Here is a 112693-nt window from a genome sequence, read left to right as displayed (position 1 = left end):
CCAAAACCGTGACATTGCCATGAAGGCTCTGAAATCGCGTCTTTACCAAATGGAGTTGGACCGCCGGAATGCCGCGATCAACGAGGCCCATGAAAACAAGGGTGACGCTGGTTGGGGCAACCAGATCCGGTCTTACGTGTTGCAGCCCTATCAAATGGTAAAAGACCTGCGCACGGGGTACGAGACTTCAGATACCAAGGGTGTTCTGGATGGTGATCTGAACGCGTTCATGGCGTCTGTTTTGGCGCATGACGTTGCAGGTAAATCACGCGCCGAGGCGAACCTGGACGACTGATCAAGATTTGGAAATCGCAAAAGCCCCGGTCCGTTATGCTGACCGGGACTTTGTCTTTCTTAGGTCTTAGCCGTCGATCTTTGCGGCCATTATGGCAATGGCCTGTTGATACACGGTCGCTGCATTCCATTCCTTAATCACGCGGAAGTTTGGCTGGCCCTGTTGATAGCCTTTGCCGGGCTTCCACCCCTTCTTGCGCAGGAAGTTTGCGGTCGAGGCCATGGCATCGGCCAGATTGTATAGATCAACACGCCCATCGCCCGAGGCATCGACGCCGTATTTGTGGGCATTACCCGGCAAGAATTGGGTGTGCCCCAGCTCTCCGTGTTTTGCGCCGCGTGTGTTGCCCGTGATCGTTCCTTGATCCACCAGTTTCAGCGCGCCGATGGCATGGGGCTTAAAGAAATCCGAACGTCGGCAGTCATAGGCCAATGTCGTGATCGCGGACACAACAGGGGTGTTGCCCATGAACCCGCCAAAGCCGGTCTCCATCCCGTGGATTGCCAGCAGGACGCCGGCGGGTACACCAAAACGTTTCTCGAGCGACTGATAGAATTTCGGGCTCTTGGCCAGACGTTTTCGCCCCTGAGCCTCGATCGTGGCAGATCCACGGATTTTCATGAACTTTGACAGGGAATAGCGGAAGGACTTTTGATTCCGGTCAGCGCTGATCGTGGCCGAGGAGTATTTTGCGGCTGCCAAGGCTTGAAGCCCCCGTTTTCCAACGCCTGCTTTCTTAGCGTCCTTGGCAAAACTGGCTTTCCACGCTTCGAACCCGGCAGACGTGTTACCACAGCTCGCGGCCGCTGCTGCGCCTGAGGTTAGGCAAATGGTGCTTCCAACGATGATTAGTTTTCTAAGAAAAGACATGATCAAATCCTTGTCACTCAATGCGAAGGCGCACCCCGAGCAGTTTGCAATGAACAAGACAGCGCCAAATATACTGTTTCTACGAAAGCCTTAGACGGCCCATTGGTCAAGGACTGTTTCACCAACTTGCTGGGCATATATCGGGCAGCGCGCCTGTGAAATATCTCATATGAACGGGCACTTAACGCGTGCACGAACTTGACGGAACGCAATCCAGCGGCAACACTCGCTATACGCGCGAAAACAACAAAAAGACACGTGCAGGGAGGAGACATGTCAGACGCTACCCCATTGGAGGCCTCGTCGCCGCCAGTTATTCAATCCATTTCCATCGCAGATGTGATGTCCGCTCTTAAGTTAGGCATTCAGGACTTCAAGGCAGCCCCAGCGTTCGGGCTGTTCTTCGCGCTGTTTTTCGTTCTAGGCGGTATCGTTCTACTACTAGAGCTTGAGGTGATGGGACAAAGCTATTGGATTATTCCGGTGGCCTTTGGGTTTCCGTTCCTCGCCCCCTTCCTTGCCGTCGGGATTTACGAAGTCAGCCGCCGTTTGGGAAACGGTACGCCATTGGACTGGGCGCAAGTTCTGGGCGTGGTTGCTAATCAAAAGGACCGGCAATTTCCGTCGATTGCAATGGTCCTGATCATGGGCTTCCTGTTCTGGATTTTCGTGGCACATATCGTTTTCATGCTGTTCATGGGGTTGCACCCGATGACAAACATCACCTCGAATTGGCAGGATGCGCTGCTTAATCAAAATGGCATAACCATGTTGGCCGTGGGCAGTGCCATTGGCGGGGTTATGGCTTTTGTCGCGTTTTCGCTAACCGTTTGCAGCCTGCCGATGCTGCTGGATCGCGAAATGGATTTCATCTCGGCGATGATCTATTCGTTCCAGTCGGTTTTGCAGAACCTTGTGCCCATGCTGTTCTGGGGCGTGCTGATCACCGTGCTTATGGTCATAGCCATGCTGCCCTTGTTTTTGGGCCTCTTCATCGCATTGCCGGTATTGGGACATGCCACATGGCACCTCTATCGCAAGGTCATGAAGTTTGACGACTGACGCAGACCTTAATTAAATGAAAAAGGCCGCCCTTGAAGGCGGCCTTTTCTTTTAAGTGTTCTTCAAAACTGAAAGCGTATCAGCCCTTTTCGGCAGGAGCCGCGGCAGGGGTCTTCTTAGAGCTGGTTGCAAGCGGATCGTCCTGACGTTGGACAGAGCCTTCGAAATGCGCACCGCTTTCGATTGCGATGGTTTTGTGGATGATGTCACCTTCGACGCGCGCAGTTGCGGTCAGGCGTACCTTCAAGCCACGCAAGCGGCCGATGATACGTCCGTTGATCACAACGTCATCACCGATGACTTCGCCACGAACGGTTGCGCCTTCGCCAACGGTCAGCTGGTGGGCGCGAATGTCACCCTCGACAGTGCCTTCCACGATGATGTCACCAGTCGACCTGACATTGCCTTTGATGACGAGGTCCGACGAAAGGGTCGATGCGGGCGGCTTGGCCTTCGGGGCTGAGGACGGCACGGGCGGTGTGGATGCCTTGGGCGGGATCGCCGGCTTGTCAGCAGCGGGAGCCGCCGAGGTGGTGTCTTGACCGCCGGCTTTGGGGCCGGGCTCGTTGATCTTGCTTTTAGAAAACATCGCGTGCTGCCTTGATATAGATCATGGGGTTGATCGGACGTCCGCCGACGCGCACTTCATAATGAAGATGCGGCCCGGTAGAGCGTCCACTGTTTCCAATATCACCAATTCGCTCCCCGCGCGAGACCCTTTGTCCTTTACGCACGTTCATGCGCGACAAATGGGCGTAACGGGTTTCGATACCGAACTCGTGTTGGATCTTGATAAGCCGCCCATAGCCCGAAGACCAGGCGGCGTGAACGACGACCCCATCCGCCGGTGCATAGACCGGTGTGCCGATAGGGGCGGCGAAATCTGTGCCATTGTGCATGCGGCCCCAGCGGGACCCAAAGCCAGACGTAAATCGAAAGTTGGATTTTACGGGCATGCCAAAAGGCATTTTCTGGGCTGCGATGCGATAGAGATTCATGCGATCCAGCTCGCCCAGAATGCGGTTGGCGCGTTCTGTGTCTGCATCAGGGGCACCGCCACTGGTCGACAGGATCAACGGGGTCAGGGGACCGCCTTGGCCGGAATAGCCGCGGCGAATTTGACCAAGAATGTTGTCAACGGACATGCCGGACTTGGCAAACATCTTGTCCAGAGGTTCCAGCGAGATGGTCACGGCGTCCTCAAGCTGACGGAAGATCTGGTCATTGCGCTCTTCACGCAGACGGGCCTCGTACATCATGTCTTGGGCAAAACGTTCGGCTTCTGCAGCATTTGCCGCAACTGCGTCACGTTCAGCCGCCGTCCGTGCAAGCTCTTCTGTCATGAAGGTCAACGTCGCGTTGCCGCTGGCGGATGCAACATCGGCCGTTGTCTTCTCGGCGTTTTCACGGGCTTCAGCCAATACTTGTTCCAGGCTGCCGTTGGCCTGATCCCGTTCGCCGATGGTGCGACGCAATGTCGACTGGATGACACCGATGCCGGTTTCCAGCTCGCGACGACGTTCTTCCGACGCCAAAAGCTCGCTTTGCATTTCCGAGATCTCGGACAGCGCCAGGTTGAAACGCTGCTGAGCTGCGATGGCTTCAGCGGTGCGGATGTCGCGTTCTTCAGACAAGGTCTGGACACGTTGTTCGTAGAGAATTTTGTCTCGCTGCGCCTGATCGCGCAGGTTGCCAGATCCGATGGAATCCATCAGCAAAACAGCGGTTGCGATAATCGACCACGCAAAGAAGGCGGCGGAACCTGTCCAGCCAAGGGCTTGTGTCAGAGGTGAAAGGCGGATGAAGCGTGTGCCTTCCTCGGATCTCAAGAAAAGTCGCTGCTCGGGGAATATCCGCTCGAGCAGGTGATTGGTCTTGATGATCAATTGGTTATGCAATGCGCAATCCCCAGTAACGTCCCTATGTCCCTAAGCTGCGGCGCGTGAGTGCTTTTGTTGGCTTGCCGACAGACCCGAGGTGCTTAACGTGGCGATCTGAATCGCGCAAGAAAATTTGGAAATTTCATAGGCTTGTCGCAGAAAAACGGGCGATTTTATGCCGACCTGTTGCGTTTGGGTAAGGTTTGATGTGGTTGGGAAATCCTGCCCTACCACATCTGGTATTTGCTGCCCGTCCCGAACTCAATCGAAGCGGGAACGCTTTGACGTCAGCCGGGGGTTCCTCGTGATCGGTCCGGCGTTTCGTCGGCAAGCGGCCAATAGAAATCGGGTGGCAGTCCTGCCTCGGCGCGCTTTTCTTCGTTGAAAGGGGGCTTCAATGCGCCGTGGAAGTATTTTCGCACCAATGCGTGGAATGTTTCTTTCGGGTCAAGCTCATGACGTCCACACAAGAAGTGGAACCACTTTGAACCATAGGCAACATGGCCAACCTCTTCGGCATAGATCACCTCAAGCGCGGCCACAGTGTCGGGCAGGTCGGCCTTACGGAAAATGTCGATCATGCCCGGCGTGACATCCAGCCCACGCGCTTCCAGCACCATGGGAACGACGGCAAGACGGCCCAGTATGTCGTCCGCCGTATCTTCGGCAGCCCGCCACATACCAGCATGGGCGGGCAAAGCGCCGTAATGACTGTCCAGTGCTTCAAGGCAATCGGATACGAGGTTGAAATGCTTGGCTTCTTCGTCTGCGGCCTTCACCCAATCGTCGTAGAACCCCAAAGGCATCTTGGTGTCGGTAAAGCGCGCAATGATGTCCCAGTGCAGGTCCACAGCATTCAGCTCGATATGCGCAACTGCGTGCAGAAGCGCGATCTGGCCCGGACGGGCCCCGGGGCGCCGACGAGGGACGTCACGGGGGTCTTTCAGCTCGGGCTTATCCGGGCGCGCGGGGTAGTCGGGCGGTGTGGCGTGCCCGATAATCGTAGTGCGTTCTTCTAGGGGCGAGGCGATCTGGCCCGCCTCACGTGCGGCGAACCAAGCGCTCGCATATGACCGGGCGAGGGCGGTTTTCTGTCGACCATCCGCGGTGCGCAGCACCTCATCGGCCATTTCGGCCAGGGGTTTGGGCAAGCTTGTCATGCGCCACCCACTAAAGCACGCGCTTCTGCCAATACGGCCTGAGCATGCTCTTTGACTTTCACCTTTTCCCAAACCTGCGCGATCCGATCGTCTTCCCCGATCAGGAAAGTGGTCCGAGTGATGCCCATATAGGTGCGCCCATAGTTCTTCTTTTCACCCCAAGTGCCATAACGTTCGCACACATCACCTTCAGCATCGGACAGAAGGGGAATGCCAAGTGTGTGCTTGGCGCGAAAGTTCTCGTGCCGCTTCACACTGTCTTTTGAGACGCCCAAGACATGCACGCCCAGTTTCTGGAAGTCAGGTAGAAGAGACGTGAAATCAATTGCTTCTGTTGTGCAGCCCGGTGTGCTGTCTTTTGGGTAAAAGAACAAAACAACGGGTCCTTTGGACAGTTTTGAAAGGGTAATGGGGTCACCGCCGTCCTGCGGAAGGGTGAAGTCCGGCGCGATGTCGCCAATTGTGGGCATGGTATGGGTCATGTTTCTGGAAATCCTTCCATCTAACGGTTAGAGCCGAGGCAACACCGAACGCTGGCCCTAACAGTGGATCGTCCATAAACCCAGCAAAGAGGTGATCTGCGGCAAGGGTCGCAGGCCGAATATGTAGGGAAATCTGGGCGTAAGCTGATATTCAGGTCTTTCACCGCTCCCAAGTTTTGGGCAGAATGATTGAAAATACAGGGGGCTGCAAGGGCCGGACTGACAGGCATAATGACCAGTGACGAAAAGCCAGACGTTGAACCAATTGATGTGCCCCGAAAGGATGGCGCTGAGGAAAAGGCGTTTGAGGTTGACGACTTGGATCATGACGCGGATCAAGCGGACGATACGCCTTCGGATGAGATTACCATAGAAGAAGCGGAAGCCGCAGTTCTGGCTGCAAGCGCGCGCAGGCTGCCTTTGCGTGGCTTGATTGAGCAAGTGTTTCGCAGAATTGGAAAACCGCGGCGGAAAGAGAGTTTGGTAAAGCGGGAGCGGGCAAAATCTGATCCGTCCCTTGCGCGAAAACTGGCCGTACCGCGCCTGCGCCGGGCCAAGGCTGCCGGTTCATCTACGCCGCTAGACGTTGTCCCATCGCGGGATATCCCTGATACAGAAACGCCAGAAATCCCGGCTCCCACGCCCCGTCGCAAAACACCGCGCAAGCTAAAGCGGCGTCTGGGTGTTTGGACTGTGTTTATGCTTGGTGCTGTGGCGCTGTTTTTGGTTCTGGTGTCAATGTCCGTCACGGGCCGCGTGGTTGCGATGCCCGATTGGGTGGCCAAACAGGTCGAAGATCAGCTGAATGCGCAGACCGATGCGGTTGGGCTGTCCTTGTCGAAGATCGAGCTTGGCATCGGAACCGATGGACGCCCCCGCTTGCGTCTTGTTGATCTGGGGGTACGTGACGAAACCGGGTTGGAGATCGGGCGTTTGAATGCCGTTGAGGGCTCGGTCTTCGTGTTGCCAGTCCTGTCGGGGCGATTGGAGCCTGCGACGGTGGAGCTGTCTGGGGCGCAAATCACCGTGCGCAGACAAGCGGATGGCGCGTTTGATCTGAGCTTCGGGCAGGGGGTTGGTGCCAGCGGCGATTTCGCCACGGTTCTTGATGGCATTGATGATGTGTTTGCAAAGGGGGTGTTGACCCACACCGACGAAATCCGGGCCGAGGCACTGACCATCACGCTTGAGGATGCGCGCACGGGACGGATTTGGCAGGTAACTGACGGGAAGCTTGTCATCACGCAGGATGCGGAGCACGTCAGTATGGTCCTGTCATTCGACGTGTTTAACCAGACCGAGACACTGGCCGAAACGGTCTTTGAGTTCCGCAGTGCGAAGAATTCCTCGGAAGCCGAGTTTAAGGCGCTGTTCCGCAATGCGCTTTCCGCAGATATCGCGGCCCAATCCCCGCTTCTGGCGTTTCTTGGCGTTGTGGATGCTCCGATATCGGGCGAGCTTTTGACAACCGTAGATGAAAGCGGGGCCATTGCGGATTTGGCCGGAGCGCTGAATTTCGGTGCAGGCGTTCTGTCCCCCAGCGAAGGTGCTAAACCCGTGCGCTTTAACGGCGGGCGGGTTGCGATTGATTACGACCCGGAACGTGAACGCATGGATTTTTCGGAAATGTCCATGTCGTCCGACTGGGTCGAGGCGCGTGCGGCCGGACATGCATATCTTCGCGGCTGGTCCGGAGGTTGGCCCAGCCAACTTATCGGCCAGCTTCAACTGTCTGATGCTCAGATCAACCCATCCGATCTGTTTGAGGAAACGGTCTTGCTTGGGGAAGGTGGGGCCGACTTCCGGCTGGAAATGGATCCATTTGATGTGAAGATTGGGCAGGCATATGTCATGCATGAAGATCGCCGGATTGAAGGCAGTGGCCGGATCTCGGCAGATCGTGATGGCTGGAACTTGGCCTTTGACAGCCGTGCCGATCAGGTCGCACCTGAACAGGTCATCGCCCTGTGGCCCGAAGCGCGCGGCGCAAAAACCCGTGATTGGATCCGTAAGAATGTGTCAAAGGGGCAGTTCCAGGATGTTTCTTTTGCATGGCGTAAACAGGGGGATGCTCCGGCATATCTGAATCTCGCAGCCTCGTTCAAGGACATGACGATCCGGGCTGTGAAGGATATGCAACCGATTGAAAACGCGGCGGGGCGTTTGGTGATCGAGGGACGCCGCCTTTCGGTCTCGGCCGATCGGGGTGTTGTGCGTCCACGAGATGCAGATGGAGGTGTCGCTGGGGTGCTGGATGTGTCTGGAACCAGCTTTGTGATCCCCAAAATGGCCAAGCCACGCCCAGTCGGGGAAGATCCTAATACGCCGCGCCCACCTGTGCCGGCAGAGGTTGATTTGGCGGTAAACGGTCCCATGAAGGCCGCGCTTCATTTGCTGAACTCGAAACCCTTCCGCGTGTTCAGGGCTAGCGAGGGAAAACTTGGTCCTGATCTTGCCTCAGGCCGTGCCTCGATCCGTGGGCGCATTGATATTCAGATGCAACCCAAGCCACCGCGTGATGCGGTTTCCTATGATCTTGTTGGGGACCTTCGAAACATCGAAAGCTCCAAGATTGTGCCCAATCACACGCTGCGCTTGCCGCGGGCGACGATCCGCTACACCGACAGCTCGCTTAAACTTGAGGGGCAGGGAACGCTTTCGGGGCTTCCCATGTCAGGACGGTGGGAGCTTCCGTTTAAAGCAGGTAAGGCTGCCGATCAGTCGGTGGTGACCGGAAACTTCCCGCTGAATGCTAAGATGCTGGACGTTTTCAACATTGGCCTGCCTAAAGGTTCGGTCAGTGGTGAGGGACGCGGAAGCTATAAGATCGTGCTGGCCAAGGATACGCCGCCCCGCCTGAGCTTGGACGGTGACTTGAAGGGGATCGGGATGTCGATTGCTGCTCTGGGGTGGTCGAAATCCAAAGGGTCCAATGGTCAGGTGAGCTTGACTGCCGATTTGGGAAAAGTACCAAGCATCGATCAATTGGCGCTGACAGCCCCGGGATTGTCCGCCGCTGGGCGCGTTTCGATCAACCCTGATGGGGGATTGGATACGGCTGCCTTTGACCGGGTGAAACTGGGGGGCTGGCTGGACGCCAATGTCACTTTGACGGGGCGTGGGGCAGGTGTTCCTGTTGCTGTTAACGTGAATGGCGGCACAATTGACATGCGAGGAGCGAAGCTTGGATCGCAAAGCGGTGGAGCGACAGCAAAGGGTGAGCTTCCCATTGATGTGAAGCTCGACCGCCTGACGGTTTCTGAGGGGATTGTCCTGACCCCGTTTGAAGGCAGCTTTACCAGCGGTGCCTCTGGCCTGTCAGGCAAGTTCGAAGGCCGTGTTTCAGGCAAGCCACGGATACGGGGGGTGGCCGCAGCACAACCGAAGGGCACAGCATTTCGCATCAATGCCAACAATGCAGGCGCTGTCCTGCGTGAGGCCGGATTGTTCAAGTCGGCTAAGGGCGGCAAGATGGAACTTGTTCTGGCCCCGGCGGGTGGCAAAGGTGTGTATGATGGCAGCCTGAAGATCACCGAGAATATCGACGTCCACAACGCCCCCGCCATGGCCGAGCTTTTGTCCGCGATCTCGGTGATCGGGCTTTTGCAGCAGCTGGGGGGGCAGGGCATTCCCTTTACGGATGTCGATGCGCGCTTCCGGTTGGATCCCGAGAAGGTGACGATCTACGAAAGTGCAGCCTCAGGGCATTCCATGGGGATCTCGATGGATGGATACTATTTCCTTGGGTCCAAGCAGATGCAGATGCAGGGCGTAATCTCTCCGTTCTATGTTGTGAACTCTGCCGGGAGGATATTTGCCCGCAAGGGGGAAGGGCTGGTTGGCTTTAATTACCAATTGGGGGGAACGGCGACATCACCGCAAGTTTCGGTGAACCCGCTCTCTGTTTTCACACCGGGCTTCTTTCGTGACATCTTCCGGCGCGACCCTCCGCCCAGACCTGAATGATTGACCTTCAAGCGGATCAGACCTATGTGCGCGGCCATGAAGCTGAGTGATTTTGATTTCGATCTGCCTGAAGATCTGATTGCAACCCGTCCTGTGCGTCCGCGTACGGCAAGCCGTATGCTCGTGGCGACGGGGGGTGGCATCACGGATGCCCATGTCAGTGATCTGACAGATTGGCTGAAGCCCGGCGACAGACTGATCCTGAACGATACCAAAGTCATTCCCGGTCGACTTTTCGGCACGCGTACCCGCCCCGGCCACGCCCCGGGGGAAGGCATTGCGAATATCGAAGTCACACTGCTGTCCCCAGATGGGCAGGGCAAGTGGCATGCGATGGCCAAACCGCTTCGCAAGTTGAAAGAAGGCGACGTCATCTCGTTTTCCGACGCACTGTCTGCCGAGTTTGTCGGGCGGGATGATGATCAAGCCATTCTGCGCTTCAATCTTGAGGGCGATGTCTTTGATAACGCCATCGATGAGGCGGGCAAGATGCCCCTGCCTCCTTATATCGCGGCAAAGCGTGCAGCAGATGATCAGGACAACGAGGACTATCAAACAGTCTTTGCGCGCAATACTGGGGCCGTGGCCGCGCCGACCGCGTCCCTTCACTTTGATGAAGCGCTGCTGGCACGGATTGCAGGGATGGGTGTTGGCCTGACCCATGTCACACTTCACGTTGGCGCGGGCACTTTCCTTCCGGTGAAGGTGGATGACGTATCCGAGCACAAAATGCATGCGGAATGGGGTGAGGTGAGCCCCCAAGCCGCGCGCGAGATCAACGCGACCAAAGCCGCAGGTGGGCGCGTAATCCCCGTTGGGACCACAGCGCTGCGCCTGATTGAAAGCGCTGCGATTTCGCGGGGATTCATTGCGCCGTGGGTGGGGGAAACCGATATCTTCATCACGCCCGGCTTCCGCTTTCAGATCGCAGATGCCCTGATGACCAATTTCCACCTGCCGAAATCCACACTAATGATGTTGGTTTCTGCGTTGATGGGAACTGAACGTATGCGGCAGGTTTATGATCACGCGATCGATAACCGCTATCGTTTTTTCTCATACGGCGATAGCTCGCTGCTTCTGCCCTAAGAAAGCCGGAACGCGACCCCATTTAGTCGCGAATTGTCGTCACGCCGACGCATGGCTTGGTTAGACTGATCTTTGCAGATTTTCACAATTGGTCGGTGGGGGCGATATGCTTCAAGTTCTGAAAAGCTCATGGGCGCTTTTGCTCGGTATGATGCTCCTTATGGTGGGCAACGGTGTGCAGGGCACGCTGTTGGGCATCCGTGGTGGGCTTGAAGGATTTTCAACCTTCGAGCTTTCCGTTGTCATGTCCGGCTACTTCGCGGGATTCTTGTTTGGATCGCGCATGGCCCCGATTATGATCCGTCGCGTAGGACATGTGCGTGTCTTTGCGGCCCTTGGGTCATTTATCTCCGCTGTTCTTATTCTGTATCCTGCGTTCGACGATCCTTGGGCGTGGAGCGTCCTGCGCGTGATCGTGGGCTTCTGCTTTTCTGGCGTGTACGTCACGGCGGAAAGCTGGCTGAACAACGCATCAGACAATGCTAACCGAGGCAAAGCCCTGTCGCTTTATATGTTCGTTCAGATGGTCGGCATCATTGCAGCGCAGGGTCTGCTGGTCATCGGCGACCCGCAGGACTTCATCCTGTTCATCATCCCCTCGGTTCTTGTGTCGATCGCATTTGCGCCAATCCTACTGTCGATCAACCCCACGCCTGCCTTCGAGACCACCAAGGGCCTGAGCCTGCGCGAGCTTTTCACGATCTCTCCTTTGGGCTGTGTGGGCTTCCTGATCCTGGGGGGCGTGTTTGCTGCCCAGTTCGGCATGGCCTCGGTGTTTGGCCAACAGGCGGGGCTGTCGGTCGCACAGATCTCGGGCTTTGTGTCGACTTTCTACATCGGCGGGCTTGTGTTGCAGTATCCGATTGGATGGATTTCGGACCGAATGGACCGTCGCTTCCTGATTTTGATTGTAACCGCCGTGGCAGCTTTCGCTGGGCTTCTGCCCGTGGCGCTGGGCCTAAGTTATTCTCTGCTGTTGGTGGCGGCGTTCTTGATGGGGGGAATGACCAACCCCCTTTATGCGCTGTTGCTCGCCTATGTGAATGACTTTCTGGACCCGGATGATATGCCTGCGGCTTCGGCTGGGCTGATCTTCATCAACGGTATTGGAGCCATTGCTGGCCCGATCGTGTCGGGTTGGGTGATGGGTGTTATGGGCCCTGCCGGGTTCTGGTTCTACATGGCGGTGCTTTTGGTGCTGCTGCTGGGGTATGGCCTGTGGCGTTCGACCCAACGTTCGGCCCCTGCGCCGGATGAAACGGGTGCCTTTGTGACCATGGCGCCTGCGGCTTCGCCTGTGGCTGTTGATATGGCGCAGGAGTTCTGGGCAGACGAAGCAGAAGCCGCCGAAGAGGACGAAGGGTAATCGCGCCCTTGCAGCTTTCCCACACCGCGCTAGGGTGGAAGGGCAGCAGGGAGGATCCCATGGCAACACCCGAAGACATCATCCGCTTCTGGATCGACGAAACCGGTCCAGAGGGCTGGTATAACGGCACGCAAAAGCTTGATGATGAGATACGCAGCCGTTTCATGGCAGATTGGGAAGCGGCCCGTTCAGGTGAACTGGCCGATTGGCAAGGCAGCGCTGAAGGCGCGTTAGGTTTCATCATTCTAACCGATCAGTTCCCGCGAAACATGTTTCGCGGAGATGCCAGAAGCTTTGCGACAGACGCAGCGGCGCTTACCTGTGCCGATGCCGCCGTCCACGCTGGGCTTGATTTGCAGATCGACCTGCCAAATCGGCAGTTCTTTTACATGCCGTTCATGCACAGTGAAAAGATGACGGATCAAGATCGCTGCATCGACTTGATGCAGGATCGCATGTCGGACCCGCGAGGGGCAGGGGATACGCTGCACGCCCGTGTACATCGCGAGATAATCCGCAAGTTTGGCCGCTTCCCTTACCGGAACGAGGCTTTGGGACGCGAAAGCAGCGCTGAAGAAACTGCATTCATTCAGGATGGTGGTTATGCCAGCATCCGCGATGAAATTCAGAAGAGGGATGCGTGACCCTGTTTCGCCGGGTTTCGCTGAGCGACTAGCAGGGTTTCGCTGAGGTAATTGATCCGTTGAACAAAATAGTTTAATGGCAAACTACTTTTTGGATGAGGAGGATCCCCCATGGCGGGTAAGGCATATGATACCATCGTGATCGGCGCAGGGCCGGGCGGCTATGTGGCAGCTATCCGGGCGGCTCAGTTGGGCCAGAAGGTGGTGATCGTCGAACGCGAGCATCTTGGCGGTATCTGTCTGAACTGGGGATGTATCCCAACCAAAGCGCTGTTGCGCTCAGCCGAAGTGTTCCATTTGATGCACCGTGCCAAGGAATTTGGTCTGTCAGCTGGCAAGATCGACTATGATCTGCCCGCCATCGTGAAACGCTCGCGCGGCGTCGCGGCCCAATTGTCAGGCGGCATCGGTCATCTGATGAAAAAGAACAAAGTCGACGTGGTGATGGGCGAAGCCACGATCCCCGCCAAGGGCAAGGTTTCGGTCAAGACCGAAAAAGGCACGGAAGAGCTGACCGCCAAGAACATCGTTCTGGCCACCGGCGCACGTGCACGTGAATTGCCGGGGCTGGAGGCTGACGGCGATCTGGTCTGGACCTACAAACACGCGCTGAACCCGCCGCGCATGCCGAAGAAACTTCTGGTCATTGGGTCGGGCGCGATTGGCATCGAATTTGCGAGCTTCTTCAATACCTTGGGCGCTGATACCACCGTTGTCGAGGTGATGGATCGCGTACTGCCAGTAGAAGACGCCGAGATCTCGGCCTTCGCAAAGAAGTCCTTCGTCAAACAAGGCATGAAGATCATGGAAAAAGCCATGGTCAAGCAGCTCGACCGCGCCAAAGGCAAAGTCACCGCCCATATCGAAGTAGGTGGCAAGGTCGAAAAACAAGAGTTCGACACCGTGATTTCCGCCGTTGGCATCGTTGGCAACGTGGAAGGTCTGGGTCTGGAAGCGCTTGGCGTGAAAATCGACCGCACCCATGTGATCACGGACGCGCATTGCCGCACTGGCGTGGATGGCCTTTATGCGATTGGCGACATCGCGGGTGCGCCGTGGCTTGCCCACAAAGCCAGCCATGAAGGTGTGATGGTTGCCGAGCTAATTGCAGGCCTGCACGCCCATCCCGTGAAGCCCGAAAGCATCCCTGGCTGTACCTATTGTCACCCGCAGGTGGCCTCGGTCGGACTGTCCGAAGCCAAGGCGAAAGAGCAGGGCTATGACATCAAAGTCGGCCGCTTCCCGTTCATCGGCAACGGTAAAGCCATCGCTATGGGCGACCCCGACGGCATGATCAAAACCATCTTTGATGCCAAAACTGGAGAGCTTCTGGGCGCCCACATGGTCGGTCCGGAAGTGACCGAGATGATCCAAGGCTATGTGGTCGGCAAGACGTTGGAGACCACGGAAGAAGAGCTTATGCACACGGTCTTCCCGCACCCGACGATCTCGGAAAGCATGCACGAGGCTGTGCTGGACGCTTACGACCGCGTTATCCACATGTAAGATACTGTGAAATAAACAGAAAAGGCCGGGTTAGTCGCCCGGCCTTTTCTTTTCTTGAGGGTGCTCAGGCGAAGACTTCAAGCCCGGCAAGTGCGTCCAGAATACGGTTCCAGCCGCCAGTGTGGTCATCGCGGCTCTGTTCCGAAGGAAAGCGCACGTGACGAAGTGTCAGATCGGTACCGCCGTCTTTGGGCACGAAATTAAGCGTGACCACCGAATCCTCGGCGCTGTTATGCGATACCCATGTGAAGGCCAATTGGTTGGCACGGTCAATCACGTGGTATTCGCCCGAATGAGGCAGATCGCCTGCCTCGGGTACGCGCATCAAGATCAGAAATTGACCGCCGACTTTGGCGTCAACTTTGGCCTCGGGGATGGTCACGCCGGGGCCGGGCACCATAAATTTTGCCAGCATCTTCGGGTTCAACCAAGCATCGAACACACGTTCGGGCGGGTGGGGGATGTGGCGGGTAATCTCAAGCGATAGTTCAGTCATTGTCGTCCTCCTTCAAGGCAGCTTCGAGGGCGTCCAGGCGTAGCGCCCAGATCGACCGGAGTTCATTAAACCATTGATCAACAAGCGAAAGTGGTCCCATCTGCACTTCAATCAAATGTTCACGCCATTCGGTGCGTCGCGTCACCAACCCGGCAGTTTCCAGCACCTTGATGTGCTTTGAGACCGAATTGAGGCTGATGTCAAAACGCGCAGCGATATCCGTGATCCTTAGCGGCCCTTCCTGTGCGAGCAGTGTCAGGATAGAGCGACGCGTTGGGTCAGCTGCGGCTTTCAAGACCGTGGCGAGGCGGTCGGTGTCTTGTCGTTCAACCATATGGGTGAATAACATGGTGATTTCATTCAGTCAACCTTTTGGGTGAATGATGATTTAGGTAATGAAAAACCGCGCAGGGCAGAGCCAACGCGGTTTCCAAATTCTAGGGTAGGGAAGTTAGCGGGTGATCTCTCCGCCCGCCTGATGCCAATGACCCAGCCCGCCAATGTTGTAGACATCCTCAAACCCAAGGCGCTTTAGAACCTGCGCGCCTTGCGCGGAACGTGCGCCGGATGCGCAGTATAGTGCCACGGGTTTTGAGGTATCGATTTCCGTGTTGAAGTCGGGCCCTTTCGGATCGCACTGGAATGGCATCACGGACAGAGGCACAACCACGGCGCCTTTTGCTTTGCCTGTCATTTGCACTTCTCCGTGATCGCGCACGTCAATCAGATTGATCTCGCCTGCATTAACCTTGGCGACCGCATCGCGCGGGTCCATTTTTGCACCGCCAGTCATGAAACCAAACATCTCGTTGCTCCTTTACGCATATGCGTTTGAGAGGGGATATAGGCTTCAGCATATACGGTTCAACCTATTTAATCCATAAATATTCAAGAAATAGAATGTAAGCGAAGTGCATGTCAGGGGATGGCGGTATGTTCCTGCAATGTTCTAACTTTACCATTGTCTCTCCTTTTTCTTTGCCCTAACGGTTAAGCAACGATGAATTGGGGGTCAGAATGGCCGAGCTGAAAGAAATACAAGTCCGCGGCGCACGCGAGCACAATCTGAAATCCATTGATGTGGATATTCCGCGCGATCAACTTGTGGTGATCACCGGGCTTTCTGGGTCTGGCAAGTCGTCTTTGGCCTTCGATACGATCTATGCAGAAGGGCAGCGGCGCTATGTCGAAAGCCTGTCGGCCTATGCGCGACAATTCCTTGATATGATGGAAAAACCTGACGTGGATCACATCGCGGGTCTGTCACCTGCGATTTCCATCGAGCAGAAGACGACATCAAAAAACCCACGCTCAACCGTCGGAACTGTGACCGAGATCTATGACTATTTGCGCCTGCTCTTTGCCCGCGCAGGGACACCTTATTCCCCTGCCACGGGCCTGCCAATCGAGGCCCAGCAGGTGCAGGATATGGTGGACCGTGTCATGCAGATGGAAGAGGGCACGCGTGCCTATCTGCTGGCCCCCATCGTGCGGGACCGAAAAGGCGAATATCGTAAGGAATTTCAAGAGCTTCAGAAAAAGGGCTTCCAGCGTGTCAAAGTGAATGGCGAGATGTACGAGTTGGACGCTCCACCCACGCTGGACAAGAAGTTCCGCCACAATATCGACGTGGTGGTGGACCGCGTTGTGGTGCGCGAGGGGATGGAGCAGCGGCTGGCCGACAGTTTCCGCACAGCGCTTGATCTGGCTGATGGGATCGCTTTGTTTGAGACCGCCCCGAAAGAGGGTGAATCTGAGATCATAACCTTCTCGGAAAACTTTGCCTGCCCGGCGTCGGGCTTCACCATTCCCGAGATCGAACCGCGTCTGTTTTCGTTCAACGCCCCTTTCGGAGCCTGCCCGGACTGCGACGGATTGGGCAAAGAGCTCTTCTTTGATGAACGTCTCGTGGTGCCGGATGCAACGCTGAAGGTCTACGACGGAGCGCTTGCCCCTTGGCGCAAAGGAAAGTCGCCCTACTTCCTGCAAACGATTGAATCGATTGCGAAACATTACGAGTTCGACAAGAACACGCCGTGGAAAGACTTGCCTGCTCATGTGCAGCAAGTGTTTCTTTACGGCTCGGGCGAGGACGAGATTAAGTTCCGCTTTGACGAGGGCGGGCGCGTTTACGAGGTGACCCGACCGTTTGAAGGCGTGATCCCCAATATGGAGCGCCGCTATCGCGAGACGGATTCGAACTGGATTCGTGAAGAATTCGAACGGTATCAGAACAATCGTCCCTGTGGAGCCTGCGGGGGCTACCGTCTGCGCGACGAGGCTTTGGCGGTGAAGATCGGCCCTGCTGATGACAAGGAAAATCTTCTGCATGTGGGGCAGGTGGTCGAAATGTCGATCCGCGAGGCGCTGGCTTGGGTCGAAGACGCGCCCAACCATCTGACCGCCCAGAAGAACGAGATCGCCCGCGCGATCTTGAAAGAGATTCGCGAGCGGCTTGGGTTCTTGAACAATGTCGGGCTTGAATACCTGACGCTCAGCCGTAACTCGGGCACGCTGTCGGGCGGCGAAAGTCAGCGGATCCGTTTGGCCAGTCAGATCGGATCTGGTCTTACAGGCGTGCTTTATGTGCTCGACGAGCCGTCCATCGGGCTGCACCAGCGCGACAATGACCGGCTGCTGACCACACTGAAGAACCTACGCGATCAGGGCAATACTGTGATTGTCGTTGAGCATGACGAAGAAGCGATCCGCGAGGCTGATTATGTCTTTGATATTGGTCCGGGGGCGGGTGTCCATGGCGGAGAAGTCATCGCCCACGGCACGCCTGCGGATATCGAGGCCTGTGAGAACTCCATCACGGGTCAATACTTGACGGGTACACGCGAGATCGCGGTGCCCGCCAAGCGGCGCAAGGGCAATGGCAAAAAAATCACGGTGAAAAAGGCTACGGGCAACAACCTGCAAAACGTGACCGCTGACTTCCCGTTGGGCAAGTTTGTTTGTGTGACCGGTGTGTCGGGCGGGGGGAAATCCACGCTGACGATTGAGACCTTGTTCAAGACCGCCTCGATGCGGCTGAATGGCGCGCGCCAGACGCCCGCGCCCTGCGAGACCATCAAAGGCTTAGAGCATCTGGATAAGGTGATCGACATCGACCAGCGCCCCATCGGGCGGACACCGCGGTCGAACCCTGCGACCTATACCGGCGCGTTCACCCCCATTCGCGAATGGTTCGCGGGCCTGCCAGAGGCGAAAACACGCGGCTACAAGCCTGGTCGGTTCAGCTTCAACGTAAAGGGCGGACGGTGCGAGGCCTGTCAAGGCGACGGCGTTATCAAGATCGAAATGCACTTCCTGCCAGACGTCTATGTGCAATGCGAAACCTGCAAAGGTGCGCGGTACAATCGCGAAACGCTTGAGGTTCAGTTCAAGGGCAAGTCGATTGCTGATGTGCTGAATATGACCGTCGAGGATGCGCAAGAGTTCTTCCAGGCTGTACCATCCATTCGTGACAAGATGGACGCACTGATGCGTGTGGGGCTGGGCTATATCAAAGTGGGGCAGCAGGCCACGACCCTGTCAGGGGGCGAGGCGCAGCGGGTTAAGCTGTCTAAGGAACTCTCGAAACGCTCCACCGGCCGCACGCTCTACATTCTGGATGAACCCACAACGGGGCTGCATTTTGAAGATGTGCGCAAGTTGTTGGAAGTGCTTCATGAATTGGTGGATCAGGGCAACAGCGTTGTGGTGATCGAACACAATCTGGATGTCGTGAAAACCGCTGACCACATCATCGATATTGGTCCTGAAGGCGGCGACGGCGGCGGTACGGTGGTTGCCAAAGGCACGCCCGAGCAGGTCGCGAAAGTGACTGAGAGCTATACAGGTCATTATCTGAAAGACATGTTGCCGAAATAGGCGCCTATGGAAAGAGAAGGTAAATGAGGGCGATCGAGAACCGAAAACCAACGATTGGCCTCGCCCTTGGGTCGGGAGGCGCGCGTGGCTGGTGCCATATCGGTGTCTTGCGCGCGCTTGAAGAATTGGGGATCGAACCGGCTGTCGTGTCGGGCTGCTCAATGGGGGCCCTTGTTGGGGCCGCATGGGCGGCGGATCGACTGGATGCGTTGGAAGCTTGGGTTCTTGCACTCACTCCTGGAAAATATGTTGGGTTGATGGATGTCCGGCTCGGCTCGGGCGGTCTGGTTGAAGCGCGCGAGATCGAGGTGATGTTGCGCAACATTGGCGTGCCGGATCGGATCGAAGCACTCCCGCGCCCTTTTGGGGCCGTCGCCACCGATATGGAGACCGGGCGCGAAATCTGGTTGCAGAAGGGCCCGACGTACCCCGCAGTACGCGGGTCGGTTGGCATTCCAGGTGTGTTCAGCCCCATCCAACACGAAGGACACTGGCTGTTGGATGGCGGCTTGTCGAATCCGATCCCGGTATCAATGGCGCGCGCGATGGGGGCCGAGGTGACGATTGCCGTGAATCCCAATGCCAAACCGCGTGGACGGTTCTGGAAGCCGCCCCAGCCCACTCAGAGCGCAGAAGCGTGGGCTGCAGCGCAGTTGCCGCCTGAGTGGAATCAGGCTCTTGGACTAGACCCGGATGCCAAAGCTGAGCCGGGAAAGCCTAACTACTTCGAGGTGTTGAACGCCACTGTAGACATCATGAGCGATCAAATTCGTCGTGCTCGTCTAGCGGGCGATCCCCCGCATGTGTTGATCAATATGGGGTTTACCAATCTGACCGTGTTGGAGTTGCACCGCGGAGCCGAGGCGATCACGATGGGATATGCGCGTACCATGTCGCAGGCTAATCAGATCCGCGAAGCCTGCGCATGAAAAAAAGCCCGGCGACACGCCAGGCTTTTGTTTAGGGCTATCAGGGATCAGCCGTCGAAATCGACTTCCTGAACCAGTTTTAGCGCGTCCGCGCGATGTCCGGCAACATCCATCAGGTTTACGCCATCTGCGGTGAACTCTCCCCAACTGGTCACAATGTCATCAGCCTTTGTGCCCGGTGCAATGGGATATTCGTAGTTCTGCGAGGCATAGATTTCCTGCGCTTTGGGTGAGGATAGGAATTCCATCAGCTTGATGGCGTTTTCCTTGTTCGGGGCGTGTTTGGCCAGCGCCATACCGGACAGGTTCACGTGGGTGCCTGATCCTTCGAATGTTGGGAAGATGACGTTTACGCTGTCGGCCCATTCCTTCTGCTCTTCGTCTGCCAGCATTTTGCCCATGTAGTAGGTGTTGCCGATCGAGATATCGCATTCACCAGCCCAGATCGCTTTCACCTGCGCACGGTCGTTGCCCTGCGGTTTGCGGGCCAGATTGGCCTTCACGCCTTCAAGCCACGCTTTGGTCGAGGCCGCGTCATGGTGGGTCAGGTGCGCGGACACAAGGCCAAGCGTGTAGCTGTGGGTGCCTGATCGGGTGCAGATGCGGCCTTTCCATTTCGGGTCGGCAAGGTCTTCATAGGTAGTCACTTCACCGTCTGCGACACGGTCTTTTGACGCGTATACAATGCGAGCGCGCGAGGTTAGACCGAACCATTGGTCGCCGGGATCGCGGTATTCAGCAGGGATGTTGGCATCCAGCGTTTCGGAATCGACTGTCTGGGTTAGTCCTGCTTCTACAACGCCTGCAAGGCGCGAGATGTCGACGGTCATGATCAGGTCGGCGGGGCTGCGTTTTCCTTCAGCTTCAAGGCGTTCCACCACACCTTGTTTTAGAAACGCCACATTGATGGTGATGCCGGTCTCGTCCTGAAACGCATCCATCAACGGCTGGATCAGCTCGGGTTGACGGTAGGAATAGACATTAACCTCGTCAGCACTTGCAGCGGCGGGGGTAAGGGCTGAGGCCGCAACAACGGCCGTGGCAAGTGTGCGAACAGTTTTCATCGAACAAATCTCCTTAGGTTTCGATAGTGCGCTTAAACCCGAGTCTTTCACTAGGGTCAATACCTGATAAAAATAATCGGAGAATTTGTCGCAGGTTACTTTGCGGCCCGCTCCGCCGCCTTCTCAGCGTCCCATAGCGCGTCCATTTCTTCCAGTGTGGATTGCTCTGGCGACTTGCCTTCCGCAGCCAGCCGACGTTCGATCCCTTTAAAACGGCGTTCGAATTTGGCGTTGGCGTGACGTAGGGCCTCTTCTGGTTCGACGTTAAGGTGCCGTGCGAGATTGGCCATGACAAACAGCAAATCCCCCATTTCCTCGCGAACTTCCTTTGGACCCAATTCGTCGCGCGCCTCGGCCAGCTCTTTGGCCTCTTCGCTGATTTTGTCCAGCACCATGCCAATCTCGGGCCAATCAAACCCTACGCGGGCCGCGCGTTTTTGCAGCTTACCTGCGCGCAGCAGGGCAGGCAGGCCAATCGCCACCCCATCCAGTACGCCTTCTTGCGCCTTTTCGGCCCGCTCGGCAGCTTTGATCGTTTCCCAGTCGCGGGTCTGCTGTTCAGCGGATTTGTCGCGGTTCTCATCGCCGAAAACATGCGGATGGCGGGTGACCATCTTGTCAGACATGGTGTCTGCGACCTCATCAAAGCTGAAAAGCCCTTTTTCCTCGGCCATCTGTGCGTGGAAGACGGATTGGAATAGCAGATCGCCCAGTTCGCCCTTCAACTCCCCCCAAGCCTCGCGCTCGATCGCATCAGCGACTTCGTAAGCTTCCTCGATCGTATAGGGGGCGATCGTGGCGAAGCCCTGCTCGATATCCCACGGGCAGCCATTATCAGGGTCGCGCAAACGCCGCATGATTTCGCGCAGACGGTCCATACCGCCGTTGGGGTCATGGACCAGCGCGTCAGAGGCGGCTTTGTTCAGCGATTTGCTCATTGCATTCTGTGCCTTTTCGGGATTGTGTTTCGTCATATTGATAGGAGCAACTCATGCCAATCATCAACCGCATAGGCGCGTTTTCTGAGGATATGAAGGCGTGGCGCAGACATTTGCATGCTCATCCGGAGTTTGGGTTGGAGTGTCACGACACGGCTGCCTTTGTGGTCGACAAGCTGCGCGCCTTCGGGGTGGACGCGGTTCACGAGAAGATTGGCGTTTCGGGTGTGGTTGCTGTGATCAACGGGCAGGGGGATGGTCCGACGATTGGTTTGCGCGCGGATATGGACGCGCTGCCGATGCAGGAGGAAACCGGGGTGGACCATGCTTCGACCGTGCCGGGCATGATGCATGCCTGTGGGCATGATGGTCACACCACGATGCTTCTTGGGGCTGCGCGCTATCTGGCGGAAACGCGAAACTTCAAAGGTCGTGTGGCGCTGATCTTTCAGCCAGCCGAAGAAAACTTCGGCGGGGCCAAATACATGTGCGACGAAGGCATGATGGATCGGTTCAACATCGCCGAGGTCTTTGCGCTGCACACGATGCCCGGCAATGAGGTAGGAAGTTTCGCCACCACACCCGGACCGATCATGGCGGCAGTTGATACTTTGCGCGTTACGATTACGGGGCGCGGTGGGCACGGGGCCTATCCGCATGAAACGGTCGATCCGATCATCGCGATGGTGTCGATGGTGCAGGCGCTGCAATCCATCCTGACGCGCAATTTAAACCCGATGGATGAGGCGGTGATTTCCGTCACGCAGATCGAGGGCGGCACGGCAGATAACATCATCCCCGAAACGGCGTGGTTCGGGGCCACGGTGCGATCCTTTGATCCGGAAGTGCGCGACATGTTGGAAACCCGCATACGGGATGTGATTGCGGGGCAGGCGGCCAGCTTTGGTGTCACGGCAGAGGTTAGTTATGACCGCGGCTATCCGCCCACAATCAACGATGCTGATGCCGTCGCGGAGGCCGCGCAAGCTGCCATAGGCGTCTCGGGCAAGGCGTTGGTGCATCCCAATAGCGGGCGCGAGATGGGCGCCGAAGACTTTGCTTACATGTTAAACGAACGGCCCGGCGCGTATTTGTTCATCGGGCAGGGCGAGGGCGCTGGCCTGCATCACCCGAAGTTTGACTTTAACGACGACGTGTCCCCCATCGGGGCAAGCTTCTTTGCCCGTTTGGTTGAACAGAAGTACAGGTTGGATTAATTTGATCAAATTACCTAGTCAGCCTAGATGGCCTGTGTTACGACGGTCAAAACAAGGAGCATCGCCATGGCTTTGGAAGACGCAAGCAAACAGGTCGACACCGCGCTGACACGCGACGGGTTCAAGGGGCTGTCCTTTGAAAACACCTTCGGGGGTGTGACCTCATTCCTGCGCCGACGCTATGCCAAAGACCTTTCGGGCGTGGATATTGCAGTAACCGGCGTGCCCTTTGATCAAGCGGTGACCAACCGCCCCGGCACGCGGCTTGGCCCGCGCGCGATCCGCGAAGCTTCAGCGCTGCAATCCCCTGATCCCGCCTATGGCTGGGGCTTTGATGTGCTGTCCGAATTCGCCATCGCAGATTACGGCGATCTGGCTTTTGATTATGCCCATATTGATCAGTTTCCGGCGACGCTTGAGGCGCATATCACATCGATCCTTGATCAGGATGCGGCCTGTTTGACGTTAGGTGGGGATCACTACATCACCTTTCCGATCCTGCGGGCGCATGTGAAAAAGCACGGACCGCTCAGCCTGCTGCAATTCGATGCCCATACTGACACATGGGCTGATGACGACATGACGCGCGTGGATCATGGAACGATGTTTTATAAGGCGGTGAAAGAGGGGCTGATTGATCCCGCGCGCTCGGTACAGGTGGGTATTCGCACCACCAATGAAGACACGCTGGGCGTGAACATCATTGACGCGCGCGAAGTGCACGAAACTGGCCCGGCAGCGGTCGTGGAAAAGATCAAATCGATCCTTGGCGACAACAAAACCTATCTGACCTTCGACATCGACGCGCTGGACCCGGCCTTTGCACCCGGCACCGGAACACCGGTTTGGGGTGGTTTGACCTCAGCGCAGACATCGATCATCTTGCGTGATCTTGCTGGGATAAACGTGGTTGGCGGCGATGTGGTTGAAGTGTCTCCGCCATTTGATACCACCGGGGCCACGGCAATCGCTGGCGCGCATGTTGCGATGGAGATTTTGAACCTTTGGGCCTTCCCCAAACGTAGTTAATGCATGGACGTCTGGAATTGATCCTGCGACGATAGCTACAAGGGTTCGAAACACATCATGAAACTCATTATTGCACTCCTCGGTGTGATTGCGCTGCTGCTGGCTGCTTTCGCGGTTTATGCGCGACTAAAGCCAATTGACCGCACGCGCTTTCATGCAACACCGGGGCCAAACGAGGTTGGAGTTCATGACTTAAAAGGTGGGGTAAAGCAGGTCGTTCCTTTGGCCGACCTGCCAGAGGATGCGGTGCCACAGCTGCTTGAACTCGTGCGCCAAAGCGACGGGACAACCGAAGTGCCCGCCGATGAGGGTTATAGCTTCGTAACCCGGTCGCGGCTGTTCGGGTTTCCGGATGTCACACGCATATGGGTGGCTGAAAACAATCTGCACATCCATGCGCATCTTGTCATTGGAAGTTCAGATGTTGGGGTTAATGGGCGTCGAGTGGGGCAATGGATTGAATTGCTCTTCGCTGCCCCGTGATGAGACGCAGCCCTGACCGGTATCACGCCATATCGGAACGTTCAGGCTCATGTCACACAGGGCCATAAACGCGCGCCCATCGACGAACAAACAGATGGACTGTCCAAGCTCGACCCGACCCCCTTGGCTGTCGGTACAATAGCAGTCGATTACCTTACCACCCGGTCCGGTGACATCTGCAAAGCTGGGTGTGGTTAGCATCAAGAAAAAGAGCGTAGCGCGATAGATCATATGCGCAGTCTAGCACGCCCGTGCCTCTTGACCAAATCTGCGTAATCATAGACACCATCCCCATGGTTCCTATGGTAAAACTCAACGCGATCACCGAGCGCTTTCAGTATCTCGAAGCCCGCATGGCCGAAGGCCTATCTGGGGATGAAATCGCCGCTCTGGGGCGCGAATATGCCGAGTTGAAGCCGGTGGTCGACGAGATCATCAGCTATCAGCAATTGCTGGGCGATATCGCCGAGGCAGAGCTTATGCTGGATGACCCAGATATGCGTGAGTTGGCCGAGGAAGAATTGCCCAGCCTGCGCGAGCGCTTGCCCGAAATGGAGCAAGCAATGCGGCTGGCCCTGCTGCCCAAAGATGCGGCAGATGCACGGCCTGCGATGATTGAAATTCGGCCCGGAACCGGTGGAGACGAAGCCGCACTTTTCGCAGGTGATTTGCTGCGGATGTATCAGCGTTATGCAGAATCCCGCGGTTGGAGCTTTGATATTGTCGAACAAAGCCTGTCCGAACTTGGCGGTGTTAAAGAAGTCACCGCACATGTGAAGGGCGAAGGTGTGTTTGCCCGTCTGAAATATGAAAGCGGCGTGCACCGTGTACAGCGCGTGCCCGAAACGGAAAGTGGCGGGCGTATCCATACTTCGGCCGCGACGGTCGCGGTACTGCCTGAAGCTGAAGACGTGGACATCCAGATTGATCCCGGTGATTTGCGTATCGATACGATGCGCGCGTCCGGGTCTGGTGGTCAGCACGTGAACACGACGGATTCGGCCGTACGGATCACTCACCTGCCCACGGGGATCATGGTGGTCAGTTCCGAGAAGTCTCAGCACCGCAATCGCGAGATTGCGATGCAAGTGCTGAAAACGCGGCTTTATGACCTTGAGCGGCAGCGTGTTGACAGTGAACGGGCGGCAGATCGGAAATCTCAGGTGGGGTCGGGGGACCGTTCAGAACGGATCCGAACTTATAATTTCCCGCAAGGCCGCATGACCGATCACCGTATCAATCTGACGCTTTACAAGCTGGATCAGATCATGGGCGGGGACCTTGACGAGATCGTGGATGCTCTGACAGCCGAGGCGCAGGCGGCGCAGCTTGCGGATCTGGACGCGTGACGACCGGATCGGTGCTGCTGGCCAAGGCTGTGGCGCGTTTGCGTGAAGTCGGGATTGATGATCCGGCACCAGATGCGCGTATTCTCTTGGCCCATGCATTGCAGGTGGATCGCAGCCGTTTGACCTTGGTGCTTCATGATGAGGTTACACCAGAACAGGCGACCGCATTCGAACGCTTTGTTGACGCCCGCTGCAATCGTCAACCGGTTGCACAAATCGTAGGATTGCGCGCGTTTTATGGACGGGATTTCGTTGTCACCCAAGACGTGCTGGATCCACGCCCAGACACAGAGCTGATCGTTGATTTGGCGATATCACAGCCGTTTGCATCGGTGTTGGACCTTGGAACGGGGTCTGGCTGCATATTACTTAGCCTACTGGCCGAAATGCCCGACGCCATTGGGATTGGGGTAGACCTGTCAGACAAGGCGTTAGAGGTTGCCGAGCGCAACGCGGCGCAGCTTGATGTCGCGACACGGGCAACACTTATGCAGGGCAGCTGGTTTGATCCGCTGGAGCCAACAAAACAATTCGACCTGATCGTTTCAAACCCGCCCTATATCACGAAGGACGAGATGGGCGCCTTAGCACCCGAGGTTCACGATTGGGAACCGCATATGGCGCTGACGCCGGGTGGTGACGGGTTGGAGGCCTATCGCCGCATCATAAGCCGTGTGGCAGAGTTTCTGGTACCAAGCGGCCGTATGCTTCTGGAAATCGGTTACGAACAGGCCACAGATGTTACGGCCTTATGTCGCGCTGCCGGGTTCAAGGACGTTCTGGTGCATAAGGACCTGTCGGGAAAAGATCGCGTTGTTGCTGCATCGGGGTTGGATCGGTGCTGACCGCTTGGGTGTGTTCGAAACCCCCAAAACCGCGCGAAATACTGCGAATTGCGGCAATTTTTTCACATAAGGCTTGTCTTTTGTTGGGACGCATGGTTAGCAATAACAAGCAGCGATGCAGTCCGGCAGGACAGCCGTTGCGAACAAGCCCTCAAAATCGGATCATCTGGTTGTTTAACAGCTAATGTCCGAGACAACAGCGCGGCGGATGCCGCAAGACTGTGCTGAAATCGGAAAATATATATGAGATCGTCGAAATCACGTTCGCGCAACAAGTCGAACCGCAACCGGAATAACCCCGGCAACATTATCAATCGCGTGTATGACAGTTCTGGCCCTGAGGGGAAGGTGCGCGGAACGCCGCAGCAGATTATCGACAAATACAACCAGCTGACTCGGGATGCGTTCCTGTCGAACGACCGCGTGGCAGGTGAGAATTTCCAACAACACGCCGAGCATTACACCCGCCTTCTGGGCGAAGCTCAGCGCGAGATTGACAACCGCCGCCAGCAAGCTGACCAGCAGAACCGCGAACGCCAACAGCGTGAAAAAGATGCCCGTGCGGATCGCGCAGCCTCGGATGTGACCCCTGGTGGGGATCAACCGGTGCCGGGCGAAGGGGATCAGCCAGATCTGTCTCAATCTCCGCAACCTGAGATGGCGGATGATGGTGACAACGGATTGGTGGAAACACCCGAAAGCAAGCCACGTCGTCAATCTCCGCGCACACGCAAGCCACGCAAGCCTGCACGCAGCGAAGAAAAGTCGACCGAGGCTACACCTCAGCCAGATGCAGATAGCTCGGGCGAAGCAGCAGAATAAGTTTTCTAAATGATATCAAAAAAAAGCCCCGGCACAGCCGGGGCTTTTTAGTTTGAAAACAGTTTTTAGCGTTAGTCAGTACCGCGATAGGGTTCGACGTATTGCAACGCCATATCCCAAGGGAAGAAGATCCAGGTATCCTGGCTGACCTCGGTGATGAAGGTGTCAACCATCGGGCGCCCCTTGGGCTTGGCATAAACTGTGGCGAAATGAGCGTTGGGATAAAGCTCACGCACCAGTTCCAGCGTTTTGCCGCTATCTACCAGATCGTCGATGATCAAAATGCCTGTGCCGTCGCCCATCAGATCAGCATCCGGCGATTTCAGCACTTCTGCATCGCTTTGCTTGTCCGCTTTGCCACCGCCCGCGTGATAGGATTTCACGCTGATCGTGTCGACGGTGCGGATGTCCAGCTCGCGGCTGACGATCATTGCAGGGGCCATACCGCCACGCGTGATCGCCACAACGGCACGCCAAGCCCCATCATCTGGGCCTTGTCCATCCAGACGCCAAGCCAAGGCCCGGCTGTCACGGTGAATCTGATCCCAGCTGATGTGAAATCCCTTTTCGTGAGGCAGACGATGATCGCTCATGGCAGGGCTCCTTATTTGCGGCCGGTGGTCACATCGATATCAGGCGCGTCGACGGCTTTCATACCGACAACGTGATAGCCCGCATCAACGTGATGGGTTTCACCCGTAACGCCTGCGCCCAGATCGGACAGCAGATACAGGGCCGAGTTGCCAACGTCCCCAATGGTCACATTGCGGCGCAGGGGCGAGTTTAGCTCGTTCCATTTAAGGATATAGCGGAAATCGCCAATGCCAGAGGCGGCCAGCGTTTTGATCGGACCTGCCGAAATCGAGTTCACGCGGATACCGTCTTTGCCCAGATCCTCGGCAAGGTAGCGCACCGAAGCCTCCAGCGCCGCTTTGGCAACGCCCATGACGTTGTAATGCGGCATGACTTGCTCGGCACCGTAGTAGGTGAGAGTCAGCATGGATCCACCTTCGGTCATCATCGCAGATGCGCGACGGGCGACGGCGGTAAAGCTGTAGACCGAGATGTCCATGGTCATGCGGAAGTTTTCTGGGCTGGTGTCAACGTAACGACCGCGAAGCTCGTTTTTATCAGAGAAACCAATGGCGTGCACGATGAAGTCAAGCTTGCCCCACTTGGCTTCCAATGCATTGAACAACGCGTCAATCGACCCTTGGTCGGCGACGTCACATTCAATCATGATGTCTGACCCCAGCTGTTCTGCCAAAGGCCCCACACGTTTCTTCAAGGCCTCGCCCTGATACGAAAAGGCCAGCTCGGCGCCAGCATCGGCACAAGCCTTTGCGATGCCCCATGCAATGGACTTGTCGTTTGCGAGCCCCATAATCAGGCCGCGCTTTCCCTTCATCAATTCGGTCGACATATATGTTCCTCGTCCCGGGATACTGCGATAAGACCGTTTAGGCGATTGACCGTTTGTCTTCAAGTCCGGCATGGCGCTATGTGCTTGTGATCTGGCGGGATTTGGCCAAACAGTTTTGTAACAATGTGCAATACTGATGTGAGTGAAAAGGAAAGCAAATGTCTGAACGTGACGGTATCTTCGCGGGGGATGACCCGTTTGTCATTGCACGTAACTGGTTGGCCGAGGCCGAGAAAGGCGAAGTGAATGATCCCAACGCGATTGCGCTTTCTACGGTGGATGCGGACGGCTTGCCCAACGCCCGAATGGTTCTGTTGAAAGATATCGAGGATGACGCATTTGTCTTCTACACAAATTACGGATCCGTCAAAGCCGATGAGATCGAACAGGCCGGCAAAGCCGCCTTCGTCATGCATTGGAAAAGTTTAAGGCGACAAGTGCGTGTCCGGGGTCTCGTTACACGGGAAGAGGGTGTGCAGGCAGATAATTATTTTTCCTCGCGTTCACTGAAGAGCAAACTGGGCGCTTGGGCGTCGCGTCAGAGCCAGCCGCTGGCATCGCGGGCCAGTCTGATGGCGAAGGTTGCGAAGGTCACCGCACAGCATGGGCCGACGCCTCAAAGGCCCTTATTTTGGGGTGGATATCGGATCCAACCTGTCGAAATCGAGTTCTGGGCAGATGGTGCTTTTAGGCTTCACGACCGGTTTAGGTGGGCTCGATCCAAGCCCGACGAGGCATGGCAGGTTACCCGCCTGAATCCTTGAAAAGCATACTTGAATTTGGATTGACCTAACCAAAAATACAGGGCGGTGGGGCTTGCGTCGTTTGAATAAACATCCCAATAGTGTGTCGGGGACGCAAATTGCTAGAGGTAGATATGGCGCAGATCGATGACGCTCGCGTGCCAGATGTGGTGCAAGGGCAGGTCAAGTGGTTCGATCCGAACAAGGGGTTCGGCTTCGTTGTCGCGAACGAGGGTGGAGCGGATATCCTGCTGCACGCCAATGTTCTGCGCAATTTTGGCCAAAGCTCAGTCGCTGACGGCTCAAGTATTGAGATCACAGTACAAGCCACGGATCGCGGTCGTCAGGCCGTTAGTGTTTTGTCGATCACGCCCCCAGAAGGCAGCGAGATCAACGAGTTGGAAGAGATCGTAGAAGGTCTGGTCGATCCCGAAAGCATTGGCGATATGGAACCCGCCCGTGTGAAGTGGTTCGACAAAGCCAAAGGCTTTGGTTTCGCAAATGCGTTTGGAAGTTCGGAAGACATCTTTGTACATGTCGAAGTTCTGCGGCGTTCCGGCTTGGCCGATCTTCAGCCAGGCGAGGCGATCAGCATCCGAGCCGCTGACGGAAAACGCGGTAAGATGGCGGTTTCCGTCCACGCTTGGGATGCGGCCGTTGAAGGCGGCACAGCCGAGTGACCCTCGCTTTGCGCGTTGGTCTGATTCATATTCTCAGTTTTGCTGGATTTTTCTGCGCGCCGATGGCGTGGGCTGCGGAGTGTGAGCCGGATCGCGTTAGCGTTCGCGGCCCATGGGGGCAGGCGGCGTTCACCATCGAAGTGGCAGATGATCCGCGTGAACGTGCCAAAGGCCTGATGTTTCGCGAAGCTCTACCAACTACACACGGCATGCTCTTCTTATTCGAACAGCCGCAACAAGTCGGGTTTTGGATGAAAGACACGCTGATCCCGTTGGACATGATCTTTGTGCAGGAAGACGGAACAGTCTCGCGTGTTCATCACAATGCGATTCCTCACGACACGACATTGATTGATGGCGGGGCGGGTGTTCGAGCTGTTTTAGAAGTGAACGGAGGTATTGCTGCGCGATTCGGCATCGATGAGGGCAGCGAACTGCAGCATCCGGCCTTCGATCAGGCCGATGCAGCCTGGCCTTGTGCTCCTGTTGCACCAACCGAATAGACTGACTGCGAATTTTGGCTGTTTTACCTCTTTTCATTGCCGGAACACATCGGTAAGGAGGGGGCGTTCGGGGCGTAGCGCAGCCTGGTAGCGCGACGGTTTTGGGTACCGTAGGTCGCAAGTTCGAATCTTGCCGTCCCGACCACCAACTTTCATTCAGTTCAGTATTGAATAGCCCAATTGCTTTGGGTTTGGCGCTGCATGGCAAATGCGCGTTCAATTACAATGAATCACTTCTGGTGTGCACAGTATATTGAACGAACTTGCTCGACGCATTGCCACGTGAGTCGTTGTTGTCGATGCCGTTCGACACATGTTTGTTAACGCTTTCGGCGTTAAGCAAATATGGATTCAACATTTTGGCCACAGTTCCTTAACGCGATGAAAGAATCGCCCATTGCTTCAAGCAGATTGTTTCGATTGGAGCGTAAACAGGCCAATTTCCTAGCAAAAGATACGCTCTCTTTTCAGTTGAGCGATCCGAGAATCAAACTAACTCGAACCACCAGAAGTTCGACGAGACACGTCAACAGAAAAGAGTTGGGGATATCTATGAATTTTTCGTTGACGATCTAGGGGTCACTACGCCAGTTTGTGGGAGCTAGTCGCAAGGCCACAATATATAGTGGCTGGTGGTTAGGCGGGACGAAACAGGGACCAAGCTTCGATATTGAAGTTATCAGGGTGCTCTACTTCGGTGGATGCGGCACTCGGCGGTGATCCTATGTCTAATTTCCTGTCACCACGACCAGCGTGGAAATTTTATCGATTAGGGCAGGTTCTTTGTGCTGCGCGGCGCAAAGACAGACTGAAGGGACTGGACAGGCACAATGAAGATTGAACGCAAATTCACAAAATCGGGGCAGGGCGCTTATTCGGAGCTGGAGTTCACCACGACTTCTTCTGAAATTCGAAACCCTGACGGCACGATCGTATTCAAACTGGACGAATGCGAAGTCCCCACGAGTTGGAGCCAAGTGGCTTCTGATGTGATTGCGCAGAAATACTTCCGTAAAGCAGGCGTACCGGCGGTTCTGAAGAAGGTTAAGGAAAAAGACGTTCCTGAATTCCTGTGGCGTTCGGTGCCAGACGACAAAGCCATGGCTGATCTGCCCGAAGACGAACGGTTCGGGGGCGAGACCTCGGCCAAGCAGGTGTTTGACCGTTTGGCTGGCGCCTGGGCGTATTGGGGATGGAAAGGTGGCTACTTCACCACCGAAGAAGACGCACGCACCTATTTTGACGAGATGCGCCACATGTTGGCCAGCCAACGCGCCGCGCCGAACTCGCCACAGTGGTTCAACACGGGTTTGCACTGGGCCTACGGTATCGATGGCCCTGCGCAGGGTCACTATTATGTGGATCACAAGACCCGCAAGCTGACCAAATCGAAATCCAGCTATGAGCATCCGCAACCGCACGCTTGCTTCATTCAGTCCGTCGGTGACGATCTGGTAAGCGACGGCGGCATCATGGACCTGTGGGTCCGCGAAGCGCGCCTGTTCAAGTACGGCTCGGGCACGGGCACCAACTTCTCGTCCCTACGGGCTGCTAATGAAGCGCTGTCCGGCGGCGGCAAGTCTTCGGGCCTGATGGGCTTCCTGAAGATCGGTGACCGCGCTGCTGGCGCGATCAAATCGGGCGGCACCACACGTCGTGCGGCCAAGATGGTGATCGTTGATGCGGATCACCCGGATATCGAAGAATACATTAACTGGAAGGTCAAAGAAGAGCAGAAGGTTGCGTCGCTCGTCGCGGGTTCGAAGATGCATGAGGAGCATCTGAACCACATCTTTGCAGCCATTCGTGCTTGGGATGGCAAAGAAGAAGACGCCTATGACCCCAAGGTCAACGAAAGCTTGAAAAGTGCAATTCGGGCGGCCAAAAAAGTGGCAATTCCCGAAAACTACGTCAAGCGCGTGTTGGATTATGCAAAGCAGGGCTTTGGCTCGATCGAATTCCCGACCTACGATACTGACTGGGATTCAGAGGCTTACGCTACCGTTTCCGGCCAGAACTCGAACAACTCGGTTCGCGTGACTGACAGCTTCCTGAAAGCCGTTGAAGACGACGCTGACTGGGAACTGATCCGCCGCACAGATGGTTCGGTTGCCAAGACTATCAAAGCGCGAGATCTGTGGGAGCAGATTGGACACGCCGCGTGGTCCTGTGCCGATCCGGGCATCCAGTATCACGATACTGTAAACGCTTGGCACACCTGCCCGGAAGATGGCGCGATCCGCGGGTCGAACCCGTGCTCGGAATACATGTTCCTGGATGACACTGCCTGTAACCTCGCCTCTATGAACCTTCTGACTTTCCTGAAGGATGGTGTGTTCCAGGCCGAAGATTACATGCACGCCACGCGTCTGTGGACCATCACGCTGGAAATCTCGGTGATGATGGCGCAATTCCCGTCGAAAGAAATCGCCGAGCTGTCGTATGTCTTCCGCACGCTGGGTCTGGGCTATGCGAACATTGGCGGTCTGCTGATGAACATGGGCTTTGGCTATGACAGTGACGAAGGCCGCGCGCTCTGTGGGGCTCTGACCGCGATCATGACTGGTGTGTCTTATGCGACGTCTGCAGAGATGGCAGGTGAGCTGGGTGCGTTTGAAGGCTATGAGCGCAACAAAGATCACATGCTGCGCGTCATCCGCAACCACCGCAACGCCGCATATGGGGCTAGCGAAGGGTACGAGGATCTGGCGGTGAAGCCGGTTCCGTTGGACCTGAAGAACTGCCCCGACGCAAAGCTGGTTGATCTGGCAATGGGCGCATGGGACGAAGCCTATGCGCTTGGTGAAAAACACGGTTATCGCAACGCGCAAGTGTCGGTGATTGCCCCGACCGGTACCATCGGTCTGGTGATGGACTGCGACACAACCGGGATTGAGCCTGACTTCGCGCTGGTGAAATTCAAGAAACTGGCCGGTGGTGGTTACTTCAAGATCATCAACCGTTCGGTTCCCGCTGCCCTTGAAAAGCTGGGTTACAACAGTGCCGAGATTGAAGAAATCATCGCTTATGCGGTCGGTCACGGCTCCATGGGCAACGCGCCTGCGATCAACCACACAACGTTGATCGGTCACGGCTTTGGTCAGAATGAGATCGAAAAAATCGAGGCGGCGCTATCGTCGGCGTTCGACATCCGTTTCGTCTTCAACCAGTGGACATTGGGCGAGGAGTTCTGCACCAACGTTCTGGGTATTCCAGCTGAGAAGCTAAACGATCCCGAATTTAACCTGCTGCGTCACCTTGGATTCACCCGTCAGGACATCGAAGTTGCGAATGATCACGTGCTTGGCACGATGACATTGGAAGGGGCGCCGCACCTGAAGGAAGAGCATTACAATGTCTTCGACTGCGCCAACCCGTGCGGTAAAAAAGGCAAGCGTTTCCTGAGTGTTGACAGCCATATCTACATGATGGCCGCAGCGCAGAGCTTCATTTCGGGTGCGATCTCGAAAACGATCAACATGCCGAATGATGCGACGATCGAAGACTGCCAGAAGGCGTATGAACTCAGCTGGTCGCTGGGTGTGAAGGCCAATGCGCTTTATCGCGACGGCTCGAAACTCAGCCAACCTTTGGCGGCGGCTCTGGTCGAAGATGACGAAGAAGCAGAAGAAATTCTGGCGTCGGGTTCGACCCACGAAAAAGCTGTCACATTGGCCGAGAAGATCATCGAGAAAGTGGTGATCAAAGAAGTGGCGCGTGGCCGCGAAAAGCTGCCTGAACGCCGTAAGGGCTACACTCAGAAAGCCATCGTGGGTGGGCACAAGGTTTACTTGCGTACGGGCGAGTATGAAGACGGCAATCTGGGTGAGATTTTCATCGACATGCACAAGGAAGGCGCTGGCTTCCGTGCGATGATGAACAACTTCGCCATCGCCGTTTCCGTAGGTCTGCAATACGGCGTTCCGCTTGAGGAATTCGTAGACGCTTTCACCTTCACCAAGTTCGAACCGGCGGGCATGGTTCAGGGCAACGACTCGATCAAGAACGCGACGTCGATCCTTGACTACATCTTCCGCGAACTGGCCGTGTCCTATCTGGACCGCACCGATCTGGCGCATGTGAAACCGCAAGGTGCTGCGTTCGACGATCTGGGCCGTGGCGAAGAAGAAGGCGTGTCCAACGTTCAGGAACCGTCCGAGACCGCAGCGACCAAGTCCTTGGAAGTGCTGAAACAAATCAGCTCGACCGGGTATCTGCGTAAGCGTTTGCCGCAAGAGCTGGTAGTGCTGCAGGGCGGGGCTGAAGTGGGTGCAACCGCGTTGACGGGCACCGATCCGGTTGGGGCGCTGAACACGCTCGTGCCGGAAACCGCGGGCACAGTGGTCACCGAAACCATGGTCACCGAGACCAGTGTTTCGACAGGCACAGTGAACTCGATCGATGCGCGTACGAAAGCCAAGATGCAGGGATACGAAGGCGACCCCTGTGGCGAATGCGGCAACTACACCTTGGTGCGCAACGGCACCTGCATGAAGTGCAACACTTGCGGATCGACCACGGGCTGTAGCTAAGAGTTGCGTCAGGGCCGCCTACTCCCAAGGGGTGGCTCTGGCAAGGTTAGGGTGGGTTGGGGGATGCCCCCCATCCTGACACGGGGCGGGTGCGCTCGCCCCTGACACGGATAGGGCCGCAGGCAAAATAAACCGGGCGGTATCAATCAGAGCCCTATCAGTGAAACTGGGGTGCCCTTGCGGCGCCCCGTTTTTTTGCGTGACGGGTATTTTGAGCGCGGCATCCGGGTGCGGACTGGCCAAAGAAAGACGCCCCGGTGACCACATCACCGGGGCGTTTCGTCTGTTTTGTAAGCTGTTCTTAGATGCCGCGAGACAAGGCCGCGACGCCGGTGCGGGCCACTTCGATCAGGCCAAGAGGCCGCATCAGGTCAGCAAACGCGTCGATCTTTTCGGTCGTGCCGGTGATCTCAAACACAAAGCTGTCCAGCGTTGAATCCACCACATTGGCGCGGAAGATATCCGCAAGGCGCAGTGCCTCGACCCGTTTGTCGCCGGTGCCTTCCACCTTGAATAGCGCCAGTTCCCGTTCGACGGACTGACCTTCAACGGTCAGGTCATGAACTTCGTGCACGGGCACGATGCGGCCCAACTGGGCTTTGATCTGTTCGATCACCGCAGGGGTGCCGGTGGTCACGATGGTGATGCGCGACAGGTGACCTTCGTGATCAACCTCGGCCACGGTCAGGCTTTCGATGTTATAGCCACGGCCTGCGAACAACCCGATCACACGTGCCAAAACACCCGCTTCGTTGTCCACCAGACAGGTAAGCGTATGGCTTTCAATCACGTCCAAATTCGGGTCGCGCAGGTTATAAGCGGACTTGCTGGAAGAGCCTTTTTTGATCTTGAGTGCAGACATTTAGAGACCCTCCTTAAACCAAAGTTGCGCCGGCAGAACCGATAACGCCCTGCGTTTCAGCTTCGCCCATGAGCATTTCATTATGCGGTGCGCCCGAGGGGATCATCGGGAAGCAGTTTGCATGTTTTTCGACCAGAACATCCAGGATGAACGGCCCGTCATAGTCGAGCATTTCCTGAATGGCGTCATCCAGCTCGGCGGGATCTGACACTTGACGACCTTTGCACCCGAATGCTTCGGCCAGCTTCACGAAGTCCGGCAGGCTTTCCGACCAGCTGTGCGAATAGCGCTCGCCATGCAGAAGTTCCTGCCACTGTCGCACCATACCCAGACGTTCATTGTTCAGAATGAACTGTTTGATCGGCGCGCGGAACTGAACGGCCGTTCCCATTTCCTGCATGTTCATCAGCCAGGACGCATCGCCCGCCACGTTGATCACGCAGGCGTCGGGATGCGCGATTTGCGCCCCCAGCGAGGCGGGCAGGCCATAGCCCATTGTGCCCAGACCACCTGACGTAAGCCAGCGATTGGGATCTTCAAAGCCCATGAACTGGGCAGCCCACATCTGGTGTTGTCCAACTTCTGTCGCCACATAGCGGTCTTTGTCTTTGGTCAGCGCCTCAAGACGTTCCAGCGCATGTTGCGGCTGAATGACGTTGTCAGTGTTGTTGTAGCTCAGGCAACGACGCTCTTTCCAATCCGCGATTTGCGCTGTCCAACCTTTCAGACCGTCTTTGTTGGTCTTACGGCCGCGGGCCTTCCAAACCTTCAGCAGGTCTTCCAAAACGTGTCCAACATCGCCGATGATCGGCAGATCCACATGAATCACCTTGTTGACCGAGCTTGGATCAATATCGATATGGGCTTTCTTCGAGTTCGGGCTGAACGCATCCACGCGACCGGTGATCCGGTCGTCAAAGCGCGCGCCAACACAGATCATCAGGTCGCAGCCATGCATTGCCATGTTGGCCTCATAGAGCCCGTGCATGCCCAGCATGCCTAGCCAGTGTTCGCCCGAGGCAGGGTAGGCACCCAGACCCATCAGGGTCGAGGTGATTGGGAAACCTGTGGCATCCACAAGCTCGCGCAGAAGCTGGCTGGCAGCGGGGCCAGAGTTGATCACGCCACCACCCGTATAGAAAACCGGTCGCTCTGCAGTTTCCATCAGCTCGGCCAGTTCGGTGATCGCGTTAATATCGCCACGCATCTGCGGCTGATAATGTCCGGTTTCTACCTTTGCTGGCGGGGTGTAGGTGCCGGTCGCAAACTGCACATCTTTGGGGATGTCGATCAGGGTTGGCCCCGGTCGGCCCGAGATCGCGACATGGAACGCCTGATGGATGACGTCTGACAGCTTGTCGGTCTCTTTCACAAGCCAGTTATGCTTGGTGCAGGGGCGGGTGATGCCGACGGTATCCGCTTCCTGAAAGCCATCCGTGCCGATCATGAAAGTCGGAACCTGACCGGTCAGAACAACCAGCGGAATGGAATCCAAAAGAGCATCGGTCAAGCCGGTCACAGCGTTGGTGGCACCAGGGCCCGACGTTACAAGGACAACGCCCGGCTTACCTGTCGAACGCGCATAGCCTTCGGCTGCGTGTACGGCACCTTGTTCATGACGTACCAAGATGTGGCGAATGTCATTTTGCTGAAAAATCTCGTCGTAAATCGGTAGGACAGCGCCTCCGGGATAGCCAAAGACTGTGTCCACACCCTGATCCTTCAGGGCTTGAACCACCATTTTCGCTCCGGTCATTTGACGTGTCATCTTCTTCTCCGTTCCACGTGCACTTCTCATAAAAAAGCCCCCGATTTTCTCGGGGGCGCATGGGGTTCCATTATGGTTCCGTTACCGGCCCATGCGCCAATTTCTCACAATCACTAGGACGCCGCTCATTGCAGTTTTCCCAAGTTCTTGCCCAAGGATATCCTTGAAGGCTTCTACATTACGTGCGGGGGACATTATGAGCGGTGATGGGGGGCGTCAACAGCGAAAGCGCGCATAAAATGTCGCGTAGGCTAATTTTTTGTAATTTTAGATCGTTTGGTGGCCTGATTGGCGCAATTAATGGAAATCTGAGTGGTTTTTTTGATGATCACGGTAGATTTGGCTGTCAAACCGAGTCCCATATGGCGGGTTAGCCTTCGCGCTGTGCTCGGCTTGCGGTGTCTGGAAGGTTGATGCCGGCCACTTGTTCCGCAATTGGATCCGTGGACAAGGGATGCAGCTCTGCCGAGTAATCTTCGTCCGTATTGAGCGGGGTCCAGTGATTGTCGCGGTAGATCTCGATAGACGAGAACGTGGCTTTGTAATCCATCTTCGGGCTGCCCGGTACCCAATAGCCAAGATAGACATAGGGCAGGCCAGCTTCGCGCGCGATCTCGATGTGGTCGAGGATCATGTAGGTGCCAAGGGACTTGCGATGCCAGTTCGGATCGTAGAACGAATACACCATAGACAATCCGTCTTCGAGCACATCCGTCAGGCACACCGCGCGCAGCGGACCGGTGGCGTCATCGCCAGGTTTTTGCCCTTGTCCGCGTTCTGCATATTCAATCACGCGGCTTTTGATCGGAGTTTCCTCGATCATCGCGGCAAATTCGAACACATCCATATCTGCCATGCCGCCTTCGGCGTGCCGATCATCCAGATAGCGGCGGAACAACTCGTATTGATCTTCACTGGCCCAAGGCGCACGAGCACGTCGTTCAAGCATCGCGTTGCGCTTTACCGTACGCTTTTGGCTTTTGCTGGGTTTGAAATCTGCAACGCGAATGCGCGCAGACAGACAAGCCGAACATTCCGCACAGGACGGGCGATAAAGCACGTTCTGTGAACGTCGGAAGCCCTGCTTGGACAGCGTGTCATTCAGGGTTTCCGCATGTTCCCCTTGCAGCGCGGTGAACAGCTTACGTTCAAGGCGTCCATCCAGATACGGACACTCCTGCGGAGCGGTCACATAGAACTGGGGGGCAAGTGGAAGGGTGTGGCGCATAGTTTCTCGAAATCAGCTCAAATCGTAAGGAGCCTAGCCCGATCAAGCGGTGTCGGGCAAGCCCCCGTAAACAGCTAGGGTAAACGGGGGCAGGAGGTGTCTTAACGGCGCTCGGCCATGCGGTTGATTGCCGTGGTTCCCAGCACCATGTCCGCCAAGCCTTGGCCGCGTGCTGTGGTAAACATCATCACCAGCGAAATCATCTGAAGAACAACCGTCGACATCGACAAGTAGTAGCCCAAGGTGTGAAGCGCTGCAGTCTGTCGATCAAAGCGTTGCCCGTCATGGCGGCGCAACTCGATCGCCGTAAAGCGCATGCCTATGGTGGCGGATTTCCGGGTCAGGGTTGTTATGCGATAGGCAAAACCCACGGCCAGATACACAAGCCCCCAAAGAAAAAACCCAATGCCAAGGGTCAAAAGGCCAATCACAAAACAGATCCCGATGATCAAGACAACATCGATGAACCATGCCAGAAGGCGCTTCATGACTACATCTTGGTAGAATTCGGATTGCGTATCCGGGTCAGGAAGTCCCCAAAGCGCCGTATCGCGACGGGTATTTTGATGGTCAAAGGAATAAGTCATCTTGGGTTTGGCTGCTCTCTTAAGTCACAAGAACCCGGCCCACGTAGGGCCGGGAAGGTGTAATCGGAATTAGATTACTTCTTTTTACGTTTGGGTTCATCAAGGACTTCAACATCCTCGGCCGTTTCTTCCGCAAGCTCGTCAACTTCTTCGTCCGACATTTCGTAGTCGTCGATATGCGTGCTGCGGGCGGCTTCGGCGCGTTCTTCCATGAACTGGTCGAACTCGGATTTGTCCTTTGCGGCGCGTAGGCGTTCTAAGAAGGCTTCAAACGCTTCTTGTTCGCTCATCAAACGGCGCAGGGTTTCCGCCTTGTAGGAGTCAAACGCGGTGTTGCCCGAGCTTGCAAATCCGTGGCGGTGCGACATGTGCTGATCTTGCCAAGCCTGGCTGTCACGGTTGCGGCGATGAGAACAAGATTTAGAAAACATGCGTTTACCCCAGATCATGTAAGCCAGAAGCGCAAGGCCGACGGGCCAGAAAAAGATGAAACTGATGACCATGGCAGCGATCCAAGCGCCTTTGCCGCGCTCGTCCAGCCACGCCTCGGTCCGCGAGAACCAGCCGCGAGGGGCGGCGGTGTAGTCAGTGGTATGGGCGGCGGTGTTCATGATGGTCTCCATTCGGTTAATGTTTGAATGTGAATGTCTTTCACATGATTAGGATGTGGGTATTCCCTTCAGGACATCAAGAGCTAATGTGAATGTTTTTTACATAAATCGCATAATGCGCTGTAATTAATGGGTAAAACACAAAAATGAGCGATGAGTTTTCACCGCTCTTTTCAGTCTCATTTGGTCAAAGCTCATGCTTGAATGGCGTCAGATGAGGCTTTTTGGCCCAGTCTGGGCTTGAATGCGCCCATAATCAGCTCTGTCACAAGCGGCAGTACGTTGGACATGCCCACAAGTGCCTCGCGGGCTTCCAGCGCGTGGAACGCGTCGCTTACGGGAGCGGCGGCGTCTCCGGCTTCTGCGAGGGCAAGCAGGTCAGGCATCATCGGTACAAGGAAGACAAATGCGTTCACTGCCAAGAAGGCCTGACAGGCGAGTTTGACGATCATCCAACGCGACCGCTCTTTCCAAATGAAGAACAGGGCCAGATCACAGGCAAGTTTCAATGCAAGCCCGGGCAGAATCAAAATGTATGCGCTGGTCAGTTTGTAGCTATAGACCGTCACCGCTGTCGCGCCATCCGGGGTGCCAATCACGGCCCCTATAACAATGTGCGACAGGATACCGCCGACATATAGAATGCCGGCGATCTCATTTAAGAAGTCCAGAACCTTACGCATCAGTCAGTCCGGTTTCCGAACCACATGCGGCTGAACAAGCCGTCCTTCAGCATGAACTGGTGATACGCCCAGCCGGCGATATGGGCGAGGATGGTCAGGGCCAAAAGCTTCGACAGGATGCCGTGGGCCGTGCGCGGGGGCAGGTCACTAAAGGTTTCTGGCAAAGGTGCGCCAGATCCGCCGAACACGATATCGGGCAGGCCAGCGCCCAGCGAAATGCCGATGCCGCTGGCAACCATCAGCAGCACAAGTGCGTAAAGCGCCCAATGCGCGGCTTGCCCGCCCATGTTCAACAGGGCGTTCCCGGTATCAGCCTTGGGTGGGTGTTGCGTGCGAAGCCGAGTGATCAGGCGAATAATCATCAGGACGCCGATGATCATTCCCAAGCTCATATGCATGCGCAAGCTAAACAGTTTGTCGGGGCTGTCATTGGGAAGTGCTGCCAAGACTTGGCCACCCATAATCAGGCCTCCGACGATCATTGCAGCCAAGACCCAATGCAGGGCGACCAAAAGGGGATGATAGCGTTTCATTGTGTTCTCCAATCCTTGAAAGAGTCGGAATCATCATATTTGCAATTGCAACAATGGCAAGAAAAATCATTTGCAACTGCAAATGTTGCGTTTTATGGTCTTGCTTATGAAGAAAAACAATTCCCTTTCAGACCGTGCAACAGCCACGCGACAAACCAGTGTCGGTTGGATGATCCAACGACTCGCACGAATGCTTGAGCGACAAATGACGGATAGGTTGTCAGAATTTGGCCTGAAAATTGATCACTTTATTATCCTCATGAACTTGTCAGAGCGGGAGAACGTCACACAAACTGAATTGGGCGATGGCATTTCAATGCCCAATTACGCGATAACCCGCGCTTTGGACCACCTTGAAGGGGAGGGGTTGGTCGAGCGCCGACCAGATGCCACATCCCGCCGATCCCATCGCGTCTTTCTGACCAAGGCAGGCACCCAATTGATGCCCAGCCTGTTTGCTACGGTCAAAACAGTGAACGAGACGTTTCTGGCCCCGTTGCCAGACGCGCAGCGCGCCGATCTTGCTCAGATTTTGATGACGCTCATGGACCCCAATGATCAGACAAAGCTGCCGGGCTGAGCGCCACAGGCCGCAATCAAGTCAGACGGCGCTGCGGCAAAGACGTGACGTGGGGTGCCAGCTGCGGCCCAGACCACGTCGAAATCCATTAAACGCGCGTCGTAGAACGCTTTCACAGGATTGGTCAGGCCGACCGGTGAGACGCCTCCGATGGCGAACCCTGTTTCTTTTCGGATCAAGGCAGCATCTGCCTTGCCAAGCGGCTCCTCCGCAAGCACGGCAGCCTTCGTCGCGTCCACCCGATTGCCGCCCGCAGTCAGGAACAGGATCACATGGCCGCTGTTTTCCCCGCGGAAGATGATGGATTTGGCGATCTGGTCCAGCTCACAGCCACAAGCGCGGGCGGCATCTGCGGCGGTGCGCGTTCCATCCGCCATTTCCATGACCTCGGTGATTAATCCGATCGTCTCAAGTGCAGATTTTACGCGATTCAAGCTTTTCGACATGAACACCCCCTTGGTTGTGCACGACAATACTGATGGGGCCACACTGGGCAAGCCTTCGGATCGCTGTCTTTGTGGCGTGACAGGCGTGATTGTCGCACGGCGTCATCGCCGGTTGACGCTCCCGGCGGACAGGCGCAATTTGCAAGAATGAGCCAATCTACTTTTTCTGCCCGTATCACCAGAACTCCGATCGCATATGATGCAGAGCCTGCACGCGAGATTGCCGAGGCGTTTTCTGACTTCGCCCCGGAGCTGCGCGATGTGCTTTCCGGCGCTGCGGGCTGTTCGCCCTATCTGAAGGGCTTGATGGAAAAGCAATCTGATTGGTTGCGCAAGGCTTTGGGTCGCCCCCCGGAAGAGGCAATTTCTGACGCCATGTCCGGAATGGATTGCGATAGCGACAGCGCGCTTCGTAAATCGCTGCGCGTTGCCAAGCAACGCATCGCATTGCTGACGGGCTTGGCCGATTTGGCCGGTGTCTATGAGCTGGAGCAGGTGACGGGCGCGCTGACCGATCTTGCAGATTTCACAACCCATCAGGCGATGACGTTCCAGGTCGGGAATGAAATTCGTCGTGGCAAGCTGCCGGGCATGGGGGAAGGCGACATTGAAATCGCGGGCGGTATGGTTGCGCTCGCCATGGGTAAAATGGGCGCGCACGAGCTGAACTACAGCTCGGATATCGATTTGATCATGCTGTTTGATGACAGCCGTTTTGAGGGCGCGGATTTTCACGAGGCACGAGCCAGCCACATCCGCGCCACCCGTAAGATGAGCACCATGCTGTCTGAACTGACCGAGGACGGCTATGTCTTCCGTACCGATCTTCGTTTGCGGCCCGATCCAGCGGTGACACCGGTTTGCGTGTCGATGGAAGCGGCAGAGCGATACTATGAAAGCCTCGGCCGTACTTGGGAACGCGCGGCCCATATCAAAGCGCGCCCTTGTGGCGGTGATATTGCAGCGGGCGACGCCTATCTGACGCGCCTTCGCCCTTTCATCTGGCGCAAGCATCTGGATTTTGCAGCGATCCAGGATGCGCATGATATGCGCCTGCGCATTCGCGAACATAAAGGCTTACACGGGGATATCACGCTGCCCGGACATGACATGAAATTGGGGCGTGGCGGCATTCGCGAGATCGAGTTTTTCACCCAAACCCGCCAAATCATTGCTGGCGGACGTGACGAAGGCTTACGGATGCGCGAAACCGTTCCCGGACTTGCCGCATTGGCTGAAAAGGATTGGATCCCCACAGACGTGGCCGAAATTCTAACCCGTCACTATCGGTTCCACCGCACGGTTGAGCATCGCGTGCAAATGTTTCGGGACGCACAGACCCATGCTTTGCCGAAAACGGATGACGAATTTGACCGGCTGGCCAGGATGATGGGCGAGGGGGATACAGAAGCCCTGAAGACCCGTATCCACGATGCTCTGGCCGAGGTGCATGAGGTCACGGAGAGCTTCTTCGCGCCCGATGGAACAGATGCAGATAGCCGAGAGCTGACTGAGGGAGAGGCCGAGATCGTTTCCCGGTGGGAGACTTATCCCTGCCTGCGTTCCGCCCGCGCGGTCGAGATTTTCAATCGGTTGAAACCTGACCTTCTGGCCCGATTGGCAGATGCGCCGCGCCCGCATGATGCCCTGATCCAGTTTGATGGGTTTCTGAAGCGACTGCCCGCAGGCGTGCAGCTCTTTTCGCTTTTCGAAGCAAACCCCACGCTTGTAGACCTGATCGTTGATATCGCGGCCACGGCGCCTGCTTTGGCGGCCTATCTTGGGCACAACGCTCAGGTGCTTGATGCAGTAATAGGCGGGGGCTTTTTTGAGCCTTGGCCCGGTGGTGACGCGTTGGAGGCCGAGCTGACCACTCGTCTTGAGCAAGCACCAGACTACGAGGCCAAGCTGGACAGCACGCGGCGTTGGATGAAGGAATGGCACTTCCGCATCGGTGTGCATTTCCTACGTGGATTGATCGATGCACGCGAGGCGGGGGCGCAATACACGGATCTTGCGGATGCGGTGATCCGGGCGCTCTGGCCGGTGGTGGTCGACAATTTTGCCTTGAAACACGGGACGCCGCCGGGTGTAGGGGCTGTAATTATCGGGATGGGATCGCTGGGCGCGCGATCGCTGACGGCGACCTCGGATCTGGATCTGATCATCATCTATGACCCACGGGACGAAGATATGTCAGAGGGGCGGCGCCCCTTGGCCACGCGACCCTATTATGCGCGTTTGACGCAAGCCTTCCTGACCGCGCTTTCCGCCCCGATGGCGGAAGGGCGCCTTTACGAAGTGGATATGCGGCTTCGCCCGTCAGGGCGGCAGGGGGCCGTTGCAACCTCCATTGAAAGCTTCCGGGCCTATCAAAGGGACGAAGCATGGACTTGGGAACATCTGGCATTGACGCGCGCCCGTGTGATCACCGGCCCAGAAGAGCTTCATAAGGACTATGAAGCCGCGCGTGCAGATGTGCTGAGCGCAAAGCGAGATCCGGCAAAAGTCGTCAGGGATGTGATCGAGATGCGAAACCGCATCGCGGATGCCAAACAGGCTGGCGGAGCGCTTGATGCGAAACTGGGCGAGGGCCACCTGCAAGATGTGGAACTTGTCGCCCAAGCTGCAGCCCTACTTGCGCCGAAGACACCGCGCGAACCCGATCAACAGATCGCCGAAGGTGTCGCCATTGGATGGTTTTCTGACGGGCAGGGACGATCCATGGCGCAATCACATGATTTAATGTGGCGATTGCAGGCTGCGTCAAAGCTCCTATCCGATGGTCCTTTGGATCTTGAGGCATTAGGACAAGGGGGGCAGGATTTGCTACTGCGCGAGACTGGGGCGGAAAGTGAGACCGCCCTGATCAAGGATCTGGAGGAAAAAGCACGGGCCGCCGCCCTTGCGATTGATGAGGTGCTGACCAACCCGCCCGGGTAGGCGCACTGGAGGATAAAATGACCGACCTCATGACTGCTATCGACCCACGAGGGCTGATCCGCGACAGCTATGTGATCGAAGGGATCACGGCGGGTGAATGCCGCTCGATTTTTCTGGATTGGGCATTGTTTGATGATCACGAGATGGCTCAAGCGGACCGGATCAAGGCTCTGCTCGATCACTATGGCGAAGCCGCGCCGGATCATCCGATGACCATTGTGATGCGCGCTGGGTTGGAAGACCAAGCCCAACCCAAGCGACGCGGTGGGCGCAAGGGGCGGGTGGAATAACATCTCCGTTCAAACTGTGTCTGTCGAAAACGGGTGCAGGCAAAGCCTTAAAGGCGCCATGAGATGCAATTCCGTGGGTTTTTGGCATATCCATGCATATCAGATTGCCTACGAAAAGGGTTGGTCATGGATTAGAAGTTTCGTAACGAAAACCTGACAAGGTTTTCTCTGCAATGCCTATCCGGATCACTCAACATATCTTCAGGCTCTTTTTCCTATTGGTACTACTGCCGGTTGGAACCCCGGCCTTCGCAAACAGCACTGAAATCTGCAATTCAATTGCAGTGCTGAAGCGTGTGGAGCAAAGGATAACATCAGAAATAGGCTTTACAGATCAATTGGCCGCGCTTTCCAGTATGAAGAAGCTGTCGGCGCGGCTGAAATTGGTGAAGCAGACGAACAATAGCTACGTTGATCGTCCTACGTTTTCAAATCTGTCTTCAGCAGTCGTTTCATTGGATAGAACCCTGGTGAATGTGAATACAATGGTTCCCAGTGCCATTCAGGACCTGACAGATCTGGTCCAAGATTTACAAAAGCTTGAACCCGTTTTTGGGTGCTCAGAAATCCGCCGCGTTGATACGCAAGAACGGGTTATATCGCTTAGCTCGATGGATCGCCCCCGTGAAAAGGTGTCTTCGATAATTTCGGGGGATACATCTATCACGCTGGGTGTGTCCATGCTGGCTTTGATGGCCCTTATCTGTCTGTCCGCAGTGATTGTTCGCTGGAGTTTTGCTGAACGGGCTGCTCGTCTGGTGTGTCGAACCCCGCTACTTTTGGTTCAAAATGGCAACTGTTCGATGTCCAATATCCTGGACATCAACCGATCCGGCATGAAGGTAGAGGCCGCCCCAGAACATGTTGAGAGAAATCACGTAGAACTATATTTCTGCGGCCATAAAACCAGCGGTCAAGTGAGGTGGAAAAACAGCTATTTTGCCGGGATACAATTCAACCGAAAAATCAGCCCGCAAGTATTGAAAGATGTGGTTGATAAAAGCGGGGCTTCTTTGGAGGAAAGTGGTCTGCAATCGAACGCGAAGACATGTTTCTCGGTCGACTGTCACAAGACCTGCCCGCAACACAATGTGACAGAAATCTCACGGCAATTATGGTAAGCTGAGGATCCCCGGGGAACTGTTTTAGAATTACGCTTCTGTCGGGCGCATCATTAGCCAAATCAGCGATCCACCGGCCAGCACAAGGAATGGGATCATGGCGATGTTGACGGCGCTCCAACCTTCCACGGCGGAACCACCAGAGCAATTCATCAAACCGCCGGATGCCAGCGATGCGACGGTCACACAGCCAAAAACGATCATGTCGTTCATCCCCTGGACGCGGCCGCGTTCCTCGGGCGCATGGGCGCCTGCCAGCATTGAGGTCGCGCCGATAAAGCCGAAGTTCCAGCCGACGCCCAGCAGGATCAATGCGATAAAGAAGTTCTCAAGTTCGACCCCCTGAAGGGCCACCACGCCGGCCAGTCCAAGAATGGCCAAACCGGTTGCGATCACCATGCGCGTGCCAAACCGGGCAATCAAATGGCCGGTGAAGAAGCTGGGCACAAACATTGCCAGCACGTGCGCCGTCACAACATTGCCGGCCATATCCGTTTCGAACCCGCAGCCAACCACAGCAAGCGGCGTTGACGTCATAACAAGGTTCATAAGCGCGTAAGAGACCATGCCACAGATGATGGCCACTGCAATGACCGGATCGCGAAGCAGCTCCATCCGCGAGCGGCCCTTGGGGGCATCTGCATGCGGTTTTGCGGGTTTGGGGATGTCCAGCCCAAGGAACAGGAAAGATCCCAAAATGTTGATGACGATGATGGCGACATACGCGCCCAGAAACGGGACAACCATGGCGTCATTGGTTAAGTTGAACAGCTGCGGGCCGATGATGGCCGAGGCCAATCCACCTGCCATAACATATGAAATCGCCTTGGGACGGAAGGCATCAGAAGCCGTGTCCGCCGCGGCAAAGCGATAGAAACCCTGCGCGGATTGGTACAATCCCATGAAGAAGGACCCGATCAGGAAAATCGTAAAGTCCGCCTGCATCAATCCATAAGCACTGATCGCGGCCCCAGTTGATCCGCCAAGCGTGCCAAGCCAAAACCCAATGCGTCGCCCAAAGGTCTGCATCACCCAGCTGACCGGGTTGGCAAAGATCATCGATCCCCCCACCATGAGCGAGATCGGAAGCGTCGCCCAGCACAGGTTTGTGGCCAGTGACTGTCCCGCCAAACCCGCCATGGTAAAGATCATGGGCATCTGCGCACCCAAGATGGCTTGAGCAAGCACAAGAATGGTCACGTTACGCTTGGCGCGTGCGTCATCGGCGGGTGATAGGGTCGCATCGGTCATGCTGATATGCGTATCCATGCATATTGGATTTGGCCAGTGCGAAATTGTACCCCTTCATGAGGGGTGATGTCGCAGTCAGGCGCGGTCGATCAAATGGGCAAAACTTCCTGAAACATTCCCGTTGATCAGCCCCATGGGGGCAAGGGCGCGGCCTTCGGCATCGGTGGCCTCGAACAGCGGTGTGCCCTCGGCCAGAAGCGTTGTGGCATAATGGAACTCATGCGCGTTCCATTGGCCGGAAAATGGGCCTTCAGACGCTGCAAGAAACCTGTATCCCAGATGCAGCTTGCGTTTGGCAAAGCTGGTCTCAAGCGCCAATAGTCCCAGCATTTCATGGCGGTGGCCGTCTTTGTCCGTGATCGCGCGGCCTAATGTCATGTAGCCACCACATTCGCCATAGATCTGGCAGGTGGCGTTTTGCATCCCGCGTTTGAAGCTCCGCGCAGCGGCAAGTGTTTCTGCATGAAGCTCAGGATACCCGCCGGGCAGAAAGATGAAATCCGCATCCGGGGCAGGGGCTTCGTCTGCCAGGGGTGAAAACGGGATGACTTCGGCCCCAGCGGTACGCCAATCGTTCATGATGTGCGGATAGGCAAAGGCAAAAGCTTTGTCCGAGGCCACCGCAATCCGCTGACCGGGCGGGATCAGGCGCTGTGATGCGCCGGGTGAGGGCGTAAGAGGCCCGGCCAATGCAACCAGCGCATCAAGATCGATTTCGGCTTCCACCACATCGGCCACGCGATCCAGATAGGCTTGTAAATCCGGATGTTCCTCGGCCTGAACCAGACCCAGATGGCGCGACGGGTGCTCTAGCCCCGTCTGCCGATACACGGCCCCAAGAACTGGGATCAGACTGTCTTGCAGGCTTGCACGCAACATCGCTTCATGGCGAGGACTTCCCACGTGGTTCAGGATCACACCAGCAACCCGTGTTCCAGGGTCATGGTGCGCAAACCCGTTGACCAATGGCGCGACGGAGTGTGCCAAACGGGCGCAATCCACCACCAGAATGACGGGCAAACCAAACAGGCGCGCCAGATCGGCGGTTGCACCTCGCCCTTCGGGCGGAGCGCCGTCAAACAGGCCCATTGCGCCTTCTATCAGCAATAGTTCAGCTCCGGATCGGGCAAGGTCATGCAACCGCGCAGGTCCCATCGCCCAAGCGTCGAGATTTGGGCAATCCCGACCGCAAGCAGCCGCATGAAAGCGCGGGTCGATATAGTCTGGGCCGGATTTTGCGCCGCTGACATCAACACCACGTCGCGACAAGGCGCGCAGTAAGCCAAGGGTCAACGTGGTTTTTCCGCTGCCGGAGGACGGCGCAGACAGAACCAGACCCGTAGGGGCGTTCGTGGAGGCGCCCCGCGGCATCAGCGATCCTCGGCGGGGCGTCCCCGCCCCAGTGGGTCGGTATCGCGTGGCGCCAATCCAGCAGCCATGGCCTGCCAGTCCAGCGCCTGACGCATCAAAACGGCGCGGCCTACGCAAATAATCGCTGGGGCACCAATGCCTTCGCGTTCAGCATCTTCAACACAACTGGCCAACGAGGTCTCAAGCACCCGCTGATCGGGCGTTGTGGCGTTCGAGGTGATGGCAACCGGCTCATCCCCCGGTCGCCCTGCATCCATCAGAGAATTTCGGATGCGGTCCAGATGCTTCATGCCCATATAGATCACAATCACCTGCGAACCGCGCGCAATGGCCTTCCAGTCGAGCGATACGGTGGCATTGCCCGATTGGTCATGCCCGGTGACAAAGGTCACGGATTGATTGACGTCACGATGAGTGACGGGGATGCCCGCGTACGCCAAGCCGCCGATCCCGGCCGAGATGCCGGGAATGATGCGGATCGGAACGCCATGTTGAACAAGGGTTTGACCTTCTTCGCCACCGCGCCCGAACACAAAAGGATCGCCGCCTTTCAGGCGCAACACCCGTTTGCCCGCTTTCGCCAAATCCACCAGTCTCAGTGAAATATCACGCTGCTTTGCCGATGGCTTGCCACCGCGCTTGCCGGCATAGATCACTTCGGCCTCGGGGCGGGCCCAATCAAGGATTTCTGGGGCAACCAGCGCGTCATGGACAATCACGTCCGCTTGCATCAACGCATTCACCGCGTGAATGGTCAAAAGGCCCGGATCACCGGGGCCAGCGCCACACAGCCAGACCCAGCCGGGTTCCAGCTTTGGCCAGTCATGGCCGGGCAATACGGGGGTCGTATAATCACGCGAGTCGCTCATGCGCCCCTTATGCACCTGTTGAGCGCTGGCGAAAAGCGCAACAACGACCTCACAGAACGGATTGGCGGCGCGGGATTGCCAGCCTATAGTCGATGGGATGGAACAGGAATCTCCCCCAGAATTGCGCCGTGGCTGGACCACGGGTGCCTGCGCGACCGCAGCGGTCAAAGCAGCCCTTGATGCGCTTTGGGGGCAGGGGGCACCTTCGCGTGTCACGATCACCTTGCCACGCGGAGAAACGCCGGATTTTCTGATTTACGATCAGGCCTCTGGGGATAGCTGGGCTGAAGCCGCCATCGTTAAGGATGCGGGCGATGATCCGGATGTCACACATGGGGCGATCATCCGCGCGCGTGTTGCGCCCGCCAAACCGGGACAGGGGGTTTGGTTTGTTGCGGGCGAAGGTGTGGGCACAGTCACGAAACCGGGGTTGCCGATCCCGGTTGGGCAACCTGCCATCAACCCCGTTCCGCGCCAGATGATCAAAGGCGTGGTGCATGAAGCGGCCGCGACCTATGGGCAAGGGGCTGATATAACCGTCACGATTTCCGTCGATGATGGTGCCGCCTTAGCTGAAAAAACCTGGAACCCGCGGCTGGGGATTAAGGGAGGTTTGTCCATTTTGGGAACGACGGGCATTGTACGCCCGTTTTCCTGCGCGGCTTGGATTGCCTCGATCCATCGGGGGATCGATGTGGCGCGGGCCGAGGGGCTGACGCATGTCGCCGGATGCACCGGCGCGACGTCTGAAAGGGTTGTGCAAGATCTGCTTGGATTGTCCGACGGTGCGATGATCGACATGGGCGATTTTGCCGGGGGAATGCTGAAATATCTGGCGCGTAACCCAGTTGAGCTTGTGACGATTGGCGGTGGTATCGGAAAGCTAACCAAGCTGGCACAGGGCGCACGGGATTTGCATTCAGGGCGCAGTCAGGTCGATTTCAAAGTGCTGGCTGAGTGGCTGGAAGATGATCAGGTTGCGGATATGAACACCGCACTGCAAGCTTATGAAAAACATGGTGAAAAAATGTCTTCGCTGATTGCGAAAAAAGCGCGGGCCATGGCCTATGAAATCTTGCGGGGCGCTCCCGTTGAGGTGGACATCGTCGTAATCGACAGGAAGGGCGCGATCATCGCGCGAACCGATTGAAGGTATTACTGCTGGCGGGCACGGCAGAGGCGCGGCAGCTGGCGCAATTGTTGTCGGATCAGGGGCATGACGTTTTGGCGTCCTTGTCTGGGGCAACGCGCGATCCGAAACCCTTTCCTGTTGCGACCAGAACCGGCGGCTTTGGCGGCGAGAAAGCACAAGAGGCGTTCATGCAGCAGGCAGCCTTTGATGCCGTGATTGATGCAACCCACCCATTTGCGGAACAAATTTCCACCCGGAGCTTTCAGATTTCATCGCGCCTTGGGACATCTTATTTACGACTGCTGAGGTCTGAATGGTCCTCTGAACCCGGCGACAATTGGCAAGTGATTGCGATCCCTGAAGATGCGGCGCGGCATATACCTTCTGGCACGCGTGTGCTTTTGGCCACCGGGGCGCTGTCATTGGATGAATGGGTTGATTTGGCCAAAGACCGCACGCTTTTTTGCCGTCGCGTTGATCCGACTGATGCCCCATTTCCGTATGAGGGTTCTTGGATTGTGGGAAGGCCGCCGTTCTCTGTTGAAGACGAAGTGAAAATGCTGCGCGAGAATCGCATCACGCATGTCGTCTGCAAAAATGCGGGTGGCGCTGCGCAAGCAAAGCTGATCGCCGCGCGCCAACTTGGCCTTCCCGTTGTGATGTTGGCACGTCCACCCGTACCGGATTGCCAGATTGCCGACACCGTAGAGGGGGCTGTGGCGTGGCTGAATTCACTGAAAAGCTGATCAAGGGGCAGGGCTGCTTGCAAGAAGGCGCGCGTGCGCTCTGTGTACTGGAGCCGCGGTTTCAACCAATCCTTGATCAATTGGAGGAGATCCCGCTTCGCCTTCGCCCTGACGGGTTTTCGGCGCTAATGTTTGCCATTGTGGGTCAGCAGGTCTCGACCGCGTCTGCGGCGGCGATTTGGACGCGGGTGCAGGCCGCTGGGTTCGATCAGGAAGACAACGTGGCACAGGCCAGCGACGCAGATCTGGCGGATGTGGGGCTGTCTCGCCCCAAGATTCGATATGCTCATGCGTTGGCGGCGGAACAAATCGACTACGAGACGCTGCGAGATCTGCCATCCTCCGAAGTTTTGCAGATTTTGACCGCTGTGCCTGGGATTGGTTTGTGGACCGCCGAAATATATGCGCTTTTTGCTTTGGCACGCGCAGATGTGTTCCCAGCCGGAGATTTGGCGCTGCAAGAAGCTGCAAAACGCCTGTTTGATTTGCCCGACCGCCCCAAGGAAAAGCCGTTCCGAGAGATGGCTTTGGACTGGGCGCCACACAGGGGCGTTGCGGCGCGATTGCTCTGGGCCTATTACCGGATGGAAACGAAACGGGAAGGGATTGGCAAATGACCCGCATCTTGGAAAGCAAACGGCGCGAAGCGGCCTCGGGCACCACAAAATCGGTGGTGGTGTTCCTGCACGGCTACGGCGCGGATGGCGCGGATTTGCTGGGATTGGCCGACCCGTTGTCCGAGCATATGCCCGACACAACCTTCATCGCACCGGACGCCCCCGAGAAATGCTTGGGCAACCCGATGGGATATCAGTGGTTTCCCATCCCGTGGCTGGACGGATCGTCGGAAGAAGACAGCATGCGCGGGGTGGAGATGGCCAGCGCAGATATCAACGCGTTCCTCGATCAAGTGCTTGAGGATGAGGGGATAAGCCCCTCGGAACTCATTGTTTTCGGGTTTTCGCAAGGCACGATGATGTCGTTGCGTGTGCTTCCGCGTCGGGACGAACCCATCGCGGGACTGGTCGCATTCTCGGGCCGGATGTTGGAACCTGATGACTTTGCTGAAAACGTCGTGTCCAAGCTGCCAATCCTACTGGTTCATGGCGATCAGGATGACATGGTGCCTCCCGGCCACTTCTCGGAAAGCGGAGAAGTTTTGCAGGCCGCTGGTTTTGAAACCTATGGCTTTATCATGAAGGGCACGGGACACGGGATTGCGATGGATGGTCTGTCTGTTGCACTCAGCTTTATGCTCGACAAACTTGGTTTGGCCCAACCTGAAGACGGCAAGTGATCCTGTCACATCTCTGAGATAATCCCATGCTACCCGTCGGGCAGCCCCAGATGTTGGGGTTGTCAGGTTGTTCTATCTATATATAGTCAACCTATAAGCATGGGGCGCGGGTGTCCCCGCCCTGACGATCGGCCTTAAAGGGCCGGCTAGGCGATCGGGCGAGGATGAGTGCACTATGGACGGAGATTTCAGGACAGAATTTGTTCGCGAAGGCGGCGGGGTGAAAAACCACTCAGCGCTGGTGTTGAATGCGGATTTCAGGCCCCTGTCTTATTATCCACTTTCGCTATGGCCTTGGCAGGAAGCGATCAAGGCGGCGGTGCTGGATCGGGTCAATATATTGGCCGAGTATGACGAGGTGGTCAGAAGCCCGTCGCTTGAAATCAGGATCCCATCGGTCGTTGTCCTGAAAGACTATGTGAAACCTCAAAAGCGCGTGGCTTTCACGCGCTTTAATTTATTCTTGAGGGACGAGTTTTGCTGCCAATACTGCGGTGCACGCGGCGATCTGACCTTTGACCATGTGGTGCCGCGCGCAGCTGGGGGTGTCACCAGCTGGGAAAACGTGGTGGCTGCGTGCCAGCGGTGCAACCTAAAGAAAGGGTCAAAGCCCTTGCGGCGCTCGGGCCTGACGCTCAGAAAACCCGCGCGCCAACCCACGGCGGAAGAGCTGCGCAACGTGGGCCGCAAATTCCCACCGGGCCATTTGCACGACAGCTGGATGGATTTCCTTTACTGGGACACCGAACTGGACGCGTAAACTGTCAGTTTTGGCATGACGCGGCGTGGCTTTGGCGCTAGCGTCCTCCTTAAAAAAGGGAGGTCACATGTCTGATCCGTTCTTCACCCCCATCTCTGGGTTTGACTTGCCGCGTTTTGCGGGCGTGCCCACGTTTATGCGTCTGCCTCATGTGGATTTTGAACATCCCCGTTTGAAGGATGTAGATGTCGGATTGATTGGGGCACCGTGGGACGGAGGGACCACGAACCGACCCGGTCCACGCCACGGCCCACGACAGTTGCGCGATATGTCCACCATGATCCGGGCACAGAACGGCGCGACGGGTGTTCGACCCTTTGAGGCGCTGAATTGTGCCGACTTGGGCGATGTGGCCCCTAACCCCGCAGATGTTATGGACAGCCTTAAGCGGATGGAGGCGTTCTATACCCGTGTGCGTGACGCTGGTATTCGGCCTCTGACCGGGGGTGGGGACCACTTGTGCACGCTTCCGATTTTGCGCGCATTGGCGAAGGACGGGCCGGTTGGCATGGTGCATTTCGACAGCCACACGGATCTGTTTCATTCCTATTTCGACGGCACCATGTACACGCACGGCACGCCCTTCCGTCGCGCGGTAGAGGAAGGTCTTCTGGACCCCAAACGCGTGGTGATGATCGGCATTCGCGGCACGGCCTATGACAATGAAGACCGGGATTTCGCCGACAGCGTCGGCATCCGCGTGATTCCAATCGAAGAATTCCACGCGCGCGGCGTTGCGGAGGTGATGAGCGAGGCGCGCAAGATCGCCGGGCAGGGCGCAACCTATGTCAGCTATGACATCGATTTTGTGGACCCTGCATTCGCGCCGGGCACGGGAACACCGGAAATTGGCGGTCCGAATTCGTTTGAAGCGTTGGAAGTGGTGCGTGCATTGAAAGGCTTGAACATCATCGGTGCGGATTTGGTCGAGGTTTCGCCGCCCTTCGATGCCTCCGGCGCAACGGCCTATCTGGGCGCGTCAATCATGTTCGAACTTCTTTGCGTGATGACAAAACCTGAATGATACGGATGTCATGCCCTTGTGACCCCAAGGATCAATGCTAGACTTGGCGATGAAGAGCGGGTAGAAGCCAATCAACAAACCCGTTAGCGCTAACAAGCACCGGAGAATCTTATGGTTTCGCGCGTCATCCCAGTCGACCCTTTTGACCTTGTGATTTTCGGTGGTACGGGCGATCTGGCCCGTCGAAAGATCTTGCCGGGGCTGTATCGCCGTTTCCTTGATGGTCAAATGCCTGAAGGCGCGCGCATCATCGGGGCAGCACGATCCGAAATGGACAGCGAAGGCTATCGCGACTTCGTTGAAAAGGCCGTGCGCGAGTTCGTCTCTAAGCCCAAATGTGATCCTGAAACGATCAAGGCATTCCGGGAATCGCTGGAGTTCGTGACAGTTGATGCGCTTGGTGACGGCGGTTGGAGCGACCTTAAGAAGCTTGTGAAACTGGATCGTGTGCAAGCGTTCTATTTCTCGGTTGGCCCATCTTTGTTTGGCCCAATCGCTGAACGGCTGCACACCAAAGGCATCGCGGGTCCTGAAGCGCGCATTGTTGTCGAGAAACCTTTCGGGCACGACCTTGAAACGGCAAAGGCGTTGAACGCCACGTTGGCTGCGCATTTTGACGAAAGCCAGATTTACCGGATTGATCACTATCTGGGCAAAGAAACCGTTCAGAACCTGATGGCCGTGCGCTTTGGTAATATGTTGTTCGAGCCGCTTTGGAATGCTCAATACGTGGACCACATTCAGATCACTGTGGCCGAGACCGTAGGGGTCGAGGGGCGTGGAAGCTACTACGACAAGTCCGGTGCCATGCGGGACATGGTGCAAAACCACCTGATGCAGCTTTTGTGCCTGACCGCGATGGAGCCTCCTTCCAAATTCGATTCCGATGCGGTGCGCGATGAGAAGCTGAAGATCATCCGCGCGCTGGATCCAGTCTCGCATGAGGACATCGTGCGTGGCCAATATGCCAGCGATGATGAAACGGCCTCGTACCTACAGGACGCCGAGACCGAGGCGAGCGATACGGAAAGCTTCGTGGCAATGAAGCTGCATATCGCAAACTGGCGCTGGAATGGCACGCCATTCTATTTGCGCACCGGGAAGCGCCTGAAGGCACGTATGTCTGAAATCGTGGTGCGATTCAAAGAGCCGCCGCATTCGATTTTCGAAGAAGATACCGGCCAATCCGCGAACGAGCTATCGATCCGTTTGCAGCCGAACGAAGGCATGGATCTGAAAGTGACCATCAAAGAACCGGGGCCAGGCGGGATGCGTTTGATCGACGTGCCGCTTGATATGACTTTTGCCGAGGCCCTGGGCGAGGAACTGGCCGACGCACCTGATGCCTATGAGCGCCTGATCATGGATGTGATCCGCGGAAACCAAACACTGTTTATGCGTGGGGACGAGGTCGAGGCCGCCTGGGCCTGGACGGATCCCATCATCGAAGGCTGGAAAGACCGCAGGGATGCCCCTACGTTATACGAACCTTTCTCGACGGGACCGGAAGAGGCGCTTATGCTGCTTCATAAGGACGGTCGCCGCTGGAGGGAGATCCGCGAATGAACCTGATCGAATATGCAGATCGCGACATGATGATGCTGGATCTGGCGGATAAGCTGGCCTCAGAGCTGAGCTCGATGCTGGATCACGAGGAACGCGCGTCGCTGGCTGTGCCTGGTGGAACCACGCCGGGCCCGGTCTTTGATGCGCTTTCTGCAGTTGATCTGGATTGGGCGCGTGTGGATGTTTTGCTGACAGATGAACGTTGGGTGCCAGAAAGCAGCCCGCGTTCAAACACCGCGCTTCTGAAGTCGCGTTTGCTGGTTGGCCATGCTGCAAAGGCCAATTTGGTGCCGCTCTATGGGCCGACAGATCGGCCCGAGGATTCTCTGCCCGAATTGACACGCGCTATTGATGCGATCTCGCCCATTTCTGTCCTGCTGCTGGGGATGGGGGAAGACATGCACACGGCCAGTCTTTTCCCGGGAGCTGATCATCTGGATGAAGCTTTGTCACGCCACGCACCTGCGCTTTTGCCAATGCGCGCGCCGGGCGCAGATGAGCCGCGTGTCACACTGACCGCACCGATTCTGAACGGTGCCATGTCGAAGCATTTGTTGATTATCGGGGACGCCAAACGTGCTGCTCTAAAGCAAGCTGCTGGCGCAAAACATGCCCGCCTTGCCCCGGTCAACGCGGTCCTGTCTGATATGACAGTACACTGGGCTGAATAGTATATTTGAGTATTGCCCTTGGGGGGGAAATGGGAACTGAAAAGCTGATCGCACATCGCGATGAACTGGCGGATACGCGCATTCGGGATTTGTTTGATGCGGACCCAGATCGGGCATGCCGCTATGCAACACGTGCGGCAGGGCTGTATTTTGATTGGTCAAAAACGTCTTTGGATGATGCCGGGGTAGACTTGCTTCTGGCTGCTGCGGAAGAGGCGGGTGTAACCACCCGGCGCGACCAGAAGTTTCGAGGCGATAGAATCAACCTGACAGAAGATCGTGCGGTTCTTCACACCGCTTTGCGTGCAGATCCTGAAACAGAAATAATTGTTGGCGGTGAGAACGTTATTCCCGGTGTTCAGAAAACCTTGGCCCGGATGCGCGATTTCGCCACCAGACTAAGATCAGGCCAGATCCGCGCGCCCGGCGGAGGTCGGTTCCGGGACGTGGTGAATATCGGCATCGGCGGATCGGATCTTGGCCCGGCAATGGCTGTGCAGGCCTTATCACCTTACCATGACGGGCCTCGTGTACATTTCGTATCGAATGTGGATGGCGCGCAGATTGCAGATGTATTGAAGGGGCTGAACCCAACTGAAACACTGATCATGGTGGCGTCGAAGACCTTCACAACGATTGAAACGATGACGAATGCTGCCACGGCGCGCGATTGGCTCTTGCGGGATATCCCGGCCGAGGCCGTTGGCCTACATTTCGCAGCGCTTTCATCCAATGAAGAGAAGACTGCGGAATGGGGTATTGCGGCTGAGCGGGTCTTTGGGTTCGAAGACTGGGTAGGTGGGCGCTATTCCATGTGGGGGCCCATTGGCCTGTCTTTGATGATTGCCATCGGCCCCAACCGCTTTGACGAGATGCTGAACGGTGCGCGGGCTATGGATGCTCATTTCCAGTCAGCCCAAGGCCGCGAGAATATGCCCTTGATGCTGGCTTTGGTTGGCTTTTGGCACAGGCAAGTCTGCGGCTATGCAACCCGTGCGGTGTTGCCCTATGAACAAAGGCTGGCTCGTTTGCCGGCTTACCTTCAGCAGCTAGAGATGGAGAGCAATGGCAAACGGGTGGGTTTGGATGGGAAAACCTTAGAGGTGCCTTCGGGTCCGGTGGTGTGGGGCGAGCCCGGCACCAACGGGCAGCACGCGTTTTATCAGCTGATCCATCAGGGAACCGACATCATCCCGTGTGAGTTCATGCTGGGGGCAGAGGGGCATGAGCCCGATCTAGCACATCAACACCAGCTTCTTGTCGCCAATTGTCTGGCCCAGTCTCAGGCTTTGATGACCGGGCGTAGCTTGCCTGTCGCGCGCGAGTTGATGCGGGCCAAGGGATTTGAAGGCGAGGAGCTAGAGCGGCAGGCTGCCCATCGTGTGTTCCCCGGCAACCGTCCGTCAACAACATTGCTCTATGCGAAGCTGACGCCGGAGGTTCTGGGGGCCATCATCGCGCTCTATGAACATCGCGTTTTCGTGGAGGGCGTGTTGTTGGGCATCAATTCATTTGATCAATGGGGCGTCGAACTGGGCAAGGAATTAGCTGTTGCTCTAACACCTGTGCTTGAGGGGGATGCCACAGCCGAAGGTCTTGATGGGTCCACCCGGAAAATGATTGATGTTTTGAGTGAGCTAAAACCTTCAAAGGCTTGATATTGCATTAATATCAAGCAGCACCTTGAAGGTCTTTGGCATGCGCCAGCATGTGGATCGCGTCATAAACCTGTTCACGCAGAGGCTCGGCTTCCATCAGAACTTCGTGCTCGCAACCCGGCATGATCTGAAGACGGCCTTCTTTCCAGCGCCCCATCATCTCGTGAATTGGGTCGGGTTCGACGATGCGTTCCTGAGTGCCCAAGAACGTCACGCACGGGACACTCGGCGCGCGCATTTTCATAAGGTCCGTTGTTTCTCGCAAGGCAGCGTAAAGCCAGCCAGCCGTAGGACCGCCAAGAGTTAACTCCGGGCGTGCACGGGCTTGAAGTTGCATCAACGCGTACATCTCGGGATCGGTGGTCAGCATATTGTCGGCAAATGGCTGGATATCGACATATGTTTTTCGAGCCGTGCCCGGTGTCAGCATCAGTTTCCACGGCGTGTGGTGAAGCGCCCAGGAAACGCCCCATGCAATTGGGCGCAAAGCGGATTTTATGGTGATGCCCCACATTGGGGCCGTAAAGCACGCCCCTTTTACGTCCAGCCCTTCGTGCAGGGCGCGTAGGCCGATACATCCGCCCATCGAATGCCCCAAAAGGACAAATGGCTTGGGCAGAGCCAGCTCGTCTGCAAGCTCCAGCATGGTGACGATGTCCAGCTGGTACTCGGAAAACTGGCCGACATGCCCAAGAAGACGGTCTTGATCCGCGCGATCAGACAATCCCTGTCCGCGCCAATCAATGCAAAGGGTGGTAAAGCCACGTTCCGCCAGTTCCGCGGCGATGACGCCATATTTTTCGATATACTCGGTGCGGCCGGGAAACAGCAGGATTGTGCCCGCAGCTTCTGCATTTTCCGAAGAAGGCCAATGCCCCAACCGCAGACGAACCCCATCCGAGGTCTCGCGCCAAAAGGCCCGCCCACCGGCAGGTCCTTGCGCAATGTCGTCGAACAAAGGTGCGTCAGAGTGGTGCATGCCGCGTATCCTTGTCGAATTGGGGTCTAAGCCAGAGGCCTGATTAGGCCAGAACTGCGCCCAGCTGCATGGCAAGACCCATGTTGCCATCTACAGCCAACTTGCCGGTCATGAAGGCGGTCGTCGGGTTCAGTTCGCCCGACAGCATTTCCTCGAACACGTCAGCGTCAGCGGTCAGGGTTACATCCGCCTCGTCGTCGCCAGCACGCACTCCGTCGCCGTCAATGATGATAGCACCTTCGCCGTTGATGACAAATTTGGCGGTTCCACCGTCAAATCCGCCGTTAACTTTTTCGCTCAGGGCGGTCACAGCCGCGTTGATCACGTCGCTCACGTGCAATCCTCCGAAATATAGCCCGTCTGGGCGTGAATGTTCTTCTAATGCTAGATCAAAGCTTCCGTGCGCGTAAACCGGGAAATCCATGAATGGACGCAAGGGAACCCTGTATTTTTGTGGTGTTTGATCAAGCCATACACGCGAATGTGGCTATTCCCGAGCGATTTTGCGCGTTACCATTCGGAATGCGCATTCTTTCGCTGATCTTTGTGTGTCTTTTGGTGGCAGGGCTGGCCCGTCCCGCCCCGTTGGTAGCGCAGGATCGCCACGTGCAGCTTGATGCCTTGTTTGAGCAGCTTCTGAGCGCCGATGACAGCAATTGGCAAGCACTTGAGGATGAGATCTGGGCGCTTTGGGCGCGGTCCGGTTCTGCGTCAATGGATCTGCTGCTGAAACGCGGCCAAGACGCCATCGAAGCCGGGGATCTGGAGCGCGCGATCGATCACCTCAGTGCCTTGACGGATCATGCGCCGGAGTTTGCCGAAGGTTGGAATGTTCGCGCGACAGCTTTCTATCTGACGGGTGAGCTGGGATTGTCGCTTGATGATATCGCACGCACCTTGGCACTTGAGCCGCGCCATTTCGGGGCCTTGACCGGATTGGGGCTGATCCTTGAAGAGCTTGGGGATGAACAACGCGCGCTCGAAGCGTATCAACACGCCCTTGCTATACATCCCCACAGTGACGACATAAAAGGCGCCGTGGCCCGCTTGGAACAGAAGCGGGTGAAGGATATTTAACGCCCGAATATGGGCGGGGCTTTGAGAGGGCAAAACATGGTTTCCGACAGCGCGCGCGGTGGCCCACGGATCACAGCCGTTCTTGGCCCCACGAATACAGGCAAAACCCATTACGCTCTGGAGCGCATGCTGGGCTATCGCACTGGCGTTATCGGCCTGCCGCTGCGTCTATTGGCGCGCGAGGTTTATGACAAACTGGTGGGATTGCGCGGTCCGAATGCGGTGGCGCTTGTCACCGGGGAAGAACGCATTGTTCCGGATCGTGCCCAGTATTGGGTCGCAACGGTCGAAGCGATGCCCTTGGGGCTTGGGGCAGAATTTGTCGCCATCGACGAAATACAGCTTTGTGCGGACGCCGAACGTGGCCATGTTTTTACCGACCGCTTGCTGAACATGCGCGGCACTCAGGAAACCTTATTCCTCGGTGCAGATACGATGCGGCCGGCCATCGCGGGACTGGTCCCGGATGTACAATTCCTGCGGCGCGAGAGGTTTTCCGAGCTGATCCATTCTGGGTCCAAGAAACTTAGCCGCATGCCGGGACGGTCTGCCATCGTTGGGTTCTCGGTCGACAATCTCTATGCGATTGCCGAGCTGATGCGCCGCCAAAAGGGCGGGGTTGCTGTGGTGATGGGCGCGCTCAGCCCGCGCACACGAAATGCTCAGGTTAAGATGTATCAGAATGGCGATGTGGATTATCTGGTTGCCACGGATGCCATTGGCATGGGGCTGAACCTAGATATCGATCACGTGGCATTTTCAGCGCTGACTAAGTTTGACGGCCATCGCATGCGCCAATTGTTGCCCAGTGAACTGGCTCAAATCGCAGGCCGGGCAGGGCGGCATATGAACCACGGCTCGTTTGGCGTGACCGGCGAAGCCCCGCTTTTGTCGGACGAAGTTGCCGATGCGATCTGTTCGCACCAGTTTGCGCCGGACAAGAAGCTTTTTTGGCGCAATCGCGATCTGGCGTTTGGATCGATCCCGGCGCTGATCCGCTCGTTGGAAGCGCCCACAAGCAATGATTGGCTAACCCGCGGGCGCGACGCGGATGATGTGATGGCGCTCAAGCTTTTGTCCAAGGACGCCGAGGTTGCGGCGCGGGCCAGCGACGGGCGGTCTGTGTCTCTGTTGTGGGAGCTGTGTCAGCTGCCAGATTTCCGCGGGATCAGCCATGGGGAACATGCCGGTCTGATCACCCAGCTTTTCAATGACATTCATCAACATGGCCGGGTCAAACACGATTGGTTTGCACGGCAGGTCAAGCGGATCGACCGCACGGATGGGGACATCGACGCATTGTCCAAACGATTGGCGTATATCCGCACATGGACCTATGTGGCGCAACGCCGCGACTGGCTGGACGATGTTAGCCATTGGCGTGGCGAGACTCGTGCTGTAGAAGATCGCCTGTCGGATGCTCTACACGAACGCCTGACCCAAAGATTTGTTGATCGGCGCACCAGCGTTTTGCTGCGCCGATTGAAGCAGAAGGAGAGCCTTGTGGCTGACGTGAACGAAAAAGGTGAAGTGACGGTAGAGGACCAATTTGTTGGTCGTCTGGAAGGGTTCCGGTTTAGTCAGGATGCTTCTCAGACCCCGGAGGAAGCCAAAACACTACGTGCGGCCAGCCTAAAGGCTTTGGCGCCCGAATTTCATCTGCGTGCGGATCGATTCTATAATGCGCCCGACACCGAGATGGACTTCACAGAACAAGGTGGCCTGATGTGGGGCGAGCATGCCGTTGGCAAGCTGGTCAAAGGCGATGACGTGTCGAAGCCTCGCGTGCAAGCTTTCGTTGATGATGAAGCCGGCACCGACGTGGCCGAGAAAGTCACCCGCCGTTTGCAGCATTTCATCGACCGCAAAGTGCAGGCGCTTTTCGAACCGCTTGCGATGATCGAAAAGGACGAGACGCTGACCGGCCTGGCCCGTGGCTTTGGATTCCGCATGATCGAAAGCTTGGGCATCATCCCGCGCGATCAGGTTGCGGGTGAGGTGAAGGAACTGGATCAGGATGCCCGTGGCGCATTGCGCAAGCATGGCGTTCGGTTTGGTCAGTTCACCATCTTCATGCCACTTCTGCTGAAACCTGCGCCGACCCGATTGCGCTTGGTTCTGGACAGCCTTTGGAAAGGGTTGTCGGAATTCCCAGAAAGCCCGCCCCCCGGTCTGGTTACCATCCCGGTGGTCGAGGGCGTGGATCACTCGGCCTATCTGCTGTCGGGGTATCGTCCCGCAGGGGCCCGTGCGATTCGGATCGACATGTTGGAGCGTCTTGCGGATCAGCTGCGCGTGGAAGACAGCCGTGGAGGGTTCGAAGCCAAGGCTGATATGCTGTCGATCACAGGTATGACGCTGGAACAGTTTGCGGACCTGATGCAGGGTCTTGGCTACAAAGCTGAAAAAGGCGAACGCGAGAAAGTCAAAGCTGTGGTTGAAGCCGTGGCGGATGCACCTGCTGAAGATGCACCTGCTGAAGATGCACCTGCGGAAGAGGCGCCCGTTGCCGAGGCTCCGGCCGAAGCCGCCGCTGATGTTGCAGAAGCACCTGCCGATGCCGCTGAAGCCCCCGCCGAAGAGACCGGTCCTGAATTGGAAACCTTCTTCACCTTCACATGGGGTGGACTTGGTCGTGCACGCACCGGTGGCGGAAAGCCACGCGGAGAAGGCGCGCGAGGCAAGCCGGGTGGCAAACCTCGTGGTGATCGTTCTGGTGGCAAGCCCCGACGTGGCAAGGGTCCGAACAAAGGCCCGCGTGACACGAAGCCCAAAAGCTATCAGTCCGGCCCGAAGAAGGAAAAAGCCATTGATCCGGATAACCCCTTTGCAGCGGCCCTGATGGGGCTGAAAGACAAAGGCTGATCCGCGATGGCGGAAACTCAGGGGAAGGGCGGTCAACCGCCCGCCCCAACAGGATCAAAGATGCGCGTGGACAAATGGTTGTGGCACGCGCGTTTTTTTAAGACCCGTAGTTTGGCGACCAAAATTGTTGGTGCGGGTCACCTGCGGGTCAACGGCGACAAAATCAGCAAATCATCATATGGAATTGGCGAAGGCGATGTACTGACATTCGCCCAGGGCAAGCAGGTGCGTGTGATCCGAGTTGTCGCCCTTTCGACACGTCGCGGACCCGCCGATGAAGCGCAGAGGCTCTATGAAGATCTCGATCCCCCAAAGGAAGCTGCGGACAATGTTCCACAAACCCCTTCGGCTGCGCCAAAATTCGACGGGAAGGGGCGACCAAGCAAGAAAGATCGTCGCATCTTGGATCAAACCCGCAGGTCCATGCTTGATTGATCCCGCTTGCTGGCCTAAGTGAGGCGCAAGACCAACTAAAGGTGCCACAATGACCTATGTCGTCCAAGACAACTGCATCGCCTGCAAATACACCGATTGTGTAGAAGTTTGCCCCGTGGATTGTTTCTACGAAGGTGAAAATATGCTGGTCATCCATCCGGATGAATGCATCGACTGTGGTGTTTGCGAACCGGAATGCCCGGCAGATGCCATCCGCGCGGACACCGAGCCGGGAACCGAGACATGGGTTGAGTTTAACCGTAAGTATTCGGAGTTGTGGCCGGTCATCGTCGAACGCAAGGACCCGCTGCCCGAAGCGGAAGAGCGTGATGGCGAAGACGGAAAACTTGAGAAGTATTTCTCGGAAGCTCCGGCAGAGCAGTAGCTGCTTTTGGCCCTGATCGGGTGTTAAAGGTGCAATGCGAATTCTGACCGACCGGTCAAACTTCTGCATTGCAGCGCTTTTCGATGCCCTGTTTTTGTGATATACTCATTTCAAAGCTTGGGTCGAATGTGACGCCCTGTTCCTGAGACAGGGCGTTTTGTTTCGGAAAATCGCGACGTTTTGCGCGCAACTTTGCGCCGCAAAAACATATTGTCCGATTTGTCTGAAGCCATAGCGCCCATATGTAACTATGACGCGAAGGATTGCCGTAATGAGCAAGAAAAAGCTGGATTTCCGCCCGAATGAATATGTTGTCTATCCTGCCCATGGCGTCGGACAAGTCGTATCGATCGAGGAACAGGAAGTTGCCGGGATCAAGCTTGAGCTGTTTGTGATCTCGTTTGAAAAAGACAAGATGACTTTGCGTGTTCCGACCAACAAAGCCACCGAAGTTGGCATGCGTGGCCTATCCAGCCCGGACGAAATTGCGCAAGCGATGACAACGCTGAAGGGCAAGGCCCGTGTGAAGCGTGCCATGTGGTCGCGTCGTGCGCAGGAATACGAACAGAAAATTAACTCGGGCGATCTGATCGCCATTGCCGAGGTTGTGCGCGACCTGCACCGCACGGATGATCAGCGCGAGCAGAGCTATTCCGAACGTCAGCTTTATGAAGCGGCACTTGAGCGCTTGACCCGTGAAGTTGCGGCCGTTGGTGGCGGGGATGAGCTTGCTGCACAGAAAAAGGTCTCGGATGTTCTGATGTCACGCGCAGCCGCTGCCTGATTGACGAAACTCGCCGTTTAGCAAAGCCGTCCGCACTGAATTGCGGGCGGTTTTTTTATTGGCTGAGCATCACCGCCAAAACCGAAAGCGCAATGATTTCCGAGATCTGTTGCGACGCCCCAAGCACATCGCCTGTTTGCCCTCCGATCTTGGTTTTCGCCAGAGCAGCAAGCGCAATGGCCCCAACCCCCAAGAACAGGATCAAAGCGGGCAGGGCGGCGGGCAGAAGAACCAAGACCACCAATGCAGTTATGCTGCTGGACAGCCACGCTGTCGCCGCAGACGGGCGCCCAACCTGATTTGCCAGCCCGTTGCCACGTGCATTGGGCAAAGACGCCATGAGCAAAACCATCGGCAATCGGCTGCTGACTGAGGCAACGATCAACGCTTGAACGACATATGTCCCCTCCAATACCGCTGCCAAAGCTGTGATGCGCAACCCAAGCGACAAGATCAGCGCAATGACCCCGTAGGCCCCGATCCGGCTGTCTTTCATGATCTCCAAGCGGCGCGCGCGGTCAAACCCACCCCAGAACCCGTCCGCGACATCGGCAAGCCCGTCTTCATGCAGCGCTCCGGTCACCATGACTTGCCCCAGAACGGCAAGGATCGATGCAAAGTAAATAGGCAGACCCAATCCCGCCGCAGCCATTGCCAAAACCCAAGCAATGATCGCGGGGATCACCCCCGCCAGCGGCCAAGCCCAGGCCGACAACGCGGCGCGTTGTGTTGCCTGGTCGGTGTTCACGCGTATGGGTAGACGCGTTAAAAGCCCGATCGCCGATGGAATATCCGCAAATTGTGCGATTGGCCCGGTGATCTGCGCAGAACTGTCGTGTTTGGTCATAATTGGTCTTTTGCGGTCTGGTTGCACGTGATGCTCATGGGTAAAGAGTGAGGGGAACGGAATCAATCAAGGAGTCTTGCCATGTCCCAACAGCCCTACGCGACACTGGCCGAATTCAAGGCACAGCTTGAGGCGGCGCAAGGCCCTGATGCAGCAGCAATCCAAGCTGCTGAGGAACGCAATGGTCAGTTGACCAAACCCCCAGGTGCTTTGGGACGTCTTGAAGAGCTGGCGATTTGGGTTGCCGGATGGCAAGGCAACGGGCGTCCTGCGCTAAACGCCCCTCAGGTGGTGGTTTTTGCGGGCAATCACGGTGTGACTGCACAAGGTGTTTCGGCCTTCCCAGCTGAGGTGACCGAGCAGATGGTTCTGAACTTTCAGCACGGTGGTGCGGCAATCAACCAATTGTCCAAAGCCGCGGGTGCTCAGATGGATGTGCATGCGCTGGAACTGGATCGTCCCACGCAAGATTTCACCAAAGGCGCCGCGATGAGCGAGGATGAGGTCGTCGCAGGGCTTCTGGTCGGCTGGAACGCGGTTAACGAAGATGCAGATCTTCTGGTGACCGGAGAAATGGGCATCGGCAACACCACCTCTGCCGCCGCGCTGTTCTTGGCGCTTTACGGGGGCGATGCAGAAGATTGGGTTGGTCGTGGAACCGGTGTGGATGATGAGGGCCTTAGCCTGAAGGCCCGCGTGATCCGCGACGGCCTGAAGGCGAACCCCACGGCGGTTGGAAATGGGCTTGAGGCCCTGCGTTGCCTTGGTGGTCGTGAAGTTGCGGCCATGGCTGGCGCAATGGCGCGTGCGCGTGTTCTGGGTATTCCGGTGATCATCGATGGCTTTATCTCGACCGCAGCGGCCGCGTGTTTGCATGAAAGCGTCGATGGCGCGTTGGATCATGCTGTTGCTGGACATGTGTCGGCTGAATCAGCTCATGCCAATGCATTGAAGCGACTGGGCAAAGAGCCCCTTTTGTCGCTGGGAATGCGTTTGGGTGAAGGTTCTGGTGCTGGCGTTGCGATCAACATCCTGAAATCTGCTGTTGCCTGTCATTCTGGCATGGCTACTTTTGCAGAAGCAGGTGTGTCTGATGGCTGATCACCCGCGATCACGACTGCAGAACAGATAACCGCGCTTTTGATATGTGATTGTCCACGTCGCATGGTGATCCATGACGATGTGGTCAAAGTCCTTCATATTGGAGGCTTCATCCGCGATCAAAAGCCAACCATTCGGCGCCACATGATCAATGAGGCGGGCAAGCGCGTCGAGCCGATCCGGCTTTGACAGCATGTGAAGCGTTCGGTCGATAAGGATCACATCAAAGTCACGGTCCGGCGTGTATTCGGCGAGATCTGCGACAATGCCCGTGATGTTAAGATCTTCCTTTTGGGCTGCCAGCTCAAGATCGCGAATGCCATGTGGGGACAAATCGACCCCGGTCACTTGGTGTCCCAACCGTGAGATGAACAGCGCGTCGCGCCCTTGTCCGCACCCGACGTCTAAAACGTTTGCGCGATCCATCCCCAATTCGTCGAAGAAACGGACAAATTCATCCGTCGGAGACCCAAGTGCGTTGGGGGTTTCGCTGTAGAGTTTATCATAGTTGAAAGCCATGACCCTAGCGATAGAACAAAGCTGACCGGAAGGCTAAGTGAAATATTTCGTGAGCGATAAGATCGCCTGTACGATCCCTGAATGCTTGGCCTTGCTAACTATGGTCCGTGGGCAGGGGCGTGTCTTTCTTCACGTGATCCAGAACAATTTGGCTTTGAACCCGCGCGACAGACGCATGCGGCAACAGAATTTCGTGGATCAATCGGTTCAGGCTAGCAAGGTCATGGCAATAGACCCGCATAAGATAATCCGCATCCCCAGTCAGGGTCCAAACCGATGTAATCTCGTCCCGCCGTTCGGTCAGGCTTAGGAATGCCTGAGCGGCCTCGGGGGATTGGCTGGCCATTTGCACTTGCACAAAGGATTGCACGCTCAGCCCAAGCTGGGCGGGATCAATCCGTGCGGCGTAACGCTCGATCAGGCCCGATTGCTCTAACCGTAATCGCCGGCGTCCCGCCTGACTTGCCGACAGGTTCAAAAGATCCCCCAATTCCTGTGCCGTCAGCTGCGCGTTCTGCTGCAGAGCCTTCAGCAATTTACGGTCCGTTCGATCGAGATGCGTCATTTGCGCGGCCTTTTTGAATTTAGTGCGCGAGTTGTGCGTATAATTTATAATTTACTGCATACAATGCGCAGAAAGGTCAAGCCGGATGCGCGATACTTCGATTCATAACAGGTGAACTTACAGGAGTGAGACATGGGCCCGTTTCCACATGATGCCCCGCGCGCAACAATCTCGGAGGAAAATCCGGCAGGTACAGATGGGTTCGAGTTTGTCGAATTCGCCCATCCCGAACCGCAGGAGCTTCGTGATATTTTCACCAAGATGGGGTTTGCCCATGTGGGAAATCACAAGACCCGCAAGATCGAACTGTGGCAACAGGGGGATGTCAGCTATCTGTTGAACATCGAACCGGGAAGCCACGCCGCTGAGTTCATCGAAGAACACGGCCCCTGTGCCCCATCCATGGGGTGGCGCGTTGTGGATGCGCAGCATGCCTTCGACCATGCGGTCAAAAAGGGCGCGAAACCCTATGAAGGCACCGGTAAAGCTATGGATGTGCCTGCGATCTACGGGATCGGTGGGTCGCTGATCTATTTCATTGACACCTATTTCGATGAAAGTGCGTTTAACGAAGAGTTTGACTGGATCACCAACGCGCATCCGGAAGGGGTTGGGTTCTTCTACCTCGATCACCTGACGCATAACGTCTTCAAAGGAAACATGGATGTCTGGTTCAACTTCTATGGCGACTTGTTCAACTTCGAAGAAATCCGCTTCTTTGACATCCAAGGGAAATTCACCGGGCTGTTCAGCCGCGCATTGACGTCCCCTTGCGGCAAAATCCGTATTCCGATCAACGAAGACCGAGGTGAAACCGGTCAGATCGTGGCTTATCTAAAAAAATACAATGGTGAAGGCATTCAGCACATCGCGGTTGGCACAAACGACATTTACGCGTCTGTCGATGCGATCGCAGGTCGTGGCCTGAAGTTCATGCCGGGCCCGAACGAGGCGTATTATGACATGTCTTATGAGCGTGTTGCGGGTCATCAGGAGCCGAAAGAAGAGATGATGAAACACGGCATCCTGATCGACGGCGAAGGCGTTGTTGGCGGCGGCGAGACACGGTGCCTACTGCAGATCTTCTCTAAGACAGTGATTGGCCCGATCTTTTTCGAGTTCATCCAGCGCAAAGGGGATGACGGCTTTGGCGAAGGGAATTTCAAAGCTTTGTTTGAATCCATCGAACGCGAACAAATCGAAAGCGGAGAATTGGGCGACGTCGCCTAAGCGCCAATGTCTATGAATTCGAAAGCGGCCACCGGAGAAATCCGGTGGCCGCTTTTACTAGCTGAAGGGCAGGACGTTCAGCGTGACCGTGCGACCGCCTTTTTGGTAAATCAGCTTGGTGGTCGAGATCGAGACGACTTTGCCGCCATCCAACCGGCTGCCAACCCCCACTTTAACATAGCGGCCCGAGGGCATACGGACCAACGCACGACGTGACGAGGACGAGCCATAGATGCCGATCAAGCTGACTTTGCGCAGGTTGATTGCATTCTTGATGGTTGCCTGTTTTGCAACGGAGGCGCGTGTCGGGATCTTCGGAGTTGTCGTCTGACGGGGTGACGCAGCTGCAACGGCAACGCTTCCATCAGATGCACCACCGTTCGGGCGGGCGCGGGCAACGATTTTTGAGAAGTTTTTTGGCCGCGCTTTGGGTGCAGCAGATCGGGGTATGGCCAAGGCGGTTGGCGCGATGCCAGCAGCTGCCGCGTTTTCCCCTGACAAGGCGGCTGCGATGGCGTCGGCCTGCGCTTGAGCCTCGGCCTCGGCCTTCGCGCGCGCTGCGGCAAGAACAGCTTCAGGTCGTGCGCGCGGGCGTAGCTGGGCCAGCTCTGTGCGTGTGCGTCCACCAAGGATACGACGCTCGTTGCCCTCAACCAGCCCTGTGGGTCGTGCGCGTGGGCGAATGGACGGCTCTGTCGGCGTGGCCACCGTTTCCGCATCTTCCGTGCCGTCTGCGATTTCGGCATCCGCTTCGGCGCGATCTGGCCGGGGGGCAGGGGCGGGAACAACGCGTGGGCTGCCCGCGATGACCAAAGCCCCCTCCGGCGTCAGCGCACCCTCTGGGGTCGCCTGAACGAAGCCGCGTTCGTCAACCTCAAACACCGTGCCGGGGGGCGGAGGCGGGTTTGTATTCGGGATTGCCCCACTAAGCTGATCTGATCCAAAGACCGTCAAGGCCACAGCGTCCTGACCCAAGGTGCTTGGGTCAATCGAGGCCACATAAAGATCATCGATGCGCCCAACATTGACATCATTCAGTGGTTCTGGGGCGCGTTGCCAAATCCCTGTGGCGGCATAACGCGCTTGCGCGGCTTCCTCTGACAGTGGATCAGGCGATTGCGTGTCCAACACCTCGTCGCCTTCCACTAGGGCCGGATCGACAAGATTGCTATCAGCCCCAAAGGGCGTGTCATCCCCGGGTGTGGGCTGAGCGGAGGTGATTGCCGCCTCGAACTGATCGACTTCACCATCGAGCGATGCGGTGGTGTCGTTCAGGAACAGCATCGACCAAATGACCAGAATGGCCATGAACAGCAGAAGCCCCAGGAACAAATAGAGCCCCAAGAAACGAGGTTTGCCGCCAACTTTTTGCGTTTTGCGCGCACCGAAGACCGTCAGCGCATCCGCTTCTTGCGTCCAGTTGCCTTTGGAAGCGGTGGCTTCCGCGCCGCCCGGTGGGGGGGCAATGGCTGTAACCTGAGGCCCGCCAGATTTGGCCTTGTCCGTATTCGCTTTGGATCTGGAGCGGATCTGGTCGCCCAATCCAGATAATGCTTGAGAGGCACGGCTGGTGACGGATGGCTGCTTGGGCGCATCTTGGGTCGCTTGATCCTTGTGCTTCGGTGCAGGAATTTTGCTGACGGCCTGACGTCCAAGCGCACTGGCGCGTTCAGCAGCTGCGGTTAACCCGGCCGCGCCCTTTCGGGCGGCTTTCGCAAAGCTCTCTTTTCCTTGTTTGGCCTTCGTTTTTCCCGGCTTGGATGGCGTGTCTTGCTGGTCAAAGGCGACAGGGGCCGTGACTGGTACATGAACCTTCGTCGCAGGCTTGGGTACTGGGGGGGGAGCAGGAGCCGCAGGCGCATCGGATGGCGTGTTGCGGCTGTCATCAGTGCTGCTTGGTGCTTTCGGCAGGCCAAAGGACAGGCGTGCTTCGGTCCGTGGGGCATCAATTGGGGTTTCAGCCGGGGACGGCACTACCAATTCCTCACCCAGCTTCAGCGGCTCTGCGTCTGAGCTTCGGCTTGATGAGAAACCGATTGCGGGCTGCGCTGGTTCTGCTGCCGAAGTTGCTGGCGATGGTGTTTGAGGTGACGGAGCCTCAGGCGCTTTGGATTCTGATGGCTTCGACGTCGTTTCTGACTTCTTTGGCTTTGGCTGGCGCTTGGGCGCATCCTCCAAAACGGGCGATTCCGGTTCATCCGGTGTCGGTGGGAAGGGGGCCAGTTCGGGAATGTCGCTTGACGTCACCGAAGTTGCTGAACTGGACGTTTCTGGCGTGGGTTGCTCAGCAAATGTTTCGTCGAAGGGCACAGCTGAAACCACCGGATCAGACGCTAAATGATCGGCATCCCGAAGATTGGGAACTGGTCGTTTCTCGCGCTTGAAATCGGTGTCGTTGGCATCAACCGGACCAAAAAAAACCTCGCCCGAGAACGTGCCCTTGGGTCTGGCAACGAAACCGGCCGGGTTCATCTCATGCTCTTGCGCAAACCCCAAAGCCTCGTCCAGAGTTTCGCGCGCAACGACAGCCACATGAACCATGCCGGGTTCCGCACTATCTTCCTGCCAATCGAACACCAGCTGATCGACGGGGTAAGGGGTAAGTCCTTCTAACCCTTCGCGAATTCTTGCTTCTCGGGTGACCTTATCAGGACCGGGTGCGGTCATGGATGTGAACAGGATTTGCGATCCGGGCACAATCAATTTGGTCGTCAGTGCGCCCGGTTCCAGCGCCTTTGCAGTGTCACGTAGCGTAGACAGCGTCAGGCCCAGATCCGGATCGTCCAGACCCACCTTTCCGACAAGCTGCCAACCGCCCTTGCCGCGATGGACAAGGCCGATCCCATCGTGATTGAGATCAAGCGCAAAGCTTGGTTTCATGCAGCCCCAGTCCTTCTTAAACCACCTACAATCAGGCACACCTTTTGCGGCCTTGCAGCCGCTAAATACAGGATTGAAACTACAGCAGGAATTCGCGCATGGAAAGGGGGCGCGTGGCTGCAGGGTTGCCTGTGGCGGAAGACAGCGCAATCTGGCGAAAAAGGAGAACAAGATGCGCAAACTGCTATCTATTATCGCAATTTCGATTGCCGCCGCTGGAATTGGCCATGCAGAAATCTCCAAAGCGTCGCAGTTGACGGTCACAGGGCAGGGCGTTGCGCAGGTCGTGCCGGATATGGCGCGGATCAGTCTGGGCGTCAGTGAACGGTCTGACGATGCAGGCGCCGCATTCGACGCCGTGGCGGACGCAATTGGCCAAATGCTGGCCAAGTTGACCGAAGCTGGGGTTGATGAGAGGGATGTTCAAAGCACCCAAGTCAGCCTTTCAGCGCAATATGATTACAATCGCCAAAACGAGGGTGTGCCAAAACTGGTGGGCTTCATCGCGAACTCGACGCTCTCTGTTGGCGTGCGGGACCTAACAAAACTTGGCGCAATCATGAGCGCGGTCACTTCTGTGGGTGCAAATGAAATCCACGGATTGCAGTTTGATATTCAGGATCGTAACGCGGCTGAAGACAGCGCACGCAGCTTAGCTGTGAAAGATGCGATGAGCCGCGCGACAGTGTTGGCCGAAGCCGCCGGGATGAAGCTGGGATCGGTACTTATGATGCAAGAAGGCGGTGACATGGGTGGCCGCCCCGTGATGATGGCGATGGAGCGTGCCTCGGCTGATATGCCCGTCGCTGCGGGTGAATTGGGTGTGAACTCCAGCGTCACAATGGTGTTTGAGTTGATTGAGTAAGCGCGCCTAAGTGGCTGTAAAATAACGAACCCCGCCGATTTGGCGGGGTTCTTTCATTGGCGTAATGCGCTTACGTCGTAGCCGTCGCCAGCGCTTGATCAAAGTCAGCGATGATGTCTGCAATGTCCTCGGTGCCGATGGACAAGCGCACCACGTTGGGGGCTGCACCCGCCGCCACTTGCTGCTCTTCAGACAGCTGACGGTGCGTGGTCGAGGCCGAGTGGATGATCAGCGAGCGCGTGTCGCCAAGGTTGGCAACATGGCTAAACAGTTTCAGACTGTTGACCAGCTTCACGCAAGCCTCATACCCGCCTTTAACGCCCACAGTGAACAGCGCGCCCGGACCTTTCGGGGACACGGCTTTTGCGCGGTCATGATAGGGGGAGGACGGCAAGCCCGCATAGCTGACGCTTTCGATGCGGTCGTCTTTTTCCAGCCATTCTGCCAGAGCCTGCGCGTTCTCTACGTGCCGTTGCATGCGAAGCGACAGGGTCTCGATTCCCATCAGAGTGTAGTGTGCGCCTTGTGGGTTCATCGTCATGCCAAGGTCGCGCAAACCAATGGCGATGCCGTGGAACGTATAGGCCATTGGACCCAGCGCCGCGCCGAAGGTCAGACCGTGATAGGCGGGCTCGGGTTGGCTGAGCGACGGGAACTTGTCGGAGGCCATCCAATCAAACTTGCCTGAATCCACCACGCAGCCGCCGGTCACGGTGCCGTTGCCGGTCAGGTATTTGGTGGTCGAGTGCACGACGATGGTCGCGCCTTGCTCGATGGGGCGAACCAGATAGGGCGTCGCCGAGGTGTTGTCGACGATCAGCGGTACACCGGCCTTGTCAGCAATTGCGGCCATCGCCGGGATATCGGTGGGGACGCCAGCCGGGTTCGCGATGCTTTCGCAGAACAGGGCGCGGGTGTTGTCGTCGATGGCGGCCTCGACAGCGGCCGGATCGTCGAAATCCACCAGTTTGGCTTCCCAGCCGAACCGTTTGAAGGTCTGGGTGAACTGAGTGACGGTACCACCATAGAGCTTGTTCGACGCCACGATATTCAGGCCCGGGCCCATCAGCGGGAACAGAGCCATGATCTGGGCCGCGTGACCGGACGAGCAGCAGAACCCGCCTGCGCCGCCTTCCAGTGCAACGATGCGGTTGGCCAGTGCGCCAACAGTTGGGTTGGTTAGGCGTGAATAGATGTAGCCAACTTCTTCTAGGTTAAACAGACGCGCGGCGTGATCTGCGTCTTGGAAGACATAGGCGGTGGTCTGATAGATCGGGACCTGACGGGCACCGGTGGCCGGATCAGGTTCGGTGCCTGCGTGGATTTGCAGCGTGTCAAAGCCCTGTGGGCGTTCGTCGGACATGGTTCTCTCCCTCATTCTTGGTCGCGGGAAGGCTAGGGGAAAGGGGCGTGGGCTTCAACGCCTCTGCAAGTCTTAGCCTGCGAAAATCGTCGCTTTAGACAGCTTGTCGCCTTTTCTGCCCGGTCTGGTCCTTCGTTCTGGTTTTGATAAGCTAAGCGGGAAATCATTCTGGAGAACTTCATGCTGACCCCGTTCCATTTGGCCATCAATGTCACGAATTTGGACGAGACACGACGCTTCTATGGCGACGTATTGGGCTGCAAAGAAGGCCGATCGACCGACACTTGGGTCGATTTCAGCTTTTTTGGACACCAACTGAGCTTTCATCTGGGCAAACCGTTCGAGACCGCAAACACCGGCAAAGTCGGCGCGCATATGGTCGCGATGCCGCATTTCGGTTTGGTGCTGGCCTATGACGATTGGCGCGCGCTGTCGGAGCGGCTGGAGGCGGTGGGTATCGACTGGGTTATTGCTCCTACCGGACGTTTCATCGGTGAACCGGGCGAGCAATGGACCATGTTCTTTCGTGACCCATCGGGCAATCCGATTGAGGTAAAGGGATTCAAGGATATGGATGGAGTGTTTACCTAAACAGTCCAGAACACTTGAGGGTCTGAACAGCAGATAAAATGACATTCGCCGAAGGCGCACCAATGATCGCTTTAAGGAATAGATATCCTTAACCGGTTACGCATCTTAAAAGTATTTGCACAGAAACAAAAAATTGCCGCTTTTGTACCTGACAACGATATACAAATTGATTTCGAAACCCCAATTGCGCACTAAATGAGTTTTCCTAATGCCTGAGACACTTCGATTGTTCACAAGAACACTATTTGTTGCGCTGTTTGTGCCCTTTTTCCTTTCTTCCGCGGCCTTCTCGCAAGAACCGCCGAACGCCCCTCAGACTCAGTATTGGGTCACAGATCAAGCAGGAGTTCTCAGTGCTTCAGTTGAGCAATCGCTGACAACAAACGCTAAGAGGTTTGAGGAGCAGACCACAAATCAGGTTGTTGTTGTGACCGTGAATTCATTGGTTGGTTGGACAATTGAGCGATACGGGCGATGGTTGGGTAATAAATGGGGTATCGGTCAATCAGACAAAAACAATGGTGTTTTGCTTCTGGTGGCTCCCAAAGAGCGCAAGGTTCGCATCGAGGTTGGGCTTGGACTTGAAGATGTTTTGAGCGATGCGACTGCCCAGCGGATCATTGATAATGAGATTCTTCCCAAGTTCCGAAACGGCGACTTGCAAGCAGGAATTGTCGCGGGTCACAAAGCCATTCTCGAGGCATTGGGCGGTGAGTATCGCGAAAAACTCCCGTGGGAAAAGCTTCTTCATCTGATCTTTTTGCCATTGTTTGTGATTGGTCGATTTCTAGGCTTTGGCGGAAGTGTCTCAGGTGGATTTTCAGGTGGCGGCGGCAGCTTTGGTGGCGGCGGCGCTTCGGGGAGCTGGTGATGTTGGGAACCCAGATGAAAAGTATTGATGAGACTTCAAGATCTAAGATTCGCGACAGCATTGCGGAGGTCGAAAGGCAGTGTGAGAGCGAACTCGTTTGTCTCGTCACACGCCGGTCTGCGCGGTACGTACTGTTCCCATTGTTCATGGCGGCCATAACGGCCCTTTTTATGCCTATACTTGAGCCATTTACCCAGTTTGGCATCACATTCACGCATCAGACAGTTCTTTTTATTCTTCTGGCGAGCTTGTTTGTCTTCACGCCGCTTGGTCACAAACTGACACCAAAATTGTTGAAGCAACAGAACTGCCAAAGATATGCCACCGAGCAGTTTTTCAGGCATCAACTGCATGAAACCAAGTTGCGCAGTGCCATCCTGATATTCGTGTCTTGGGATGAGAAATTTGTGACGGTGGTTGCCGACAAAGGGATCAATGAGAAGGTCCAGCAACGGGAATGGGACAAGCTTATCGGTGACTTCATCCGCGATGTTAAGGGAAACGAGTTGGAGAGAGGTTTCTTGCAGATTATTGCCGGTGCGGGAGAGATGTTATTGAAGCACTTCCCCGTTACGAGCGCAAAGACGGACGAGTTGCCTAATCATCTTATAGAGCTTGATGGGCCGAGCTATATGAGTTGAGGGATCGCTTAGCGTTGCCTTGATCGCGATCCTCTGCGATCCGAGCCGAACCCGTTCTTCACCGCATCCAAAACCCTTCGCGTTTGATGGTGTTGCGGATGGCTTGCTCTTTGTGGGGCAGGTTGTCTTGGTCAAACAACGCCCGAACTTTCTGCCCGCGCCCCTGGAAGATCATCCGTTTCATTGGATCGTATTCCTTCAGGATCTTTTTGATCTTGTTGGGGGCCGTGGCGGCTTCGATTGTCTCGATCACCTTGTCGCTTTCACGTGCGTAGGCCAAAGGCAAGATGCGCCAATGGCAGGTGACATCCCCGTCAAGCCCATCAAGCTCTGGCCCGGGGCGCCCACCGCCAAAGCTGGAAATCACCAAGGGCAGGGCAATTTGATCGAGCCAGGGATACAGCGTCTGACAGACGATCTCTTCTGGCCCATCATGATGGATGGCCACGGCGTAGTCTTTGAACCGCTTTCCAAATTCGCGCGGGCAAGGGCCGAAGAACCAACCTGCGTTGAAATACATGTAGCGCTGCCAGTACTCGTCTGGTTGGCTCAGGTCCAGGGATGCTTCGAAATCCAATCCGAATTTATCGTAGAGCGATTTCCAGATCTGAGTGTAGCCCGGGCCATAAAGCTCGATCGTGGGCCATGTGTCTTCGCGTTTCATAGACGCCGAAGGCCGGTCATAGGGGATTGGTATCTCGGAGAGTTTGCCTGTGATCACCGTGTCTGTATCGAAAAACAGAAACGGTTCGCCTTCGGGCAAAGCCAGCAATGCTTCGATCTTATTGCCGTAAGGATAGTGTCGCCCAAACTGTTTGCATTCAAACGGAACGATCTCTGCGCCCAGCATCTCAAGCGTTTCGCGGATCTGGGGCTTGAGCCGAGGATCCTCCAGCCACAGGTCACCGGGCTGTGGCTCGGCGACCAGCAGGCGGCCTTTGAAGTCGGGATCGCTGTGGCGCAAGGTGGCGGCAAACAGGATCGCTTCATAGGCCAAGCGGCCGTCCTGGGCGACAATAACGATATTGGGGGACGTGGTTGTTCGCCCCTTCGCTTTTCCCGCGCGTTTCGAAGATTTTGCCATCACTGCTTTGCCTGCGCTGTTCTTTCGGGCAGTATAGTCTGGAAAGAAACGAGTCTGAAAGAGCGCGATCACGTTTGCGGATCTTTCTTAGGCCTTGGCTAAGGGGCGAAGCTATGCGGAAAATCCTGACAGTTGCATCTTTGATGTTTGGGCTCGCCACACCTGTGATGGCACAGAACTTCACCACGGCCGCTGAGGTGCGCCCCATTTTAGGTGCTACTCAGGGAAACTGGATTGCCGTTCGCGAATATGAGGGCCGTGATCTTTTATACTTCACGCATCTTCTTGCGTGGCGCTGTGGTTTGGACTCCATCTATTTCAGCGTCAACGAGGAAGACGAACAGCGCTTCGAGGCGGAACCTTGTTATGAAGATGAAGCCACGCCAAACGCGCTGAAAGTCGACGAGATTTTACCGTATCTGCCCTTTGACCTTCAATCGATAGACACTGTGGACGTCCGGATTGTCTATGACGATGGCGAAGAGGCCATCGCACGTTTCGAACGTGCCCAGATTCAAATCCCGTAAGGCTTGAAAACGCTTTAGCTGATCGGTGTGAAGCGCCCGAAATGGCCCGCCTGAAAGGCAAGGGGTGCACCGGGGGCAAGGGTCACACGCAGGACTTCTCCGACCATGATCGAATGATCCCCGCCGCTGTGAACTGCATGGGTTTTGCATTCGAACCGCGCGAGGCAATCGTCGAACAGTGGAACATCATGTGCGCCGTTGATCAGGTTGACGGGCGAGAAATCCTCGCCGCAACTGGCAAAGTGGCGGGCCAGATCCATTTGATCTTCTTTCAGAACGTGGATCGCGAAATGTGGAGCACTTATAAATCCGTCGTGGCGTTCTGAGACATGCGCAGGGCACCAAAGGATCAACGGCGGATCCAGAGAAACAGATGTGAAACTGTTTACTGTCATCGCAATGGGACCAACCTCGGACGGCGCGGTGACGACGGTGACGCCAGTTGCGAACTGTCCCAAAGCCTGTCGGAACTCACCCGCATGGTCGGGGCTTGGCGTGAAGCTGGTCATTAAGTTCTCAGTCCTGTTGTAGCGCAGTCAGAACAAGGTGCGCCATGCGTTTCGGCGCGGACACTATAGCGCGCAGAAAGGCGTGGAAAGAGCGAAATGTGGCCATTGCGAGGGCAGGGCGTCATTCGGCCACTGCAAAGCCCGAAATCAGTTGGCGTAGCCCAAGTGCCGCGCCTGCGAGGATGGCCAGAAAGGTCACGGGTGCGCCGTAGTAAAGGATCGAAAACGCCGACAGGCCTTGTCCGATGGAACAGCCAAATCCAATGACAGCGCCGATCCCCATAATCACAGCACCGACGATCTGGCGCTTCAATTCGCGGGGGTCTTCGCAGGCTTCCCAGCGGAAGTGGCCTTTGAACAAGCTTCCGATAAAGGCACCGGCCAGAACGCCAACAACAGACCCGACGCCGAAATTCAGATTGTTCCCTGACGAGGTCATCAAATAGATCATCATATCCCCCAGTGGGGCAGAATATGTGTGGCTTTCCACAGGGATGCTTGAGAAACCATTGGCGAAGACCCAAGCGGTTCCCGCCCAGCCAATGATCACGGCCAGCCCTGCAATGGCCGCCCAGAAAAGCTCGTTCCAGGATTGGCGCAGCTCACGGTTGGCAAGCATTGCGGCCAGCAAAACCACGCCAAATCCGATGCCGATCTGTGCAGCCGTTACTCCGGTCACGCGTTCCAGCCCAAATGCGATGGAGGGGATGGCATTGGGATCTGCCTCAACTTCTGGAAACAACGCAACGCGCAATCCAGATAAGGGGCCAGAGATCGCGACATAGGCGGACAATCCCATCACCAGCACAATCACAAAGGACCGCAGGTCCCCGCCGCCAAGTCGAGCCAGCGCGCCAAATCCACAATTGCCCGAGATCGCCATCCCATACCCAAACAGCAACCCACCAACGATGGATACGATTGGGTTCCAACCAAGTCTAAGATAGACAGCCTCGGCCGCAGGCACCTGTCCGGCCGCGATCAGAATATGTGTGCCAATCATGGCAACGCCAATGGCGACACCCCACATGCGAAGCCGCAGACCTGATCGGGCATAGAGGGCATCTTCGATGGCGCCCAACGTGCAAAACCGCCCCAAACGGGCTGACAGGCCAAGCAGAATACCTCCGACCAATCCGACAAGCGCGGCTAGGTTGGCGTCGCTGATCCAGTCGAACATGGGAACCTCCCAGTTCCAGTCGGCGGTTGGATGATCTCCGGGTGGCGAAAGGGCTGTTACTCAGCCGCTTTGCGTTCTTCCTCGGGCGGAGTGTCGATTGAGCAGAACAGCTCGTAGATCACTTCCAGAATGCGCCGGGGGCGATCATCTGTCAGAGAATAGTAGATGGTTTTGCCATCACGGCGCGGTGTCACAAGACCCTCAAGCCGCAAGCGGGCAAGTTGCTGCGATACTGCAGCTTGTCGCGCGTGCAGAAGCTTTTCAAGCTCGGTCACCGATTTCTCGCCCGTGACCAGATGACACAAGATCATCAATCGGCCTTCGTGGCTGATCGCCTTCAACAGGGTTGAGGCATCGCATGCGCTGGTCATCATTTTGTCCAGCTCGTCGTGCGACATGTCTTCCTTTATGATCGGCAGTGCCATTCCGACTGGTCCTTGTGGTCCGTTACCGTTACCGGCCTGTATTAATAGGCTGGCTTTCATTTTTCAATCGTCGTCGCAGCCCGATAAACAAGTCGTGTTCTGGCTGCAATAGCTTTTGCAGGTTCTCATGCGCCTGCGTTCAACTTTCTGGTGCGCTGTAGTCCGTGTGTTTGACCAGCATCTGCTCCAGAATGCCCCAAAAGAAGTCTTCACCGGGATAGCCTTGAAGGCGGGCGATCTCTTTCCCGTCTTCCAGAAGAAGAAAGGTGGGGGTGAAGATGACCGGAGACATCGTAAGTACCCCAAGTGTTTCGGGGCCGGTTTTTGACTTTAGTTCGCTTAACTCGACTTTCCTAAGAGGCGCATATTTTCCCTCAGAGGTTTTCGGATAGATCTCGCCCAGTTCACTTTCCCACTTTGCACACCAAGCGCAGCCCGGTTCTTCGACCATGACAAGCTCGGCCGCATTTGCGGAAACCCCAAGACCTATCAATAGGATCGACAGAAAACTTAATGCTACCTTGCGCATTCTGGTACTCGTTTCAGTTTCATCTGGTTAACTTTCATTCAATGCAATAGATAAATTGAATATGTTGTGAATTCAAGGAACCCCTCATGCTGGATATCTCCTTTGCCGGTGCGGCTCTTGCGGGGCTCTTGTCGTTCTTCTCGCCCTGCATTCTGCCGATGGTACCGTTTTACTTGTGTTACATGGCCGGGTTGTCGATGGCTGAGCTTGGTGGGGAAGGCCAGATCAGTAAGGGGGCGCAAAAACGGCTTGTGCTGTCTGCAATCGCGTTTGCCTTAGGGGTGACGACGATTTTTATGCTGCTTGGACTTGGCGCGACCGCGTTGGGATCTGCATTTGCACGGCATCAAGGTACTTTAAGCCTCGTTGGGGCAGGGGTGCTGTTGCTGTTCGGGCTACATTTCCTTGGCATTTTGCGAATCCCCTTCCTGTATCGCGAGGCGCGTGTCGAAAACCGAACTGACCCAACCTCGGTGATTGGTGCTTATGTGATGGGGCTGGCCTTTGGATTTGGGTGGACCCCCTGTGTTGGCCCGGCGTTGGCATCGATCTTGATGATCGCGAGCGGCATGGGAGATTTGACCAGAGGGACGCTTTTGCTGGCTGTCTATGGGTTGGCCATGACAGCCCCATTCGTACTCGCGGCTCTATTTGCCAAGCCGTTTCTGGCTTGGGTCGGGCGCAACCGTAAATATCTGCCTTGGGTCGAGCGCGCGATGGGGGTGATGTTGATCCTATTTGCGGTCTTGATTGCCTTTGGAAAGGTGAATGCCATCGGGCAATGGCTGTTGGAAACCTTTCCGGGTCTCGGCGCGTTTGGCTGACCAAGCGATACGGAATCGGATTTAGGCAATTTCGGCAGCGCGACTGTTCGTTTACCGGAATATGATCTTCGAAGCAGATCATGCGGATGGATGTTGATCAGATGCCCCTGTTGGGCCGATCAACGGGATTTTCCCAATGCATACAATGGCATGCGTAGCGCGTCCGCAGCATTTTTTGCACTTGCAGCGCAATGATATTTCGCGCTTGCCTCATAATAATTCAAATAACCGAATTTGATATTGCGAAAATTGCTTCATGTGAGTAGTTTGATCGAACAACGGTTATGGGAGGAAACATGAAGCGGACAACGATCACGCTTTGCGCTCTGCTTGCAGGGCTAGGAGCGGCGCAAGCCGAGACGGTGGCACCCACCTCTGTCGCTTTCGAAGAAGGGGCTGTCGCCCAATCGCTGACTGGCGCTGCAGGGGATCCTGTAGAAGGCGCTAAAGTCGTAACGACAAAATCGCAGGGTAACTGCGTTGCATGTCATGAAATCACGGATCAGGCAGATGTGCCGTTCCACGGTGAAGTCGGCCCGATATTGGACGGGGCAGGCGACCGCTGGAGCGAAGCAGAGCTGCGCGGCATCATTGTAGACGCAAAAATGACTTTTGATGAATCGGTCATGCCGTCGTTCTACAAAACGGAAGGCTTCATTCGCCTTGGCAAAGCCTACACAGGCAAAGCCCATGAAGGTGACGTCGAACCGCTGCTGAGTGCTCAGCAGATTGAAGATGTTGTGGCCTATCTGATGACGCTCAAAGACTGAGCGGATCCGGCACAGAAAACACTCACAGGAGACAAGAGATGAAATTCACTCGACGTGATGCTCTGGCGCTTGGGCTCGGCGCGACCGCCGTTGCCATGTTGCCAATGCGCGCACTTGCTGCTGCAGACGAGGCCATCGCGGCCTTCACTGGTGGCGCAGACATGGGCGAAGGCGGGATCACCCTCACCGCGCCCGAGATTGCTGAAAACGGCAACACTGTTCCGATCTCGGTTGATGCCCCTGGTGCGGCGTCGATCCTGCTGTTGGCTGCTGGCAACCCGACCCCGGGCGTGGCGCAGTTCAACTTCGGTGAAGCTGCTGGTTCACAAGCTGCTTCAACCCGTATCCGTCTGGCCGGAACGCAAGACGTTGTCGCCATCGCCAAAATGGCTGATGGCAGCTTCGTGAAAGCGCAATCGACCGTGAAAGTCACCATCGGCGGCTGCGGCGGCTAAGTTAGGAGATCAGAGATATGGCAAAAGGTTCAAAACCCCGCGTAAAGGTCCCCAAGACGGCAGCTGCCGGCGAGGTCGTGACAATCAAGACGCTGATCAGCCACAAAATGGAATCGGGTCAACGTAAGGACAAAGAGGGCAACCTCATCCCGCGTTCGATCATCAACCGCTTCACCTGCGAGTTTAACGGCAAGTCGGTCATCGACGTGACGCTGGAGCCCGCAATCTCGACCAACCCTTACGTCGAATTCGACGCAAAGGTCGATGAAGCCGGTGATTTCAAATTCACATGGTATGACGACGATGGTGACGTGTACGACACCACCAAGTCGATCGCCATCGGCTGAGGCCAGCGCAGGGAGGAATATATAATGAAAAAAGGCATCGCAGCTTTACTGGCTGCCTCGACCATCTTCGGGGCAGCCGCAGCCACGGCCGACGAAAGCGCAGAACTCACCGTTAATGGCGAGATCGATATTGTCACCAAAACAGCCGCGCCCGCGCATCTTTCCGATGCTCTGGACGAGGTGCTGTCTGGTTGGCGTTTCCGGTCGGATCAAACGCAGGAAATGCAGATGGACGACTTTGATAACCCCGGCATGCTGGGCGTCGAAGAAGGCATCGAGATCTGGAACACTGTTGAAGGATCCAAGGGCAAATCCTGTGCTGATTGTCACGGTGAACCCGAAGAGATGGCCGGTGTGAAGCCGGTATATCCGAAGTGGAATGATAAGGCCGAAACGGTCCATACCCTTCAGATGGCCGTAAACAACTGTCGTGAAAACGCCATGGGCGCTGAGCCTTGGAAGTATGATGCTTCCGCTGCGATCAACATGGAAGCTCTGCTTTCATCGGTGTCGCGCGGCATGCCCGTAAACGTGGCCATTGACGGTCCGGCAGAAGCTATGTGGGAGCAGGGCAAAGAGCTCTACTACACCCGCACTGGTCAGCTGGAAATGAGCTGTGCCAATTGTCATGAAGACAACTATGGCAACATGATCCGCGCCGACCACCTGTCGCAGGGTCAGATCAACGGCTTCCCGACTTATCGTCTGAAGAACGCCAAGCTGAATGGGGTGCATTCGCGCTTCAAAGGCTGCGTTCGTGACACGCGTGCCCATACCTACAGCCCAGGTTCGGAAGAGTTCATTGCTCTCGAACTCTATGTCGCCTCGCGCGGCAATGGTCTGTCGGTCGAAGGTCCGTCGGTCCGCAACTAAATCAAAAACCCCGCCCAGGCATGCCTTGGGCGGGGTTTTCTGTAATTGAACATATTCAATCCCAAGCATGGGTGAGGCGTGCAAGGGGCTGATAACCAAGGAAAACCGCTCATGATTTCTCGCCGCGACTTTCTTCAGGTCTCGATGGCTGCGTCTGCGCTTTACGGCGCATCGGGCTTTGGCAATTGGGCCAAGCTGGCTGCACAGCAGGCTTTGACCCAAGATGATCTTCTGAAGTTCGACACGTTTGGCAATGTCAGCCTGATCCACATCACCGACATTCACGCCCAGCTGAAACCGATCTATTTCCGCGAGCCCGAGATCAACCTTGGTGTTGGCGCGGCAAACGGCCAGATGCCCCACGTAACCGGTGCGGATTTCCGCAAAGCTTATGGGATCGAGGACGGCTCCCCCAACGCTTATGCATTGACATATAACGACTTTTCGTCTCTGGCACAGGCTTACGGCAAGGTGGGCGGCATGGATCGTGTGGCGACCGTTGTGAACGCGATCCGTGCTGACCGCCCGGATGCTCTGTTGTTGGATGGTGGTGACACCTGGCATGGGTCTTACACATGTCATCACACCGAAGGTCAGGACGTGGTCAATGTGATGAACGCGCTGAAGCCTGATGCGATGACCTTCCACTGGGAATTCACGCTGGGATCCGAGCGGGTGAACGAGATCGTTGAAGGTCTGCCCTTCGCAGCCCTTGGACAGAACATCTTTGACGCCGAATGGGACGAACCCGCCGAGCTGTTCAAGCCTTACAAGTTCTTTGAGCGCGGCGGCGTGAAGGTAGCCGTGATCGGTCAGGCATTCCCCTATATGCCTATCGCGAACCCACGTTGGATGTTCCCGGAGTATTCGTTCGGCATTCGTGATGAAAACATGCAAGCGATGGTCGACGAAGTGCGCGCCGCAGGTGCTGAACTTGTTGTCTGCCTGAGCCACAATGGCTTTGACGTGGACAAGAAGATGGCCAGCAAAGTGACCGGCATCGACGTAATCCTGTCGGGTCATACCCATGATGCGCTGCCTGAACCGGTGCAGGTTGAACAGACCTTCATCATCGCGTCAGGTTCGAACTCGAAATTTGTCAGCCGCGTCGATCTGGACGTGCGCGACGGCAAGATGATGGGCATTCGCCACAAATTGATCCCGATTTTTGCCGATGTCATCACCCCGGACGCGACCATCACCACGCTGATCGATGAACAGCGTGCGCCCTATAAGGCCGAGCTGGAAGAGGTGATCGGCACCACTGACACGCTTCTATATCGTCGTGGCAACTTCAACGGCAGCTGGGATGACCTGATCTGTGATGCGCTTATTTCAGAACGCGAGGCTGACATTGCCATGTCACCCGGCGTGCGCTGGGGGCCGAGCATTCTGCCGGGTCAGGAGATCACCCGCGAAGACATCTGGAACGTGACCTCGATGTCTTACGGTGAAGCTTACCGGACTGAAATGACGGGTGAATTCATCCACACCATTTTGGAAGACGTGGGCGATAACCTGTTCAACCCGGATCCCTACTATCAGCAGGGCGGTGATATGGTGCGCATCGGTGGTATGGGCTACCGCATCGATATCAACAAGCCACAAGGCGAGCGCATCACCGAGATGACGCTTCTGAAAACCGGCGAAGCAATTGATCCGGCCAAGACCTATGTGGTCGCGGGCTGGGCCAGTGTGAACGAAGGCACTGAGGGTCCGCAGATCTGGGATGTCGTCGAAAGCCACATCAAGAAACAAGGCACCATCAAGCTGGATCCGAACAATTCGGTTCAGGTTGTGGGCGCCTGAAACCATTAGCCAAACAGCCAGAATTAGGGGGTTTGACATATGTCGAATGAAACGAAAGAGGCAGGCACCTCGCGCCGCGGGTTCCTGAAAGGGGCCGCTGCCGCAGGGGCCGCCGTTGGGGCCGCAGGCGCGGCACGAGCTGAAGGTGATCCGCTGATCACGGAAGTGCAGGAATGGGCATCGGGTCTGGGCGAGGGCGTGGACGCCACGCCTTACGGCATGCCAATTGAATTCGAAGGCGACGTTGTGCGCCGCAACGTGGAATGGCTGACGGCTGATCAGATCAGCTCGATCAACTTCACGCCGCTCCATGCGCTGGATGGTACGATCACCCCGCAGGGTTGCGCGTTCGAACGCCACCACTCGGGTGCGATCACGCTGAAGAAAGAAGACTACCGTCTGATGATCAACGGTCTGGTCGATACGCCGCTGGTGTTCACTTATGAAGACCTCGAGCGTTTCCCGCGTTCGCAGCAGACCTTCTTCCTGGAATGCGCGGCGAATACGGGCATGGAATGGGCGGGCTCGCAGCTGAACGGTGCGCAATACACCCACGGCATGATCCACAATATGGAATACACCGGCGTCAGCCTGCGTACTCTACTTGAGGAAGCAGGGCTGGATGCTGCTGGCGATCTGAAGGACAAGTGGGTTTATGTCGAAGGCGCAGATGCGTCGTCGAACGGTCGCTCGATCCCGATGGAGAAGGCGCTGGACGACTGCATGGTTGCATTCAAAGCCAATGGTGAAGCCCTGCGGATGGAGCATGGCTATCCGGTTCGTCTGGTTGTGCCCGGTTGGGAAGGCAACATGTGGGTCAAATGGCTGCGTCGCATCGAGGTGATGGACAAGCCGGTTGAAAGCCGCGAAGAGACCTCGAAATACACCGACACGTTGGAAGACGGCACCTCGCGCAAATGGACCTGGGCGATGGATGCGAAATCCGTCGTGACCAGCCCCAGCCCGCAGATGCCAATCAAGCACGGCAAAGGCCCGCTGGTCATCACTGGTCTGGCCTGGTCTGGGAATGGCGCAATTACCGCGGTCGACGTGTCGCTGGATGGTGGCGTGACTTGGCAAGAGGCGCGTTTGGCCGAACCCGGAAAGAAGATGGCGCTGACCCGGTTCTATCTGGACATCAACTGGGACGGATCCGAGATGTTCCTGCAATCCCGCGCGATGGACGAAACTGGGTACGTACAGCCCACGAAGGCGCAACTGCGCGACGTGCGCGGCCTGAATTCCATCTATCACAACAACTGCATCCAGACGTGGCACGTCAATGCAAAAGGGGAGGCGAACAATGTCGAAGTTTCCTAAATCTCTGATGGCAGCCTCGGTTGCCGCTTTGACCGCCGCGCCTGCCATGGCCGAAAAACTGGGCCTTGGTCGTACGGCAACGGACGCAGAAGTGGCGGCATGGGATCTGGATGTTTTCCCGGACGGATCAAACCTGCCGGACGGCAAGGGCGATGTCTGGACCGGTGAAGAAGTCTTTGCAGACGCTTGTGCTGTGTGCCACGGCGAATTTGCCGAAGGCGCGGGCAACTGGCCGAAACTGGCCGGGGGAGCTGATACGCTGGATCACGAAGATCCACTGAAAACCGTTGGATCCTATTGGCCGTATCTGTCGACCACGTTCGACTATGTGCGCCGTTCGATGCCATTTGGTGCCGCGGGTACACTGTCGGATGATGATGTCTACGCAATCGTGGCATACATCCTTTATTCAAACGACCTTGTGGACGACGATTTCGTTCTGTCGAAAGAGACTTTTGCAGATGTGGTTCTGCCCAATGCGGAAGGCTTCATCGTCGATGATCGTGCTGAGATGGAATATGGCAAATTCACCAACCGCTGCATGAGCGATTGTAAACCGGGCGCAGTTGAGATTACCACAACTGTGGTTTTCCCCGGCGACCCGAACTCGGGTTTTGACGCAACGCCGATCAGCCAAGCTGTGATGGGCACGGCGGGTGCAGCAACTGAAGCTGCTGCACCGGCCACAGAAGCACCTTCTGAAGAGGCACCTGCAACGAAAGCTCCGGTTGAAGAGGCTGCAGCACCTGCTGCTGCATTGGATGGAGAACTGGTCGCCAAAGGTGAAAAGGTCTTTAAGAAATGTAAGGCTTGCCACAAGGTCGGCGACAAAGCCAAGAACGGCACTGGCCCGATGCTGAACGGTGTCTTTGGCCGCGCTGCTGCCACGGTTGATGGCTTCAAATACTCCAAGCCCATGAAAGCCGCTGCAGAAGGCGGTCTGGTCTGGGATGAGGCTGAACTATCCGGCTATCTGGCAAATCCGCGCAAATACATGAAGGGCACCAAAATGTCTTTTGCGGGCTTGAAGAAAGACAAGGACATTGCGGCGATCTTGGAATTCCTGAAATCGCACAGCCAGTAGGCTGAACCAATACTGCTATGACGGGCGTCCGGGCATCCCCCAGACGCCCGTTTTTTGTGCGCAACATTCGTGCAATTAATGCATGCATTTGTATATGATAATTATTGAGTGGATACGCTTCACAGGTTAATCTCTGCCCATGTTTAGGATTCGAAACGCTGCGATAGGTTTGACGGTTGCGCTTTGCGCCGCAACGCCTTCTTTTTCAAACGAAATCGGCAACGCCGCAGAAGGCGAGAAGCTGTGGAAAGAATGCAAATCCTGTCATGCGGTTGGCAAGGATGCAAAGAACCGTGTAGGGCCGCATTTGAACGGGATTTTTGGCCGTCGCGCCGGGGCTGAAGAGGGGTTCAAATACTCCAAGGGGCTTGCGCGGATGGGCAAAGATGGGCTCGTTTGGGAGTTCGATTTGCTGGATCGTTACATCGAAAACCCGAAGGCTTTCGCCTCGGATACGCGCATGTCTTACAAGGGCTTGAAGGACGAAAAGAAACGCGCAGACCTTCTGGCATTCCTGCGCCGGTACTCTGACAATCCGGGCGATATTCCCGAAGCGGCACCTACCGCAGCAGGGACCGACCATTCGGTTGATCCAGATATTCTGGCGATCCAAGGCGACCCGGAATATGGCGAATACCTGTCTTCGGAATGTACGTCCTGTCATCAGCTCTCTGGTGACAATGATGGTATTCCGGGTATCATCGGATGGCCCGCCGAAGACTTCGTGATCGCAATGCACGCTTATAAAGACAAGTTCCGCCCACATCCTGTGATGCAGATGATGGCAGGGCGTTTGTCAAATGACGAGATCGCTGCTTTGGCTGCTTATTTCGAAGTGGCCGAGTGAGACAGAAGGCGGGCCGGGACGGGTCTGCCTGACGCGAAGGCCGTGCGCGAGTTCACGGCCAACAGGGAGGAAATTTATGAAACTTAACAGACGTTTATTCATGGGTGGTGCAGCCGCCGGTGCGGCAGCTACCACTCTGTCCGCACCAATGGTTCACGCAGCCGGTCACGGTAAGCCTAAGGTCGTTGTGATCGGTGGCGGTGCCGGTGGTGCAACTGCTGCGCGCTATATTGCCAAGGACAGCAAGGGCGAGATCGAAGTCACGCTGGTCGAGCCGACCCGCAGTTATTACACCTGCTTCTTCTCGAACCTTTATATGGCGGGCTTCACCGAGCTGGGCTCGATCGCGCACAGCTATGGCAAGCTGGCATCGGAATACGGCATCAACGTTGTGCATGACTGGGCGATTGATATCAACCGCGAGGCACGCACTGTGTCGCTCGCTGGCGGGGCCATGTTGAACTATGACCGATTGGTCTTGTCGCCGGGTATCGACTTTGTTGATGGCGCGGTTGAAGGCTGGGACATCAGCCATCAGAACGCCATGCCGCATGCCTATAAAGCTGGATCGCAATCCGAGCTTTTGAAAGCTCAGGTTGAAGCCATGCCAGAAGGCGGCACCTTCGCCATGGTCGCGCCGCCCAACCCGTTCCGCTGCCCTCCTGGGCCGTATGAGCGGATTTCGATGATCGCGCATATCCTGAAGGAAAAGAACCCGACAGCGAAGATTATCATCGCTGACCCGAAAGAGAAGTTCTCGAAAATGGCTCTGTTCCAGGATGGTTGGTCGCGTCACTACGACGGTATGATCGACTGGATTGGCGGCGACTTCGGTGGCGGCAATGTGTCTGTGAACCCACATGACATGACGGTCACCATCGACGGTGAAGAAAACAAGGTAGATGTCTGTAACGTCATCCCAGCGATGAAGGCAGGCAAGATCTGCGACATGGCTGGTATCACCGAAGGCAACTGGGCGCCTGTGAATCCGCACACGATGCAATCGCGTGTTGATGAAAACATTCACGTTCTGGGCGACGCAAGTTCGCAAGGCGATATGCCGAAATCAGGCTTCTCCGCCAATAGTCAAGCGAAAGTGGCCGCAATGGCCGTGCGTTCGGCACTGACCGGATCGAAGCTATTCCCGGCCAAGTTCACCAACACTTGTTGGTCGCTGATTGACACCAATGACGGTGTGAAAGTTGGCGCGAGCTACGAAGCCACGGACGAGAAAATCGCCAAGGTTGACGGGTTCATCAGCAAAGTGGGTGAGGATGCAGAGCTGCGCCAGGCCACTTACGAGGAAAGCGTTGGCTGGTATGCCGGGATCACCTCGGACATGTTTGGCTGATCAGCTTGCCAATATTCGCAATGGCGAATATGTTGAAAGTGAACGCGGGGTCCGGACATCCGGGCCCCGTTTCACGTAAACGGGCTTGGCGCGAACGGCCCTCAATTCAGGAGGAAGACGAATGCGCAAGATGATAGGCGCGGCACTGGTTGTTGCCGCAGCAGGAATGGCCCCAGCTTTTGCCGACGGCCATGGGAAGCAAATGTCAGATCATGCTGTCACCTACGCTTTTGACGGAAGCTTTGATGACGCCACTTTCGCTGTTGAATCGGCCATTGTGGGGCAGGGGCTGGTGATAGACTATGTCAGCCACACAGGCGATATGCTTGAGCGCACCAAGGGGGACGTCGGATCAGACGTGAAGATCTTTGAAGCGGCCGATATTTTCCTATTTTGCTCAGCGACAGTAAGCCGTGAAGTGATGGAGGCGGACGCAGCCAATATCTCGTTCTGCCCCTACAGCATTTATGTCACCGATATAGATGGTGATGTTCGGGTGGGTTACCGGACCTATCCCGAAGGCGAAATGCAAAAAGTGCAGGCTTTGCTGGATGGAATTGTTCAGGAAGCCGTTGCGGAATAAAGTCGATTTGGCTTGAAAAACAAGGCCCCACATGTCGCTATGACGTGCGGGGCCTTTTTGCTTGACGCGAGGGGAAGTAAAAAAACATTCAAAAAAGTGAATGTATACCTTGTCCCGCCCAGCGATGCGCCCTAAGTTTAACACGCGAACAGAAATTCTGGTGAGGCTAGACATGATTGAAACTGAATTCACACCGCTGGCGGCAACAGTAGGGGGCGCTCTGATCGGGCTGGCTTCTGTCCTGTTAATGTGGGTGCGCGGCAACGTGCTGGGGGCAACGGGCATTCTGGCCGGATTTTTGCAGCCAAACAGCTCTGCCGACTGGGCATGGCGCGCTGCGATCCTTGCGGGCATGCTGACCGGTCCGTTCGTCTACCTCTTCATGACAGGAAGCTTTCCGGCCATTCAAGTGCCCGTAAGCACCCTGTCGATGATCATCGGCGGTGTCGTTGTTGGTATCGGCGTGACCTACGGGTCGGGCTGTACATCAGGTCACGGTGTTTGCGGCATGTCGCGCTTGTCACCGCGCAGCTTCGTCGCGACGCTCAGCTTCATGGCAGGGATCACCATCATGGTGTTCATAACCCGCCACATCTTGGGCTTTTAAGGAGGGACCGACATGCATTTGATCGTCATCTATGTCATCGGCCTGATCTTCGGCCTTGGTATCTCAATCTCGGGCATGGCCAATCCGGCCAAAGTCCTGAACTTCTTCGATTTTGCAGGGATCTGGGATCCTAGCCTTATCTTCGTGATGGGGGCGGCCATTCTGGTCACAGCACCCGGCTATTTCTTGGTTTTGAAAGGTCCGAAGCCTGTCTTTGGCAACGCCTTCACTTTGCCCGGCACCAAACTGATCGACCGCCGACTGGTCGGGGGATCCTTCACCTTCGGATTGGGTTGGGGTCTGGCCGGTTTCTGCCCTGGGGCATCACTTCCAGTGATCTCGACCGGGAACCCTGACGTGCTGATTTTCACAGCATCCTTAATCGCGGGCATCTTCATTGCGCGCTTCATGATCCAGCGCACCGCAGCAAAACGCGACGCTGTTACTGCTAGCTAACCCCGGGCAACGGTCCGGGACCCTAAGGAAAGGAAATGTCATGACCGACTATCCAGTAAACACCGACCTTGTCCCCGAGGTAAAAGCTTTCTTCGAGCCGGACTCGAATACGATTTCCTATGTGGTCAAGGACCCGACATCTGACGCCTGTGCCGTGATCGACAGCGTCATGGACATCGACTATGCCGCAGGTCGCATTTCGTCTGAACATGCCGACGAGATCATTGCCTATATCAAGGCTGAAGGCTTGAAGCTCGAATGGTTGATCGAAACCCATGTCCATGCGGATCACCTTTCGGGTGCGCCCTATATCCAGCAGCAGCTGGGTGGCAAAATCGGTATTGGCAGCCAGATCACAGTTGTTCAGGACGTGTTCGGCAAGGTCTTCAATGAAGGCACCGAATTCCAACGTGACGGAAGCCAGTTCGACGCCTTGTTCGAAGAAGGCGACACGTACAAGATTGGCAACATGGATGCCTTCGCGATCCACACACCAGGTCACACGCCCGCTTGTATGGTGCATGTGATTGGCAATGCTGGGTTCGTGGGCGACACGCTCTTTATGCCCGATGGCGGGTCAGCACGTGCTGACTTCCCGGGAGGGGATGCTGGCGAGCTTTATGACTCGATCCAGAAAGTGCTTTCGCTTCCTGATGAAACCCGTCTGTTTATGTGCCACGATTACGGCCCAAACGGCCGTGATATTCAGTGGGAAACAACGGTTGCAGAAGAAAAAGAGCACAACATCCATGTGGGCGCAGGCAAAACGCGTGAGGAGTTTGTGAAATTCCGCACCGAGCGTGACGCACAGTTGGATATGCCGCGACTGATCATTCCGTCGCTTCAAGTTAATATGCGCGCTGGTGAAATGCCGCCGGCAGATGAAGACGGAAAGACTTTCCTAAAAGTCCCCGTCAACGCGCTGTAAGAGGTTCAGGTTAAATGCAGAGCAGAAAACTTGATGACACGATAACGGTAAGCCATCAGATCGCGGTTGAGGATGTAAAAGCCATCCGCGATCAAGGCTTTACCTTGCTGATGTGCAACCGTCCCGATGGCGAAGACCCCGGGCAACCGGATTGGGAAGACGTGAAATCTGCAGCTGAGGCCGTGGGACTGAAAACGGCGTTTCTTCCCATGTCCACACGCGAAGATGCGCTTGCTTTGAAAGATGCGTTTCGGAGCGAGATGGAAGCAGCCGATGGTCCGGTCTTTGCATATTGTCGGACAGGAACGCGTTGCGAAATCCTGTGGACCCTCGCGATGAGCTGACACGGCCAGTTAGGCCCTAAATAATACGGAAACCAGCCATGAATGTATCCAAGGCACTGGCAGTGCGTGGCGCTGCCCTAAAACAGTTCGTGCCGATGCTCGAATGGGGCAGGCAGTATGATCAGAAGGTTCTGTCGGCAGATTTGCTTGCCGCGGTGATCGTCACGATCATGCTGATCCCGCAATCCTTGGCCTATGCGCTTTTGGCGGGGCTTCCGGCTGAGATGGGACTTTACGCATCGATCCTTCCATTGGTGGCATATGCGATCTTTGGCACGTCGCGTGCACTGGCCGTTGGACCGGTTGCAGTGGTCAGTCTTATGACCGCTGCTGCGGTGGGCAATTTGGATTTGGCCGGGCCGCAGGAATACATTGCAGCGGCCATTACATTGGCCTTCCTGTCGGGGCTGATCCTGTTGGTGATGGGCGTGTTCCGCCTGGGCTTTCTTGCGAATTTCCTGAGCCACCCCGTGATTGCGGGGTTCATCACTGCCTCGGGCCTGCTGATTGCGACCAGTCAGTTGAAGCATATTCTTGGGATCAACGCCCATGGACATTCGCTGATCGAGCTTCTGGGCTCGTTCTTTTCGCACCTCAGTCAGACCAACCTGATCACGCTTGTAATCGGCGCTGGTTCGGTCGCGTTTCTGTTTTGGGTGCGTAAAGGCCTGAAACCGTTTCTGATGTCTCTGGGACTGGGGGAACGTTTGGCCGATGGGCTGGCCAAAGCCGGACCCGTGGGCGCGGTGGTGGCCACGACGCTTCTTAGTTGGGGTTTTGACTTGCAATCAAAAGGCGTGTCTATCGTAGGCGCGGTGCCGTCGGGCATGCCGCCGCTGACCATGCCAAGCTTTGACGCTGACCTGTGGAGCAGCCTGTTTGGATCGGCCCTGTTGATCTCTATCATTGGTTTTGTTGAATCGATCTCGGTCGCGCAAACCCTGGCCGCGAAGAAGCGGCAACGCATCGTTCCCGATCAAGAGCTTGTGGGCCTTGGCGCATCGAACATCGCTGCCGCGATGTCTGGCGGTTACCCGGTGACGGGTGGGTTCGCCCGTTCTGTGGTTAACTTTGATGCGGGGGCCGAAACACCCGCCGCAGGGGCTTTCACTGCGATTGGCATCTTGCTGGCCGCTTTGTTCCTGACGCCACTGTTGTATTTCCTTCCCAAAGCCACTCTGGCAGCCACCATCATTGTTGCCGTTCTGGGTCTGGTGGATTTTCAGATCCTGAAATCCACGTGGCGCTATCACCGCGCAGATTTCACAGCTGTTTTAGCGACCATTTTGCTAACGCTTGGATTTGGCGTGGAGATCGGTGTTTCCGCAGGCGTGGTGCTGTCCATCGTGCTGTATCTTTACAAGACGTCACGGCCTCATATCGCCGAGGTTGGCTTGGTCCCCGGAACGCAGCATTTCCGCAATATTAACCGCCACGATGTGCTGACCCATCCCGAGCTGGTGACCCTGCGGCTGGACGAAAACCTCTATTTCGCAAATGCGCGGTATATCGAAGACTACCTTCTGGCCCGCACAGCCCGAGGTGGGCTGAAACATGTGGTCCTGATGTGCTCGGCTGTGAATGAAATCGATCTGTCGGCCCTGGAAACATTGGAGGAGCTCGACCGCCAGTTGGGCGACAGCGGCATCACCCTTAGCCTGTCCGAGGTGAAGGGCCCGGTCATGGACCGCCTGAAGCGCACCGATTTTCTGGATCATCTGTCCGGCGATGTCTATCTGACGCAATATGCTGCGATGCAGGCTTTGGGGCCGGTAAAATAAGGGCGACGCTGCGTCATCTGGGGCAGGGTGGTCGGATTTATTGAACGCTTGTACAGTTCTTGCTAGGGCCTGATCAACCAATACGGAGAGTTCCTATGCAGATCACCAAAAACACCGTTGTCACCGTCTCGGGCGGGGCTTCCGGTCTGGGCGGCGCCGTCGCACAGGCCTTCGCAGCCGCGGGCGCCAAGGTTGGCATTTTCGACCTGAACGAAGAGGCCGGACAGGCTATGGCGGAAAAGCTTGGTGGCGCGTTTGCCAAAGTGGACGTGTCGGATCCCGCCTCCGTTGCCGAGGGGTTCAAAACTCTTCGTGCGACATTGGGCCAAGAGCGTGTGATGGTGAACTGCGCGGGCATCGCACCCGCCGCCAAGACCCAGTCCAAAGGTGAACCGCACGATCCGGGCCTATATGCCAAGGTGATTGGCGTGAACATGATCGGCACGTTCAACTGTGCCAGCCAAGCCGCAGCAGGCATGGCGATGGCCGATCCGGTCACGGATGACGGTGAACGAGGCGTGATCGTCAACACCGCCTCTATCGCAGCGATGGACGGGCAAGTCGGTCAGTTGGCCTATGCCTCGTCCAAAGGCGGTGTGGTCGGTATGACGCTGCCCATGGCGCGCGACTTGATGCGCGACGGCATTCGCGTGATGGCCATCGCACCGGGGATCTTCAAAACCCCGATGGTCGCCGGTCTGCCGCAAGAGGTTCAGGACAGCCTTGGTGCTCAAGTTCCGTTTCCCTCGCGCCTTGGTGATCCTGCCGAGTTCGCGGGCATGGTGCGCCATATCGTCGAAAACTCGTTCCTGAACGGCGAAGTGATCCGTCTGGACGGCGCCGTCCGCATGGCACCGCGCTAAACTCTATTGGCCGGGGGCGGGCGACCGCCCTCTGGCATCCCGCGCGCAGATCCCCTATGTAGCGCGCGATGAATACGCATTCGACCATACGCAAAGCAGCCCGCCTGTCCGTCGCACCGATGATGGACTGGTCGGACCGTCATTGCCGGTATTTCCACCGGCTGATGAGCCGCCATGCGTTGCTCTATACCGAAATGGTGACCGCACCCGCCTTGGTACGTGGGGGGGCTGTGCATCTCCTCGACTACAATGCCGAAGAACATCCGGTTGCGGTGCAATTGGGTGGGTCGGACCCGAAAGAGCTGGCTGCGGCCACGAAGCTCTGTGTTGAACGCGGATATGACGAAGTGAACCTGAATGTGGGCTGTCCCTCGGATCGGGTGCAGTCCGGCACATTCGGTGCGGTATTGATGCGTGACCCAACGTTGGTGGCCGATTGTATGGCTGCCATGAAGGACGCTGCACAAAGTATTGAAGTCACAGTAAAGTGCCGTATTGGTGTGGATGATCAATCCCCCGAAGAGGTGCTGCCAGACTTTCTTGAGAAAGTGTCCGCAGCCGGCGTGGAACGATTCACCATCCATGCCCGCAAAGCATGGTTGAAAGGACTAAGCCCGAAAGAGAACCGAGACATTCCCCCCTTGGATTACCCTCTGGTTCACAGCATGAAAGATGCATTTCCGCATCTGCATCTGTCGATCAACGGGGGGATCACGTCGCTGGACGAAGCCCGCGCACATTTTGATGTGATGGATGGCGTGATGATTGGGCGCGCAGCCTATCATGATCCCGGCAACACTCTTTTGGGGGCGGATCAAGCCATATTTGGCGAAACGACCCCAGCCCCAACCGCCCACGAGGTGGTTGAAGCGATGTACCCCTACATCGAAGCGCGTCTGGCCGAGGGTGTCCGCCTTCATGCGATCACCCGCCATATGCTGGGTCTATTCACCGGCCGTCCAGGCGCACGGAAATGGCGGCGCATCCTGTCAGAGGGGGCAACGCGTCCCGGTGCAGGGGTTGCGTTGGTTGAAGAAGCGCTGTCTTCTGTGCCTGAACACGCACCTGTCGACTGAATACTCCATGCCTGACCTGACCACGCTTCTTCCGATGATCGCGCTTTTGGCGGTGATCGGCGGCTTTGCTGGCGTGCTTGCCGGGCTGTTAGGGGTCGGGGGCGGCATCGTTCTTGTGCCCGCCTTCTTCTATGCGTTCTCAGCTTTGGGATACGGGTCTGATCAGATGATGCAAATCTGTCTGGCGACGTCGCTTGCGACGATCATTGTCACTTCAGTGCGGTCGGTGATGTCACACAACAAAAAGGGCGCAGTGGATTGGGGTATCCTGAAAGCGTGGGCGCCGGGCATCGCTGCGGGGGCTTTGATCGGTGTGATTGTGGCCTCCGGGCTGAAATCCGTAGTGCTGCAGGCGATTTTCGGCGTTCTAGGCCTGTGCATTGGTGCCTATTTAGGACTTGGTAAAACCCATTGGAGGCTGGCGGATGCCATGCCGAAAGGCGCGCGTGTCGCAATGTTTTCGCCTGTTTTGGGGTTTCTGTCGGTGCTTATGGGGATCGGGGGCGGCAGCTTTGGCGTGCCGCTGATGACCTTGCATGGACGCCCGATCCACAATGCTGTGGCCACCGCAGCAGGGTTTGGCGTCTTGATCGCTGTCCCATCTGTCCTTGGATTTCTGTTTGTGCAGATCGACCCTGCGGCACGTCCGCCATTCACCGTGGGGGCGGTAAACCTTCCGGCCTTTGCTTTGATCGTGTCGATGACCCTGTTCACAGCGCCCATTGGGGTGAAATTGGCACATGCCATGGACCCCAAACCGTTGAAACGCGTGTTTGCGGTGTTTCTGACCTTGGTGGCGTTGAATATGCTTCGCAAAGCTTTGGGCTGGTAGGTGTCCCGTTCAGGGTTAATCTGCCTTGACCGCTCCATCTGCAGACAGGGCGCTGATGGCGTCCGCGCTCAGCGGGCGTTTGGTCTTTCCGTCCTGCTCCAGCGTCACGACGACGGTTTCGCCTGAACATCGAAGCTCTGATCCGACCCAAACACCGTATTCCAGCACGAAAGAGCTGTTGCGATAGCTGCTGGCGCGCGCTGTGACCACGAAGGTTTCACCAAGAAACATGGGTTTGAAATACCGCGCTGAGTTGGTGGCAAGCACAACTTGTGGATCATTCTTCGCGTTGTAACTGGTGATCGCGTGGTCTTGAAAATAAGGGATGCGGATATCTTCAAACCAGCGCAGGTACACTATGTTGTTCACGTGGTTCAGCGCGTCTAGCTCGTGAAATCGCACGCGATCTGCTTGTCCGTAATTCCAGCCCTCAGGCACCCCAATACTGTGCAACTGGTCTGCGTTCAGCCGGGTGACAAGTGGTGTTTCAGAGTAAAGATCGCTCATATCGGTCGCCCTGCATTTGCGCCAAGCGGCCCGATATTCAGGTCAGCTCACGTGGCAGAATGGTTGGAGCGGGTGAAGGGAATCGAACCCTCGTCGTCAGCTTGGGAAGCTGCTGCTCTACCATTGAGCTACACCCGCGCAGCACCCGAGGTATGCCACAGGTGCTGAAAGTTCAAGGGCGTATGGGCTTAGCCGCGGCGACGACGTCTGCGCCGACCGCCACCGTCTTCACCGTCGCCGCCACCCGTGTTGAAGCTGGGTTCGGGCAGGTCCACGATTGAGCGTAGGATCGGGAAAGGATCGGATGAGTTTGGCATGGCCGAGGCATTCACAAAATGCTCTTGGAACTTCGCCTCAACTGCGGTTTCGATCTTGGTGATTTTACGTACAGTTTCCTCGATTTCGGCCCTTGCCGCACGGTTCAAAAGCGCAATGCGTGCGCCCGTGCCAGCCGCGTTCCCTGCCGAAGTCACTTTATCCAATTCGCAATCCGGGATCATGCCCAGAACCATTGCATGTTTGGCCGAGATATGGGCCCCAAACGCGCCTGCCAGCACCACGCGGTCCACCTTGTCCACACCGCGCTTGTCCATCAAAAGACGCGCGCCGGAATAGAGCGCCGCCTTGGCCATCTGAATGGCGCGAATGTCGCCATTGGTGACGGTGATCGGTTTCTGATCTTCGTCGCCATCCCACAAACGATAGGCGTTTGTGCGGCCGTCAGCGATGCAACGTTCGGTTCCTGTCTGCTCGGCCGATCCGATCAACCCGCCTGAATCCACAAGGCCTGCCATGCGCATTTCTGCGATCACTTCGATGATGCCCGAGCCGCAGATGCCGGTTACACCCGTGACAGCAGTCGCGGCGGCGAAGCCGTCTTCATCCGACCAGATATCCGATCCGATCATGCGGAAACGGGGTTCTTTGGTGACGGGGTTGATCTCGACCCGCTCAATCGCACCGGGGGCCGCGCGTTGCCCCGCGCTGATCTGTGCGCCTTCAAAAGCGGGGCCGGTGGGTGAGGAGCAGGCCAGCACGCCGTCCTTGTCGCCAAGTAGGATCTCGGCATTGGTGCCCACATCAACGACCAGCACAAGGTCTTCTGATTTGTCAGGCGCTTCCGACAGCGCCACGGCGGCGGCATCCGCGCCCACATGGCCTGCGATACAAGGCAGCATGTACAGACGCGCGAGGGGGTGGATGGTCAGATCCACATCCGTGGCCCGCAGACGCAACGCATCAGACGTCGCCAGCGCAAAGGGCGCCTGTCCCAGCTCAAACGGGTCAATGCCAAGGAAGAGGTGGTGCATGACCGGGTTGCAGACCACCACAACGTCCATGATCAGGGATTTGTCAATCTCAGCATCCGCAGCGATCTGCGTGAACAGGGCGTCCATCCCTTCGCGCACAGCTGTGGTCATTTCCTGCGCGCCATCGCTGTTCATCATGGAATAGCTTACGCGGCTCATCAGGTCTTCTCCGAACCGGATTTGTGGGTTCATCAGGCCGGATGAGGCGACAACTTCGCCCGTCGACATGTCACAGAGATGCGCGGCGATGGTGGTCGAACCAAGATCGACGGCCATGCCATAGACCGTGCCCTCGTGATAGCCGGGCCATACATGCATTACGCGGGGCGGGTTTTCCTCGTCGCCCAAGTGCACGGCCACGGTGACCTCCCATTCGCCCTTGCGCAGACAGGGTTGGAGAGATGAAAGTATGTGAAGATCAGCGCGTACACCTTTGATTTCCCACTGTTCTTCGAGCGCGGTGACGAGGCGTTCCAGATCGCCCGAAGGCTCATGCATGTCAGGCTCTTCGACTTCGACATAGAAAAGCTTCACGACCGGGTCCAGTGTGATGTCACGCGCCTCGGCGCGTTTTCGGACCACTTGCTTGTGAACTTGGCTTTCTGGCGGGACGTCCACAACAATGTCACCCTGCACAGTGGCCTGACAGCCCAGACGGCGGCCTTTGGGAAGGCCGCGAATGTCGTCATATCGCTGCTCGACCTTGTTCCATTCGGACAGCGCATCCTCGGAAACGGTCACGCCATGTTTGGGAAATTCGCCAAAGCTGGGCGTCACCTGACATTTCGAGCAGATGCCGCGCCCACCACAGACCGAATCCAAATCCACGCCCAACTGCCGCGCGGCGGTCAGAATGGGGGTGCCGACTGGGAAATGCCCCCGTTTGCCGGAAGGAGTGAAAATGACCAAAGGATCCTGAGACATGCGCGCGTCTTTCCAACAGTTTTTTGATCAATTTACGGATGGATCGCCCGGGTGCAATGCCTGCGAGCGGCATATGTGTGTCGGAAACGCCGTTTTTACCGCAGAAGACGGTTTAGTTCGTTTCCTGCTCTGACAACCAAGCGAGAATCTCCTCCCGGTCGCCGTTTAACAACGGTGCAGCGCCCGGCTGCCGTAGGTCATCCACACTTCCCATCTTGATCGGGTTTCCCGCCGCCACGAAGGGTTTTCCCCCGTCGGGCGATGGCAGTTTCTTCACCATGTTGCGTGCCAAGATTTGCGGGTCTTGCATTGCTTCGGCAACGTTCTGGATGGGCGCACAGGGGATGCCTTCGGCGGTGAGGACCTTAAGCCAATGCGCGCGCGGTTGGCCAAGGGTCACGGTCTCGATCCGGCGGCGCAGTAGCATGACGTTTTCGCAGCGCGCAAGGTTGTTCGAGAACTCAGGCAGGGTGGCCCAATGTGGTTTGCCCAGCACCTGACACAGCTTGCCAAACAGCACATCGTTGCCGCAGGCGATGACCATCAGGCCATCAGCGGTGTGATAGGTTTCGAACGGCGCAATCGAGGGGTGGCGCGCACCTGAAGGTTCGGGCGGGTTGCCGGTTTCACCTGTGATGGCGATGGCGTGTTCCATGATGGCCAGTTGGCTGTCCAGCATCGCGACGTCAACCTTCTGGCCCTTACCGGTCATCTCGCGCTGATACAGCGCAGCGAGCAAGCCGTGTCCCAAAAACATCCCGGCGACGATATCCCCGACCGAGGCCCCCACGCGCACGGGCTCGCGGTTTTTCTCGCCCGTGATGGACATGACACCACCACGTGCCTGTGCCACCATGTCATAGGCGGGTTTCAATGCGTCCGGGCCTGTGTGCCCAAAGCCGGAAACCGCACCGTAGATCAGATGCGGGTGACGCTCTGACAGCGCGTCCCAGCCATAGCCCAAACGCTCCATCACACCGGGGCGATAGTTCTCCATTACCACATCAACCTGCGCCAAAAGCCGTTCGAAGATCGCGCGGTCTGCGTCGTCTTTCAGGTTCAGAGCGATGGATTCCTTATCGCGATTGATCGTTGCGAAATAGGCGCTGTGGCCATCCCGAAACGGTGGGAAATGCCGTGTGTCATCTCCGATGCCGGGTTGTTCCACCTTGATCACCTTTGCCCCAAGGTCCGACAGGATCATCGAACAATAGGGGCCCGCAAGCACATGTGTCAGATCGAGGATTGTGATGTCGGAAAGAGGGGCGATCATGGGAAATGTCCTTTGAGGCAGCATCGGATGATCTGCTGCTTTAATGTATATAACACAGTCCAATTAAGGCATTGATTGCTCAGGGTAAAGCTATCATAGGTTGCATGACAGTAAGCTAACTATTGAAGAGAGATTCTCATGCATCATGGAATTCCCAAATCCATTGCGTTGGTCGCCGTTGCAGCGACATTATCCGGCTGTATGTCCGGTGGTCCCGGCTGGACCCATGTTCAGCAGATGCCCGATAAATCGGCCGTCATTGCATATGATTGTGGATCGCTTGAGGGCGAAGCGGCATCGCGCGCGTTGAAATCATCACATCGCCTATACGTGTCGAAATATCATGGGAAATCCGTTGCTTGGGAAGCCAAGATCGCGAAGCTTCAAGCGCAAGGCGGACATACGCCGGAGCAGATCCAGGAATACAATGCCAAGACATATGCGCTTAAGGATGAGATCCGTGAAGGTACAGCAGCGAAAGGCTGTACAATGAAAGGTGTGTTGGATGCCGGCAGTGCCGCACGCCAAGGCTACTAAGCCTAGTACGTCTTAATGCAGAATGATAAAGGCCCGCCGATTTGGCGGGCCTTTCTTGTTTCATTGAGCCTTTATTACCCCCGACGGCGGCGGCCCCCGCGGCGGCCACCGGCAGCACCTGCGGCTCCGGCATTGGACGAGTTGAATTTGATCCACTCGGCGCCGCCTTCGTCGTTGTTGGTCAGGAAGTTGGCGGCGCGGATGGCCTCCATTTCCTTGCCTGCTTTGGGCTTGGTCGAGCCCAGGCCGAAGACCTGACAGAAGGTTTCGTCATCCATGTCAGCTGGCACAACGATGCCTTTGGCTTCGATCTCGGCCTTCTTTTCAGCCAATTTCTTGGGGCCAACGGGCAGGGCGATCGGGTTCATGATCGCCGACGTCATGCCAGTTGCCATGGCCATCGGCAGAAACGCGTTGTTGATGCCGTGGCGGTTGGGCAGACCGAACGAGATGTTCGAGGCGCCACAGGTGGTGTTCACACCCAGTTCGTTGCGCAGACGATTGTTCAGTTCAAAGACCTGCAAGCCAGCGGTGCCCATGGCGCCGATCGGCATGACTAGGGGATCGACCACGATGTCATGTGCTGGGATGCCGAAATCAGCTGCGCGTTCCACGATCTTCTTGGCAACCGCGAAGCGTACTTCAGGGTCTTCCGAAATGCCGGTGTCGTCGTTCGAGATCGCGACGACTGGAACGTTGTACTTTTTGACCAGTGGCAGAACCAGTTCCAAACGCTCTTCTTCGCCGGTGACCGAGTTCAGAAGCGGACGGCCTTTGGCCGCTTCAAGACCCGCTTCCAGTGCGCCAGGAACCGACGAGTCAATGCAAAGCGGGCAATCGGTGACAGCTTGTACGGTTTCGACCAGTTTGCGCATCAGGTCGGGTTCAACAAAGTTGTTGTCGGCATAACGCGGATCTTCGGCCATCTTGTTCGAGAACACAGCGCCCGAGTTGATGTCGAGGATGGTTGCGCCAGCGGCAACCTGAGCCAGCGCATCGGCTTCTACGCGGCTGAAATCGTCGCGCTCGAGTTCCTCGTTCAGGATCTTGCGGCCCGTCGGGTTGATCCGTTCGCCAATGACCGAGAACGGCTGGTCAAAGCCGATGATCGAGGTCTTAGAAGCGCTTTCGACGATGGTACGGGTCATGATTTATCCTTTGGTCGCGTTCACGGGGGCGGTGTTTTCGCCGCCATTGTTGATGGCCCAGTTTGCATTGGTTTTAATTCCGCCCAGCGGGAAGAAATGCACCTGAGAGATGTTGAAGTCGGGGTTGGCGGTTTTGTGCAGGGCCAAATCGTTCAGAATTTCATCGGGTTCATGCGGCAACAGAAGCTTCGATACGTCCTTGGCACGCTTTTGAAGCACTTTCAGGGACGGGCCAACGCCACAGGCAATCGCGAACTTGATCATGGTTTGCAGCTTGGCCGGACCCGCGATGCCGATATGGATCGGAAGGTTCATACCGCGTTCGGCCAGCTCATTCGCCCATGCGATGACCGGTTCAGCTTCAAAACAGAACTGGGTGGCCAGTGCCATGTCCGCATCGGTGCGTTTCGCGAACTCCTGCTTCCAGTCCAGCGCCGCATAGGTGTTGGCACGCCCGCCTTTGGGGTCGATGTCCAGGTTCGGCTCCGGGTGACCGGCCACGTGCAGATTGGTGAAGCCTGCCTGATCGAACAGACCAGTTTCCAGAAGCTGCATCGAGCTGTCGAACTCGCCATGAGGCTCGGCCACGCCGCCAGCAAGGATCAGTCCCTGCTTAACGTCAGCTTCGCCTTGGTACTGGGCAATCCAATCAGCCAGTGTGGCTTTGTCTTTGATGATACGCGCCGGGAAGTGGGGCATCACGTCGAAGCCTTCTTCCATAATGCGCTTTGCCGTGGCGACCATGTCTTCGATTGGCGTGCCTTCGATATGCGCAATGTAGACGCGGGTGCCTTCGGGCAGAAGATCGCGGAAATCCTCGACCTTGGTGGCCGTGCGGGGCATGACTTCGATCGAATAGCCCTTCAGAAACGCCTGAAGTTCGGGGGATGCGGCATTGGCCTGACCTTCGGTCGGCTTCTTGCGGAAGTTCAACAGCGCCATGGCTGCCTCCTTAATAGAGGGTGGGATCAAGCCCATCCGTCGTTGCCAATCAGAGCGACAAGCCGCTCTTTGTCATATTCCGCATCCAAACGCGCGGCCTCGGCCGTCGCGATCTCTTGCGGGTCGCCTTCGACAGAGTAGGGATCAGCCTTGCGCCATTCCGCCAGATAAGCGTCGCTGTCTTTTGCGTTCACCTTCATGGCAGCCCGGTCAATGGCCTGTTCAAACCGCTCGGGCAGGGGGGCTTTGCTTCCCCGGCGCCCTTTGCCGACGATCACTTGGGCGGGAATGTCCCTCCAATAAACGATGGTCACGTCAGGCATGTGCGATTCTCCCTCTCTCCGTTCTTCATTCCTAATCTCGTAGCCGGTTGGCTCTGCGTCGATTTTCGACACGCCGGGTTTCACAAACGACGTCCACCGGTCCACGAGGTTTCGGAATGTCCGATCCGCCCCTATGCCATACGCAATTTGCAGCGTGCAGGCCATGGAGCCGAGCGTGAAATCGATTCATGAAAATTATGACCTGACGCAACTGTGTTGCTTTTGGCATACGCGAGGGATTGCCACTGCGCAGCCCAGACCCTATCTTGGGAGTAACTCGAAAATGGAGGGCGTAGACCATGGCGCCCAAGCGTCCCAAAGGTGCGGGCGTGTTCCCGAAAGCGGTTGTAGCCCCCGCGCCATCCCCCGTGGATCCGGCCAGCCTGTATGCGGCCTTGGACCTCGGAACAAACAGTTGTCGAATGCTGATTGCCCAACCAAAGGGTAGTCAGTTTCACGTCGTGGACAGCTTTTCGAAATCGGTGCAGCTGGGCCGGGGGCTCGAAGCCTCGGGGCGGCTTAGCCGATCCTCCATGTCGCGTACCATTCAGGCGCTTCGCATTTGCCGCAAGAAATTGATCAAGCATGATGTGAAACGGATGCGTCTTGTCGCAACCGAGGCTTGCCGCCGGGCGTCCAACGGCAAGAACTTCATGAATAATATCCGCCGCGAAACCGGGCTGGAGCTTGAAATCATCAAGCCCGAAGAGGAAGCGCGCTTAGCCGTTGTGTCCTGCGCGCCTTTGGTGTCCACCAAGACCGAACAGCTTTTGGTCGTCGATATCGGCGGCGGCTCGACCGAGCTTGTCTGGATCGACCTGTCCAAAGTACCGCCCCTGGATCGTCCGCAATCGATTATGCGGATGGGGCGTGGATTTAAGGGCGGGATCGGGGATTTCCCTGCTGCGAGTGTTGTGGACTGGATTTCGGTTCCGCTGGGCGTCGCCACTTTGCGCGAAATGTATGACGATGTCGAAGACGATGCCGGGCGCTATGCGCTGATGTCGGTGCATTTTGAAGAACAACTGGCCGACTTTAGCCCGTTTCACCATGAACCCCCTCGTGAAGGGTTTCAGATCATCGGCACCTCGGGCACGGTGACAACGGTGGCGGCAACCCATTTGGGGCTGCGCCGGTATGACAGGACCCGCGTTGATGGGCTTCGCATGACTTCTGACCAGATCGAACGCGTGATCCAAGGCTATCTCGCCATGGGGCCAAAGGGCCGCCGTGTGAACTCTCACATCGGGCGGGATCGGCAATCACTAATCATGTCTGGCTCGGCCATTTTGCAGGCGCTGTTGCGTGTGTGGCCGACGGATCGCTTGTCAGTTGCGGATCGTGGCCTTAGAGAAGGCATCCTTTATTCTCAAATGTCTTCGGACGGTGTGTTGGAAGGCGGACCTTTCTGATGTCTCAAAGTGATGGCAGCTCGGGCGGCACCTCTGGTGGCGGCAATAAATACTCGAAACGCACGCGTAAAAGCTCGGGCCGGGGTCAGCGCGACCTAACGGTGAAGGTGAAAACCGCCCGGGGGCGTCGCAATTCGTCGACACGCTGGCTTCAGCGGCAGTTGAACGACCCGTATGTTCAGCGCGCCAAAGCCGAAGGATATCGCGGGCGCGCGGCCTATAAGATCATGGAGCTTGACGACAAGTTCCGCTTCTTGGTCAATGGCGCGCGTGTGGTCGATCTTGGCTGCGCACCCGGCGGGTGGGCGCAAGTCGCCGTGCCGCGGATCAATGCGTTGGGCGAGAAGTCCGGCAAGCAGATTGGCACCTATCTGGGGGTTGATTTGCAAGAGGTTGAACCTTTGGCCGGCGCGCGCTTTGAACAGCTTGATTTCATGGAAGACGACGCCGACAAGGTTGTTCAGGACTGGCTGGGCGGCAAAGCGGATGTGGTGATGTCTGACATGGCGGCCTCAAGTTCGGGTCACAAGCAGACCGACCACTTGCGCATCATATCTCTGTGCGAAGCAGCGGCCTATTTCGCTTTTGATGTGCTGGACGAAGGCGGCACCTTTGTCGCAAAAGTTCTAGCTGGTGGGGCGGAAGGCGAGCTACAAAAGCTGCTGAAGTCCAAGTTCAACAAGGTAATGAACGTCAAGCCGCCATCAAGCCGCTCTGACAGCTCCGAAAAATTCGTTGTGGCGATGGGATTCAAGGGATGAGTGTCTTTCCCTGAATGTCCATGAGCGGTGCAGGTGTGATGTGATGATAAGGTCGAAGGCAGGCAGTCTTCTGTCGCCTTTTGAGTAGAAGACCCTGATCGCCCATGACACAACTGGACAAAACCGATCAGAACCACGAATCCCATCGACCTATGGGATCGCTTTCGAAAGGCAGTGACCATGCGCGCGCAACCTCAAGCCAGCCACTTCATCAATGGCGAATATGTTGAAGACACAGCAGGTGCTGAAATCGACGTTATCTTCCCCGCAACGGGCGAGGTGATTGCCAAGCTGCACTCAGCCACCCCGGAAATCATCGAGAAAGCCATCGCTTCATCAAAGGCAACGCAATCCGATTGGGAAGCGATGACCGGGACGGAACGGGGCCGCATCCTGCGCCGTGCCGCCGACATCATCCGCGAACGCAACCACGATCTGTCGGTGCTTGAGACACTGGATACCGGCAAGCCATATCAGGAAACTAGCGTGGCGGATGCAACCTCGGGCGCGGATGCGCTGGAGTATTTCGGCGGCTTGGCCGCGTCTCTGACCGGCGAGCATATCCAGATGCCAGAAGGGGATTTCGTCTATACCCGCCGCGAAGCGCTTGGCGTTTGCGTGGGGATTGGTGCGTGGAATTATCCAACCCAAATCGCGTGCTGGAAAGCGGCACCTGCGCTGGCTTGCGGCAACACGTCGATCTTTAAGCCATCGGAAACCACGCCTCTTTCCGCGCTGAAAGTGGCCGAGATATTGATGGAAGCCGGTGCGCCTGCAGGCATCTTCAACATCATTCAGGGCTACGGCGATGTGGGGGCTGCGCTGGTCACTGATCCGCGCGTGGCCAAAGTCTCGCTCACCGGATCTGTACCGACGGGTCGCAAGGTATACGCCGCTGCTGCAGAAGGCATGAAACATGTCACGATGGAGCTGGGTGGCAAGTCGCCCATGATCATTTTTGATGACGCGGATGTCGAGAACGCTGTGTCGGGCGCGATCCTTGGGAACTTTTATTCGTCGGGGCAGGTGTGTTCAAACGGGACGCGTGTTTTCGTTCAGAAGGGTATCAAAGAAGCGTTCCTCAAACGTCTGGCTGAACGTTTGGACGGGGCCGTTATTGGTGATCCGCTGGACCCTGAAACCTCGTTCGGGCCGATGGTTAGCGAAGGACAGTTAAACATCGTGATGAATTACATCGAAAAGGGCAAAGAAGAGGGCGCGCGTCTGGCCTATGGCGGATCGCGCGTCAAAGGGAATGGCTTCTTTTTGCAGCCCACGGTCTTTGCCGACGTGACCGATGACATGACCATCGCACGCGAAGAGATCTTCGGTCCTGTCATGTCCGTACTGGATTTTGAAGATGAGGCCGAAGTTATGGCCCGTGCCAATGACACAGAGTTCGGCTTGGCCGCAGGCGTCTTCACCAATGACCTGACCCGCGCCCACCGCGTTGTTGCCGGGTTCGAGGCGGGCACGTGCTACATCAACACCTATAATGACGCGCCAGTCGAAGCGCCATTTGGTGGCTCGAAAGCCTCGGGCGTTGGTCGCGAGAACTCGAAAGCCGCGATCGAGCACTATTCCGAATTGAAGACTGTTTACGTGCGTTTAAGTGATCTGGAAGCGCCGTTTTAGTATTTCGGGGCAAGCCTTTGTCTGCCCTGAAACCTAGCTGTTATTGTACCGATCCAGCCGCATAATGGCCAAAGCTAGGCCCGAGCATATTGTGACGCCGATCATCAGTGGCAGGGGGGTGCCGTTGAAGCTCAGCCCAATGGGGGCGGCAATGGCAATGGCGGTAACTGTTGGTAGCGCCCCAATAATTGCGCTGGCGGTTCCGGCAACGTGACCAAGCGGTTGAATGGCAAGGGCGTTTAAGTTGCCAAAACTCAGCCCGTTTAGGAAGAACAGAGTGGTTGCCCAAAGACAGAAGATGATCAGGGCGGTGACCCCTTGCGGCTCGTAGACGTACCAATACATCAGAGTGATCCCGGCCAGTACGGTCTGTGCGGCAAACCCCGCCTGCGCCAGACGACGCATGCCAATGCGCATCACCAACTGTGCGTTCAGCATCCCGGATGCCGCTGAGAAGACCGTGATCAAAGCAAAATAGAGCGGAAACTTCGTGCCTGTACCAAGCACATCAACAAAGATTTGTTGGGCCGAGCTGATGAAGGCCATAAGCTGCGCGAAGGCAAAGGTGATGACTGCCATATAGATCAGCGTCACACGGGTCTTCATGACAATCGCAAATGCTTCAAATGTCGGCCTTGGGGACAAGGGCCTGCGGCGCTCGGGTGGCAGGGTTTCCGGTTGGCGCAGTAAGAACCACGTCAGAATAGCAATAGCCATCAGGATGTAGGTGGTGAACATATGCCGCCAGCCAAATCCCAAAACGACCCATTGGCCGATCAACGGGGCAATTGCGGGCACCAGCACGAAGAAGGTAAAGGCCATCGAGTTGACCCGCGCCATCTGACGCCCCTCATAAAGATCACGTGTCATTGCCATCCCGCAGGTGCGTGGCCCTGCAGCACCGGCGCCTTGTACAAAGCGCCAGAACAGCAAGGCCTCAAGCGATTGGGCCCAAAGCGCGGCAAAAGCTGCCAGCATGTACAGGATCATGCCCAAAGCCAACGAATACCGCCGGCCGATTGTGTCAGACAGCGGCCCGAAAATAAGCTGGCCCGCGCCCGCACCAATGACGAAAGAGCTGATCAAAAGCTGCGCCCGGTTTACGTCTTCCGGCACCATCGTTGATGCAATCTCTGGCAGCGCGGGCATGATGGAATCGATTGAAAACGCCACCATGGAAAACAGCGCTGCGATCAGCAGCACATACTCCCGCAGATGCAGCGGTTTAACCGGAGGGAAGGTGCGTGGCTTCACGAAGTTGATGCCTCGCTGTTCGCACCGTCGTCTTTCAATTCTTCCGTGATTTCGTCGATCACCTGCTGCCACAGTTTGATGGGCTGCGCGCCGGGGACAACGTGCTGGTTTGCAATCACGAATGTGGGCACCGAGTTGACACCCTTTTTGCGGGCGTCCATGTCGCGGGCCAGAAGATCACTGGCATCTGCGGACGACTCCATCAGCCGCGCGACCATATCGGCATCCATGCCAGCACCGGCAGCGATATCGCATAACACTTTTTGGTCTCCAAGGTCGCGACCATCAACAAAATAAGCGCGAAATAGCCGGTCTACGATTGCGTTTTGCTTGCCTTCAAGCCCGGCCCAATGGACCAGCCTATGTGCATTCATCGTGTTGGGCGTACGCTTAATCGCTTCAAGGTTCATTTCGATCCCCGAGGCTGCAGCTTCTTCGATCACTGGCATATAGGCTTTGACAGCTTTCTGCTGGCCGCCAAATTTAGCTTCCAGATACTCACGCCGATCCATGCCTTCGGGCGGCATTTCGGGATTAAGCTGAAACGGGTGCCACTGAATTTGAAATGGGTGTTCAGGGCGTGTTTCCAATGCGTAATCTAATCTCGTTTTTCCGATGTAACACCAAGGACAAATCGGGTCAGAGAAAACATCCAAGCGGATCATATAAAACTCCTATGGCGACAAGCTCTATCTGGGATTGAGAGAATTGGGAAGAGGTCAGGAGATATCCTTAGAAGGTTCCTCAACCGATAGGCGCAAAATCGCGCGTGAGAGCTTGTTGTTGGTGGATCTTGGCAGGCTGTCGACGGGCGTGAACAGCCGTGGGCATTTGTAGTGTGCAAGCAGGGCATGCGCATGGCGGGTCAGTTCGCTTTCGTCAATAGGGTCAGCCGTGGGGATATAGTAGCAACCGATCACCGATGCATCGGCTTTCACGGAAACTTCAATACATCCTGCATCTTGCACGCCGGGGTGTTTGACCATTGCGGCCTCGACCTCGATCGGTGAGACGCGAAAACCGCCTGCGTTCATGATGTCGTCAGACCGGCCTTCATAAAAGATCGCGCCATCTTCGGACATGGATGCGCTGTCACCTGTTAAAAACCAGTCGCCCCGAAACTTGTCTTGGGTGGCGTCTGGGGCATTTAAGTAGCCCAGCATCAATCCGGGATCGCTTTTATGTATCGCCAGAATGCCAGCTTGGCCCAGGGGAAGGGGTGTCCCGTCTTCGGACAGAATGGCCAAATGCCGTCCCGATTGCGCAAAGCCCAGCGCGCCATTGGGTGCGGGTCGCGCAGGCGCGCCAGATACGAAGGTCGAGCATTCCGACATGCCAAAGGCCTCGTGCACGGGGGTGCCTGTCTGGTCTTCCCAATGTGCGCGCGTTACGTCGGGCAGTTTCTCCCCGGCAGACAATCCATGACGAAGGCGTGGTAGCGCGGGCAAGTTGTGCTTTAACATTTGTCTGTAAATGCCCGGCGCAGCTGCAAAAATGCTGGCTTGTGATCGTTTCAACAGTACGGCGAGTTGTTCAGGCTTGCTGCCAGCCGCCGGGATCAGAGCGGTTGCACCAACGGACCAAGGGTCCATTAATCCGGTGCCAAGCGTATAGGTCCAATTGAAGGCGCCTGCATGCATGATCAGATCATTTTGCGAGATGCCGTACCAATCGTCCCACATCATCTGACGGGCCCAAATGGCACGATGGGCGTGTTCTACGGCGCGCGGTTGCCCCGAGGTGCCTGAGGTGAAGATGATATATGCGGGTCGTTCGGGTTCCCCTTGATGGAAGCTGGCAGGAGGCAACTCAGCAAAGCTGTGAAGCGTCTTGGTATCAATCACCGGGCAGGCGCAGGTGGTAGGCAACGCGATGCCGGGATCGGCAAGGATCAAAGAGGGCGTGACAAGATCCGCCATCTTGGTGATCTCAGCCTCGGTCAGTTGCGATGAACTGGGGATCGGCACCAGACCCGCCGCGATTGCGCCCAGAAAGCCCAGCGGAAAGTCCACATTA

Annotated in this window: 112 protein-coding genes and 2 tRNA genes (2 of these 114 running past the window's edge); 68 read left to right on the top strand and 46 right to left on the bottom strand. The window is 56.5% G+C overall.

Going from position 1 to position 112693, the window contains the following annotated elements; genetic code table 11:
• A protein-coding gene (gene prfB / locus MWU55_RS15685) for a peptide chain release factor 2 (RefSeq protein WP_246937691.1) crosses the window boundary here: on the top strand, positions 1-295 show its end. Its footprint begins 833 nt before the window's first position; the window shows 295 of its 1128 coding nt (coding positions 834-1128); the start codon falls outside the window, past its left edge; its stop codon occupies positions 293-295.
• Positions 296-361: 66 nt separating this feature from the next.
• On the opposite strand, the gene MWU55_RS15680 is transcribed toward prfB, so the two are convergent.
• Entirely contained in the window at positions 362-1165 is an 804-nt protein-coding gene (locus tag MWU55_RS15680; protein ID WP_246937688.1) for a lytic murein transglycosylase, read from the bottom strand.
• A 273-nt stretch (positions 1166-1438) separates the two neighbouring features.
• Between MWU55_RS15680 and MWU55_RS15675 the strand changes: the two genes are divergently transcribed.
• Positions 1439-2227 carry a DUF2189 domain-containing protein gene (locus tag MWU55_RS15675; RefSeq protein WP_246937686.1) on the top strand — a complete coding sequence of 263 codons (789 nt, stop codon included), beginning with the start codon at positions 1439-1441 and terminating at the stop codon, positions 2225-2227.
• 79 nt (positions 2228-2306) lie between these two features.
• Here the strand turns inward: MWU55_RS15675 and MWU55_RS15670 are convergent, their stop codons facing one another.
• From MWU55_RS15670 to bcp, 4 genes are all read right to left on the bottom strand, one after another.
• Positions 2307-2816: a polymer-forming cytoskeletal protein gene (locus MWU55_RS15670; protein ID WP_246937684.1), complete on the bottom strand. Its 510-nt coding sequence runs from the start codon at positions 2814-2816 to the stop codon at positions 2307-2309.
• A complete protein-coding gene (locus MWU55_RS15665) occupies positions 2806-4125 on the bottom strand; it encodes a M23 family metallopeptidase (RefSeq protein WP_246937682.1) in 1320 nt (439 codons plus the stop codon). Before MWU55_RS15665 ends, MWU55_RS15670 begins: the two co-directional genes overlap by 11 nt.
• A 269-nt stretch (positions 4126-4394) precedes the next feature.
• Positions 4395-5267, bottom strand: coding sequence for a ferritin-like domain-containing protein (locus tag MWU55_RS15660; RefSeq protein WP_246937680.1), 873 nt, complete (start codon positions 5265-5267; stop codon positions 4395-4397).
• Positions 5264-5749 (bottom strand): thioredoxin-dependent thiol peroxidase, encoded by a 486-nt coding sequence (bcp, locus tag MWU55_RS15655; protein WP_246937678.1) that lies wholly within the window; start codon positions 5747-5749, stop codon positions 5264-5266. Before bcp ends, MWU55_RS15660 begins: the two co-directional genes overlap by 4 nt.
• A 231-nt stretch (positions 5750-5980) precedes the next feature.
• Between bcp and MWU55_RS15650 the strand changes: the two genes are divergently transcribed.
• The 5 genes from MWU55_RS15650 to lpdA all read left to right on the top strand — a co-directional run bounded on the left by MWU55_RS15650 (position 5981) and on the right by lpdA (position 14320).
• Positions 5981-9715 (top strand): AsmA-like C-terminal region-containing protein, encoded by a 3735-nt coding sequence (locus MWU55_RS15650; RefSeq protein WP_246937676.1) that lies wholly within the window; start codon positions 5981-5983, stop codon positions 9713-9715.
• A 36-nt stretch (positions 9716-9751) separates the two neighbouring features.
• A complete protein-coding gene (gene queA, locus MWU55_RS15645) occupies positions 9752-10804 on the top strand; it encodes a tRNA preQ1(34) S-adenosylmethionine ribosyltransferase-isomerase QueA (RefSeq protein WP_246937673.1) in 1053 nt (350 codons plus the stop codon).
• Between the two features lie 106 nt (positions 10805-10910).
• Entirely contained in the window at positions 10911-12170 is a 1260-nt protein-coding gene (locus MWU55_RS15640) for an MFS transporter (protein WP_246937671.1), read from the top strand.
• A gap of 59 nt (positions 12171-12229) precedes the next feature.
• On the top strand, positions 12230-12814 hold the full coding sequence (locus MWU55_RS15635; RefSeq protein ID WP_246937668.1) for a DUF924 family protein: 585 nt from the start codon (positions 12230-12232) through the stop codon (positions 12812-12814).
• Between the two features lie 111 nt (positions 12815-12925).
• Positions 12926-14320, top strand: coding sequence for a dihydrolipoyl dehydrogenase (gene lpdA, locus MWU55_RS15630; RefSeq protein WP_246937666.1), 1395 nt, complete (start codon positions 12926-12928; stop codon positions 14318-14320).
• A 64-nt stretch (positions 14321-14384) separates the two neighbouring features.
• Here the strand turns inward: lpdA and MWU55_RS15625 are convergent, their stop codons facing one another.
• From MWU55_RS15625 to MWU55_RS15615, 3 genes are all read right to left on the bottom strand, one after another.
• Positions 14385-14816 carry an SRPBCC domain-containing protein gene (locus MWU55_RS15625; protein WP_246937664.1) on the bottom strand — a complete coding sequence of 144 codons (432 nt, stop codon included), beginning with the start codon at positions 14814-14816 and terminating at the stop codon, positions 14385-14387.
• The gene (locus tag MWU55_RS15620; RefSeq protein WP_246937662.1) at positions 14809-15165 is read right to left on the bottom strand and encodes a metalloregulator ArsR/SmtB family transcription factor; all 357 of its coding nucleotides are present in this window, start codon (positions 15163-15165) and stop codon (positions 14809-14811) included. The genes MWU55_RS15625 and MWU55_RS15620 overlap by 8 nt, the downstream gene beginning before the upstream one ends.
• Before the next feature lie 102 nt (positions 15166-15267).
• The gene (locus MWU55_RS15615) at positions 15268-15621 is read right to left on the bottom strand and encodes a rhodanese-like domain-containing protein (RefSeq protein WP_246937660.1); all 354 of its coding nucleotides are present in this window, start codon (positions 15619-15621) and stop codon (positions 15268-15270) included.
• A 212-nt stretch (positions 15622-15833) separates the two neighbouring features.
• Here MWU55_RS15615 and uvrA point away from each other — a divergent pair, with 212 nt between their 5' ends.
• Together uvrA and MWU55_RS15605 are read left to right on the top strand one after the other, a co-directional pair.
• Positions 15834-18695 (top strand): excinuclease ABC subunit UvrA, encoded by a 2862-nt coding sequence (uvrA, locus tag MWU55_RS15610; RefSeq protein ID WP_246937657.1) that lies wholly within the window; start codon positions 15834-15836, stop codon positions 18693-18695.
• Positions 18696-18718: 23 nt separating this feature from the next.
• A complete protein-coding gene (locus MWU55_RS15605; protein ID WP_246937655.1) occupies positions 18719-19624 on the top strand; it encodes a patatin-like phospholipase family protein in 906 nt (301 codons plus the stop codon).
• Positions 19625-19671: 47 nt separating this feature from the next.
• Here MWU55_RS15605 and MWU55_RS15600 read toward each other — a convergent pair whose 3' ends face one another.
• The gene (locus MWU55_RS15600) at positions 19672-20688 is read right to left on the bottom strand and encodes a Fe(3+) ABC transporter substrate-binding protein (RefSeq protein WP_246937654.1); all 1017 of its coding nucleotides are present in this window, start codon (positions 20686-20688) and stop codon (positions 19672-19674) included.
• A gap of 95 nt (positions 20689-20783) precedes the next feature.
• Positions 20784-21626 carry a nucleoside triphosphate pyrophosphohydrolase gene (gene mazG, locus MWU55_RS15595; RefSeq protein ID WP_246937652.1) on the bottom strand — a complete coding sequence of 281 codons (843 nt, stop codon included), beginning with the start codon at positions 21624-21626 and terminating at the stop codon, positions 20784-20786.
• Between the two features lie 53 nt (positions 21627-21679).
• Between mazG and MWU55_RS15590 the strand changes: the two genes are divergently transcribed.
• The 3 genes from MWU55_RS15590 (at position 21680) to MWU55_RS15580 (ending at position 24355) form a co-directional block, all read left to right on the top strand.
• Positions 21680-22843, top strand: coding sequence for a M20 aminoacylase family protein (locus MWU55_RS15590; protein WP_246937650.1), 1164 nt, complete (start codon positions 21680-21682; stop codon positions 22841-22843).
• 66 nt (positions 22844-22909) lie between these two features.
• Positions 22910-23872: an agmatinase gene (gene speB / locus MWU55_RS15585; RefSeq protein WP_246937647.1), complete on the top strand. Its 963-nt coding sequence runs from the start codon at positions 22910-22912 to the stop codon at positions 23870-23872.
• 57 nt (positions 23873-23929) lie between these two features.
• Positions 23930-24355, top strand: a complete 426-nt coding sequence (locus tag MWU55_RS15580; RefSeq protein ID WP_246937643.1) for a DUF1499 domain-containing protein — start codon at positions 23930-23932, stop codon at positions 24353-24355.
• Here the strand turns inward: MWU55_RS15580 and MWU55_RS15575 are convergent.
• Positions 24290-24586, bottom strand: a complete 297-nt coding sequence (locus tag MWU55_RS15575) for a hypothetical protein (protein ID WP_246937639.1) — start codon at positions 24584-24586, stop codon at positions 24290-24292. The genes MWU55_RS15580 and MWU55_RS15575 overlap by 66 nt on opposite strands.
• A gap of 62 nt (positions 24587-24648) precedes the next feature.
• Between MWU55_RS15575 and prfA the strand changes: the two genes are divergently transcribed.
• The 3 genes from prfA (at position 24649) to MWU55_RS15560 (ending at position 27371) form a co-directional block, all read left to right on the top strand.
• Positions 24649-25704: a peptide chain release factor 1 gene (gene prfA / locus MWU55_RS15570; protein WP_246937636.1), complete on the top strand. Its 1056-nt coding sequence runs from the start codon at positions 24649-24651 to the stop codon at positions 25702-25704.
• Positions 25701-26549 (top strand): peptide chain release factor N(5)-glutamine methyltransferase, encoded by an 849-nt coding sequence (gene prmC, locus MWU55_RS15565; RefSeq protein WP_246937633.1) that lies wholly within the window; start codon positions 25701-25703, stop codon positions 26547-26549. The genes prfA and prmC overlap by 4 nt, the downstream gene beginning before the upstream one ends.
• Positions 26550-26792: 243 nt before the next feature.
• A complete protein-coding gene (locus MWU55_RS15560; protein WP_246937631.1) occupies positions 26793-27371 on the top strand; it encodes a DUF4167 domain-containing protein in 579 nt (192 codons plus the stop codon).
• A gap of 71 nt (positions 27372-27442) precedes the next feature.
• Here MWU55_RS15560 and gpt read toward each other — a convergent pair whose 3' ends face one another.
• Positions 27443-27964 (bottom strand): xanthine phosphoribosyltransferase, encoded by a 522-nt coding sequence (gpt, locus tag MWU55_RS15555; RefSeq protein ID WP_246937629.1) that lies wholly within the window; start codon positions 27962-27964, stop codon positions 27443-27445.
• 11 nt (positions 27965-27975) lie between these two features.
• Positions 27976-28794 (bottom strand): enoyl-ACP reductase FabI, encoded by an 819-nt coding sequence (gene fabI, locus MWU55_RS15550; RefSeq protein ID WP_246937627.1) that lies wholly within the window; start codon positions 28792-28794, stop codon positions 27976-27978.
• Between the two features lie 158 nt (positions 28795-28952).
• On the opposite strand from fabI, the gene pdxH reads away from it, so the two are divergent.
• From pdxH to MWU55_RS15525, 5 genes are all read left to right on the top strand, one after another.
• Positions 28953-29558 carry a pyridoxamine 5'-phosphate oxidase gene (gene pdxH, locus MWU55_RS15545; RefSeq protein WP_246937625.1) on the top strand — a complete coding sequence of 202 codons (606 nt, stop codon included), beginning with the start codon at positions 28953-28955 and terminating at the stop codon, positions 29556-29558.
• A gap of 113 nt (positions 29559-29671) precedes the next feature.
• Positions 29672-30217 carry a cold shock domain-containing protein gene (locus MWU55_RS15540; protein WP_246937623.1) on the top strand — a complete coding sequence of 182 codons (546 nt, stop codon included), beginning with the start codon at positions 29672-29674 and terminating at the stop codon, positions 30215-30217.
• Between the two features lie 62 nt (positions 30218-30279).
• On the top strand, positions 30280-30720 hold the full coding sequence (locus MWU55_RS15535; RefSeq protein ID WP_246937621.1) for a DUF192 domain-containing protein: 441 nt from the start codon (positions 30280-30282) through the stop codon (positions 30718-30720).
• 68 nt (positions 30721-30788) lie between these two features.
• Positions 30789-30865, top strand: a tRNA-Pro gene (locus tag MWU55_RS15530).
• A gap of 685 nt (positions 30866-31550) precedes the next feature.
• Positions 31551-35252: a vitamin B12-dependent ribonucleotide reductase gene (locus MWU55_RS15525; RefSeq protein ID WP_246937619.1), complete on the top strand. Its 3702-nt coding sequence runs from the start codon at positions 31551-31553 to the stop codon at positions 35250-35252.
• A 301-nt stretch (positions 35253-35553) separates the two neighbouring features.
• Here the strand turns inward: MWU55_RS15525 and ilvN are convergent, their stop codons facing one another.
• From ilvN to MWU55_RS15490, 7 genes are all read right to left on the bottom strand, one after another.
• Positions 35554-36114, bottom strand: a complete 561-nt coding sequence (gene ilvN / locus MWU55_RS15520) for an acetolactate synthase small subunit (protein WP_246937617.1) — start codon at positions 36112-36114, stop codon at positions 35554-35556.
• 13 nt (positions 36115-36127) lie between these two features.
• On the bottom strand, positions 36128-37882 hold the full coding sequence (locus MWU55_RS15515) for an acetolactate synthase 3 large subunit (RefSeq protein WP_246937614.1): 1755 nt from the start codon (positions 37880-37882) through the stop codon (positions 36128-36130).
• Positions 37883-38252: 370 nt separating this feature from the next.
• Positions 38253-39110 (bottom strand): arginyltransferase, encoded by an 858-nt coding sequence (locus MWU55_RS15510; protein ID WP_246937612.1) that lies wholly within the window; start codon positions 39108-39110, stop codon positions 38253-38255.
• 101 nt (positions 39111-39211) lie between these two features.
• Positions 39212-39697: an RDD family protein gene (locus MWU55_RS15505; RefSeq protein WP_246937610.1), complete on the bottom strand. Its 486-nt coding sequence runs from the start codon at positions 39695-39697 to the stop codon at positions 39212-39214.
• 74 nt (positions 39698-39771) lie between these two features.
• On the bottom strand, positions 39772-40308 hold the full coding sequence (locus MWU55_RS15500) for a DUF2852 domain-containing protein (RefSeq protein WP_246937608.1): 537 nt from the start codon (positions 40306-40308) through the stop codon (positions 39772-39774).
• Positions 40309-40502: 194 nt separating this feature from the next.
• Positions 40503-40991 (bottom strand): enoyl-CoA hydratase, encoded by a 489-nt coding sequence (locus MWU55_RS15495; protein WP_246937606.1) that lies wholly within the window; start codon positions 40989-40991, stop codon positions 40503-40505.
• Positions 40991-41524 carry a cytochrome b/b6 domain-containing protein gene (locus tag MWU55_RS15490; protein ID WP_246937604.1) on the bottom strand — a complete coding sequence of 178 codons (534 nt, stop codon included), beginning with the start codon at positions 41522-41524 and terminating at the stop codon, positions 40991-40993. Before MWU55_RS15490 ends, MWU55_RS15495 begins: the two co-directional genes overlap by 1 nt.
• An 82-nt stretch (positions 41525-41606) precedes the next feature.
• Between MWU55_RS15490 and MWU55_RS15485 the strand changes: the two genes are divergently transcribed.
• The gene (locus tag MWU55_RS15485; RefSeq protein WP_348646243.1) at positions 41607-42104 is read left to right on the top strand and encodes a MarR family transcriptional regulator; all 498 of its coding nucleotides are present in this window, start codon (positions 41607-41609) and stop codon (positions 42102-42104) included.
• On the opposite strand, the gene MWU55_RS15480 is transcribed toward MWU55_RS15485, so the two are convergent.
• Positions 42083-42550 carry a YbaK/EbsC family protein gene (locus tag MWU55_RS15480; RefSeq protein WP_246937600.1) on the bottom strand — a complete coding sequence of 156 codons (468 nt, stop codon included), beginning with the start codon at positions 42548-42550 and terminating at the stop codon, positions 42083-42085. The two genes, MWU55_RS15485 and MWU55_RS15480, sit on opposite strands and share 22 nt — an antisense overlap.
• Positions 42551-42697: 147 nt before the next feature.
• Between MWU55_RS15480 and MWU55_RS15475 the strand changes: the two genes are divergently transcribed.
• The 3 genes from MWU55_RS15475 to MWU55_RS15465 all read left to right on the top strand — a co-directional run bounded on the left by MWU55_RS15475 (position 42698) and on the right by MWU55_RS15465 (position 46904).
• A complete protein-coding gene (locus MWU55_RS15475) occupies positions 42698-45493 on the top strand; it encodes a bifunctional [glutamine synthetase] adenylyltransferase/[glutamine synthetase]-adenylyl-L-tyrosine phosphorylase (protein WP_246937598.1) in 2796 nt (931 codons plus the stop codon).
• 17 nt (positions 45494-45510) lie between these two features.
• Positions 45511-45783 carry a hypothetical protein gene (locus MWU55_RS15470; protein ID WP_246937596.1) on the top strand — a complete coding sequence of 91 codons (273 nt, stop codon included), beginning with the start codon at positions 45511-45513 and terminating at the stop codon, positions 45781-45783.
• Between the two features lie 173 nt (positions 45784-45956).
• Entirely contained in the window at positions 45957-46904 is a 948-nt protein-coding gene (locus MWU55_RS15465; protein WP_246937593.1) for a hypothetical protein, read from the top strand.
• Positions 46905-46934: 30 nt separating this feature from the next.
• Here MWU55_RS15465 and MWU55_RS15460 read toward each other — a convergent pair whose 3' ends face one another.
• The 3 genes from MWU55_RS15460 to cobA form a co-directional block, all read right to left on the bottom strand.
• Positions 46935-48155 carry an MFS transporter gene (locus MWU55_RS15460; RefSeq protein WP_246937951.1) on the bottom strand — a complete coding sequence of 407 codons (1221 nt, stop codon included), beginning with the start codon at positions 48153-48155 and terminating at the stop codon, positions 46935-46937.
• Between the two features lie 75 nt (positions 48156-48230).
• On the bottom strand, positions 48231-49526 hold the full coding sequence (locus tag MWU55_RS15455) for a cobyrinate a,c-diamide synthase (RefSeq protein WP_246937591.1): 1296 nt from the start codon (positions 49524-49526) through the stop codon (positions 48231-48233).
• Positions 49526-50395, bottom strand: a complete 870-nt coding sequence (cobA, locus tag MWU55_RS15450) for a uroporphyrinogen-III C-methyltransferase (RefSeq protein WP_246937589.1) — start codon at positions 50393-50395, stop codon at positions 49526-49528. Before cobA ends, MWU55_RS15455 begins: the two co-directional genes overlap by 1 nt.
• 97 nt (positions 50396-50492) lie before the next feature.
• Here cobA and MWU55_RS15445 point away from each other — a divergent pair, with 97 nt between their 5' ends.
• The 9 genes from MWU55_RS15445 to pgi all read left to right on the top strand — a co-directional run bounded on the left by MWU55_RS15445 (position 50493) and on the right by pgi (position 59249).
• Positions 50493-51545, top strand: a complete 1053-nt coding sequence (locus MWU55_RS15445; RefSeq protein WP_246937587.1) for a cobalt-precorrin-5B (C(1))-methyltransferase — start codon at positions 50493-50495, stop codon at positions 51543-51545.
• The gene (locus MWU55_RS15440) at positions 51542-52273 is read left to right on the top strand and encodes a cobalt-precorrin-6A reductase (protein WP_246937585.1); all 732 of its coding nucleotides are present in this window, start codon (positions 51542-51544) and stop codon (positions 52271-52273) included. Before MWU55_RS15445 ends, MWU55_RS15440 begins: the two co-directional genes overlap by 4 nt.
• Positions 52249-52890, top strand: a complete 642-nt coding sequence (locus tag MWU55_RS15435; protein ID WP_246937583.1) for a DNA-3-methyladenine glycosylase 2 family protein — start codon at positions 52249-52251, stop codon at positions 52888-52890. The genes MWU55_RS15440 and MWU55_RS15435 overlap by 25 nt, the downstream gene beginning before the upstream one ends.
• On the top strand, positions 52887-53570 hold the full coding sequence (locus MWU55_RS15430) for an alpha/beta fold hydrolase (protein ID WP_246937581.1): 684 nt from the start codon (positions 52887-52889) through the stop codon (positions 53568-53570). Before MWU55_RS15435 ends, MWU55_RS15430 begins: the two co-directional genes overlap by 4 nt.
• Before the next feature lie 175 nt (positions 53571-53745).
• Positions 53746-54330 carry an HNH endonuclease gene (locus MWU55_RS15425; RefSeq protein WP_246937579.1) on the top strand — a complete coding sequence of 195 codons (585 nt, stop codon included), beginning with the start codon at positions 53746-53748 and terminating at the stop codon, positions 54328-54330.
• Between the two features lie 67 nt (positions 54331-54397).
• A complete protein-coding gene (gene speB / locus MWU55_RS15420; protein ID WP_246937577.1) occupies positions 54398-55354 on the top strand; it encodes an agmatinase in 957 nt (318 codons plus the stop codon).
• 111 nt (positions 55355-55465) lie between these two features.
• Positions 55466-56920: a glucose-6-phosphate dehydrogenase gene (zwf, locus tag MWU55_RS15415; RefSeq protein WP_246937575.1), complete on the top strand. Its 1455-nt coding sequence runs from the start codon at positions 55466-55468 to the stop codon at positions 56918-56920.
• A complete protein-coding gene (gene pgl, locus MWU55_RS15410; RefSeq protein ID WP_246937573.1) occupies positions 56917-57591 on the top strand; it encodes a 6-phosphogluconolactonase in 675 nt (224 codons plus the stop codon). The genes zwf and pgl overlap by 4 nt, the downstream gene beginning before the upstream one ends.
• Positions 57592-57620: 29 nt before the next feature.
• Positions 57621-59249: a glucose-6-phosphate isomerase gene (pgi, locus tag MWU55_RS15405; RefSeq protein WP_246937571.1), complete on the top strand. Its 1629-nt coding sequence runs from the start codon at positions 57621-57623 to the stop codon at positions 59247-59249.
• A gap of 13 nt (positions 59250-59262) precedes the next feature.
• Here the strand turns inward: pgi and MWU55_RS15400 are convergent, their stop codons facing one another.
• Entirely contained in the window at positions 59263-60228 is a 966-nt protein-coding gene (locus MWU55_RS15400; RefSeq protein ID WP_246937569.1) for an alpha/beta hydrolase, read from the bottom strand.
• A gap of 43 nt (positions 60229-60271) precedes the next feature.
• On the bottom strand, positions 60272-60562 hold the full coding sequence (locus MWU55_RS15395) for an SCP2 sterol-binding domain-containing protein (protein ID WP_246937567.1): 291 nt from the start codon (positions 60560-60562) through the stop codon (positions 60272-60274).
• A 188-nt stretch (positions 60563-60750) separates the two neighbouring features.
• Here MWU55_RS15395 and MWU55_RS15390 point away from each other — a divergent pair, with 188 nt between their 5' ends.
• The 5 genes from MWU55_RS15390 to MWU55_RS15370 all read left to right on the top strand — a co-directional run bounded on the left by MWU55_RS15390 (position 60751) and on the right by MWU55_RS15370 (position 65774).
• Positions 60751-61305: a tetratricopeptide repeat protein gene (locus tag MWU55_RS15390; RefSeq protein WP_246937565.1), complete on the top strand. Its 555-nt coding sequence runs from the start codon at positions 60751-60753 to the stop codon at positions 61303-61305.
• A 36-nt stretch (positions 61306-61341) separates the two neighbouring features.
• On the top strand, positions 61342-64170 hold the full coding sequence (locus MWU55_RS15385; RefSeq protein WP_246937563.1) for a helicase-related protein: 2829 nt from the start codon (positions 61342-61344) through the stop codon (positions 64168-64170).
• A gap of 6 nt (positions 64171-64176) precedes the next feature.
• A complete protein-coding gene (locus MWU55_RS15380; protein ID WP_246937561.1) occupies positions 64177-64605 on the top strand; it encodes an RNA-binding S4 domain-containing protein in 429 nt (142 codons plus the stop codon).
• A gap of 49 nt (positions 64606-64654) precedes the next feature.
• Complete coding sequence (gene fdxA, locus MWU55_RS15375) at positions 64655-64990, top strand: ferredoxin FdxA (RefSeq protein WP_246937559.1); 336 nt, start codon at positions 64655-64657, stop codon at positions 64988-64990.
• A gap of 271 nt (positions 64991-65261) precedes the next feature.
• On the top strand, positions 65262-65774 hold the full coding sequence (locus MWU55_RS15370; protein WP_246937557.1) for a CarD family transcriptional regulator: 513 nt from the start codon (positions 65262-65264) through the stop codon (positions 65772-65774).
• 55 nt (positions 65775-65829) lie between these two features.
• On the opposite strand, the gene cobS is transcribed toward MWU55_RS15370, so the two are convergent.
• Positions 65830-66621 (bottom strand): adenosylcobinamide-GDP ribazoletransferase, encoded by a 792-nt coding sequence (cobS, locus tag MWU55_RS15365; protein ID WP_246937555.1) that lies wholly within the window; start codon positions 66619-66621, stop codon positions 65830-65832.
• Between the two features lie 81 nt (positions 66622-66702).
• On the opposite strand from cobS, the gene cobT reads away from it, so the two are divergent.
• Entirely contained in the window at positions 66703-67722 is a 1020-nt protein-coding gene (gene cobT, locus MWU55_RS15360; protein WP_246937553.1) for a nicotinate-nucleotide--dimethylbenzimidazole phosphoribosyltransferase, read from the top strand.
• On the opposite strand, the gene MWU55_RS15355 is transcribed toward cobT, so the two are convergent.
• Together MWU55_RS15355 and MWU55_RS15350 are read right to left on the bottom strand one after the other, a co-directional pair.
• Positions 67723-68241, bottom strand: a complete 519-nt coding sequence (locus tag MWU55_RS15355; protein ID WP_246937551.1) for a class I SAM-dependent methyltransferase — start codon at positions 68239-68241, stop codon at positions 67723-67725.
• 94 nt (positions 68242-68335) lie between these two features.
• The gene (locus MWU55_RS15350) at positions 68336-68806 is read right to left on the bottom strand and encodes an Lrp/AsnC family transcriptional regulator (protein WP_246937549.1); all 471 of its coding nucleotides are present in this window, start codon (positions 68804-68806) and stop codon (positions 68336-68338) included.
• A gap of 132 nt (positions 68807-68938) precedes the next feature.
• On the opposite strand from MWU55_RS15350, the gene hppD reads away from it, so the two are divergent.
• The gene (gene hppD / locus MWU55_RS15345) at positions 68939-70036 is read left to right on the top strand and encodes a 4-hydroxyphenylpyruvate dioxygenase (RefSeq protein WP_246937547.1); all 1098 of its coding nucleotides are present in this window, start codon (positions 68939-68941) and stop codon (positions 70034-70036) included.
• 57 nt (positions 70037-70093) lie between these two features.
• Here the strand turns inward: hppD and MWU55_RS15340 are convergent, their stop codons facing one another.
• The gene (locus tag MWU55_RS15340) at positions 70094-72916 is read right to left on the bottom strand and encodes a hypothetical protein (protein ID WP_246937545.1); all 2823 of its coding nucleotides are present in this window, start codon (positions 72914-72916) and stop codon (positions 70094-70096) included.
• A gap of 172 nt (positions 72917-73088) precedes the next feature.
• Here MWU55_RS15340 and MWU55_RS15335 point away from each other — a divergent pair, with 172 nt between their 5' ends.
• Entirely contained in the window at positions 73089-73781 is a 693-nt protein-coding gene (locus tag MWU55_RS15335; protein ID WP_246937543.1) for an SIMPL domain-containing protein, read from the top strand.
• Positions 73782-73851: 70 nt separating this feature from the next.
• Here the strand turns inward: MWU55_RS15335 and MWU55_RS15330 are convergent, their stop codons facing one another.
• A complete protein-coding gene (locus tag MWU55_RS15330) occupies positions 73852-75144 on the bottom strand; it encodes an O-acetylhomoserine aminocarboxypropyltransferase/cysteine synthase family protein (RefSeq protein ID WP_246937541.1) in 1293 nt (430 codons plus the stop codon).
• Between the two features lie 180 nt (positions 75145-75324).
• On the opposite strand from MWU55_RS15330, the gene MWU55_RS15325 reads away from it, so the two are divergent.
• The 3 genes from MWU55_RS15325 (at position 75325) to MWU55_RS15315 (ending at position 77247) form a co-directional block, all read left to right on the top strand.
• Positions 75325-75735, top strand: a complete 411-nt coding sequence (locus MWU55_RS15325) for a VOC family protein (RefSeq protein ID WP_246937540.1) — start codon at positions 75325-75327, stop codon at positions 75733-75735.
• A 208-nt stretch (positions 75736-75943) separates the two neighbouring features.
• Positions 75944-76606 carry a TPM domain-containing protein gene (locus MWU55_RS15320; protein WP_246937538.1) on the top strand — a complete coding sequence of 221 codons (663 nt, stop codon included), beginning with the start codon at positions 75944-75946 and terminating at the stop codon, positions 76604-76606.
• Positions 76606-77247 carry a hypothetical protein gene (locus MWU55_RS15315; RefSeq protein ID WP_246937536.1) on the top strand — a complete coding sequence of 214 codons (642 nt, stop codon included), beginning with the start codon at positions 76606-76608 and terminating at the stop codon, positions 77245-77247. The genes MWU55_RS15320 and MWU55_RS15315 overlap by 1 nt, the downstream gene beginning before the upstream one ends.
• Before the next feature lie 58 nt (positions 77248-77305).
• On the opposite strand, the gene MWU55_RS15310 is transcribed toward MWU55_RS15315, so the two are convergent.
• On the bottom strand, positions 77306-78331 hold the full coding sequence (locus MWU55_RS15310; protein ID WP_246937534.1) for a hypothetical protein: 1026 nt from the start codon (positions 78329-78331) through the stop codon (positions 77306-77308).
• Between the two features lie 113 nt (positions 78332-78444).
• Between MWU55_RS15310 and MWU55_RS15305 the strand changes: the two genes are divergently transcribed.
• Positions 78445-78858: a hypothetical protein gene (locus tag MWU55_RS15305; RefSeq protein WP_246937532.1), complete on the top strand. Its 414-nt coding sequence runs from the start codon at positions 78445-78447 to the stop codon at positions 78856-78858.
• Between the two features lie 14 nt (positions 78859-78872).
• Here MWU55_RS15305 and MWU55_RS15300 read toward each other — a convergent pair whose 3' ends face one another.
• The 4 genes from MWU55_RS15300 to MWU55_RS15285 all read right to left on the bottom strand — a co-directional run bounded on the left by MWU55_RS15300 (position 78873) and on the right by MWU55_RS15285 (position 81501).
• Complete coding sequence (locus MWU55_RS15300; protein WP_246937530.1) at positions 78873-79367, bottom strand: flavin reductase family protein; 495 nt, start codon at positions 79365-79367, stop codon at positions 78873-78875.
• A gap of 121 nt (positions 79368-79488) precedes the next feature.
• Positions 79489-80547 carry a YeeE/YedE family protein gene (locus tag MWU55_RS15295; RefSeq protein ID WP_246937528.1) on the bottom strand — a complete coding sequence of 353 codons (1059 nt, stop codon included), beginning with the start codon at positions 80545-80547 and terminating at the stop codon, positions 79489-79491.
• Positions 80548-80603: 56 nt separating this feature from the next.
• Positions 80604-80972: a metalloregulator ArsR/SmtB family transcription factor gene (locus MWU55_RS15290; RefSeq protein WP_246937526.1), complete on the bottom strand. Its 369-nt coding sequence runs from the start codon at positions 80970-80972 to the stop codon at positions 80604-80606.
• A 139-nt stretch (positions 80973-81111) separates the two neighbouring features.
• Positions 81112-81501 carry a hypothetical protein gene (locus MWU55_RS15285; protein WP_246937524.1) on the bottom strand — a complete coding sequence of 130 codons (390 nt, stop codon included), beginning with the start codon at positions 81499-81501 and terminating at the stop codon, positions 81112-81114.
• Between the two features lie 86 nt (positions 81502-81587).
• On the opposite strand from MWU55_RS15285, the gene MWU55_RS15280 reads away from it, so the two are divergent.
• The 19 genes from MWU55_RS15280 (at position 81588) to MWU55_RS15190 (ending at position 98651) form a co-directional block, all read left to right on the top strand.
• Positions 81588-82325, top strand: coding sequence for a cytochrome c biogenesis protein CcdA (locus tag MWU55_RS15280; RefSeq protein ID WP_246937522.1), 738 nt, complete (start codon positions 81588-81590; stop codon positions 82323-82325).
• Between the two features lie 296 nt (positions 82326-82621).
• Positions 82622-83095: a sulfur oxidation c-type cytochrome SoxX gene (gene soxX, locus MWU55_RS15275; RefSeq protein ID WP_246937520.1), complete on the top strand. Its 474-nt coding sequence runs from the start codon at positions 82622-82624 to the stop codon at positions 83093-83095.
• Between the two features lie 38 nt (positions 83096-83133).
• Positions 83134-83550 carry a thiosulfate oxidation carrier protein SoxY gene (gene soxY / locus MWU55_RS15270; RefSeq protein WP_246937518.1) on the top strand — a complete coding sequence of 139 codons (417 nt, stop codon included), beginning with the start codon at positions 83134-83136 and terminating at the stop codon, positions 83548-83550.
• Positions 83551-83567: 17 nt separating this feature from the next.
• Positions 83568-83897 (top strand): thiosulfate oxidation carrier complex protein SoxZ, encoded by a 330-nt coding sequence (gene soxZ / locus MWU55_RS15265; RefSeq protein WP_142852791.1) that lies wholly within the window; start codon positions 83568-83570, stop codon positions 83895-83897.
• Between the two features lie 24 nt (positions 83898-83921).
• A complete protein-coding gene (gene soxA / locus MWU55_RS15260) occupies positions 83922-84770 on the top strand; it encodes a sulfur oxidation c-type cytochrome SoxA (protein WP_246937516.1) in 849 nt (282 codons plus the stop codon).
• A 111-nt stretch (positions 84771-84881) separates the two neighbouring features.
• A complete protein-coding gene (gene soxB / locus MWU55_RS15255) occupies positions 84882-86579 on the top strand; it encodes a thiosulfohydrolase SoxB (RefSeq protein ID WP_246937513.1) in 1698 nt (565 codons plus the stop codon).
• Between the two features lie 39 nt (positions 86580-86618).
• Entirely contained in the window at positions 86619-87899 is a 1281-nt protein-coding gene (soxC, locus tag MWU55_RS15250; protein ID WP_246937511.1) for a sulfite dehydrogenase, read from the top strand.
• The gene (locus MWU55_RS15245) at positions 87883-88983 is read left to right on the top strand and encodes a c-type cytochrome (RefSeq protein ID WP_246937510.1); all 1101 of its coding nucleotides are present in this window, start codon (positions 87883-87885) and stop codon (positions 88981-88983) included. Before soxC ends, MWU55_RS15245 begins: the two co-directional genes overlap by 17 nt.
• 139 nt (positions 88984-89122) lie before the next feature.
• Positions 89123-89830, top strand: a complete 708-nt coding sequence (locus MWU55_RS15240; RefSeq protein ID WP_246937508.1) for a c-type cytochrome — start codon at positions 89123-89125, stop codon at positions 89828-89830.
• A gap of 76 nt (positions 89831-89906) precedes the next feature.
• On the top strand, positions 89907-91181 hold the full coding sequence (locus tag MWU55_RS15235; protein WP_246937506.1) for an NAD(P)/FAD-dependent oxidoreductase: 1275 nt from the start codon (positions 89907-89909) through the stop codon (positions 91179-91181).
• A gap of 121 nt (positions 91182-91302) precedes the next feature.
• On the top strand, positions 91303-91764 hold the full coding sequence (locus MWU55_RS15230) for a DUF302 domain-containing protein (RefSeq protein ID WP_246937504.1): 462 nt from the start codon (positions 91303-91305) through the stop codon (positions 91762-91764).
• A 172-nt stretch (positions 91765-91936) separates the two neighbouring features.
• Positions 91937-92371, top strand: coding sequence for a YeeE/YedE thiosulfate transporter family protein (locus tag MWU55_RS15225; RefSeq protein ID WP_246937502.1), 435 nt, complete (start codon positions 91937-91939; stop codon positions 92369-92371).
• A 12-nt stretch (positions 92372-92383) separates the two neighbouring features.
• Positions 92384-92827: a DUF6691 family protein gene (locus MWU55_RS15220; RefSeq protein ID WP_246937500.1), complete on the top strand. Its 444-nt coding sequence runs from the start codon at positions 92384-92386 to the stop codon at positions 92825-92827.
• A gap of 40 nt (positions 92828-92867) precedes the next feature.
• Positions 92868-93755: an MBL fold metallo-hydrolase gene (locus MWU55_RS15215; protein WP_246937498.1), complete on the top strand. Its 888-nt coding sequence runs from the start codon at positions 92868-92870 to the stop codon at positions 93753-93755.
• Positions 93756-93769: 14 nt separating this feature from the next.
• Complete coding sequence (locus tag MWU55_RS15210; protein ID WP_246937496.1) at positions 93770-94099, top strand: TIGR01244 family sulfur transferase; 330 nt, start codon at positions 93770-93772, stop codon at positions 94097-94099.
• A gap of 38 nt (positions 94100-94137) precedes the next feature.
• Positions 94138-95880, top strand: coding sequence for a sulfate permease (gene sulP, locus MWU55_RS15205; protein ID WP_246937494.1), 1743 nt, complete (start codon positions 94138-94140; stop codon positions 95878-95880).
• A gap of 95 nt (positions 95881-95975) precedes the next feature.
• Positions 95976-96743, top strand: a complete 768-nt coding sequence (locus tag MWU55_RS15200; protein WP_246937491.1) for an SDR family oxidoreductase — start codon at positions 95976-95978, stop codon at positions 96741-96743.
• Positions 96744-96811: 68 nt separating this feature from the next.
• Positions 96812-97819: a tRNA dihydrouridine(20/20a) synthase DusA gene (dusA, locus tag MWU55_RS15195; RefSeq protein WP_246937489.1), complete on the top strand. Its 1008-nt coding sequence runs from the start codon at positions 96812-96814 to the stop codon at positions 97817-97819.
• A gap of 7 nt (positions 97820-97826) precedes the next feature.
• The gene (locus MWU55_RS15190; RefSeq protein WP_246937487.1) at positions 97827-98651 is read left to right on the top strand and encodes a sulfite exporter TauE/SafE family protein; all 825 of its coding nucleotides are present in this window, start codon (positions 97827-97829) and stop codon (positions 98649-98651) included.
• A gap of 15 nt (positions 98652-98666) precedes the next feature.
• Here MWU55_RS15190 and MWU55_RS15185 read toward each other — a convergent pair whose 3' ends face one another.
• The 4 genes from MWU55_RS15185 to MWU55_RS15170 all read right to left on the bottom strand — a co-directional run bounded on the left by MWU55_RS15185 (position 98667) and on the right by MWU55_RS15170 (position 102665).
• On the bottom strand, positions 98667-99158 hold the full coding sequence (locus MWU55_RS15185) for a thioesterase family protein (RefSeq protein ID WP_246937485.1): 492 nt from the start codon (positions 99156-99158) through the stop codon (positions 98667-98669).
• 64 nt (positions 99159-99222) lie between these two features.
• A tRNA-Gly gene (locus MWU55_RS15180) sits at positions 99223-99296 on the bottom strand.
• A gap of 50 nt (positions 99297-99346) precedes the next feature.
• Positions 99347-101392 carry an ASKHA domain-containing protein gene (locus MWU55_RS15175; RefSeq protein WP_246937483.1) on the bottom strand — a complete coding sequence of 682 codons (2046 nt, stop codon included), beginning with the start codon at positions 101390-101392 and terminating at the stop codon, positions 99347-99349.
• Positions 101393-101504: 112 nt separating this feature from the next.
• Positions 101505-102665: a CoA transferase gene (locus MWU55_RS15170; RefSeq protein ID WP_246937481.1), complete on the bottom strand. Its 1161-nt coding sequence runs from the start codon at positions 102663-102665 to the stop codon at positions 101505-101507.
• A 138-nt stretch (positions 102666-102803) separates the two neighbouring features.
• Between MWU55_RS15170 and MWU55_RS15165 the strand changes: the two genes are divergently transcribed.
• Complete coding sequence (locus tag MWU55_RS15165) at positions 102804-103202, top strand: hypothetical protein (RefSeq protein WP_246937479.1); 399 nt, start codon at positions 102804-102806, stop codon at positions 103200-103202.
• Positions 103203-103276: 74 nt separating this feature from the next.
• Here the strand turns inward: MWU55_RS15165 and MWU55_RS15160 are convergent, their stop codons facing one another.
• Genes MWU55_RS15160 through MWU55_RS15150 form a run of 3 tightly spaced genes read right to left on the bottom strand, consistent with a single transcriptional unit; the run spans position 103277 to position 105615 of the window.
• The gene (locus tag MWU55_RS15160; protein WP_246937477.1) at positions 103277-104350 is read right to left on the bottom strand and encodes a methyltetrahydrofolate cobalamin methyltransferase; all 1074 of its coding nucleotides are present in this window, start codon (positions 104348-104350) and stop codon (positions 103277-103279) included.
• 3 nt (positions 104351-104353) lie between these two features.
• Positions 104354-105292, bottom strand: coding sequence for a methylenetetrahydrofolate reductase (locus MWU55_RS15155; RefSeq protein WP_246937475.1), 939 nt, complete (start codon positions 105290-105292; stop codon positions 104354-104356).
• A gap of 26 nt (positions 105293-105318) precedes the next feature.
• Complete coding sequence (locus tag MWU55_RS15150; protein WP_246937473.1) at positions 105319-105615, bottom strand: virulence factor; 297 nt, start codon at positions 105613-105615, stop codon at positions 105319-105321.
• A gap of 299 nt (positions 105616-105914) precedes the next feature.
• Here MWU55_RS15150 and MWU55_RS15145 point away from each other — a divergent pair, with 299 nt between their 5' ends.
• The 3 genes from MWU55_RS15145 (at position 105915) to betB (ending at position 109423) form a co-directional block, all read left to right on the top strand.
• A complete protein-coding gene (locus MWU55_RS15145) occupies positions 105915-107027 on the top strand; it encodes a Ppx/GppA phosphatase family protein (protein ID WP_246937471.1) in 1113 nt (370 codons plus the stop codon).
• Positions 107027-107788, top strand: a complete 762-nt coding sequence (locus MWU55_RS15140; protein WP_246937469.1) for an RlmE family RNA methyltransferase — start codon at positions 107027-107029, stop codon at positions 107786-107788. Before MWU55_RS15145 ends, MWU55_RS15140 begins: the two co-directional genes overlap by 1 nt.
• 174 nt (positions 107789-107962) lie before the next feature.
• On the top strand, positions 107963-109423 hold the full coding sequence (gene betB / locus MWU55_RS15135) for a betaine-aldehyde dehydrogenase (protein ID WP_246937467.1): 1461 nt from the start codon (positions 107963-107965) through the stop codon (positions 109421-109423).
• A 33-nt stretch (positions 109424-109456) separates the two neighbouring features.
• Here the strand turns inward: betB and MWU55_RS15130 are convergent, their stop codons facing one another.
• The 3 genes in view from MWU55_RS15130 to MWU55_RS15120 are tightly spaced (at most 54 nt apart) and all read right to left on the bottom strand, a layout consistent with a single transcriptional unit that may run on beyond the window.
• The gene (locus tag MWU55_RS15130; protein ID WP_246937465.1) at positions 109457-110677 is read right to left on the bottom strand and encodes a multidrug effflux MFS transporter; all 1221 of its coding nucleotides are present in this window, start codon (positions 110675-110677) and stop codon (positions 109457-109459) included.
• A complete protein-coding gene (locus MWU55_RS15125; RefSeq protein WP_246937463.1) occupies positions 110674-111342 on the bottom strand; it encodes a DsbA family oxidoreductase in 669 nt (222 codons plus the stop codon). The genes MWU55_RS15130 and MWU55_RS15125 overlap by 4 nt, the downstream gene beginning before the upstream one ends.
• Positions 111343-111396: 54 nt before the next feature.
• On the bottom strand, positions 111397-112693 hold the 3' portion of the coding sequence (locus MWU55_RS15120; RefSeq protein ID WP_348646242.1) for a class I adenylate-forming enzyme family protein. Its footprint extends 305 nt past the window's final position; the window shows 1297 of its 1602 coding nt (coding positions 306-1602); its start codon lies off the right edge, out of view; the stop codon is at positions 111397-111399.

The sequence above is a fragment of the Aliiroseovarius sp. F20344 genome, assembly GCF_023016155.1.
Lineage (GTDB): Bacteria > Pseudomonadota > Alphaproteobacteria > Rhodobacterales > Rhodobacteraceae > Aliiroseovarius.
Note: the sequence above shows the minus strand (reverse complement) of the source record. Positions and strands in the feature narration are given on the sequence as shown.

Excerpts from the sequence above, each read along its gene's own strand:
- MWU55_RS15455 (WP_246937591.1), bottom strand. The coding sequence starts at position 49,526 with ATGCCGCGGGGCGCCTCCACGAACGCCCCTACGGGTCTGGTTCTGTCT.
- sulP (WP_246937494.1), top strand. The coding sequence starts at position 94,138 with ATGAATGTATCCAAGGCACTGGCAGTGCGTGGCGCTGCCCTAAAACAG.
- pdxH (WP_246937625.1), top strand. The coding sequence starts at position 28,953 with ATGTCTGAACGTGACGGTATCTTCGCGGGGGATGACCCGTTTGTCATT.
- MWU55_RS15650 (WP_246937676.1), top strand. The coding sequence starts at position 5,981 with ATGACCAGTGACGAAAAGCCAGACGTTGAACCAATTGATGTGCCCCGA.
- soxB (WP_246937513.1), top strand. The coding sequence starts at position 84,882 with ATGATTTCTCGCCGCGACTTTCTTCAGGTCTCGATGGCTGCGTCTGCG.
- MWU55_RS15640 (WP_246937671.1), top strand. The coding sequence starts at position 10,911 with ATGCTTCAAGTTCTGAAAAGCTCATGGGCGCTTTTGCTCGGTATGATG.
- zwf (WP_246937575.1), top strand. The coding sequence starts at position 55,466 with ATGGTTTCGCGCGTCATCCCAGTCGACCCTTTTGACCTTGTGATTTTC.
- soxY (WP_246937518.1), top strand. The coding sequence starts at position 83,134 with ATGAAATTCACTCGACGTGATGCTCTGGCGCTTGGGCTCGGCGCGACC.
- MWU55_RS15215 (WP_246937498.1), top strand. The coding sequence starts at position 92,868 with ATGACCGACTATCCAGTAAACACCGACCTTGTCCCCGAGGTAAAAGCT.
- MWU55_RS15425 (WP_246937579.1), top strand. The coding sequence starts at position 53,746 with ATGGACGGAGATTTCAGGACAGAATTTGTTCGCGAAGGCGGCGGGGTG.
- soxA (WP_246937516.1), top strand. The coding sequence starts at position 83,922 with ATGAAAAAAGGCATCGCAGCTTTACTGGCTGCCTCGACCATCTTCGGG.
- MWU55_RS15150 (WP_246937473.1), bottom strand. The coding sequence starts at position 105,615 with ATGCCTGACGTGACCATCGTTTATTGGAGGGACATTCCCGCCCAAGTG.
- ilvN (WP_246937617.1), bottom strand. The coding sequence starts at position 36,114 with ATGTCTGCACTCAAGATCAAAAAAGGCTCTTCCAGCAAGTCCGCTTAT.
- MWU55_RS15635 (WP_246937668.1), top strand. The coding sequence starts at position 12,230 with ATGGCAACACCCGAAGACATCATCCGCTTCTGGATCGACGAAACCGGT.
- MWU55_RS15355 (WP_246937551.1), bottom strand. The coding sequence starts at position 68,241 with ATGGCTTTCAACTATGATAAACTCTACAGCGAAACCCCCAACGCACTT.
- MWU55_RS15385 (WP_246937563.1), top strand. The coding sequence starts at position 61,342 with ATGGTTTCCGACAGCGCGCGCGGTGGCCCACGGATCACAGCCGTTCTT.
- MWU55_RS15145 (WP_246937471.1), top strand. The coding sequence starts at position 105,915 with ATGGCGCCCAAGCGTCCCAAAGGTGCGGGCGTGTTCCCGAAAGCGGTT.
- MWU55_RS15625 (WP_246937664.1), bottom strand. The coding sequence starts at position 14,816 with ATGACTGAACTATCGCTTGAGATTACCCGCCACATCCCCCACCCGCCC.
- MWU55_RS15175 (WP_246937483.1), bottom strand. The coding sequence starts at position 101,392 with ATGTCTCAGGATCCTTTGGTCATTTTCACTCCTTCCGGCAAACGGGGG.
- MWU55_RS15485 (WP_348646243.1), top strand. The coding sequence starts at position 41,607 with ATGTTGCGTTTTATGGTCTTGCTTATGAAGAAAAACAATTCCCTTTCA.
- MWU55_RS15160 (WP_246937477.1), bottom strand. The coding sequence starts at position 104,350 with ATGACCCGTACCATCGTCGAAAGCGCTTCTAAGACCTCGATCATCGGC.
- MWU55_RS15240 (WP_246937508.1), top strand. The coding sequence starts at position 89,123 with ATGTTTAGGATTCGAAACGCTGCGATAGGTTTGACGGTTGCGCTTTGC.
- MWU55_RS15680 (WP_246937688.1), bottom strand. The coding sequence starts at position 1,165 with ATGTCTTTTCTTAGAAAACTAATCATCGTTGGAAGCACCATTTGCCTA.
- MWU55_RS15540 (WP_246937623.1), top strand. The coding sequence starts at position 29,672 with ATGGCGCAGATCGATGACGCTCGCGTGCCAGATGTGGTGCAAGGGCAG.
- MWU55_RS15495 (WP_246937606.1), bottom strand. The coding sequence starts at position 40,991 with ATGCGTAAGGTTCTGGACTTCTTAAATGAGATCGCCGGCATTCTATAT.
- MWU55_RS15470 (WP_246937596.1), top strand. The coding sequence starts at position 45,511 with ATGACCGACCTCATGACTGCTATCGACCCACGAGGGCTGATCCGCGAC.
- MWU55_RS15445 (WP_246937587.1), top strand. The coding sequence starts at position 50,493 with ATGGAACAGGAATCTCCCCCAGAATTGCGCCGTGGCTGGACCACGGGT.
- fabI (WP_246937627.1), bottom strand. The coding sequence starts at position 28,794 with ATGTCGACCGAATTGATGAAGGGAAAGCGCGGCCTGATTATGGGGCTC.
- MWU55_RS15295 (WP_246937528.1), bottom strand. The coding sequence starts at position 80,547 with ATGTTCGACTGGATCAGCGACGCCAACCTAGCCGCGCTTGTCGGATTG.
- MWU55_RS15325 (WP_246937540.1), top strand. The coding sequence starts at position 75,325 with ATGCTGACCCCGTTCCATTTGGCCATCAATGTCACGAATTTGGACGAG.
- soxZ (WP_142852791.1), top strand. The coding sequence starts at position 83,568 with ATGGCAAAAGGTTCAAAACCCCGCGTAAAGGTCCCCAAGACGGCAGCT.
- MWU55_RS15560 (WP_246937631.1), top strand. The coding sequence starts at position 26,793 with ATGAGATCGTCGAAATCACGTTCGCGCAACAAGTCGAACCGCAACCGG.
- MWU55_RS15525 (WP_246937619.1), top strand. The coding sequence starts at position 31,551 with ATGAAGATTGAACGCAAATTCACAAAATCGGGGCAGGGCGCTTATTCG.
- MWU55_RS15315 (WP_246937536.1), top strand. The coding sequence starts at position 76,606 with ATGTTGGGAACCCAGATGAAAAGTATTGATGAGACTTCAAGATCTAAG.
- MWU55_RS15200 (WP_246937491.1), top strand. The coding sequence starts at position 95,976 with ATGCAGATCACCAAAAACACCGTTGTCACCGTCTCGGGCGGGGCTTCC.
- MWU55_RS15290 (WP_246937526.1), bottom strand. The coding sequence starts at position 80,972 with ATGGCACTGCCGATCATAAAGGAAGACATGTCGCACGACGAGCTGGAC.
- pgi (WP_246937571.1), top strand. The coding sequence starts at position 57,621 with ATGGGAACTGAAAAGCTGATCGCACATCGCGATGAACTGGCGGATACG.
- MWU55_RS15310 (WP_246937534.1), bottom strand. The coding sequence starts at position 78,331 with ATGGCAAAATCTTCGAAACGCGCGGGAAAAGCGAAGGGGCGAACAACC.
- soxX (WP_246937520.1), top strand. The coding sequence starts at position 82,622 with ATGAAGCGGACAACGATCACGCTTTGCGCTCTGCTTGCAGGGCTAGGA.
- MWU55_RS15280 (WP_246937522.1), top strand. The coding sequence starts at position 81,588 with ATGCTGGATATCTCCTTTGCCGGTGCGGCTCTTGCGGGGCTCTTGTCG.
- MWU55_RS15225 (WP_246937502.1), top strand. The coding sequence starts at position 91,937 with ATGATTGAAACTGAATTCACACCGCTGGCGGCAACAGTAGGGGGCGCT.
- MWU55_RS15390 (WP_246937565.1), top strand. The coding sequence starts at position 60,751 with ATGCGCATTCTTTCGCTGATCTTTGTGTGTCTTTTGGTGGCAGGGCTG.
- MWU55_RS15230 (WP_246937504.1), top strand. The coding sequence starts at position 91,303 with ATGCGCAAGATGATAGGCGCGGCACTGGTTGTTGCCGCAGCAGGAATG.
- speB (WP_246937577.1), top strand. The coding sequence starts at position 54,398 with ATGTCTGATCCGTTCTTCACCCCCATCTCTGGGTTTGACTTGCCGCGT.
- uvrA (WP_246937657.1), top strand. The coding sequence starts at position 15,834 with ATGGCCGAGCTGAAAGAAATACAAGTCCGCGGCGCACGCGAGCACAAT.
- prfA (WP_246937636.1), top strand. The coding sequence starts at position 24,649 with ATGGTTCCTATGGTAAAACTCAACGCGATCACCGAGCGCTTTCAGTAT.
- MWU55_RS15305 (WP_246937532.1), top strand. The coding sequence starts at position 78,445 with ATGCGGAAAATCCTGACAGTTGCATCTTTGATGTTTGGGCTCGCCACA.
- MWU55_RS15140 (WP_246937469.1), top strand. The coding sequence starts at position 107,027 with ATGTCTCAAAGTGATGGCAGCTCGGGCGGCACCTCTGGTGGCGGCAAT.
- MWU55_RS15515 (WP_246937614.1), bottom strand. The coding sequence starts at position 37,882 with ATGACACGTCAAATGACCGGAGCGAAAATGGTGGTTCAAGCCCTGAAG.
- MWU55_RS15165 (WP_246937479.1), top strand. The coding sequence starts at position 102,804 with ATGCATCATGGAATTCCCAAATCCATTGCGTTGGTCGCCGTTGCAGCG.
- MWU55_RS15370 (WP_246937557.1), top strand. The coding sequence starts at position 65,262 with ATGAGCAAGAAAAAGCTGGATTTCCGCCCGAATGAATATGTTGTCTAT.
- soxC (WP_246937511.1), top strand. The coding sequence starts at position 86,619 with ATGTCGAATGAAACGAAAGAGGCAGGCACCTCGCGCCGCGGGTTCCTG.
- fdxA (WP_246937559.1), top strand. The coding sequence starts at position 64,655 with ATGACCTATGTCGTCCAAGACAACTGCATCGCCTGCAAATACACCGAT.
- mazG (WP_246937652.1), bottom strand. The coding sequence starts at position 21,626 with ATGAGCAAATCGCTGAACAAAGCCGCCTCTGACGCGCTGGTCCATGAC.
- MWU55_RS15400 (WP_246937569.1), bottom strand. The coding sequence starts at position 60,228 with ATGCACCACTCTGACGCACCTTTGTTCGACGACATTGCGCAAGGACCT.
- MWU55_RS15340 (WP_246937545.1), bottom strand. The coding sequence starts at position 72,916 with ATGAAACCAAGCTTTGCGCTTGATCTCAATCACGATGGGATCGGCCTT.
- MWU55_RS15320 (WP_246937538.1), top strand. The coding sequence starts at position 75,944 with ATGCCTGAGACACTTCGATTGTTCACAAGAACACTATTTGTTGCGCTG.
- MWU55_RS15505 (WP_246937610.1), bottom strand. The coding sequence starts at position 39,697 with ATGACTTATTCCTTTGACCATCAAAATACCCGTCGCGATACGGCGCTT.
- cobA (WP_246937589.1), bottom strand. The coding sequence starts at position 50,395 with ATGAGCGACTCGCGTGATTATACGACCCCCGTATTGCCCGGCCATGAC.
- MWU55_RS15580 (WP_246937643.1), top strand. The coding sequence starts at position 23,930 with ATGAAACTCATTATTGCACTCCTCGGTGTGATTGCGCTGCTGCTGGCT.
- MWU55_RS15350 (WP_246937549.1), bottom strand. The coding sequence starts at position 68,806 with ATGACGCATCTCGATCGAACGGACCGTAAATTGCTGAAGGCTCTGCAG.
- MWU55_RS15210 (WP_246937496.1), top strand. The coding sequence starts at position 93,770 with ATGCAGAGCAGAAAACTTGATGACACGATAACGGTAAGCCATCAGATC.
- MWU55_RS15330 (WP_246937541.1), bottom strand. The coding sequence starts at position 75,144 with ATGTCCGACGAACGCCCACAGGGCTTTGACACGCTGCAAATCCACGCA.
- MWU55_RS15670 (WP_246937684.1), bottom strand. The coding sequence starts at position 2,816 with ATGTTTTCTAAAAGCAAGATCAACGAGCCCGGCCCCAAAGCCGGCGGT.
- MWU55_RS15575 (WP_246937639.1), bottom strand. The coding sequence starts at position 24,586 with ATGATCTATCGCGCTACGCTCTTTTTCTTGATGCTAACCACACCCAGC.
- MWU55_RS15380 (WP_246937561.1), top strand. The coding sequence starts at position 64,177 with ATGGCGGAAACTCAGGGGAAGGGCGGTCAACCGCCCGCCCCAACAGGA.
- MWU55_RS15460 (WP_246937951.1), bottom strand. The coding sequence starts at position 48,155 with ATGACCGATGCGACCCTATCACCCGCCGATGACGCACGCGCCAAGCGT.
- cobT (WP_246937553.1), top strand. The coding sequence starts at position 66,703 with ATGTCCCAACAGCCCTACGCGACACTGGCCGAATTCAAGGCACAGCTT.
- cobS (WP_246937555.1), bottom strand. The coding sequence starts at position 66,621 with ATGACCAAACACGACAGTTCTGCGCAGATCACCGGGCCAATCGCACAA.
- pgl (WP_246937573.1), top strand. The coding sequence starts at position 56,917 with ATGAACCTGATCGAATATGCAGATCGCGACATGATGATGCTGGATCTG.
- MWU55_RS15590 (WP_246937650.1), top strand. The coding sequence starts at position 21,680 with ATGCCAATCATCAACCGCATAGGCGCGTTTTCTGAGGATATGAAGGCG.
- MWU55_RS15480 (WP_246937600.1), bottom strand. The coding sequence starts at position 42,550 with ATGTCGAAAAGCTTGAATCGCGTAAAATCTGCACTTGAGACGATCGGA.
- MWU55_RS15155 (WP_246937475.1), bottom strand. The coding sequence starts at position 105,292 with ATGGCGCTGTTGAACTTCCGCAAGAAGCCGACCGAAGGTCAGGCCAAT.
- gpt (WP_246937629.1), bottom strand. The coding sequence starts at position 27,964 with ATGAGCGATCATCGTCTGCCTCACGAAAAGGGATTTCACATCAGCTGG.
- MWU55_RS15235 (WP_246937506.1), top strand. The coding sequence starts at position 89,907 with ATGAAACTTAACAGACGTTTATTCATGGGTGGTGCAGCCGCCGGTGCG.
- MWU55_RS15220 (WP_246937500.1), top strand. The coding sequence starts at position 92,384 with ATGCATTTGATCGTCATCTATGTCATCGGCCTGATCTTCGGCCTTGGT.
- MWU55_RS15615 (WP_246937660.1), bottom strand. The coding sequence starts at position 15,621 with ATGTTTGGTTTCATGACTGGCGGTGCAAAAATGGACCCGCGCGATGCG.
- MWU55_RS15605 (WP_246937655.1), top strand. The coding sequence starts at position 18,719 with ATGAGGGCGATCGAGAACCGAAAACCAACGATTGGCCTCGCCCTTGGG.
- MWU55_RS15600 (WP_246937654.1), bottom strand. The coding sequence starts at position 20,688 with ATGAAAACTGTTCGCACACTTGCCACGGCCGTTGTTGCGGCCTCAGCC.
- MWU55_RS15465 (WP_246937593.1), top strand. The coding sequence starts at position 45,957 with ATGCCTATCCGGATCACTCAACATATCTTCAGGCTCTTTTTCCTATTG.
- MWU55_RS15245 (WP_246937510.1), top strand. The coding sequence starts at position 87,883 with ATGTCGAAGTTTCCTAAATCTCTGATGGCAGCCTCGGTTGCCGCTTTG.
- bcp (WP_246937678.1), bottom strand. The coding sequence starts at position 5,749 with ATGACCCATACCATGCCCACAATTGGCGACATCGCGCCGGACTTCACC.
- MWU55_RS15285 (WP_246937524.1), bottom strand. The coding sequence starts at position 81,501 with ATGCGCAAGGTAGCATTAAGTTTTCTGTCGATCCTATTGATAGGTCTT.
- MWU55_RS15190 (WP_246937487.1), top strand. The coding sequence starts at position 97,827 with ATGCCTGACCTGACCACGCTTCTTCCGATGATCGCGCTTTTGGCGGTG.
- MWU55_RS15620 (WP_246937662.1), bottom strand. The coding sequence starts at position 15,165 with ATGTTATTCACCCATATGGTTGAACGACAAGACACCGACCGCCTCGCC.
- MWU55_RS15475 (WP_246937598.1), top strand. The coding sequence starts at position 42,698 with ATGAGCCAATCTACTTTTTCTGCCCGTATCACCAGAACTCCGATCGCA.
- MWU55_RS15185 (WP_246937485.1), bottom strand. The coding sequence starts at position 99,158 with ATGAGCGATCTTTACTCTGAAACACCACTTGTCACCCGGCTGAACGCA.
- lpdA (WP_246937666.1), top strand. The coding sequence starts at position 12,926 with ATGGCGGGTAAGGCATATGATACCATCGTGATCGGCGCAGGGCCGGGC.
- MWU55_RS15490 (WP_246937604.1), bottom strand. The coding sequence starts at position 41,524 with ATGAAACGCTATCATCCCCTTTTGGTCGCCCTGCATTGGGTCTTGGCT.
- MWU55_RS15535 (WP_246937621.1), top strand. The coding sequence starts at position 30,280 with ATGGCGTGGGCTGCGGAGTGTGAGCCGGATCGCGTTAGCGTTCGCGGC.
- MWU55_RS15675 (WP_246937686.1), top strand. The coding sequence starts at position 1,439 with ATGTCAGACGCTACCCCATTGGAGGCCTCGTCGCCGCCAGTTATTCAA.
- MWU55_RS15430 (WP_246937581.1), top strand. The coding sequence starts at position 52,887 with ATGACCCGCATCTTGGAAAGCAAACGGCGCGAAGCGGCCTCGGGCACC.
- queA (WP_246937673.1), top strand. The coding sequence starts at position 9,752 with ATGAAGCTGAGTGATTTTGATTTCGATCTGCCTGAAGATCTGATTGCA.
- MWU55_RS15510 (WP_246937612.1), bottom strand. The coding sequence starts at position 39,110 with ATGCGCCACACCCTTCCACTTGCCCCCCAGTTCTATGTGACCGCTCCG.
- MWU55_RS15300 (WP_246937530.1), bottom strand. The coding sequence starts at position 79,367 with ATGACCAGCTTCACGCCAAGCCCCGACCATGCGGGTGAGTTCCGACAG.
- MWU55_RS15335 (WP_246937543.1), top strand. The coding sequence starts at position 73,089 with ATGCGCAAACTGCTATCTATTATCGCAATTTCGATTGCCGCCGCTGGA.
- MWU55_RS15170 (WP_246937481.1), bottom strand. The coding sequence starts at position 102,665 with ATGATCGCCCCTCTTTCCGACATCACAATCCTCGATCTGACACATGTG.
- MWU55_RS15500 (WP_246937608.1), bottom strand. The coding sequence starts at position 40,308 with ATGAACACCGCCGCCCATACCACTGACTACACCGCCGCCCCTCGCGGC.
- speB (WP_246937647.1), top strand. The coding sequence starts at position 22,910 with ATGGCTTTGGAAGACGCAAGCAAACAGGTCGACACCGCGCTGACACGC.
- MWU55_RS15660 (WP_246937680.1), bottom strand. The coding sequence starts at position 5,267 with ATGACAAGCTTGCCCAAACCCCTGGCCGAAATGGCCGATGAGGTGCTG.
- dusA (WP_246937489.1), top strand. The coding sequence starts at position 96,812 with ATGAATACGCATTCGACCATACGCAAAGCAGCCCGCCTGTCCGTCGCA.
- hppD (WP_246937547.1), top strand. The coding sequence starts at position 68,939 with ATGGGCCCGTTTCCACATGATGCCCCGCGCGCAACAATCTCGGAGGAA.
- MWU55_RS15125 (WP_246937463.1), bottom strand. The coding sequence starts at position 111,342 with ATGATCCGCTTGGATGTTTTCTCTGACCCGATTTGTCCTTGGTGTTAC.